The following is a 96,025-nucleotide window of genomic DNA, read 5'->3' on the forward strand; positions in this document are numbered from 1 at the left end:
GGTCGCTAAACCGTTATTCCGTGTCAGTGGAGGCGCATTATAGGGGGTTCCTGACAACTGACAAGTGTTTCTTAAAAATAAATTGCCGACAGCTTCTTTTTTCATCAGAAGAGGAAAAAAGCACCGATTCAAGAACCTGTTTACAGCAAAAACGCATCCCAAATCCTTTTCAGGCGCCATGATATCGATATCGTGTTGCCAGGCATTTCTTTTTATATGTTAAGAAACGCATTTAAATTTCTGTGACGGATCCACGTTCAATTAGCTCCGGCGTCAGGACCAGTAACTGTTGGCTGTCGCCAGGTTCGGCCAGTCGGTGAATTAAAGTATCAATCGCCAGTTCCCCCAACTCATCTTTCGGCTGGTGAATGGTCGTCAGCGGCGGCGTCATATAACGGGCAAGTTCGATATCATCATAACCAATCACCGCAATATCCCGCCCAGCGACAAGGCCAGCCTGAAACAGCGCATGGTAAACCCCAACTGCCATGGCATCATTACAGGTAAAGATGGCTTGCGGTAGAGGATTGATCGCCAGTAAATGGTTCATGGCGTTATATCCCCCCTCAAATTCAAAGTCACCTCTTACTATATAACCCGGTAAGATTGGCAAATTGGCCGTTTTCATCGCCTGTTGAAAACCTTCAAGGCGCAAACGTGCCGGCGTCTTATCCTGAGGCCCGGCAATACAAGCAATACGTGTATAACCACGCGAAATCAGATAACGGGTAGCCATTTTGCCACCCAACAGCGAATTATCCTGAATAATGTCGCTATCACCTTCAAAGGGTGCCCAGTCCATCATGACCGAAGGGATTGATGGATAGCGGTTGAGGATCTCTGCCGAAGGGATATGGCTTTCGGTACACATGATCAACAATCCATCAACCCGCTTTTGCAACAATGTCTCCAGACTGCGGTTCATGCGATCTTCATCGCCCTCGGTATTACACAACACCAGGCTATAGCCACGCTCGAAGCAACAGCGCTCCACGCCCCGAACCACTTCAGAATAAAAGGGGTTGCTGCTGGCGGTCAGCAGCATACCGATGGTTCTTGTCTGATTAAGCTTGAGGCTGCGGGCTAACGCCGAAGGCGCATAATTCAACTGAGTAATCGCCGCAATGATTTTTTCCCGCACCGCTTCGCTCACGAAGCGGTTATTATTAATGACGTGGGAGACTGTAGACGTTGACACACCAGCAAGCCGTGCGACATCTTTCATGGTAGCCACGAGTTACTCCTGCTGCAGCAAGAAGCTGTCAATTTCATCGCGCCAGGGTACCGAAGGTTGTGCGCCTGGCCGTGTTACTGCAATGGCCGCTGCGGCATGGGCAAAACGTACCGCCTGATCCATTGGCTTGTCTTCTAACAGTGCGGTGATCAACGCACCGTTGAAAGTATCCCCTGCGGCAATAGTATCTACCGCTTTCACCTTAAAACCGGCAATACGCTGTCCGTCGCCATTTTCACTTAACCATACTCCGCGATGACCCAGTGTAATCAATACGCTGGCAATGCCTTTTTCATGCAGCACGCTTGCTGCGTGTGCCGCGTCCTCATCTGACGTGATACGCACGCCTGTCAGGATTTCCGCTTCTGTTTCATTCGGCGTAATCATGTCCACCAGCGCCAGCAACTCATCAGATAATGACGTTGCCGGGGCCGGATTGAGAACGACCCGAGTCTGATGCTGACGGGCAATTTTCGCCGCCGCCAGCACGCTATCCAGAGGAGACTCTAATTGCATTAAAAGAACAGCAGCGTCCACAATGGTCTGTTGATGTTTTTCCACTATGGCTGGCGTCAGCGCCGCATTCGCTCCGGCATGAATCGCAATACTGTTTTCACCTTCCGCGTTAACAAAAATTAACGCCACACCGGTAGATTCTCCCGCCACCACTTCAACTGGCGCCACATTAATATGGTCTTTTGCCAACTGCTGACGAATGTGCCCACCGATATTATCTTCACCCACACACGCAATAAAGGAAACGTCAGCCCCACTGCGCCCGGCTGCCACAGCCTGGTTAGCGCCCTTGCCACCAAAAGCCACCTGATATTGCGTCCCGAGAACCGTTTCGCCGGGACGCGGGAACTGGGCAAGGCTCAGGATATGATCTGCGTTGATACTGCCAAGAACAGCCAGTTTGCCGGTATTTTTCATCAGAGAATTATCCAGAAAAAGGCGCCACCTGTGAAAGGTGGCGCGTGCCATGCTTTTCTTTGATTTATTGAGTGACCAGTTTCAGGTCAACCGGATTGATCGCCTGAACATTCTGGCCCTTCAGGGCTTTATCAGCGATATCCACGCCGGTAATGCCGATCTTCTCTGGCTGTTGGGCCACAGTAGCCGCCAGTTTGCCACCTTCAACCGCTTTCACGCCATCAGCAGTGCCGTCAAAGCCAACCACTACCACATCAGATTTGCCCGCAGTTTGCAACGCACGGATTGCCCCCAACGCCATTTCGTCGTTCTGGGCAAACACTGCTTGCACGTCTGGATGCGCAGTGAGCAAGTTCTGCATCACGTTCAGGCCTTTAGTACGGTCAAAATCTGCCGGCTGACTGGCGAGGATAACAAATTTATGGGCATCTGCGGCAGTTTTAAAGCCGTCACCACGCTCACGAGCCACTGACGTTCCGGCAATCCCTGATAGCTCAATAACTTTGGCATGATCGCCGAGTCTTTTCGCGATGTAATCGCCAGCCATTTTACCGCCCAAACGATTATCTGACGCGACATGACTGACAACGCTACCTTGCGCCGCATTACGGTCGAGGGTGATGACCGGGATGTTGGCCTGATTAGCCATTTTCACCGCGTTACCCACTGCATCAGAATCCGTCGGGTTAATCATTAACAACTTTGTACCACGTACAGTCAAATCCTGTACATTAGCCAACTCTTTCGCTGGATTGTTCTGCGAATCCAGCACCACCAGATTGTAGCCCAGCTTATCAGCCTCTTTCTGCGCACCGTCTTTCAACGAAACGAAAAAGGGATTATTCAGGGTGGAAACCACCAACGCTATGGTGTCTTTCGCCATTGCATTAGCACTCAGCGTGACACCAAGCAGAACTGCAAAAACCGTCCGTTTATTCGTTTTCATCATAATGTCCTGTAGGGGAGAGTTATTTACTGCTTTTGTTATCTACCAGCACCGCCAGCAAAATCACTACAGCTTTGACGATCATTTGGTAGTAAGACGAAACACCGAGTAAGTTAAGGCCATTGTTCAGAAAACCCAGGATTAGCGCGCCGATCAATGTCCCCATAATACGTCCCTTGCCACCTGCCAGACTGGTACCGCCCAGTACCACAGCCGCAATAGCATCCAGTTCATACCCCGTACCCGCTGTCGGCTGAGCCGAGGAAAGACGGGCAACTTCAATGGTTCCGGCCAATGCGGCTAACATGCCGCACAGGGCGTAAACGATAATTTTGACCCGGTTGACGCGGATGCCCGACAAACGGGTGGCAGCTTCATTCCCGCCCAGCGCATAAATGTAACGACCCAAACGAGTGTGATGCAGCATGTACCAGGCCAGCAGGAATACTATCGCCATCAACCAGACTGGTGTTGGAACACCCAGTGGACGACCAATACCAAACCAGCCAAACAGGTCGGCATTGTCATTGAATCCGGTATTGATCGGGCTACCGTTGGTGTAGACCATGGTCACACCACGTAACAACATCATCATGACCAGCGTGGCAATAAATGCCTGTACCCGACCTTTCGCCACCACGGTCCCGGTCAGTGCGCCAACCGCCGCCCCCAGTGCCAGAGAAGCCACAACGGCTACCAGCGCGTTAACATTGAGCCCCACCAGCGACGCTCCCACCGCTCCCGTCAACGCCAGCAACGAACCTACCGACAGATCAATGCCTGAAGTCAGGATAACCAACGTCATCCCTACCGCCATAATGGCGTTGGCTGATGTCTGCTGCAGGATATTGAACATATTGTTGACGGTGAAGAAGTTCTGGCTCATGCCAGAAACAATGGCAATCAGCACTATCAGCGCGATCAGTGACTTCTGCTCCAGCAGCCAGGACTTACTGAAAAAACGGCGACTCTGAAGGGTTTGGGTATTCATTGTTATGCCAGCTCCACGCTATGTTGCTTACCTACCGCCGCCGCCATTAGAACTTCCTGCGAGGCCTGTTCAATAGGGAAATCACCGCTAAGGCGTCCCTCGTGCAGTACCAGTACACGATCGCTCATGCCCAACACCTCCGGCATTTCCGAGGAGACAAGGATGATGCTTAACCCCTCATCCTTGAACTGATTGATTAACTGATAAATTTCTTTTTTCGCTCCGACATCCACACCGCGAGTCGGCTCATCAAGGATCAACACTTTTGGCCGGGTCATCAGCCCTCGGGCGATAGCGACCTTTTGCTGATTCCCCCCCGACAACAACCCGACGGGCTGGTCCATCGACGGGGTCTTAATATTAAAGAGTTTGATAAAATCGCTGACTGCCAGTTGCTCTTCCGCATGTTTCAGCCGCCCACCACGGTGGCTAAAGTAGTCCAACGCCGTGAGAGACATGTTCTCTTTCACCGACATCCCCAACACCAGTCCGTCGCGTTTACGATCTTCGGAGATATAAACAATGCCGTTTTGCAGCCCTTCTTCCGGGGAACGCATCAATATGCTCTTGCCGTCAAGCATGATACGGCCCGCACTATGTGGCAGTGCGCCGTACAGTATCTTCATTAATTCAGTACGCCCCGCCCCCATCAGACCCGCCACCCCCAGAATTTCACCTTTGCGTAGCGAGAAACTGATGTCATCCACTCCCGGTCCACTGAGATGCCCGACTTGCAGTCGAACTTCGCCAGGCACCTTATTAAGACGTGGATACTGCTCCTCAAGTTTGCGGCCTACCATCATTTCAATCAGCGTATCTTCATTGAGGCTGTCAACCGTACGCTCGGCAATAAACTGTCCATCACGGAAAATCGTCACGTCATCACAGATTTCAAAAATCTCTTTCATACGGTGGGAGATATAGACAATCCCACAGCCCTGCGCTTTCAGCTCGCGGATCACCTGAAACAGCGAAGCGGTTTCGCTATCGGTCAATGCATCAGTCGGTTCATCCATCACGATGACTTTTGATTCGAAGCTCAGTACTCTGGCAATTTCCACCATCTGCTGCTCGCCAATCGACAGAGAGCCGACCAACTTGTGACTGCTGAAGCGCAAATTTAGTCTTTTCAGCAACACATCAGCCTCAGCATGCATCTTCTTCCACTGAATACGGCCAAATCTGTTCACAAACTCACGACCAAGGAAAATGTTTTCCGCAATACTGAGCTGTGGAATCAGGTTAAGTTCCTGATGAATAATGCCAATCCCCGCATCCTGAGAGGCTTTTGGCCCGTTGAATGAGACGTTGTTGCCCAGCCAGGTGATAGAGCCGGCGTCACAGCGATAGATCCCAGTCATCACCTTCATCATGGTAGATTTTCCGGCGCCGTTTTCCCCCACCAGCGCCATCACGCGGCCAGGATAAACAGCCAGTGACGCTCCCGAGAGCGCTTTTACGCCTGGGAATGATTTATCAATGCCTTGCAGTTGCAATAAGGGTTGCATGGCGGCCTCAGAAGATCACACCAGCGTAGAAGATGACATTCGCATACGGAGAACACTCCCCACTGCGAATCACCGCATGACTACGCTGTGTTTGCTGTTTGAACTGATGATGACTGACGTACTGAATAGCGATAGTGTTCCCCTGATGTTGCTGCAGCACATTGAGTAGAGCCAGTAATTCGCTATGAATTTGTGGGTTATGAAATTTGATCTCTTCCGCAATGACGGCTCTTTCAACCTGCATCTCTTCAGTCACCGCCTGTACCACCTGCATAAAGCTGGGAATACCCTTGATCAGCGCCAGATCGATACGTTGCAATCCGGCCGGAACAGGCAGACCCGCATCACCAATCACCAGGCTATCGGTATGCCCCAGGCGGGAAATCAGGGATGAGATTTCAGAATGTAGTAAAGTGCCTTTTTTCATGTTTCACTCCCGAGCGAAACGTTTCGCTGAGCAGGAGTATAGAAAACAGCAAGGGGAAAAAACAATCGACAAAAGGTGAAACTGTGATCAGCATCGAAACGTTTCGTTCACAATGACCACGGTTTGCCTTAAATAGCAGATAACACTAATGATAAAAAGAATAGAGAGGATACCAACAGCATCACTGACCGGATGCAGACGCGCTGTATTTTCCCTCTGAGGATGCGCGTCATCAGCATGCCCGCAATACTATCCGGGCCCAGAAGCAGAGCCCGTGATACGGAAGGCGACCTGGTGACAGAACCAGAATGAACAAGACTTTCTCCACGCTCCCGCAAGGGATGAGACGCAGGCAGCGATATCTTCCGGTTCAGAACGCCATCAGGCGCGACACTGAAAAACCTGGCGAGCCAGACTCAGCCCTGAATTTTACGGATCTGTTTAACATCCAGTTCGACGGAGTTATAGTTTTTATCCAGCTTGCCCTGTATTTCAACTTTGTCGGCTGGTGCCACGGTCTGGCCTTCCCAGCGTTTGTGGTCAATCTCAACCTTCATGACCCCTGAGGCATCGCGGAACAGGTAATCATCATCACCCACACGCTTTTCAATATTGCCGTGCATCGTCACCCAGGCGTTATCAGCCATATTCTGAGCCTGTTTCACCGTGGTCAACGCGCCGTTAGGGTTCACGAAGCCACCTTTCTGCGTTGATGTCGTTGGCGCATTAGGATCAATGAACCCTCCGATATGGGTAGCAAATACCGGGGTGGAAACCAGAGCAACAATGGCCAGTAAAGCAGCATTCTTTTTCATTTTATTCACCTTTTTTGAATGGGTACGTTTTATTCAGGCGGAATTAAAACAAAAGGTTCTTAACAGGATCTTAAGGAACATGGCTTGGCTGGAAAATTTTATTATTTTGTCTAAAACGCGCGATTTTCGCTATTCGTGGGTATATACCCTCAATAATTAAAGTTGCGGGACAGTGGCAATCGCAGGGATCCTGATACCCCGCCACCGTCCCTCTGTTTGCAGTATAACGACTATACAAAGGCAACGCGGTCTCGTATAAAACCGTTATTCACAGAAGGAATCTATCATGCGAATTTTAGTCATTGAAGACGACAGGTTGATTGGCGACGGCCTCCGTGCCGGGCTGATTAAGATGGGGTTCAACGTTGACTGGTTTACCAATGGCAAAGAGGGAAAAACAGCACTGGACGCCGCGCCTTACGATGCCGTGGTGCTGGACCTCAGCCTGCCCGGCATTGATGGACTGGAGATCCTACGCCAGTGGCGACAACAGGGTCGCGATGAGCCGGTACTGATCCTGACGGCAAGAGATGCATTGGAACAACGGATTAGCGGTTTACAACAGGGCGCGGACGACTACCTTTGCAAACCTTTTGCGCTTAGCGAGGTCGCTGCGCGTCTACAGGCATTGATCCGTCGTCGTCACGGACAGCTTCACCCTTCACTGAACCACGGTGCGGTGGTAATGGAAACCGGTTCACGCACGGTCACGCTCAATGGTGATCCACTGCCGCTGAAGGCACGCGAACTGGCACTACTGGAACTGTTCCTGATGAATGCCGGTCGTGTTCTGACTCGCGATCAGTTGAAAGAGAAGCTTTATAGCTGGGATGACGACGTCTCCAGCAATACCGTTGAGGTACACATTCACCATTTGCGTAAAAAACTTGGCAGTCAGTTTATTCGCACCGTTCATGGCGTGGGTTATACGCTGGGAGAACCGTTGTGAACAAGCTGAGTTTACGTCTGCGCCTGATGCTGGGTTTTATTCTGCTCACGCTGATTTGTGGGGGCGCGGCAAGCCTGGGGGCCTGGTGGCAGACGAGACACAATATTAACAAGCTGTTTGATACCCAGCAGATGCTGTTCGCCAAACGTCTGGCGACAATGAACCCGGAGCAGATCAACACTCAACCACTCACCATGCCTAAAAGCAAAAGGATGCTCAAACATCATCACGGTGAGCAAGATGACGATACTCTGGCCTTTGCAGTCTTCACGCGTGACGGACGGATGGTAATGAATGATGGTGACAACGGCAAAGACTTCCTTTTCCACTACCAGCGCGATGGTTTCACTGACGATAAGTTGAAGGACGATGATGACTTATGGCGGCTGGTATGGCTCAGTACACCAGATAACCGCTATCTGGTCGTAGTCGGTCAGGAATGGGAATATCGCGATGATATGACCAGAGATATTGTACAAACCAATCTGTTCCCATGGCTGATAGCCCTGCCGGTAATGATATTGCTACTGTTATGGCTGCTGACGCACGAACTGGCACCACTGAAAAAAATGGCCCACCAGCTCCGTCAACGTTCCCCAGATGATAGTTCGCCGCTACACGAGAAACGGGTTCCACAGGAAGTGCGTCCGTTGTTAGAAGAACTGAACGCATTGTTCGCCAGAATTGGCGAAATGCTGGTGCGTGAGCGCCGCTTCACTTCCGATGCCGCCCATGAACTAAGAAGCCCACTGGCAGCGCTAAAGGTGCAAACGGAGGTCGTACAACTGGCACATGATGATGAAGCCTTGCGCCATCATGCATTGATCAATCTGGATAAAGGAATCGACCGCGCCACCCGATTGGTCGATCAGTTGCTAACGCTTTCAAGGCTGGAAAGCAGCGAAGAACTTGATAAACAGCCGGTAGATCTACAACCACTATTGCAACAGGCGGTGATGGATCACTACGGCAAAGCACGGTCAGCAGGGGTGGAAATCATGTTAACTTCGCCAGACACACCGGTCATCTTTCCTGGTAATACACTGCTATTGTCACTGATGATGCGCAACCTGCTGGATAATGCCATTCGTTACAGTCAGGCTGGCGGCAACATTGAGCTGAAACTTTCACAGCATGGGATTGAGGTGGCGGATGACGGTAACGGCGTGAGTGCTGAAGACTTAAAGCGAATCGGCGAACGTTTCTATCGGCCACCGGGACAAGAGAAAAGCGGTAGCGGGTTGGGCCTGTCGATTGTCAGCCAGATAGCCCACTTACACGCAATGCAGGTGACATTTGCTAACCGGGAAGAAGGCGGCTTCATCGTACGGATTAGCTGGTAATTCACCGACGATAACGACAATGATCTCTTTCAGTGAACATCAATCAAAAAGTTAACGCGCAGAAACGACGGGCCGGCAAGCCCGTCCTGTTTCTGTGGTTTAAATTTCAACCTGGGTTCCTAATTCGATAACCCGATTAGGGGGAATTTCAAATTGATCCGGCGCACGCAGGGCGTTCTTTTGCAGCATCAGGAACAGCTTGCCGCGCAACTGCAAATACCAGGGTCGTTTGCCGATGATCAGCGACTCATGCGACATAAAGAACGACGTTTCCATCATCCGGCAGTTCAGCCCTTCCAGCCCGCAACGATGGAAAATCTCTTCCACATTCGGCGTTTCACGCCAACCGTAACTGGCCACCACGCGCCAGAAAGTCGGGGAAAGCTGCTCAATAGTCACACGACGAACATTATGCACGTAGGGCGCGTCTTCAGTACGTAACGTCAGGAGCACTACGCGCTCATGTAGCACTTTGTTATGTTTGAGGTTATGTAACATTGCGAACGGGATAACGTTCAGGGCCCGGGACATATAAACCGCGGTTCCCGGTACACGCACCGGCGGTGATTTTTCCAGAGAGGCAATCATCGCCTCCAGAGAGTTGCCGTGCTCATGCATTCGACGCAGCAGACGGAAACGTTCGCTTTTCCAGGTGGTCATGATAACAAACATCACCAATGCCAAACTCAGCGGTAACCAGCCCCCCGAAAAGACTTTAATCAGATTTGCTGAGAACAGGGAAACATCAATACACAACATACCAATAAGGATCAGCATCACCAGATAACGATTCCAGTGCCAGTTTTTAATCGCCACAACAGAGCAGAGAATCGCGGTCAGTACCATCGTGCCAGTCACGGCAATACCGTATGCCGCCGCCAGATTACTGGAGTGTTTGAAGTCCATAATGACGAGGACCACTGCGAAAAACAGGATCCAGTTGATCACCGGAATATAAATCTGTCCTGATTCTTCTTCTGAAGTATGCACGATACGCATCGGCGGCAGGTATCCCAAACGAACCGCCTGACGCGTCAGGGAGAAGACACCGGAAATCACCGCCTGCGAGGCAATAACCGTCGCCAACGTCGCGAGGATCAATATTGGGATCAACGCCCAGTCAGGCGCCAGCAGATAAAACGGATTTTTAATAGCTTGTGGATTTTTCAACAACAGCGCGCCCTGACCGAAGTAGTTCAGCACCAACGACGGCAGCACCACTGAAAACCAGGCCAGGCGGATTGGTAATTTACCGAAGTGCCCCATATCCGCATACAGCGCTTCCACGCCGGTTATCGCCAGTACCACCGCTCCCAGCGCAAAAAATGAAACTTTTTTATATTCAACGAAGAAGTGTATTGCCCAGTAGGGATTCAACGCATGAAGAACATCAGGGTTATGCAGAATACTGCGCGCACCCATGACTGCCAGTACGATAAACCATAGCATCATCACTGGCGCAAACAGTTTACCCACTATTCCTGTTCCATGCTTTTGAATAATAAAGAGTAAAGTCAGAACAGCAATCGCCAGCGGTACGATCCAGGTATCAAGATTCGGTGCCGCAATTTCCAAGCCTTCAATGGCCGAAAGCACCGAAACAGCGGGGGTAATAACCACCTCGCCATAGAAAAAACTGCCGCCAGTCAATCCCATGATCACCAATACTGCGGTGGCTCTGGCGCTGGTATTACGACCAGCCAGTGACATCAGCGTAAGAATGCCCCCCTCCCCAGCATTGTCGGCACGCATCACATAGCTGATATATTTCAGCGAAACGACCAATACCAACAGCCAGAAAATCAGCGAAAGAAAGCCAAATACCGCACCACGCTCAACACCAAAACCGAACTGCCCGGAGAGGCATTCCCGCAAAGTATATAGTGGACTGGTTCCTATGTCGCCATACACAACACCAATGGCTGCTAACGTGACACCACCAAGGGACTGCTTTTTTTCAGAACTCATAAACTAATCTTTTGTTGGGGCTGAATTTTGCCGAATTGCTTGCAGCGTTATCAAACCGTCAAAAAGCGCACAGTATGCACGATTCATCACGAATGCCTACCCCTAATTACGTTAAAAATAAAAATTTCAATGTCCTGTATCACCCTTTGATAAGAAAAAAGCTGACTCACATCAACACTTTCAAGCATCATAACCCGTAATGTTTACGCTCGACAGACCGTAGAATAAGGATGAATGTTTGATTATGCCTCAGCATCATGTACTTGCGGAAAGAATCGCTCGCCTGAGCAATGCCTTAGAAAAGGGGCTTTATGAACGGCATCATGCGATTCGCCTTTGTCTGCTGGCAGCACTCAGCGGAGAAAGCGTCTTTCTGCTTGGTCCACCAGGTATAGCCAAAAGTCTGATAGCCCGCCGTTTAAAATTTGCTTTCCAACATGCCCGCGCTTTCGAATATCTGATGACCCGCTTCTCCACGCCGGAGGAAGTTTTCGGCCCACTGTCTATTCAGGCGTTAAAAGACGAAGGACGCTATCAGCGTCTGACCCGAGGCTATCTGCCAGATGCCGAAATAGTGTTTCTGGATGAGATCTGGAAAGCCGGACCGGCCATTCTTAACACTCTGCTAACGGCCATCAACGAACGTCGTTTTCGTAATGGCGACCGTGAAGAAAAAATTCCGATGCGGCTGCTGATCACCGCCGCCAACGAGCTTCCCGAGGCCGACAGCGGGCTGGAAGCCCTGTATGACCGGATGCTGATCCGTCTGTGGCTGGATAATGTACATGAAAAACAGAACTTCCGCGGCATGCTAACCCACCAGCAAGACGACAGTAATCCAGTGGCTGATTCGCTGCGTATTACCGATGAAGAGTACAGTGAATGGCAGAAGGGAATCGCCCAGGTTTCTCTACCAGATGAGGTGTTCGAGTTAATTTTCCTGCTTCGTCAACAGTTGGAGAACCATCCAGATGCGCCTTACGTCTCTGATCGCCGTTGGAAAAAAGCGATTCATCTGCTGCAGGCCTGTGCTTTTTATAGTGGCCGCAGTGCGATTGCACCGATCGATCTGATCCTACTGAAAGACTGCCTGTGGCATGACATGCCGTCAATGAAGCTTCTCGATAATGAAATCGATAATCTGATGACGCAACAAGCATGGCAACAGCAGCCGATGCTGATAAAACTACAGCAGATTGACTCCCGCCGCCTGGCGCTGCAACAGGAAAAGAACGTCGAACACGCTATCAGGCTGGAAAAACACGGCGGCATGTTCAGCCGCAAACCACATTACGAACTGCCTGCCACGTTGACGGATGATCCCCTGATCCTGATGCTGCAAAAAACCCTGATATTGCACGATATACATGTAACGCATGTGGTTATCACTCGCGATTCCCTGCATCACTGGTTGCAAAAAGGCACAGAGGTGCGTGGCAAACTGAATGGCATTGGCTTTTCCCAATCGCTGGATCTGCACGTGGACAGCAACGACTGCCTGACGTTGCGGGATGTCAGCTTACAGACTTCCAGGCTGATGCTGCCCGGCAAGCAACAGGACAGCAGTCTACCGGAAGAAATTGAGCAGGCGCTTGATGAACTGGAGACGCAACTGCGTACTCAGCGGCTTCTTTTCAGCCAGCACCAACGTTGCCTGTTCATCAGTGATGACTGGCTGGCAAAGATTGAAGAGAGCCTGCAGCAGGTTTCCGAGCGACTTAAGCAGGTGCGGCAGTGATCTCGCTGGATACACTGAGCACTTTTCTGGCCATCAGTGAAAATGCGATGATCGATGAGTTGATTCTGGCGTTACTGACCAACCCACAACTGGCGGTCTTTTTTGAAAAATACCCGGCCCTGAAAAAAGCCTTAATGCAGGATCTGCCACGCTGGAGGTCCGAAATTCTCGAACAGTTGAAAACCAGCCCTGCCCCGGACGATCTGGCCGACGAGTTCACTCTTTTTCAGCAATGCCAACCGCTAAGCCGACCTGCATTTTGCCACCGATTAGAAGAAATACTGCAATATCTGGAACAACATCACTCCCCGTTCGCTAAAGAAGCCCGGGAACGGGTCGCCAATGCTTTTCCTGCCGATTCGCTCACAGAACCGCAGCACATCCTGTTTTTACAACGCTGGCGGCTCAGCCTGTCACTGCAAACCTTATCGCTAAATCAGCAACTGTTTGATGAAGAACGAGAAAAACTGTTGGCCGAGCTGCAACAACGGCTGATGATGAGTGGGCAACTGGCGCAGATACTGTCAGATAACAATGAAGTTGCCGCGAGTAGACTGTGGGATCTGACCAAAAATCCCCTACAGAGTGGTGATTATCAATTGCTGGTGGAATACAGTGATTTTTTGGCACAACAACCTACTTTGCAAAAGCTGGCAGAACAGCTGGGGCGCAGCCGGGAGGCCAAAGTGGTACTGTCGGAGGACGCACCAATGGAGGCTTTTCACCAGTGGGTCAGAGAACCCTCAAATGTGCCGGAAGGCGTTAACGGGCTGCATCAAAGCGATGATATCCTGCGTCTGTTGCCCACAGAGCTGGCGACATTAGGCATCAGCGAGCTGGAGATGGAGTTTTACCGCCGACTGGTAGAAAAAAGACTGCTGACGTATCGCCTGCAAGGTGAAGCCTGGCACGATAAAGTCACCTTACGCCCGGTCACCCACCATCATTATGACCAACAGCCTCGCGGGCCTTTTATTGTCTGCGTTGATACTTCTGGCTCAATGGGCGGTTTTAACGAACGTTGTGCCAAAGCCTTCTGCCTGGCGTTGCTAAAGATGGCGCTGGCTGATAACCGCCGCTGTTACATCATGCTGTTCGCCCACGAGGTTATCGGTTATGAGCTGACGGCAGATGACGGCATTGCCCAGGCCATCCGTTTCCTCAGCCAGCGCTTTCGTGGCGGTACCGATCTGCCTGCCTGCCTGGATGCAGTGCTGACAACACTGTCCACTCCCGGGTGGAATGACGCCGATGCGGTGATTATTTCCGACTTCATCGCTCAGCGGATACCGGAAGAACTACAAAAAAGCATCAAACGCCACCAGTCACAACAGCAACAGCGCTTCCATGCTGTAGCCCTGTCCGATCATGGAAAACCTGGCATTATGCGCATCTTCGACCATATCTGGCGCTTTGATACCGGGTTGAGAAGCCGCTTGCGGCGCCGCTTGCGACATTAGTTTCCGATAGCAAAAATCGGGGCATGCTTATTTGCTATAGTCATGTGCATGAGATGGTTCTGTTGCCGACCGTTCGTGCCCGGCGAAAGGGTCGTGTTTGACACACTTCCATTTTAGCAGTCTGGCGTAAACGCCAGGACATCTTAGCGGATCGGGTATCCGCTGATGAATCAACAATAATATTGCCTGTCTGGTTAATTACCTTCACATTACGCAGTTATTCATTGTTCAATCATTAATACAGGAAGCGCCATGGCAGATAATTTGCAAATTGATAACCTCGATCGTGGCATTCTCAACGCGCTGCTGTCCGATGCCCGCACCGCTTATGCTGAACTGGCCAAACAGTTTAACGTCAGCCCAGGCACTATCCACGTCAGGGTAGAAAAGATGAAGCAATCAGGGATAATCAAAGGCACGCGGGTGGAGATTGATCCCAGGCAATTGGGATATGATGTCTGCTGCTTTATTGGCATCATTCTGAAAAGCGCCAAAGATTATCCTTCTGCGCTGGCTCGTCTGAACAGTCTGGATGAAGTTGTCGAGGCATATTACACCACGGGTCACTACAGCATCTTCATTAAAGTCATGTGCCGTTCGATCGATGCTTTACAACAAGTACTGATCAATAAGATCCAGACCATTGAAGAAATCCAGTCCACCGAAACGCTGATCTCCCTGCAAAACCCCATTATGCGTACCATCAAGCCCTGATCTGTGCACAAAATTATCCACAGAAATATAGGCTTTTAATCTTACAAGTGTACGTGGCGTTTATAGTTGCAGGCCATTTTCGTTCAGCCAGCACACAGCGCCCGCAGCATACTTTAGTCTGTGAGGATCGCGAGCACTGTCCGGGCGGAAAATGGCAAGTAATAGAGCCCCCCACCATTATTAACCCTACTTACCCACAGGTAGATCCCATATTGATCACAGCGTACAATATCCAACTTTGTAGAGCAGGGATCTGACATGGCTGACGTAACCTTAATCACTGGCAGTACCTTAGGCGGCACAGAATATGTCGCCGAAATGCTGGCTGAAAAATTAGAAGCGGCTGGTTTTTCAACAGAGCTGTTGCACGGCCCCGAACTGGACGAACTTTCCACAGAAGGTACCTGGCTGGTAGTGACTTCCACCCATGGCGCAGGTGATCTGCCGGATAACCTGCAACCGTTGTTTGATGCAATAAAAGATAACCAACCGGATCTAAGCCGGGTTCGTTATGGGGCTGTGGGCATTGGCAACCGGGAATACGATACATTCTGCGGTGCAATAGATAAGATGGATAATTTACTAACCGCTTGCGGCGCTAAACGGCTTGGTGATCGTCTGGATATTGACGTGCTGGAACATGAGATCCCGGAAGATCCCGCAGAGGTGTGGATAGAAAGTTGGAAATTATTGCTGAACTGAATACCTCGGGTAGTCGTTGATTCTGGCTGCCCACATAATAAAAACCACGATAGTTTTGTAAATAATGCCCCTGTTTGTTCATTTTACCGGCAATCAGTTGTGGATAAGTCTGCTTTATACCCGGTGATAACCGGTTGTTATCCCAATAACAACTTTCATACTTGCCAGTACCTGTGAATAACTCCATCTTTTGATCCCAGCTTATACGTGGCAGGATCACCGATCTTTCACAGCAAACGATCCTGCTTAAATCAATGATCCTGTGCAGGAAAAAAGGCTTATCCACAGAGATCGTCGATCCTAATAGAAGATCCAATAAAGAGATCTCTAAATAAAAAAGATCTTCTTTTTAATACCTGCCGGGCCCTGTGCTTTCGCCAACGTTTAAAGTTGAGTAGAATCCACACTCCTGACAGAAATGACTCAATCGCACAACGGCGAGGTGCAGTACCATGTTTTATCCAGATCCTTTTGACGTCATCGTAATCGGTGGTGGTCATGCGGGAACCGAAGCTGCAATGGCAGCAGCCCGAATGGGTCAGCACACCCTGCTTTTAACCCATAACATTGATACGCTTGGACAAATGTCCTGTAATCCTGCGATTGGTGGTATCGGTAAAGGACATCTGGTTAAGGAAGTGGATGCACTTGGCGGACTCATGGCCCACGCCATCGATCAGGCGGGTATCCAGTTTAGGATACTAAACGCGAGTAAAGGCCCGGCGGTACGAGCGACTCGAGCTCAGGCAGATCGCGTGCTCTATCGGCAGGCCGTACGTACCGCTCTGGAGAATCAACCCAATCTGATGATCTTCCAGCAAGCTGTTGAGGATCTCATTGTCGAGAATGATCACGTGGTTGGTGCTGTCACTCAGATGGGGTTGAAGTTTCGGGCAAAAACCGTAGTGCTGACGGTCGGGACTTTCCTGGACGGCAAGATTCACATCGGACTGGATAATTATAGTGGGGGGCGTGCTGGAGATCCTCCTTCCATTCCGCTGGCGCGTCGTCTGCGCGAACTTCCTCTGCGTGTCAGTCGCTTGAAAACCGGTACTCCTCCACGTATTGATGCCAGAACCATTGATTTCAGCGTACTGACGCCTCAGCATGGCGATACGCCAATGCCAGTGTTTTCGTTCATGGGCAATGTCGCGCAGCACCCCCAGCAGATGCCTTGTTACATCACCCATACCAATGAGAAAACACATGAAGTTATCCGCAATAATCTCGATCGCAGCCCGATGTATGCTGGCATAATCGAAGGGATTGGGCCACGCTACTGTCCATCGATTGAAGATAAAGTGATGCGTTTTGCTGATCGTAATGCCCACCAGATTTTTCTGGAGCCCGAAGGATTGACCAGCAACGAAATTTATCCGAACGGTATCTCTACCAGCCTACCCTTTGACGTCCAAATGCAGATCGTACGCTCAATGCAGGGAATGGAAAATGCTAAAATCGTCCGTCCTGGCTACGCGATTGAGTATGATTTCTTCGATCCTCGTGATCTAAAACCCACGTTGGAAAGCAAATTTATTCACGGTTTGTTTTTTGCCGGTCAAATCAACGGTACGACAGGTTACGAAGAAGCCGCAGCGCAAGGCTTACTGGCTGGTCTGAATGCGGGGCGACTGTCTGCTGATAAAGAGTGCTGGGCTCCTCGCCGCGATCAGGCTTACCTTGGGGTCCTGGTTGATGATCTGTGCACTTTGGGCACCAAAGAGCCGTATCGCATGTTTACCTCCAGAGCAGAATATCGCCTGATGCTACGTGAAGACAATGCTGACCTCCGCCTGACTGAAGTCGGCCGGGAATTGGGTCTGGTGGATGACATTCGCTGGGCGCGCTACAATGAGAAACTTGAAAGCATTGAGCAGGAACGTCAACGTCTGCGTGATATCTGGGTTCACCCGAAATCCACTTCGGTTGAGGAAGTGAATAACGTACTGAGTGCAGCACTGACTAAGGAAGCGAATGGCGAAGATCTACTACGTCGGCCTGAAATGACTTACCAAAAATTGATGACCTTAAGTACTTTCACTCCGGCACTGAAAGATCCTCAGGCGGCGGAACAGGTTGAAATCCAGGTTAAATATGAAGGGTACATCACTCGACAGCAGGAAGAGATTGACCGTCATTTGCGCAATGAGAACACTCTTTTGCCAGAGGATTTGGATTATCGTCAGGTGAGCGGCCTTTCCAATGAGGTCATCGCTAAATTGAACGATCATAAACCGGGTTCGATAGGCCAGGCTTCACGTATTTCCGGAATTACGCCAGCAGCAATCTCCATTTTGTTGATCTACCTTAAAAAGAAAGGTTTATTGCGCAAAAGCGCCTGACAAGCGCGGTTCTTTTAGGTTGTGTTGTGGGGCGATGACTCGCCCTTATTGCTTGTTTACCGGAAATAATTGTGATTATTAAACTCACTTCTCTGCTGAAAACCGCTCATATTTCTCTGTCCGATCAACAAATACATCAGTTAGTGGCCTATGTCGAGTTGCTGCATAAATGGAACAAGGCTTATAACCTGACCTCTGTGCGTGATCCTCAGCAGATGTTGGTTCGCCATATTCTTGACAGTATCGTGGTGGAACCTCACCTGCAGGGACATCGTTTTATCGATGTGGGAACCGGTCCTGGGTTACCAGGCGTGCCGTTGGCTATCGTTCGTCCTGATGCCCATTTCACTTTATTAGACAGCCTGGGCAAGCGCATCCGTTTCTTAAAGCAGGTGCAGTACGAGCTGAAGCTCAGTAATATCACCCCGGTACAGAGCCGCGTAGAGGATTTTATTGCTGAACCCCCTTTTGATGGCGTTATTAGCCGTGCTTTTGCTTCTCTCAACGATATGCTCAACTGGTGTTGTCATCTGGCGGGTGAAAATGGCCGATTTTATGCGCTTAAAGGGGTTGTTCCTGAGGATGAAATTGCGGTTTTGCCTGAGGGATTCACCCTCGATAAAGTTCTCAAACTTTCTGTTCCACAACTTGAAGGTGAACGCCATCTGGTGGTGATCAGTCCCTGATGAATTATGTCCATAAAGTTCGTAGGTGCTTTATGTTATTGGATTTTTAGTTAAGTTACGTAACTATAAATTTGTTGAATTAATCGCAGTGAAAACATGGCCAGGGAGGTGATGTAAATTTGACCTTTCGTGTGGAATTTATCGTTTTTTTTTGCTGGGGGATTGTTTCGGCAACGTTAAAACTAGCCGTTGAAATTATCAGACATACTCATTTACATTTAACCTTTTATGTACATTGGATTATCAATACATTAACTATATCTAAGCTTTGTCTGATTTTTGATCGTCATGCACTGTAATCTATTTTGTTTATAAATTGAGATAAGTACTAATTGTGGTGTGGAAAATTAGTGAACTGACATGTCAATAAGTTCGTTGAAAAGATAATAAGGTGTCTTTTAAAAATAAATTGATATAATCCACTGAATATAAAATATTTTTAGCGTGGTTTTTGCTGTCATTTCAGGATTCTTACTGACTTTTTTTTGCGCGCGATATTACTTTAAGTGTGATCTTCTGCACGCTTTGCGACCCGTGTCTGATCGCTATTAGCATCAATTATCGGTAGTTTGATGATTTACCCAGAATTGAAAAATAGGGATCGCGAAAGAAATTTAAATAATTGTTCACCTTTTCGCTACTTATCCATTGAAATTACAGGGGCGCACCGTATAATTTGCTCGTTTTTTGCCGCTTGACTCAAAAGAGCAAAGGCAGTTTTATACGACACGCGACATAGCCCCCGAGGGGCAGGAGAATTTCAGCGTCATGTCAGTGTCTCTTTACAGTGTGAAATTTGTCCGAGCCGTGCTGTTGCTTCAGTTGGTGACTTTAGTCGTAATCGGCGCGCTATTTGCTCTTAAAGATCTGACTTGGGGCTCGTCCGCATTTGCGGGTGGATTGGCAGCCTGGCTGCCAAACGTGTTGTTTATGATTTTTGCCTGGCGTCATCAGGCAGGGGACCCTGTTAAGGGGCGCGTGGCCTGGGGGTTCGCACTGGCTGAAGTGCTGAAGGTTCTGGCAACCATTCTTCTGCTGATCGCGGCGCTGGCGATATTCAGAGTGGTGTTTACGCCGCTTGGAGTGGCCTGGTTATCGGTGCTGATGGTGCAAATCGTCGCACCGGCTGTAATTAACAACAAAGGGTAAGAGGCATCATGGCTGCAGGAGAAATCTCTACGCCGCAGGATTACATAGGTCATCATCTGACACATCTTCAGCTTGACCTGCGTACCTTCGAGCTAGTGCATCCACATAACGTACCAGCGACGTTCTGGATACTAAATATCGACTCCATGTTTTTCTCTGTGGTGCTGGGACTGGTGTTCCTGGTGCTGTTTCGTAAGGTTGCGAAATCAGCCACCAGTGGCGTACCTGGAAAACTGCAGGCAGCGATTGAGTTGGTTGTTGGTTTTGTCGACAGTAATGTGCGCGAGATGTACCACGGAAAAAGCAAACTGATCGCTCCGCTGGCTCTGACGATTTTCGTCTGGGTATTCCTGATGAACTTCATGGATTTGCTGCCTATCGATCTGCTGCCGTATATCGGTGAACACATCCTGGGGCTACCATCGTTGCGTATTGTACCAACGGCTGATGTTAACGTGACGTTGTCGATGGCGCTTGGCGTATTTATTTTGATTCTGTTCTACAGCATCAAGATGAAAGGCATTGGCGGCTTTGCTAAAGAGCTGACTTTGCAACCCTTCAATCACCCCATTTTCATCCCGATCAACCTGATCCTTGAAGGGGTGAGCCTGCTCTCCAAACCGATTTCTCTCGGTCTGCGACTGTTTGGCAACATGTATGCGGGGGAATTGATTTTTATCCTGATTGCCGGTCTGTTGCCGTGGTGGTCACAGTGGGTCTTGAATGTGCCTTGGGCCATTTTCCACATCCTGATCATTTCGCTGCAGGCTTTCATTTTCATGGTCTTAACGATTGTCTATCTGTCGATGGCATCTGAAGAACATTGATTTTTTATCAACACAACTGCGTTTTAACTGAAACAAATTGGAGACTGTCATGGAAAACCTGAATATTGATCTGCTGTACATGGCTGCCGCTGTGATGATGGGTTTAGCGGCAATCGGTGCTGCGATCGGTATCGGCATCCTCGGAGGTAAATTCCTGGAAGGCGCTGCGCGTCAACCTGATCTGATTCCTCTGCTGCGTACGCAGTTCTTTGTGGTAATGGGACTGGTGGATGCTATCCCGATGATCGCTGTTGGTCTGGGTCTGTACGTGATGTTTGCTGTCGCGTAGTAACCGATGTTCATCGTTAAACATAATGTTTGGCGATGAACGGCTTCTGTCGATTATTATTGATAACCGCAGAGAAAAGTTAACTTAACAAGAGGCATTGTGCTGTGAACCTTAACGCAACAATCCTCGGTCAGGCTATCGCGTTCATCCTGTTTGTAGCGTTCTGCATGAAGTACGTATGGCCGCCGCTTATGGCTGCTATCGAAAAGCGCCAGAAAGAAGTTGCCGAAGGCCTTGCTTCCGCTGAACGTGCCAAAAAAGATTTGGATCTCGCGCAGGCTAATGTGACCGATCAGCTGAAAAAAGCGAAAGAAGAAGCTCAGGTTATCGTCGAACAGGCTAACAAGCGTCGTTCGCAGATCCTGGACGAAGCGAAAACTGAAGCTGAGCAGGAACGTAACAAGATCGTTGCTCAGGCGCAGGCGGAAATTGAAGCCGAGCGTAAACGTGCACGTGAAGAGTTACGTAAACAAGTCGCGATGCTGGCTGTTGCTGGCGCCGAGAAAATTATTGAACGTTCCGTGGATGAAGCTGCTAACAGCGACATCGTCGATAAACTGGTCGCTGAACTGTAAGGAGGGAGGGGCTGATGTCTGAATTTACTACTGTAGCTCGCCCCTACGCCAAAGCAGCTTTTGACTTTGCTGTTGAGCATCAGAATGTTGATAGCTGGCAGCAGATGCTGGCGTTCGCTACTGAGGTAGCCAGCAATGAACAGGTTGCAGAACTGCTTTATGGCGCGCTTGCGCCGGAAGCGTTGTCTGCACAGTTCATCGCTATCTGTGGCTCGCAACTGGACGAAGCTGGTCAGAATCTGATCAAGGTAATGGCTGAAAACAAACGTTTACCAGCGCTTCCAGATGTTCTGGTTCAGTTTATCCAGTTACGTGCCGCACATGATGCGATCATTGACGTTGAGGTAATCTCTTCCACTACATTGAGTGACGAACAGCTGACCAAAATCAGCGCCGCTATGGAAAAACGTCTGTCACGCAAAGTTAAGCTGAATTGCAAAATTGATAAGTCTGTAATGGCAGGCGTAATCATCCGTGCGGGTGATATGGTCATTGATGGCAGCGTACGCGGCCGTCTTGAGCGTCTTGCAGACGTCTTGCAGTCTTAAGGGGACTGGAGCATATGCAACTGAATTCCACCGAAATCAGCGAACTGATCAAGCAGCGCATTGCTCAGTTCAATGTCGTGAGTGAAGCTCACAACGAAGGTACAATCGTATCCGTCAGTGACGGTATCATCCGCATTAATGGCCTGGCCGATGTGATGCAGGGTGAGATGATCTCATTACCGGGTAATCGTTATGCCATCGCCCTGAACCTGGAGCGTGACTCTGTTGGTGCGGTGGTGATGGGACCCTATACTGACCTCGCCGAAGGTATGAAGGTTAAGTGTACGGGCCGTATTCTGGAAGTGCCTGTTGGTCGTGGCTTGCTGGGCCGCGTGGTGAACACCCTGGGGGCGCCAATTGATGGTAAAGGCGCTATCGACAACGATGGTTTCTCACCAATCGAAGTGATTGCCCCTGGCGTTATCGACAGACAGTCTGTTGACCAGCCTGTCCAGACGGGTTACAAGTCAGTTGATGCGATGATCCCAATCGGCCGTGGCCAGCGTGAGCTGATCATCGGTGACCGCCAGACCGGTAAAACCGCGATGGCTATCGATGCAATCATCAATCAGCGTGATTCCGGTATCAAGTGCGTGTATGTGGCCATTGGTCAGAAAGCGTCCACTATCTCTAACGTGGTTCGTAAGCTGGAAGAGTACAACGCCCTGTCTAATACCATTGTGGTGGTGGCGACCGCTTCTGAGTCTGCTGCATTGCAGTATCTGGCACCATATTCGGGTTGTGCCATGGGAGAATACTTCCGTGACCGTGGTGAAGATGCGCTGATCGTCTATGATGACCTGTCTAAACAGGCTGTCGCTTACCGTCAGGTTTCACTGTTGCTGCGTCGTCCGCCAGGACGTGAAGCGTTCCCAGGGGACGTGTTTTACCTCCACTCCCGTTTGCTGGAGCGTGCTTCCCGTGTGAGCGCCGACTATGTTGAGCGTGTCACTAATGGTGAAGTGAAAGGTAAAACGGGATCACTGACCGCGCTGCCAATCATTGAAACCCAGGCTGGTGACGTTTCCGCATTCGTTCCGACTAACGTTATCTCGATTACTGATGGTCAGATCTTCCTGGAAACCAACCTGTTCAACTCTGGTATTCGTCCGGCGGTTAACCCGGGTATTTCCGTATCCCGTGTTGGTGGTGCTGCGCAGACCAAGATAATCAAGAAACTGTCCGGTGGTATTCGTACCGCTCTGGCGCAGTATCGTGAACTGGCCGCGTTCTCACAGTTTGCCTCCGATTTGGACGAAGCAACCCGTAAACAGTTGGATCACGGACAGAAAGTGACTGAACTGCTGAAACAGAAACAGTATATGCCTATGTCTATCGCACAGCAGGGGGTGGTACTGTTTGCAGCTGAGCGAGGCTTTCTGAATGACGTTGAACTGGCGAAAATCAGCAGCTTCGAGACCGCTTTGCTGGCCTTCGCTGAGCGTGATTACGCTCAGCTGATGGCTGAAATCAACCAGTCTGGTAACTACAACAACGAGATCGAAGAGAAGTTAAAAGACCTCCTCGAAACGTTTAAGAAAACCCAGTCCTGGTAATGTCTGGCGGCTTGTCCCTTAAGGGGCAGGCCGCAAGGCTTTGAGGAGAAGCTTATGGCCGGCGCAAAAGAGATACGTAGTAAGATCGCAAGCGTTCAGAATACGCAAAAGATCACCAAAGCGATGGAAATGGTGGCTGCCTCCAAAATGCGTAAATCGCAGGAATGTATGGCGGCTAGCCGTCCTTATGCAGAGACCATGCGCAAAGTGATTGGTCACATTGCGTTAGGGCATCTGGAGTATAAGCACCCTTACCTGGAGGAGCGTGACGTTAAGCGCGTTGGCTACCTGGTCGTATCCACCGACCGCGGGCTTTGTGGTGGTTTGAACATTAACCTGTTCAAAAAATTGCTGGCTGATATGAAAAGCTGGTCTGATAAAGGGGTACTGAGTGATCTGGCCATTATCGGTTCCAAAGGTCTGTCATTCTTTAACTCTGTCGGTGGCAACGTGGTTGCTCAGGTTACCGGTATGGGGGATAAACCAGCCCTGTCTGACCTGATTGGCCCGGTAAAAGTGATGCTGCAGGCTTATGACGAAGGTCGGATCGACAAGCTTTATGTGGTCAGCAACAAATTTATCAACACCATGTCTCAGACTGCGCAGATCAATCAGTTGCTGCCGTTACCGCCAGCAGATGAAGATGAAGACGTTGTGAATAAGAGTACCTGGGATTATCTGTATGAGCCGGATCCGAAAGCGCTGCTGGATACATTATTGCGTCGCTACGTCGAGTCTCAGGTTTACCAGGGGGTTGTAGAAAACCTGGCCAGTGAGCAGGCCGCACGTATGGTGGCGATGAAAGCCGCAACTGACAACGGCGGAAACCTGATCAAAGACCTGCAGTTGGTATACAACAAAGCTCGTCAGGCCAGCATCACCCAGGAACTTACCGAGATTGTCGGTGGGGCCTCCGCGGTTTAATCAGGTATACCCAGGCACTGGAGCAGCAGCAAAACAGTAAGCGAATGCGTCCCGTTGCGTTTACTTAAGAGCGATACCGGATAGTTCAGGCTGCTAACACTATTGCTGCTTCAAGCGAGTAGGGTGTAAACGAATTAGGTAGAGGATTCAAGATGGCTACTGGAAAGATTGTCCAGGTAATCGGCGCCGTGGTCGACGTCGAGTTCCCTCAGGACGCAGTACCGCAAGTGTACAGCGCCCTTGAGGTTAAAAATGGTGATGCTCGTCTGGTGCTGGAAGTTCAGCAGCAGCTGGGCGGCGGCGTGGTTCGTACTATCGCTATGGGGGCCTCAGACGGCCTGAAACGCAGCCTGGAAGTAACGGACCTTGAACATCCCATTCAGGTGCCGGTAGGTACAGCGACGCTTGGCCGTATCATGAACGTGCTGGGTGAACCCGTCGATATGAAAGGCGATATTGGTGAAGAAGAGCGTTGGTCAATTCACCGTGCACCCCCTTCTTATGAAGAACAGTCAAACTCGCAAGATCTGCTGGAAACCGGTATCAAGGTTATCGACCTGATGTGTCCGTTTGCCAAAGGCGGTAAAGTCGGTCTGTTTGGTGGTGCTGGGGTAGGTAAAACCGTCAACATGATGGAGCTTATCCGTAACATTGCGGCTGAGCACTCAGGTTTTTCCGTTTTCGCTGGTGTGGGTGAGCGTACCCGTGAAGGTAATGACTTCTACCACGAAATGACCGACTCAAACGTTATCGATAAAGTATCCCTGGTCTATGGCCAGATGAACGAGCCACCAGGAAACCGTCTGCGTGTTGCGCTGACGGGTCTGACGATGGCCGAAAAGTTCCGTGACGAAGGTCGTGATGTTCTGCTGTTCATTGATAACATCTACCGTTATACCCTGGCCGGGACGGAAGTGTCTGCATTGCTGGGTCGTATGCCTTCTGCGGTAGGTTATCAGCCAACGCTGGCAGAAGAGATGGGGGTGCTTCAGGAACGTATCACCTCGACTAAAACGGGTTCAATCACCTCTATACAGGCGGTTTATGTTCCTGCAGATGACCTGACTGACCCGTCGCCAGCCACCACCTTTGCGCACTTGGATGCCACCGTGGTACTGAGCCGTCAGATTGCTTCTCTGGGGATCTACCCGGCAGTTGACCCGCTGGATTCCACCAGTCGTCAGTTGGATCCGCTGGTGGTTGGTCAGGAGCACTATGACACGGCTCGCGGCGTTCAGTCATTACTGCAACGTTATCAGGAACTGAAAGATATTATCGCCATCCTCGGTATGGATGAACTGTCTGAAGACGAAAAACTGGTGGTTGCGCGTTCTCGTAAGATTCAGCGCTTCCTGTCTCAGCCGTTCTTCGTGGCGGAAGTCTTCACCGGTTCTCCAGGCAAATATGTGTCGCTGAAAGATACTATCCGTGGCTTTAAAGGCATCATGGAAGGTGAATTCGACCATCTGCCGGAGCAGGCTTTCTACATGGTCGGTTCCATTGATGAAGTTGTGGAAAAGGCGAAGAAACTGTAATCATATATCCTGAATTTTTCGAGTTGCAGGACAAAAACGCCAAGGTGTTTTTGCATAGTACAGGTACTGGTTCCGCAGGATTGAAGCTGTCAGGCTGAATCGTGCGGTAAACGAGCGACCCCCTTAAGTCAGGGGTGAGTAAATGCAGTCAGGACTTATGCAGCTTGAAATATGACGGAGAGAGTTTCCCTGGAGGTTAACTATGGCCATGACTTATCACCTGGATGTTGTCAGCGCAGAACAGCAGATGTTCTCCGGTCTTGTACAGAAAATCCAGGTGTCAGGTAGCGAGGGTGAGTTGGGGATTTATCCTGGACATGCCCCGCTGCTGACCGCCATTAAACCTGGTATGGTTCACATCGTTAAACAGCAGGGCGAAGAAGAGTATATTTATCTCTCCGGCGGCGTGCTGGAAGTACAACCTGGTGCGGTGACCGTGCTGGTTGATACGGCGATTCGCGGGACTGATCTTGATGAAGCCCGCGCACTGGAGGCGAAACGTCGCGCCGAAGAGCACATGAGCAGCTCTCACGGTGATGTGGACTTCGCGACCGCATCAGCTGAATTGTCTAAAGCGATCGCCAAATTGCGGGTGATTGAGTTGACCAAAAAAGCGATGTAACTCAGGTTTAAGCGACAGAATGCCAGTCAGGAAACTGACTGGCATTTTTTTTACCTGATATCAGGGCGGACAAAGGATGAAAATTATGCCGCCAGGCGTTACTTTGTCTGTTGGGCTATTTTTGGGGAGAGAAAAAAGTAGTAATTTTGCCCTTTAGCCGTTTTACTTCCGTCTATTAACAGAATGATCAGGATATCTATGTCTAACAGCGCGATGAGCGTGGTGATCCTTGCCGCAGGCAAGGGGACCCGTATGTATTCCAACCTGCCAAAAGTGTTGCATCTGCTTGCGGGTAAACCCATGGTGCAGCATGTCATTGATACCGCCAATGGTGTGGGAGCAGACAGGATTCATCTGGTTTATGGCCATGGTGGGGAGCTTTTGCAGTCAACCTTAACTGATCCCGCTTTGAATTGGGTATTGCAGGATGAGCAATTGGGTACCGGGCATGCTATGCAGCAGGCTGCGCCGCACTTTGCTGACGACGAAGACATTCTGATGTTGTATGGCGATGTACCACTGATTTCTGTTGAGACGCTAAAACGGTTGCGCGCAGCGAAACCGAAGGGGGGGATCGCGCTACTAACGGTTATTCTGGATAATCCAGGCGGTTATGGTCGTATTATCCGTAAGAATGGTGTGGTAGTGGGGATCGTAGAGCAGAAAGATGCCTCGCCGGAGCAGTTAACTATCAATGAAATTAATACCGGTATCCTGGTAGCCACTGGTGCGGACCTGAAGCGCTGGCTGAGCAAGCTGACCAACAACAACGCGCAGGGGGAGTATTACATTACCGATATCATTGCCCTTGCTCATCAGGAAGGTCGGATTATTGAAGCGGTGCATCCTTCCCGCACCACTGAAACGGATGGAGTTAATAATCGTCTGCAACTGGCAACCCTGGAACGCGTCTGGCAGGCTGAACAGGCAGAAAAGCTACTGCTGGCTGGAGTGATGCTGAATGATCCCGCCCGTTTTGATCTCAGAGGCGAGCTTATTCACGGTCGTGACGTAGTGATTGATACTAACGTCATTATTGAAGGTAAGGTGACGCTCGGCGACCGGGTGAAGATCGGCAGCGGTTGTGTGCTGAAAAACTGCGTTATTGGTGATGATTGCGAAATCAGCCCTTACAGTGTGCTGGAAAATGCCGAACTGGCCGCGGCCTGTACGGTAGGCCCGTTCGCCCGTTTGCGCCCGGGAACCATGCTGGATGAGGGCGCGCACGTGGGTAACTTCGTCGAAATGAAAAAAGCCATGCTGGGCAAAGGGTCTAAAGCGGGTCATTTAAGTTATCTGGGCGATGCGGAGATTGGGGCTAATGTGAATATTGGCGCTGGCACGATTACTTGTAATTACGATGGTGCGAATAAGTCGCTGACTGTGATTGGCGATAACGTGTTCGTCGGATCTGATACTCAACTGGTGGCGCCTGTGACGGTTGCTACTGGCGCCACCATTGCAGCAGGCACCACGGTGATGAAAGACGTTACAGCGGAAGGTCTGGTGTATAACCGTAAAGATCAACAGCTGAAAACCGGCTGGCAGCGGCCGGTGAAAAAGAAATAGTCTTTTGTTTTTTTATAAAAATTAAAGCAGTCATCGCCTAAATAATTCGAGTTGCAGGAAGGCGGCCAGCGAGTAAATCTCAGGTAAGTGACGGGGGATGCTTGTGCAGCCAACGTGCCTGCAACTTGCAGTATCAAGGGTAAATAAAAATAACCCCACTCTCTACAAGGCTCGGGGAACCGGTCAATACCGGGCAATCAGGTCAGAAGACAAAGTTAATGGCCTACGCGCCATGACGTCAGGAAAAACAATATGTGTGGAATTGTAGGTGCAGTAGCACAACGTGATATCGCTGAAATCCTGCTTGAAGGGTTACGACGTCTGGAATACCGGGGTTATGACTCTGCCGGGTTGGCGGTGGTCTCCGCCGAAGGCGCGGTAACCCGTTTACGCCGTTTGGGTAAAGTGCAAAAACTGGCAGAAGCGGCGGAAAGTACGCCGCTGGTGGGGGGGACCGGGATTGCGCACACTCGCTGGGCAACGCACGGCGAACCTTCGGAAGCCAATGCTCATCCGCATCTTTCTGAACATATTATTATTGTTCACAACGGTATTATCGAAAACCATGAACCGCTGCGTGAGCAACTGATCGCCCGAGGTTATCATTTCACGTCCGAAACCGACACTGAAGTGGTCGCTCACCTGGTTCACTGGGAACAAAAACAGTACGGTGGCTCGCTGCGTGAAGTGGTGCAGCGCATTATTCCACAACTGCGCGGTGCGTATGGCATGGTGATCCTCGATAGTCGCGATCCGTCGGTTCTGGTGGCTGCCCGTTCTGGTAGCCCGCTGGTGATTGGACGCGGAGTGGGGGAAAACTTTATTGCATCTGATCAACTGGCGTTACTGCCGGTTACCCGTCGTTTTATCTACCTGGAAGAGGGTGATATTGCTGAGATCTCCCGCCGTGAAGTGACTATCTTTGATCGTTGTGGCGAGAAGGTGCAGCGCAGCGAAATTGAATCCAGCGTGCAGTACGATGCCGGTGATAAGGGAATTTATCGCCACTATATGCAGAAAGAAATTTATGAGCAGCCGATGGCGATCAAAAACACCCTGAGTGGGCGTTTTAGCCATGGTGAAGTTGATTTATCCGAGCTGGGGCCTGATGCCAGCCAATTACTGGCGCAGGTTGAGCATATCCAGATCGTGGCATGCGGTACCTCTTACAACTCCGGCATGGTTTCCCGCTACTGGTTTGAAGCGTTGGCGAATATCCCCTGTGATGTAGAGATTGCTTCTGAGTTTCGCTATCGCAAATCGGCGGTACGTAAGAACAGCCTGCTGATTACCCTTTCGCAGTCTGGCGAAACGGCGGATACGCTGGGGGCATTGCGTCTGTCAAAAGAACTGGGCTACCTGGGATCGCTGGCTATCTGTAATGTGGCGGGATCTTCGCTGGTACGTGAGTCCGATCTGGCGTTGATGACTAAAGCCGGTACCGAAATCGGTGTGGCGTCCACCAAAGCTTTCACTACCCAGTTAACCGTATTGTTAATGCTGGTGGCGAAAATTGGACGTTTGAAAGGCATGGCTCCGCAAATTGAGCATGATATTGTTCATGGCCTGCAGGCATTGCCAAGCCGTATTGAGCAGATGCTGTCACAGGACAAGTTGATTGAAACGCTGGCGGAAGATTTCTCAGACAAACATCACGCGTTGTTCCTTGGTCGTGGCGATCAGTATCCGATTGCTATGGAAGGGGCGCTGAAGCTAAAAGAGATCTCCTACATCCATGCTGAAGCTTATGCGGCGGGCGAACTGAAGCACGGCCCGCTGGCGTTAATCGATGCGGATATGCCGGTGATTGTGGTGGCGCCGAAAAATGAGCTGCTGGAAAAATTGAAGTCGAATATTGAAGAGGTACGCGCCCGTGGTGGCCTGCTGTATGTCTTTGCGGAACAGGACGCGGGTTTCAGTGACAGCGAAGGAATGCGTATCGTTCCTCTGCCGCATGTTGAAGAGATCATTGCGCCAATTTTCTACACTATCCCTTTGCAGCTGCTGTCCTATCATGTTGCGCTGATTAAAGGCACTGATGTCGATCAGCCGCGGAACCTGGCGAAGTCAGTCACTGTCGAGTAATACGGCGTGGCGATTAGGGATATATATACCCTGCAATTTTTGAAGTATTAAGGGTATAAATCGGTGAACTGAACCCATCCGGTAATGCTGCTCAAAAAGCATACCGGATTTTTTTATGGACTGCCCCTGGTTTCCGGGACGGTTCAAAAAAACAGGATGAAACGTGATGAGCCGCTTATGTCACTCTAACGGATCATGCTCGCAAAGTGGTGCGGATGCTCAAGCATTTCCGCCACGGTCTTCAGACTCTCTTCACATTGTTCTCGTGATGCCGTGCCGCCGAGACAAAGACGCAGGGCATCGGGTGGATTGTTATCGGTACAGAATGCGGCGCTGGATACCGCGCTGACACCTTGTTCACGCAATTTCACTGCGGCATCAGAGGGATTCCAGTTTAATGCTTTAGGTAACGGTAGCCAGAGATGAAAACCCTCGGCATCAGCCCGGAAAGGGATGCCCGCCAGATAGTGTGAAGCCAGCTGTTGACGGATGCGGGCTTCCTGACGGATTGCCAGCAGCATACGTTCAGCCGTGCCGTCAGTTATCCATTGGCGTGCCAGCGCATTAGTGAATGGACTGGACATGACCGTGAGTGCGCGCAGTGCGCCAGCCAGCAACTGGGTTGCCCGTTTACCGGGGCCTTTGACATAGGCGATGCGTAAACCCGGCCCAAAGCATTTCGACATACCGGTGACATACCAGCTAATTTCAGGTACCAGTTCGGTAAACGTTGGCAGTGTTTTTTGTGGTAACGCGGCGTAAGCATCATCTTCAATTATCGGAACACTATAACGTCGGGCGATTTCAGCCAGCGATTCCCGGCGGTGCAGCGGGATAGTCAGGGTCGAGGGATTTTGCAGTGTGGGGTTGATATAAAAAGCGCTGACGCCGCCCAGCCGGCAACGATCTTCAAAAGCCCGCGGCAGGGGACCATTTTCATCACAGGGCAGGGCATGCAGCGAAATATTAAGCTGGCTGGCGATCGCTTTTATCCCCGGATACACCAGGTCACTCAGGCATATCGTGCCGCCTTTACGCCCCAGCAGGGTTAGCAGTCCCACCAATACGCTATGAATACCAGGGCATACCAGTACTTCTTCAATGTCACGAACCTTCAGACTGCGTTGTAGCCAGTGGATGGCCACGTTTTTATCTTCCGCCGTGCCGCCGAAATCCTGATAACGCATCAGGCTTAACATATCGCTATTGTTGAACAGGTTTAACGCTCCGCTGCGCATGGCTTCTTCCAGCACTATTCCTTCTGGCTCGATCGGCGCATTCATGGTCATCTCATAGCTACTGCCGCCGTTGAGGGGAATACCCGGCACCTTACCCCGGACAAAACTGCCGGTGCCAGGGCGAGAGTCAATCAGTCCGCGGCGTCTGGCTTCCGCGTATCCTCGCGTCACGGTGGTGTAATTGAGAGCGAGGACTAACGCTAAATCGCGCAGTGGCGGCAACCGATCGCGAGGCTGTAATTCGCCGCTGTTAATTCCTTCCGCAATCAGGTCAGCAATCAACAGGTAAGCCGGTCGTTGTGATTGCTGTTGCAGTTTTTGCGCCCAGCGCGAATACAACGTTGTGGTCATCGACCATCCTCACCATCAGCCAAAGAAAAGATATTGATGGCACATAACAACATGGTAAATCAATAAAAAAATTGATTGCATCATTGATTGCATATTGATTAAAAATTGTGTGCATAAATGGTGCAAAAAAGCGTCGTTTTGGTGCAAATAATCAGCACTGAACCGACGGGGAATACGGTAGTTTGAGGGGATAAAGTGGACTGGAAATTTTTTTTGCCGTTTATTTGAGCAAATGATGGGCGGTTGATTGCATCCCCTTTTTTTACACTGGCACGGGGGTTGCTGAGTCTCTGTCATGCAGGGCAAAAAATTGCACTGCTAAGGGGAGCGATCCGTTCCTGAGAGAGACAATAATATTCTGGAGCACACCATGCCAACAGTGACCATGCCCGCCCATAAATCCGGTGATTTCCTGGTTGATTACGAAGAGAAAGTGTTTGAAGACGTAAAAGCGGAACCCGGCCAGAAAGCTCTGGTGACCTTTCATACCGTGGCATTTGAGGGCTCAATTGGCTTCGTTAATATGCTGCAAGCCACCCGTTTATTACGCAAAGGGTTTGAAACGTCGATTCTGTTGTACGGACCCGGAGTGACGCTTGGCGTACAGCGCGGTTTCCCGACCCTGGGAGCGGAAGCCTTTCCCGGTCATCAAAATTACAATAATCAACTGACCAAATTTATGGCGGAAGGCGGCAAAGTCTATGCCTGCCGTTTTGCTTTGCAAGCGTTGTATGGCCACGGTGAACCCTCGCTGATTGAAGGTATTCGCCCAATCAACCCGCTGGACGTGCTGGACCTCAAATTGCTGCACAGCCGTGATAACGCGCTGATCATTGACACCTGGACAATGTAACGGAGGCGCGTTATGGCTCAGTCACGCATCGTGCGTGCCGCCGCCGTTCAGATCGCGCCGGATCTGCATGAGGCCAGCAAAACACTGGCCCGTGTTCTTGATGCGATAGATCAGGCTGCTGCACAAGGCGCGGAGATCGTGGTTTTTCCTGAAACCTTTATCCCGTATTACCCTTATTTTTCCTTTATCACTCCGGCGATGACCGCCGGTAAAGCACACCTGAAACTCTATGATCAGGCCGTGGATGTGCCAGGGCCGATTACCCATGCGATAGCGGAGCGGGCTCGCTTACGCAGCGTGGTGGTGGTGGTGGGAGTCAACGAGCGCGATCACGGTACGCTCTATAACACCCAGTTGGTTTTCGATGCTAACGGCGAGCTGGTGCTTAAACGACGCAAAATTACGCCGACGTATCATGAGCGGATGATCTGGGGACAGGGGGATGCCTCGGGGCTGAAGGTAGTCGGGACGGAAGTGGGACGTGTTGGGGCGCTGGCCTGCTGGGAGCACTATAACCCACTGGCTCGCTACAGTCTGATGACCCAGCATGAAGAAATTCATTGCAGCCAGTTCCCAGGCTCGTTAGTGGGGCCTGTTTTCGCTGAACAGATGGAGGTCACGATTCGCCATCATGCTCTGGAGTCCGGTTGCTTTGTTATCAATGCCACCGGCTGGCTGGCTGATGAGCAAATAGAAGAACTCACCGCTGATCCGGCGTTACAAAAAGGGCTGCGTGGCGGTTGCCATACCGCAATCATTTCGCCGGAGGGGCGTCACCTGGCACCTCCGCTGACCGAAGGCGAAGGCATTCTGATTGCCGACCTTGATATGTCGCTGATAACCAAACGCAAACGCATGATGGATTCTGTCGGGCATTATGCACGACCGGAGTTACTCAGTTTGCAAATCAATGATCGTCCTGCCCATTACGCCGTTTACACATCGCAACTTGCAGGAGAGGAACATGAGCGCAGCCAAGCCGTCTCTGTCCAGACAACAACTGATAACTGAATTGCTGACCCAGGGCGTTCGGGTTGTGAACCCTTCCGGGCAACATGTTAGCCGGCAGGGCGGCGCGGGTCCGTCCGATCATCAGGCGATGACTCTCGACGGCGTCACGGTGATGGTGCCGATTTATACCCAAAGCGCCCATCATTCGGCTTATGAAATTGAGCATGACGGCAGTCGTACACAGTTGCTGAAAAACGCCATTCCGGTACGCGATATTACCGTCGCGCATAAACCGCGCTTTTATGATTTGCATACCGCAGAGGGGATACCCTATTCACAAATCGCCACGCTGCACGGTACTGACGTGCTGGCGACAACGGTTTTGCAGACCTGCATACGCTATGAAAATCGGGCCAAAGCCTGTCAGTTTTGCGCCATCGGACAGTCGCTGGCGGCAGGACGCACCATCGCGCGGAAAACACCGCAACAACTGGCGGAAGTCGCCAAAGCTGCGGTCGAACTTGACGGCGTAAAACACATGGTGATGACCACCGGCACGCCATCTGGCAGTGATCGTGGCGCACGTATTATGGTGGAAAGTGCAGAGGCGATTAAGGCGGCGGTTTCTCTGCCTTTACAGGGGCAGTGCGAGCCACCTGGCGATCCCCTTTGGTTTCAGCGCATGAAGGATGCCGGTATTGATGCGCTGGGAATGCATCTGGAGGCCGTCACGCCGGAAGTCCGTGCGCGCATTATGCCGGGTAAAGCGCAGGTTTCACTGGAATATTACCTTGAGGCTTTTGCCGATGCGGTGGCGGTCTTTGGTCGAGGTCAAGTGAGTACTTACATTTTAGCCGGGCTGGGTGATACGCCGGAAGCGATCCTGTCGTTGTCAGAAACGCTGATAAAACTGGGGGTGTACCCGTTTGTGGTGCCATTTGTTCCGATCAGCGGCACGCCGCTGGCACACCATCCCGCACCTGATGCCGCTTTCATGTCCCGCATTTTGCAGCCATTGGGCGCCATGCTGGGTGAAGCGCAATTGCGTTCCAGCGATATCAAAGCGGGCTGTGGTCGTTGTGGCGCCTGTTCCTCACTTTCCAGCTTCGAAAAGGCCGTTGCCTGAGGAGGAGAGATGTTCAGCTATCCCAATTACACCGTGAAGTGGGTGACGTTGCCATGGGAACGCGAGCAGGCTTATGCGTTACGACGGCAGATATTTTGTCAGGAACAGGCTCTGTTTGCCGGGGATGATCGGGACATGATTGACGACCACGCGCAGTTGTTAGTGGCGTTAGGGGGATATGCGGGCTGGCACGAGGAAGTCGTGGGTACAGTGCGTATTCATCGTCGCGCTGAACGTGTCTGGTTTGGCTCACGCCTGGCGGTGGCTGAGCGCTTTCGCCGCCAGGGGCAACTCGGCTCGGCACTAATCCGTCTGGCGGTCAGCAGTGCCAATGCGCTGGGGTGTGACGCGTTTTATGCCGATGTGCAACAGCAAAATGAGAAGCTGTTTCGCCGTTTGCACTGGCATACGCTGGATAGTCTGACGCTGCGCGGTATCCCGCATGTCCGAATGCAGGCGGATTTAACGCACTATCCACCGTGTCACGATCCGCACAGCGGTATGGTACTGAATATCCGCCCCCGTATCAGTACGGGCGATCTGGCTCCACGTCTGACTGGCGGTGTGGCATGAGTCCCTCACTTGAAACCCTGCTGGCGCAGGTACGCGAACACCGCGGCATCGCGCATAAACGTGATATTCAGCAGGTTGCCGACGCATTAGCAGGAAGCTGGCCTCACCCTTTCGCCAACGGCGATGACAGCGCAGTCATCGCTGAGGGCGAAGGCTATCTGCTGCTGGCCATGGAGGGGTTTATCAACGATTTCGTGGCGATTGATCCCTGGTTTGCGGGGTGGTGTGGGGTGATGGTGAATGTCAGTGATATTGCCGCGATGGGCGGCCGGCCGCTGGCGGTGGTCAATGCGCTCTGGAGCGCTGATCAACCTCATGCCCGTGAAGTATTGGCCGGAATGCGCGCAGCTTCACAGGCCTATCAGGTGCCGGTGGTGGGGGGCCATACCAATTTACACAGCAACCAGCCGCAACTGGCGGTGGCGATAGCCGGGCGCGCCGGGCGTCTGCTCGACAGCTTTGCCGTCCAGGCCGGTCAGGAATTGCTGGTCGCCATCAATCTGGCTGGCAACTGGCATCCACCGGGCCTGAACTGGGATGCCGCAACCCAGGCCGATCCTGCCGGATTGCGCGCGGCGATTGAACTTCTGCCCGCTCTGGCTGAATCAGGAGTATTAGTCGCCGCGAAGGACATCAGCCAGGCGGGACTACTCGGCACGTTGGTGATGTTACTGGAGAGCGCGCAATGCGGTGCAACGCTGGATCTCGTCGCCATCCCCAAACCAGACCATTGTGACTGGCGCGACTGGTTATGTGCCTTTCCCAGCTTCGGTTTTTTACTGGTATGCGAATCAGCGCAACGTGAAGTGGTTATTAAGCGTTTTGCCGATTGTGGTATCAGCGCCGCGAAAGTGGGGATATTTCACCCCGAAAAAAAATTGATGGTTGAACGGCAGCATGAGTCTGCCTGTTTCTGGGATTTACACCATGAACCGCTGACCGGTATGCGCCGGTAGCCGAGGAGAACGTCATGCCTGCTATGCACTTTATCGTCCGCTGGCCGGACGGCAGTAAAGAGACCTGTTATTCACCGTCCACTGCTATCGAAAAACATCTCAAAGTCCAACACCCTTACACCGTGGCAGAGTTTGTCAACGTGACACAACGGGCACTGGCAGAGGCCAGTGAGCGGGTGAAGGAAAAGTTTGGTTTCCATTGTTCAAGTGCCATGGACCAGTCAGCGGCAATCAATCTGAAAGCGACGCAGTTTGCGTCTGAACAATCGGTCATCGTCGAAGCCATCGTCCCGGCGAGTAGTTAATTCTCAAGGAAATCAGTTATGCAAACACAACATTTTCCCGTCATTGTCGTCGGAGGCGGACAGGCTGGTTTGGCGATGAGCTGGTGTCTGACACAGCGGGGGGTTAAGCACATTATTCTGGAGCGCAGTCACCTTGGCTGGGCATGGCAGGCGCAACGTTGGGACAGTTTTTGTCTGGTCACCCCAAACTGGCAGTGTCGTCTGCCGGGGTTTCCCTATGATGGCGACGATCCCGATGGTTTTATGGTGAAAGCGCAAATTATCGATTATCTGCGTCGTTACGCTGCCAGTTTCAATGCGCCTCTGACCGAAGGCGTCAATGTCGAGCGCATCACTAAGCAGGGAAACCGTTTTTACCTGGCGACATCTGTCGGGCCTTACAGCGCGGATCGGGTAGTGATAGCGGTGGGTAACTACCATCAACCACGCTTTCCTGCACTGGCCGCGCGATTGCCGGAAGCGATCGTACAGGTGCACTCGTCTGCGTATCGTAATGCCGCGCAGTTGCCGCCGGGCGAGGTACTGGTGGTGGGATCCGCTCAGTCCGGCGCACAAATAGCGGAAGATCTTCATCTTAGCGGACGGCAGGTCCATCTGTGTGTTGGCAGTGCGCCACGGGTGGCACGCTTTTATCGTGGCCGGGATGTGGTCGCCTGGCTGGAAGATATGGGCCATTACCGCCTGACGGTAGATGACCACCCCCTGGGCGAGGATGCGCGGCGTAAAACTAACCATTATGTCACCGGGCGAGACGGTGGGCGCGATATTGACCTGCGCGCATTTGCGTTACAGGGGATGAAACTGTATGGCCGCTTACTGGATTATGAGGGCGGTCAGCTTAGCGTAGCGGATGATTTAGCGCGCAATCTTGATGCGGCTGATGCCACCTCGCAAAAGATTAAAGACAGCATCGATCAATGGATTAGCGAACAGGGGATCAGCGCGCCGGTTGAACCGCGTTATCAACCGGTGTGGCAACCAACGGAAACGAGTCATCATATTGATCTCAGCCGGTTGTCAGCGATTGTCTGGGCGGTGGGTTTTCACACTGATTTCAGTTGGATTGATCTGCCGGCGTTCAATCAACAAGGATATCCACGACATCAACGCGGTATCTCTACCGTGCCGGGGCTTTATTTTCTCGGGCTGCCCTGGCTGTGGACATGGGGTTCAGGTCGTTTTGAAGGCGTCGGTGACGATGCGCAATACCTTGCGGCACAGATGCTGGCGGAATCGGAGAATCGCGATGTTCGCATCCCGCATGCCGGATGAATACTGGTGTACGCAGGCTAATCGCCTCGACTGGTTTTCCCCCTGGCAAAAACTTCAGGTTGTAGATAACGGCGGTCCACGCCAGCGCTGGTTTGTCGGTGGGATAACCAACCTGTGCCATAACGCTCTTGACCGCCATATCGCCCAGTTCGGTGATAAAACCGCCATCATTCATATTGCTGCTGATGGCGCTGAGAGCCGGGTCAGTTACCGGGAATTAATGGCTCGGGTACTGATGGTGACGCAGGCGCTATTGCAGCGAGGAGTGAAACGCGGGGATCGGGTAATGATCTGCCTGCCGGTCGGCGCGCAGGCTGTCGCCGCAATGCTGGCATGCGCCCGTCTTGGCGCGATTCATGTGGTGGTTACTGCAATGAGCACGGCGACGGGGCTGAGGCAGCGCATCGCGGCATGCGACCCGCAGGTGCTGTTGTGCCATGCCGCAACGGTACGTCTGTGCCAGGAGTCTGCCACCGCATCGCTGCTGTTGATGCTTACGGAAACGTTAGCAGATAGTGAGTGGCGGCCTTGCGAACCGATGCCTGCCGATGCGCCATCACATATCCTGTTCACTTCCGGTACCACTGGCACCCCGAAAGGGATAGTCCGTGACACTGGTGGTTATGCCGTGGCCCTGCTGGCGTCCCTCGACAGCTTATTTCAGTTTGGCCAGGACGACGTGTTTTTTACCACCGCAGATATTGGCTGGGTCACCGGGCACAGCTATGGCGTTTATGCGCCTTTGCTGGCTGGGGCGACGACGGTCTTCATGACGCCCAGCGCGTATAATGCGCCGGGGCAACGCTGGTGGACATTACTCAATAAACTGGGCGTAACCCACCTGTTGACCATTCCAGGAGCCATGCGTCTGGCGCGCCAGCAGGGCGCCCCACAGGTGGCATTACCACAATTGCGTGGGCTTTTCCTCGCTGGCGAGCCGCTGGATGTGCCGACATCTGCCGGGTTGCTGCAACAGGGTTTACCGGTAAAAAATCATTACTGGCAGACTGAAAGCGGCTGGCCGTTACTGGCGGGAGAAGGAACCCATTTATTACCGGTCAGACCGCGTCAGCTTGAAGTGCGAGATGAGAACACGGGGTTAAGGTGCGAACCTGGTGAAGCCGGTATGCTAGTGGTGCGTGACACGCTGGGGCCTGGCGGCATGCTGACGCTGTGGCGTGAAGATATCGATCACGATCAACGCTACTGGCGCTATGAAGCCGGAAGCTGGCTATATGTTACCCACGATCGGGCCGTGCAATTTGATGATGGTTCGATGCAGTTGCTTGGGCGTATGGATGATGTCATCAATGTGGGCGGCAAACGCTTATCCACGGTAGAGATTGAACAGGCAGTACAGGATTTGGATGAGGTTATTGAGGTGGTGGCGGTGCGTTTGCCGCACGCGGTGCTGGGCGAAATACCCGGACTGTATGTCGTCATCGAGATAAAAGGGATAAACAATCTTAAAAAAATCAAAAAAAGACTGATCAGCCGTGTGCAGGAGCGATGTGGCCGCTATGCGCTGGTCAGGCGAGTCTGGTTTGTCAGCGCCATTCCGAAAACATTTTCCGGCAAAGCGCTGCGGCGAGAGATGGCAGGTCAGTAAGCACTTACAAGTGATTACCCGATCCGGTGTAAGGTATGCGCGGTCACCGATGTTGTCATGTGCTGCCCGTTCATCCGTTGGCCGGTGATAAACGGGTATTATCTGGCTGGGACACTGCATTCTGGCACCGGAAAAATCCACTACGTCAGCGGCTGGGGGATTTGCGTGCTAAAACGCAGATAAAAAATCGCTGGGAACGGGCCTTATGCTTTCACCCTCTCCATCAGCACTTTTTTCACGCCGGTCACGGACGGATCGCGTTGGCTGTCGATGCGCATGGCGAGCTCAATAGAGAAGGTCGGCAAAGGAAGAGGGCATGGTACAACATGCAATCCGGTTTGTTCTGCCAGCGCGTTGGCAGCATGGGTAGGGAGGGTGGCAAGAGCATGAGTCTCTTTAATCAGCCATGGCAGGATGGCGAAATGTGTGGTGGAAGCGATCACTTTGCGGTTCAGAGAACGAGCGGAGAGCTTCTCATCTACGATGCCGACAAAACCGCCGGAAGAGACAAGGATATGCTCACGTGTCAGGAACGCATGCAGATCAAGCGAACCAGTAACAGGCTCTGCCAGCAGACACGAATAGTCTCCTGAAGCCAATAACTCCCGGCTGAGCAGGGCTGACTTCACCCCGCCAGATGTGATAGCCAGATCCGCCTGGCGCAGGATCAACATATCCTCCACTAACTGAGCATTTGTCTGCCGGAACTGAATGCGCAGACCGGGCATTTCACGGCGAACCGCATTGATAATCGCGCTGCCCCAGGCGATCTCAAAATCGTCTGACATCGCCAGAATGACCGTTTGACCTTCCCAGTGCCCGATCTCACCTGAAAAGGTAGCAAGCGTTTGTCGACACTGATTCAGAATAGCGGTGATGGTGGTTTTCAATTCGCTGGCTTTTGCCGTAGGACGTAACCCCCGTCCTGTACGTTCAAATAATCTGTCATCATACACCCGACGTAGTCTGCCCAGTGCCGCACTGACCGCCGATTGTGTCAGGCCTAAGCGCACGGCCGCTCTGCCTGCCCCGCCTTCTTCGTACAGCGCTTCAAACACTTTGAGCAGGTTTAAATCCATATTATTGATATCAATATTGTTCATATCATATAGCGCGTTAACTGGATTGATTGATAACAAATAGTATCTCAGGATGAGGAAAACACCACAGAGGAAAGAACATGTCCAGGTCACTTGTCGCTGCATTACAACTCGGTTCATCTCCTGCCGGCACCGCCGAAACACTGGCGCAAATATTGTGTTATGAAGAAGAGATCCGTAGTCAGAAGATCCAACTGGTGGTGATGCCCGAAGCGTTATTAGGTGGCTATCCGAAGGGCCGCGATTTTGGTACCTATCTTGGGTTTCGTTTGCCGGAAGGTCGTGAACAATTTGCAGAGTACTTCGCTAATGCGATTGATGTTCCCGGCCCTGAAACCGATGCGTTAGCGGCATTTTCCTCGCGTACTGGCGCAGATATCGTGATTGGGGTTATCGAGCGGAGTGGCAGTTCGTTATTCTGTAGCTCTCTGTTTTTCTCCGCTGAAAATGGACTGGTGGCTAAGCACCGCAAGTTGATGCCAACCGGCACCGAGAGACTGATTTGGGGGCAGGGCGATGGTTCCACATTGCCGGTGGTTGACATGACCGCCGGGAAAGTGGGCAGCGCTATTTGCTGGGAGAATCATATGCCGCTGCTGCGCGCCGCTATGTATGCGAAAGGTGTACAAATTTGGTGTGCGCCAACGGTAGACGAACGAGATGTCTGGCAGGCCTCCATGCGGCACATCGCGCATGAAGGACGGTGTTTTGTTATTGCCGCCTGTCAGGTACAGCCTTCACCGTCAGCACTTGGTATTGACGTCGCTGGCTGGGATACGGAACGGCCGCTGATCAAAGGGAATAGCGTGATTGTCGGGCCTCTGGGTGAAGTACTGGCAGGGCCTTTGCTGAATACAGCGGGATTATTGACGGCCGAAATCGATACTGACGAGCTGATTCGCGCCCGCTATGATTTTGATGTGGCGGGACATTATTCGCGGCCTGATGTTTTTTCCCTGAAAGTGGATGAACGGCCTAAGCTCAACGTGGAATTTGTGAAATAACAGACAGGAAACGGTGAAGGGCGGTTACCGGTCAGCGAAGCGTTAAGGGCGAGACATTCCTGCTGCCTTTAATGCGATAAAACCGGAAACTCCGCCCGGTCAGAAAAGGGATCTGAGCCTGCTCAAAACATAGCCTTCTGTCACATAACTGTCATATTAATGACATTTTACCGTCATTAAACTGTCCTATTTTGCCTCTGGCAGCACGCATTATTCCTGTTAAGACTGACCTTGAATCCCCTGGAGGGAATATGACACTGATGCAAAAAACTGTGGCTCAATGTGTAGCAGTTGCTTTTTCTCTGAGCGCTGTTTCTGCTATCGCGGCTACTAATCTGACCGGCGCGGGTGGCACTTTCCCTGCGCCTGTTTATAACAAGTGGGCAGCAGAATATAACAAAGTCACTGGGGCACAGGTTAATTATCAGGGTATCGGTTCTTCCGGTGGTGTTAAGCAGATCATCGCTAAAACCGTTGATTTTGGCGCGTCGGATGCACCGCTGAAAGATGAAGATTTACAGAAAAACGGCCTGTTCCAGTTCCCAACGGTGATTGGTGGTGTGGTACTGGCGGTTAATATTCCGGGTATTAAAGCGGGTCAGTTGGTTTTGGATGGCAAAACCGTGGGTGATATTTATCTGGGCAACATTAAAAAATGGAGCGATCCGGCAATTACCCGATTGAATCCGGGGGTGAAATTGCCTGATAGCAATATCAATGTGGTTCGCCGCGCTGACGGTTCGGGGACTTCCTATGTTTTCACCAGTTACCTGTCTAAAGTGAACAGTGACTGGAAGAGTAAAATAGGGGTAGGCAATACAGTTAACTGGCCGACCGGTCTGGGTGGGAAAGGCAACGACGGCGTAGCCGCCTTCGTGCAGCGCCTGCCAGGTTCAATTGGTTATGTAGAATACGCTTACGCTAAGCAAAACGGACTGGCTTACACGAAGCTGATTGATGCTGATGGTCAGGCTGTTGAACCCAACGAAAAGAGCTTCAGCAATGCGGCGAAAAGCGCAAACTGGAGTGAGTCTTTCGCTCAGGATTTGACTTACCAGAAAGGGACTGATGCATGGCCTGTCTCTTCCACTACCTTCATCCTGGTGCAGAAAGAACAAGCGAATGCTGAGAAAGGCGCCGCCGTTCTGAAATTTTTTGACTGGGCTTACCACAATGGTGGCAACATAACTAACAGCCTGGATTATGCCTCTTTGCCTGATTCCGTGGTGGAGCAGATCCGCGCCGCCTGGAAAACTCATGTGAAAGATAGCTCAGGTAACGCGTTGTATTAGTTGGTCGTAAGGGGCAGATTCTTGGGCCCTTACTTTTGGGCGGCAGTGATGTCGCCCTGACACTTTCAATATCGAGAATTTTATGGCTGCAAGTAAGCCGATATTTAAAGCTCCCGGCAAGCAAGGTGACATCATTTTTGGTGCGCTGGTGAGACTGGCGGCACTGATTGTGCTGTTGCTGCTTGGTGGCATTATTGTTTCGCTCATATTCTCTTCCTGGCCGAGCATGCAGAAGTTTGGCTTCTCTTTTTTGTGGAGCAAAACCTGGGATGCGCCCAATGCGCAATTTGGGGCGTTGGTGCCGATTTATGGCACGGTCGTTACTTCCATCATCGCGCTGATTATCGCGGTACCGGTTAGTTTCGGTATCGCTTTGTTTCTGACGGAACTGGCGCCAAACTGGTTGCGTCGTCCCCTCGGCGTGGCGATTGAGCTGCTGGCGGCGATCCCCAGTATTGTGTATGGCATGTGGGGGCTGTTTATCTTCGCGCCATTGTTTGCCACGTATTTCCAGACCCCGCTGGGCGACCTGATGTCGAATATTCCTGTGGTTGGCGCGTTATTCTCCGGGCCAGCCTTTGGTATCGGGATTTTAGCCGCCGGGATTATTCTGGCGATTATGATCATTCCTTATATTGCCTCGGTGATGCGTGACGTTTTTGAACAAACGCCGGTGATGATGAAAGAATCGGCTTACGGTATCGGTTGTACCACCTGGGAAGTGACCCGGCATATTGTACTGCCGTTTACTAAAAATGGAGTGATTGGCGGCGTGATGCTCGGTCTGGGGCGTGCGCTGGGCGAAACCATGGCGGTGACCTTTATCATCGGTAATACCTACCAGCTCGACAGTGTGTCGCTGTTTATGCCGGGCAACAGTATTACTTCAGCGCTGGCTAACGAATTCGCCGAAGCGGAATCTGGCGTCCATACCGCGGCGTTGATGGAACTGGGTCTGATCCTGTTTGTGATCACCTTTATTGTGCTGGCGTGCTCTAAGCTAATGATACGTAGACTGGCGAAAAGTGAGGGTGCGAGCTCATGACGACCATGGAAATGCAGGCTCGTGCCGAACGACAAGCTTCACGCCGAAAAATGCAGGCCTGGCGACGATTTAAAAACCGCATTGCCCTGACCCTCTCGTTGTTGACTATGGCCTTTGGCCTGTTCTGGCTGGTGTGGATCCTCTGGGCTACCGTTTCCCGAGGCGTTAACGGGATGAGCCTGTCGTTGTTCACCGAAAACACGCCACCGCCCAATACGGCAGGCGGTGGTCTGGCGAATGCTATTGCCGGTAGTGGATTGTTGATTTTCTGGTCAACGGTAGTGGGTACGCCGCTGGGTATTATGGCCGGAATTTATCTGGCGGAGTATGGCCGTAAATCCTGGCTGGCGGAGGTGATTCGTTTTATCAACGATATTCTGCTGTCTGCACCATCCATTGTGGTTGGCCTGTTTGTTTACACCCTGGTCGTGGCACAGATGCAACATTTCTCTGGTCTGGCTGGGGCGGTTGCACTGGCGTTGTTGCAAATCCCGATTGTTATCCGTACCACCGAGAATATGCTCAAACTGGTGCCGGATAGCCTGCGTGAAGCGGCATATGCCCTGGGAACGCCGAAATGGAAGATGATTTCAGCCATTACTTTGAAAGCTTCGGTATCTGGCATTCTGACCGGGATACTGTTGGCTGTGGCACGTATCGCCGGGGAAACGGCGCCATTGCTGTTTACCTCGTTGTCGAACCAGTTCTGGAGCACCGACATGATGCAGCCGCTGGCGAATTTGCCGGTGACCATCTTCAAATTCGCCATGAGTCCATTTGCCGAATGGCAAAGCCTGGCCTGGGCGGGTGTACTACTGATTACCCTTTGTGTGTTGCTGCTGAATATTCTGGCGCGGGTGGTTTTTGCCAGCAGCAAACATTAATTGCCAGGCGCGGCTGCGGCGGCGCACATAAGTGAGAAAGAGAATGGTTGATAACACGCCCAGTAAGATAATTCAGGTTCGTGATTTGAACTTCTATTACGGGAAATTCCATGCACTGAAAAACATCAATCTGGACATCGCCAGAAACCAGGTGACCGCTTTTATCGGTCCGTCAGGCTGTGGAAAATCGACCTTGCTGCGTACCTTTAATAAAATGTTCACTCTCTATCCTGAGCAGCGCGCAGAAGGTGAAATCCTGTTGGATGGCGAAAATATTCTGACCGCCAGCCAGGATATCGCATTGTTGCGTGCGCGGGTTGGTATGGTATTCCAAAAGCCTACACCGTTTCCGATGTCAATTTATGACAACATTGCCTTCGGTGTGCGTCTGTTTGAGAAGCTTTCCCGCGCGGATATGGATGAACGCGTACAGTGGGCGTTAACCAAAGCCGCGCTCTGGAACGAAACGAAGGATAAACTGCATCAAAGCGGATACAGTCTCTCTGGCGGTCAGCAACAGCGTCTTTGTATTGCTCGCGGTATCGCTATCCGCCCTGAGGTTTTGCTGCTGGATGAGCCATGTTCGGCGTTGGATCCGATCTCCACCGGACGGATTGAAGAGCTGATTACCGAGCTGAAGCAGGACTACAGTGTGGTGATTGTGACGCATAACATGCAGCAGGCCGCACGTTGTTCCGATTACACGGCCTTTATGTACCTGGGCGAACTGATAGAATTCAGCGATACGGATACGCTGTTCACCAAGCCACATCAGAAACAAACTGAAGATTATATTACGGGACGTTACGGTTGATTTGACTGGAGAATACGATGGATAACCTGAATCTGAACAAACATATCTCCGGACAGTTCAACGCCGAGCTGGAGCATATTCGTACCCAGGTGTTGATCATGGGCGGGCTGGTGGAGCAGCAATTAACCGATGCGATCATTGCGATGCATAATCAGGACGGTGATCTGGCGCAGCGGGTTATTGATGGTGACCAGAAGGTCAACATGATGGAAGTATCGATTGATGAAGCTTGTGTGCGCATCATCGCTAAACGGCAGCCTACCGCCAGCGATTTGCGTCTGGTGATGGCAATCATCAAAACCATCTCTGAACTGGAGCGGATTGGTGATGTGGCGGAGAAAATCAGCCGTACCGCGTTGGAAAAATTTGGTCAGCAGCATCAACAGTTACTGGTCAGTCTGGAGTCTCTGGGTTACCACACCACCCAGATGCTGCATGACGTGCTGGATGCCTTTGCACGTATGGACCTGAGCGCGGCGATTGCCATCTATCGTGAAGACAAGAAAGTCGACCAGGAATATGAAGGCATTGTACGTCAGTTGATGACTTATATGATGGAAGATCCGCGTACCATTCCTAGCGTACTGACGGCGTTGTTTTGTGCGCGCGCCATCGAACGAATCGGCGACCGCTGCCAGAATATCTGCGAAATCATCTTCTATTTCGTCAAAGGGCAGGATTTCCGTCATGTTGGCGGCGACCAACTCGACAAATTGTTGACTGGCGACAATCGCATCGACAACCCTCCCGCCTGATTCTCTGCTGGCCGGGTTTCCCTGTCCAGTACCCGTACGAGAATGTACTGTTTAATCCTGGCCGGGGCGTCGGCGGTTTTGGGCCGCTGGCAATGGGCCTGCTGGCGGCGAATTTTTCGTTCGATGCGGCCATTACCTCGCTGGCGTTGATTTACCTGCTGGATATTGTCGCCACATGGTTCCTGTTGCCGAAAACGCAGGGGAATGATGATTCACTGGGTGTTATAGGGTCATTGCGGCTGATCTATCCCGCGCGCCGTCAGTCTGTTTTAGCGCGTAATTTTCCAGCCTCTTTCCTGCCACAGACCGGGCAATTGCGCCATTGCGGTAAAGGGCGTCACCAGAGGGTTATCCAGTGGTTTGTTGTGCGCATCTGCACAGAAATAGAACACCGGGATGCCTGCGGCGATGCCCGCTTTAGCGCCCGCTTCTGAGTCGTCAATCAAAATACATTGCTCAATCGGTACTCCCATCGCCTCAGCGGCATGGAACATCAGTTGTGGATCAGGTTTCCAACTGGAAATAGTGTAACCGCTGTATAACCGGTCGCCAAACCAGGGCAGCATCCCTGTCAGACCCAGCGAGTGCTGCATTTTGCCGACCGTGCCGTTGGAAACCACGCACATCGGCACGGTGATTTTCTCCAGCAGCGCTTTTGCGCCGGGAATCGGCTGCAGTTGTTGATCAAACAGGCGAGCCACTTCCTGGCGATAAGTCGGCTCCAGCTGCTCCCGGGTTGCGCTCAGGCTGTGTTCCGCACAGACATCCGTAATAATGTCGTACAGCTTGACGCCTTTGTACTTTTCGAACATTTCCTGTAGTGACAACGTTGCACCAAACTGTGCGAACGTATTGACGTAGGCCTGGGTACAAAGTCGTTCGCTGTCGACCAGCGTCCCGTCGCAATCAAAAAATACACAACTGACTGACATGGCTTGATCCTTACTCGTTAACCGTCTTCTACTTTGACTTACCTGACACTGAAATGCGACCAGGAAATTATTCCCGTCATGTTTTCTTTCAGTGGCCGGTGTGTTGGCGGCGTTCCGTTCCCTGAATGATTCCCAGGGGAAGCTTATCGTTTTACTTACCGTGAGATTCAGCCTGATGGCCTCATTCCTTTGAGGCCATCAGGCTGTTGTGCAAATATAGCGGGTTCTTCCTGAAAGCTATACAAGGCGGCATTGCCACCATGCTTGCCAGAGGAAAGCAACGCAATCGGTTGCGAAAAAACCGCCGCACAATCTACCAAATTAAAATTTATCGGTTAGGATAGCCGACGATAACTTTTCTCCGTTTTGGAATTTGATAATGAACAATTCTGGTCTATTGCAGCGGGTCTTCAAACTACAGGAACACGGCACCACGGTTCGTACCGAAGTGATTGCCGGTTTCACGACGTTCCTGACCATGGTTTATATCGTCTTTGTGAACCCGCAGATCCTTGGCGTAGCGGGTATGAACACCCAGGCGGTGTTTATCACCACCTGTCTGATTGCTGCGGTTGGCAGTATTTTGATGGGGTTGGTCGCTAACCTGCCTGTCGCGCTGGCACCGGCAATGGGGCTGAATGCGTTCTTTGCTTTTGTGGTGGTCGGCGCCATGGGGATCTCCTGGCAGGTGGGGATGGGCGCGATATTTTGGGGAGCCTTCGGCCTGCTGTTGCTGACTCTTTTCCGCGTCCGTTACTGGATGATCGCTAACATCCCGGTTAGTTTGCGAGTGGGGATTACCGCCGGTATTGGTCTGTTTATTGCCATGATTGGTCTGAAAAATGCCGGGATTGTGGTGGCTAATAAAGATACCCTGGTGGCGGTGGGCAACCTGACCTCGCACAGTGTGTTGTTGGGGGCGCTGGGTTTCTTCATTATCGCTATTCTGGCCTCTCGTAACATTCATATCGCGGTCCTGGTTTCTATCGTGGTTACCACCTTGATTGGTCTGGCCATTGGCGACGTGAAATTTGGCGGCGTGTTCTCTTTTCCGACGGGGGTTACCAGCGTCCTGGGGCAGGTTGACCTGAAGGGATCGCTGAATATCGGTATGGCCGGGATAATCTTCTCGTTTATGCTGGTTAATCTGTTCGACTCCTCCGGTACGCTGATTGGCGTCACTGATAAAGCGGGCCTGACTGATGAAAAAGGGACGTTTCCGCGCATGAAGCAGGCGCTGTTTGTGGACAGCATCAGCTCGGTGGTTGGGGCGTATATCGGGACGTCTTCCGTTACCGCGTATATTGAAAGTTCTTCGGGGGTTTCTGTCGGGGGACGTACTGGGTTAGTCGCGGTGGTTACTGGCATCCTGTTTCTGCTGGTGATGTTTTTATCACCTTTGGCAGGGATGGTCCCGGCTTATGCCGCCGCCGGCGCGCTGATTTATGTTGGCGTATTGATGACATCAAGTCTGACTCGCGTGAGGTGGGATGATCTGACCGAAGCGGTCCCGGCATTCGTCACCACGATAATGATGCCGTTCAGCTTTTCGATAACGGAAGGGATAGCGTTAGGCTTTATCTCCTGGTGCGTGATGAAGCTGGGCAGTGGTCGCTGGCGTGAAATCAGCCCTTGCGTGGTCGTGGTAGCGCTGCTGTTTGTGCTGAAAATAATCTTTATCGACGCGCACTGATTTATTTTGAGGCCGGAAAAGCCGGCCTCAGAAGTTTTTTGTGTATGTTGGTGTGTCCCATGTTGATGCTATGCTTACGCGGCTAACCGTTTTTCAGCGGCGAGCAGTATTTCTCGAGTGGCAGACTGGTTAACCGCAGCGAGCGTGGCCCCATGTTATGCGCGTGGGTCTGAATATTTAGCAGTTGCTTCCAGCTTTGCCCCCCATCAAACTCCCACAGGTACAGCGGTTCGCTCATTGTTGATAGGGCGCAGGACCAGATTATTAATGCTTCAACGTCGGAAATTGCCTGAATATCCGGAAATTTCACTGAACGTAGTCGTCCTGACGCCGGATGCAGTTGTAGAGCGGGGCTGTCCGGCGTTTGACCTGTCAGTTTCAGTACGCTTTGGCGCAGTGTCCAAAGTTGAGTTGTCGCTTCATCAGGATCGGCTTGCGCTCTTATCCATGTTTTTTCACCGGAAGAGATCCCTCTGGAGTATCGCTCCAGCGTCTGATGGTTGTGCGAGCGAGCGATCTCCATTCCCAGCCCGACATGGCCCCCTTCTTCGGCCAGTAAAACGCCAACGATATTACCAGCATAGGCGATGCTGAAATCTGGCAGAGTGTCATCGACAAAATGTGGTCGCCCAGTGTCAGAGGTGACCAGTGCAGGAAGTTGCGGAATACCATAAACACTCCATATCAGTTCAGCCAGCAGCATTCGTGAAGCAAGGTAACGGAGGCGGCGCCGTTCCGGGAGGTAGCGAGCATGATCTTCTGTTTGAAAGGGGAGTCGGTGTGTCGGGACGCTGGCATCCGTCAGGGACCAGCGAGCAAAATGATTTGCCATCTGTCGCTCCGTGAAAATGGTCGGGAAATCATGCCCTGTATTATAAGAATTTTCTTAATGGATTTCATCTGACTTTGCGAATTAGAGATGGATTTGGTTGGACACCGGGACATGTTCAACGCCACGAATCTGCTATCCGGTTACATCATAGCGATGTGGCACTGTGTAGTACCGGGTCGGCAGTAAAGCCTGTCATCGTTGGCGATGGTATGCATGGGAATCCACTCTTCAACCATATTGTCGCTCATTCTTTTGAACTGGCAATAGTCATACAGCCAGAAACGTGATGTTTAAAAAGGCTGATTTTAGGAATACACTAAAAGATGTATTTTATATGCATCTTTTAAAAATAATTGAGAAATTAAATGATTACCTCAGAACAGAAAGCACTCGTTAAAACTACCGTACCGCTTCTCAGAGAGAACGGTGTGGCACTGACGAATTATTTTTACCAGCGTATGCTGAAAAACAATCCAGGATTGAAAGAAACTTTTAACATGGGACATCAACGCAATGGTGCGCAGGCGAAGGCACTGGCTGACGCTGTACTGGCCTATGCGGAGAGTATTGATGCTCCATCGGTACTTGCACCAATGGTTGAACTCATCTGCCATAAGCACGTCAGCCTAAATATTCAGGCGCCTGATTACGACATTGTGGGGGAAAATCTGCTGTATTCCATCAGTGAAGTGTTCAGTGTCCCGATGGAAGACCCATTGATCGTCGCATGGGGTGCTGCCTATCAGCAGCTCGCTGATTTGTTCATTACGACGGAGAAATCACTTTATGAGCAACAGGAAAAAATGCCCGGTAGCTGGCTGGGCTGGCGTGACTTTATCGTTGAACGGAAAGTCAAAGAGAGCAGTGAAATCACCTCATTGTATCTGGTAGCCAAAGACCAGAAAGCACTTCCGACTTACCAGCCGGGTCAGTATATCACTGTCCGTGTGACGGTTCCTGAGCTTGGTATAAAGCAACCACGTCAGTACAGTCTTTCGGACAGCTCTAACGGTAAATACCTGCGAATTTCAGTTAAGCGGGAAGATGCCCGCGCAGAAAATCAGTCTCCAGGCTATGTCTCTTCAACGTTACACCATGTGATTGCGGAAGGGGATACCATAGAGGTGAGTGCGCCAACCGGTAATTTCTTCCTCGTCAACCCCGACCATAATAATGTTCTCATTAGCGCAGGTATTGGTTTGACACCGATGATCGCTATGTTGAACCAGCTTATCCCCGATCATGGCCGTCCTGAGGGTATGACTTCACGATGGGAGCCACTGAAATCCCCTTTGCCGCATGCTGAAGAAAACAAAAAACAGATAAGTTTTATCCATGCGGCGCGCAGCCCGGATGTGCATGCTATGCGTAAAGAGGTCAGGGAACTGGCAGACAGACACAATAACCTTCACGTCTATGTCGCCTATGAATTCGTTACAGATAACCATGTACCCGGAAAGGACTACCAGATGTTGGGTCGGTTGAACCTGAAGGATGTACCAGCTCAGTTCCTGCCACAGGACGCGGATTACTATTTATGTGGGCCCATTCCCTTTATGCAGCATCAGAATGCAACGTTACTGGAACTCGGCATTCCACAGGAAAGAATCTACAGCGAAGCGTTTGGGACCGGCGGGGTTTCTCTTTAAGTCTGTTTTTGCTCCCCTGCGGGGAGCTTCAGTGAGAACGTTATGAAACTTAACCAGTTTACAGACCTGGGGTTGCGCGCGCTTATTTATCTCACTCAATCGGCCCGCGCAACGCCCTTCACCATCAACCAGATGGCAACAGAGATGAATGTGTCGGCGCACCATCTGGTGAAAGTCGTGCATTTTATGGCCAGACAGGGGTGGGTTGTCACTTCACGTGGCCGTAATGGCGGCGTAGCGCTTGCTCGCAAACCGATTGATTATAAGCTCGGCACGGTTATCAGAATCCTGGAAGAACGGGCGGATAATTCAAATCAGTTGGTTAACTGCCATCGTCCAGCCTGCCCACTCAGGTATAATTGCAACCTAAAATCGATACTTCATGGCGCCATGACAGTTTTCGTCGAATATCTTGAACAGTACACGTTGATCGATGCTGTACGCGATCCGCAGGGGCTAAGTGAACAGGTGCATATTCCTGTCATCAATGTCTGAGCGTTAATGGTATGGCCGCTGGCGGTTCGACCAACATGATGTTTTAAGACGACTCAAAGTCACTCGGCATTGTGACCGGCAATACTTCAAGTTGCCGGTGCGTTGTTTATACCGAGACATCTCAGTCATTTACCTGAGTCTGCGCTGTTCAACAACGCGTCAGCCTTTTTATCCTGCAACTTGAAGCCGTTAACTCCCTCTTATTCTTTCAAAATGAAGCTCTGTAGTACCTCATTCAACAGAGCATCATCCTGTTCATTAAAGGCATCGAGTTTGCTCATGGTAAAAATTAATACATCGATTTTATTCATCAGAAAAACCGCTTGTTTCTGCCACATGCGCTGGTTCGGTTGACGCAAGAAATTGTAAGTTATTTCTTCGCCAGGTACGGCTGTCGCCCCCAGATAAACGGGTTTACGTGGTTTTTCATGCCAGCCCGTGAGTTTAGAGGTCAGAATACTTAATTGCTGGTTGAGATAATCTTCCAGTGATGAAGTATTTGCACCCAGAGTATCGCGAGAAATATTAATTGATGGACGCGAAGCGGTCATGTCGGCAATGACGTTAATAGAACGATCAACAAAATTTTCTGGTAAACGAAATTGACCTTCTTTGATGATGCAATAGGAGTTATCAGACATAATATCTCTATGAAATTTGATTAAAGTAAACGAAACACTATAGTTAAAATAACGTTAATTTCACCTGGTTGACCTGTACAAAAGTCCCAGGAGCTTACATCAGTAAGTTCCTGGGGAACGATCATGCAGCCAACATACCTGTAACGTGAAGTATAATGGGTATAATAAAGTTATTTTAGGTCGCTTATTTCCTGAATGTTACCTTGATTCAGAACAATAATACGATCAGCGCTGCGTATAGTTTCAGGACGATGGGCTACAATGATTCGGGTAATATTCATCGTCTTGATTGCTGAATTTATCAGACTTTCATTATTGACGTCCAGATGACTGGTTGCTTCATCCAACACTAAAATTTCGGGATCCCGATACAGGGCCCTTGCCAGAAGAATACGCTGAATCTGCCCACCCGATAAAAATGAGCCCATATCGCCAACCAGACTCTGATAATTCATGGGCATTTGCATAATATCATTATGAATCTGTGCCATTTGTGCGACACGATGGATTTTTTCATGATCAGGTTCTTCAGCGAAGAAGCTGATGTTGTCAGCAATTGAGCCAGAAAAAAGAATGTCATCCTGCATCACGCAGCCAATTCTTTCCCGATGTTGCTGCAAGCCCGCCTGAGCAATATTGTGTTTTCCAACGCAAATGGTGCCTTCCTGAGGATGTAGTAACCCCAGAATAACTTTTGCCAGCGTGGTTTTACCCTGACCGGATGGGCCAATGATGGCAACAGATTCCCCTGATTTAATCGTTAAATTAATCCCATCAATGACCCAGGGTTCGGTTTCCGCATAACGAAAGCGCAGTCCTTCAATGACAATATCACTATCGTGGCCATCATTTTTTCTGGGTACAACAATGCTGTCAGTTTCGGGTTCTGTTTCGGATAGGGCAATGTCAGCCAGACGTTCACCATGAAGTCGCAGCATACGGAAATCAATCACCGAATTGATCAGTCCCGAAGCCCGGCTGATAAATTGATCGGAGAAACTGATAAATGCGGTTAGCATACCGGCCGAAAAATTGCCTTCCATGACTTGATTCGCAGCCAGCCAGACCAGCGCCACGCGCCCGACTGAAGAGATCAGCCCTTGCAGCGTACCGTATCCAATATTCAATTTCTGAATATTGACCCCTTTATTCGTGGTATCCACCAGATAATTCATATAAGTGGAGAGCCGGGTATTTTGCTTGTTATTGGTTTTAACCGCCTGAATGCCGCGTAATGTTTCCAGTAAAGAGGACTGGGTTTTTGCCGAGCTGATTATCTGATCCTCCCGGGCCTGGCGCAGGGAGCGATAAGAGGAGAAACGGATAAGCGCATAAGCCACGAGCAGACCAATGACCAGCCAGGCGAGTTTCGCATTATAGATAAATAACATCACCAGGGTCACTAATGACATGATGCCATCCAGCACGGTGCTGATGAAGCGCGAAGTCAGGGTGTCCTGAATTGACCCCACGGAACCGAATCGGGACAAAATATCGCCCACATGGCGTGATTCAAAGTAAGACAATGGCAACTTCAGCAGATGGCGACAAATATTAGTGGTCCATTGCACGCTTAGCAGGCTGGAAAACCAGGTCGTCACCCAGGACCGCAGCGCAGAAATCAGGTTCTGGAAGATGGATATCATGATAAAGCCCACGCCCAGCAACGTCAGCAGCGAGTGGTCAGCGGATACCAGCACCAGGTCCATAACCCATTGCATAAAGAAGGGGCCCAGAATGCCAAAAAATTCCAGTGAAACGGAGAGGATCAGTATCTGAGCAAACGCCGATTTAATGCCCGTTACGCTACCGATCAGGCGTAGCATCGAGATACTTTCTTTCTCTTTTTTGGCAACGAAGGTTGAGGTGGGCACCAGTTCAAGCGCAACGCCGGTGAAACTTTGCGAAATTTCTTTTAGCGGAACAACACGGATCCCTTTTGCCGGGTCATGAATGGTTATCTTATTCTGATCGGCTTTTTTCAACACCACGAAGTGATTCATATCCCAGTGTAAAATACAGGGACACTTCAGTTTCGATAATTCTTCAACTTCCAGGCGTAATGCGCGAGCGGTTAAATCCAGACGCTGTGCCACGGTAATCACGTCGGCAAGCGTCGCGCCTTTTAAAGAGGTTGAGAAGCGGCGTCGTAACGACACTATATCAATTTCATGGCCGTAGTAGTTGGCAATCATCCCTACACAGGCAAGTCCGCATTCTGCTGCCTGGGATTGCCGGACAACCGGCAGACGCCGTTTCCAGCTAAAGTTTAAATTATCTAATAAAGACACTTAATAAACCTTTTTTTATATGTTTAAGCAGATAAGTTATGACCTAATGCATAGAGAGGTTCTAATATCCACTCATACAAATGTCGTTTATCGACTAAAAAGTCAGCATCTAATGCCATTCCGGGCTTAAGATATTCATCGCGTGAGTAAACCTGAATATTTTGCTTATCCAGTTTCACTATGACCCGATATTGCTGTTCATGGACGTTGTTGTTGCCCGTCAGGTTAGCGATCTCTTGCGGCGAAAGCGCGCTTCTGGAGACTTCAATAACCCGACCATACTGCTGGCCAAATTTTTGATAAGGGAATGCCTTGTAGCGCAAGACTACCCGCTGGTTAGGTTCAATAAAGCCGATTGCCTGGGTGTTGACCATCATACGTGCTACCAACTCACTGCCTGCTGGCAAGATGGATATTGCGGTATGACCGGCATTCAGGATCTGGCCTGTTTTCACCATAATAGTCCCGACGGTCCCATCCTGTGGCGCGCGCAACTCTATTGCCCGGCGGGATTCATTTTCGGCAAGAGACTGGCTGTTATCAGATAACTGTCTTTGTATATCATTGATTTTTTTATCTGTATTCAGCGGTTGTTCGCGAAGCTTTTGTTCCGTCTGCACAATTTGTTGCTGAATATCCAGCAGTTGCCGTTTGTATTCTTGCCATCTGGCTTGGGTTTCTAACAAGTTTGACTCTTGATCCTCAACTTGTTTGGTAGAGGCATAACCGTCTTTTAACATTTTCTGCAATTTATCCAGTTGCGTACGAGCTAATGCGACCTGCTTCTCGCGGTGCTTAACCTGCATCGCCAACTGATCTTTTTGCAGCTTCATGCTGAGAATGCTGTTTGTTAACCCGGCAGTTTCCAACTCGCTCATCTCTTTTGCTGTCTGTAAATCAGCGAGCAGACGAGTACGTTGTTCCTTCAGCCGGTCTGAAATGACCTGCCGGGTTGGACCTAATGAGGTTGAAACTTCTGACGATAGCACCATCAATTTATCGCCCTGTTTTACCGTCTGACCTTCTTTAACGAAAATATGGGTTGCTGTACCGGATACTGGTGCGGAGATAGTCAGCATGCCTTCTTTAGGAATGAGCTCACCTGTTGATGTCTCATATTTGGTATAGCTGCCAAATATGAAAAACAGCAGGGCTGATAAGGTAATGAAGATGACCAGAGAAATGACCAGCCATCGCCATGGTGGGCAGTAAAGTGTGACTGTCCCCAAAGTGCCTTTATTATTGGCATCCAGTGCTTCCTGGCGGAATAGAGAGTTATCCATTTAATTAACTCGAATTAATAATTGAAGGTTTAACGACATTGGAAAATATCCAGTGAATCAATGTCAAGACTGCCGGTGTACAGCGAAAGTTGCAGTATGGCGGCCAGAAACTTGTATTTTGCTTCGGAATAATCCCGTAAGGATTCATAATATTTTTGTTGAGCATCCAACTCATCAGTGGTGGTCCTCAATCCCATATTTCTTTCGTACTGGATTGATTTCACTTTCTGTTGTGCCGAGTCGACGGCATGCTTCTGGGCCTGCATCAGCGCGACGCCATTTTTGATGCTCAACCAGGCTGAACGCGTATCCTGAATGGCTTTGCGTTGTGCTTCCGTAATATTGTCTTTCGCCGCTTCTTTGCGATAAGCCGCTTCAAACGATTGTGAGAGCTGGCCGCCGCCGGAAAACAGTGGAACAGAGACAGAGACGCCATATTGCAGGTTGGAACTTTTAGAACGCGTGCCGAAAATCGCGTCATACAGCACATTGTTATCAGCATCATTGCGGCTCCAGTTTTTACCGTAACTGGCATACACTGACACCGTTGGCAGATGAGCGCCATCTGCTGCCAGCACATCCGCGCTGGCCTGTTCTGTCTGTAGTTGCGCTATTTTTACAGCGATATTATTGCGTTGTGCAGCAGACACCGCCTGATTGAGTGTGAGGGCAGGTTCGGGAGCAATACACTGAAAATTAATGGGTTCTACGCCTTCAGGAATGGTACCTGTCAATTTCCTGAAGGCCTCGCCTGCCAGTAACAGATCATTTCTCGCCTGGATCTGCTTCGCCTGCGCCAGGTCATAATTTGCACGGGCTTCATCGACATCCGTTCGGGTATTCTGGCCGTTTCGCAGACCCGATTGCAGACTGGTATATTGCGATTTGAACGTTTGGGTTGCCGATTGTGCCGCCTGTAGCACTTCTTGCTGATACAGGACAGAAAAATACGCTTCTGAGACATCAGTAATCAGTTTTTGCTGTGACTGAAAAAATTGTGCTTCCGAGGTGTTGGCGATCGCATCGCCTTTTTTCCAGGCAGCAATTTTCGCCATATCAAAAACAGGCTGTTGCATCTCAACATTGTATGAGTGCCGGGTCACGCCTGTTTGGTATTTTTGGCTCGGTTGTTCCTGACGGTTCCAGCCACCCTGAAGATTAACGGAAGGCAACATGCCTGACACTCCCTGCCAGTAGCGTTGTTTATCCGCTTTCGTGGTCGCCCGATCTGATTGTAATGCGGAATCATAGGTAAAGGCGGCGACGACGGCTTCTTTAAGTGTTGTTGCTGGGGCAGTCATTGAAACAACCAAAGTGCTTAATAGAATAAATTTATTAGAAAAGTTTTTCATATTAGCTGCTAAAATTAATCAATTAATTATTGTCGTGGGAAACACGACATTATTTTTATCGCAATAATGTTATAAAGTATCACTGTACTAAATGATTTTCTCTGAATAGGCGTATTTAATTAAATCTGTTGTATTGGTCAGAAGTAACTTACGCATTGCATTATATTTTTGTGTAGAAATAGTACTGACGCTCCTTTTGCGTGATTTGGCAATTTCAGTGAGACGGTAACCCAGTGCAATCTGGCGAATCACTTCCATTTCAGAAGAAGTCAATTCGTCTTTTCTTTTTGAATGTAAAGAATTTGATAATATCCGCTTGATACTGCTAGAAAGATAAGGTTCTTTCCGGTCTGAATTAGCGAATGATAATGCATTAATCAGTTCTTCTCCCTCGTCATTTTTGCTGACAAGACCAGAAACTTTGTATTTAAGAATGCTGGTCAGAATAGCCATATTACGTTGTGAGGTAAGGATAATAATTTTTAATTCGGGAATTTTCTTAGTGAGTTCTTTTATTTTTTCGATACCATCAAGAGAACCTTCATCGTAACTTAATGAAAATTCAGTAATAAGGACGTCAACCGGATGGCTTTTTATCTTGTGGAGTAATAATGCTCCTTCGAGAGGATAATTATGTATTTCTACCTCTGGGCAATAAGACGATAAAAAATACCTGACAGAGCTCAAGATAAATGGGCTTTCATCAGATAAGGCTATTTTGTATTTAGATCCGATCGCATAGCTAGTCATTTGATTTCCCTATTAATGAATATTTTCAAGGTGCTATCAATTACTTTGTTTCTAAAAAATCCCTGGAATTTTCTAGAAATAAACAGGGTGCACATCCAGTGCACTCTGTTCTATAGGTTATTATTATTATTGGTAACTAATGGTATACGTCGCTGAGCTGTTGGCGACACCTGCGGTAATCGTATTCCCAGTCTGATAATAGCGGGCATAAAAAGGCACGGTTACTGCCGCCGAAGACAACGGGAATGACGCCACAGTGAAAGGTGTGCTTAACGAAACAGGATTGTTGTTACCATCAAGCAGTTGTACCCCGACGTTGGTTGCCGAATTAGTACTCTCAGTTAGCGCCAGTACGCCATTATCACTAAAACCTGATACCGGCGTACCGTCAAATTGCAACATGACATCAAACGAACCGGACAGCAATGCTTCGCAATCCAGTGCAATATTAAATGCGGTGGCAGGGCTGGTTGAGCCAATACCTGAGCCCAGTCCGCTGGTTGCATTGATCGAGTAACTTCCCAAATCCACTGTTTGATTGGCATCACCACTGACGGAACAGGTTTTACTCACTACGGAAATACCTGATTTAAGATTGGTTATATAAAATGCCAGATCTCCATCTTCAACGTAAGAACCCACCTTAAATATGATAACGTTATTCCTTATACCAGTGGTAGCACTTATTGATGACGATGTTTTTACAAGCCTAATGGGAACGGTCAACTCAACGTCGGTATATTCCCCGAGACTAGAGGTGTAAGCAAACATCTCGATTATCTTACCTGTAGCAATACTGGCCACATCGGTGCCTATATCACCATTATAGCCAGTGTAAAGCGTCAAGCCGTAACCCAAATCATCAGTAATGGCGACACGCTTGAAATAGACCTCAGCCTGCTGACCATCTAAATACTGTACCAGGTTATTCAATGCGCACTGAAAATTTACGGTGGTCGTTCCCTCGTAAACTACAGTACCAATAGGGATGTCAGCAGATAAGGTTAACCCCAGGGCACTGAAATCCACGGCATTCACGGTGGTCGAATTCCTACACTTCAACGTGACATCGTCAGATGCCTGTGACCCTGTTATTGTTAATAAAAGGAAGAGCGTACTAATAAAAACGATCAGTCCTTTGCGTAGTGGGGTAAAAAACATAATAACTCTCCCTGGAATCCCTGTTATTGCTTCACTATCATCCCTGTGGGGATGAAGCAGACTCTAATGTTGCCACATAACGGTTATGTGTATCCTTTTCTGCATGACATTTCGTGCTTAATCGAGCCAGGGTTCCGTTATCAAAATCTTGTATTTTTCCATTTTCCAGGTTTACGACACAGCTGTTTTCTTCACGACTTCCCCACGAAACCAGTAATTTAGGAATATCTTGGTTCAGGCGGGTATAAATTTGACCACCTTGCGTCACGGTCGTTAAAGTATTGCCATTTTCGTCACTGACTTTGGCACCAAACGGTAATGCATTGCCATCAGAGAGACTGGCCCGAATTAAAATTGGGCGACCAGTGCTCGTTTTATATTTCACTTTCACCACTGAACCTTCGATGGGAACCACGCGTTGCGAGGTATATTCCATCTCAACATCCATTGGTAATCCTTTGGGGTCAATCGCCAGTTCATTTAATCTGTAGGGATTGAGATTAGGGACTATTGCATTTCCGCTGCCATCCAACGTGATATTCGGATAGCCGACAACATGTGCGCCTGCTGCGTTATCAGCACTCACCACTGCCAGCGTATTGCTCTGGTATGCGCTGAAGGTCAGGCTGTCCGGTAAAGCCACCATAGACCCGCTGGCCCCGCCAGAAATGGAATGATAGCCCTCACCATGGCTATAGGCTAATTGCAATGCGCTGTAGGGGCTTCTGTATTGTCCGCTAACATTACCGCTGTATTTATTCTCAGTGTCTTTGCTGACACCGACATTGTAAGTATATTGATTATATTCGCCAACGGTGCCATTTACAGCTGTTTGCGCACTCAGTCCATCTTTTGTTTGAGTGGCTGAACCGTTTAGATAATGTTTGCTGCCGCTCATGCTATTACCAAGTGGCACAGAAAAGTCCAGCGTAAACTGGGTTTCTGATGAACCGGTTGAATAATGTAAACGATTAGCCGCCAGACTGTAAGAAACTCTCCCTAGCGTGTTATTGTATCCCATTTGATACTGGGTATTGGTCCCGTCCTTGTCCCAGTAATCTTGCACATAGCCCGTGAGATATAAATTACCGTAAGTATCACCCAACCGCTGGTTGGCCGTAACGGAAAACCGGTCCTTTGGACGAGAAAGTGAATATTCCTCATCACTGTGCTTTTTTACATAGTTATTGATATGAATGGCATCACTATAACTGTAATAGCCAGAAGAAGAAAAGCGATATGTTGCGATCGAAATGCTAGTGTTTGATTCAGCTATTTTTTTACTATAAGTAGCACGGAAACTAAGCCCTTCATTCTCATTATTTCCGTACCGGGTTCGTGCGCCAGTGACATCGGCGGAAAAGGCACCAATTGGTAGCCCAACAGCCCCCCCCAACAACGCTGAGAAGTAATTGCCCGAGCCTAAAATACCGCTATAGACGCTCAGTGTATTACTGAGACCATGCTGGATTGTCGCCTGATAAATCTTTGGCGTATAAACCAGGTTGTCAATGCGTGAAACCCCAGCCATGGCGGTATAGTACGTCATGCCTGGTCTCTTAAGCTTCGCCACAGCGGCATAAGGGACTGAAAAATGTTTTTCGCTGCCATCGGCTTCTTTAACGGTGACATCAAGATCGCCGCCATAACCGGTAGGATAAAGGTCATCGATCAGAAAAGCTCCGGGGGAAACGGTGGTTTCATAGATTTTTACCCCATTCTGTTTGATGCTGACCAGGGCATTGGAACTGGCCACTCCTCTGATCTCTGGTGCATACCCACGTTGCGAATCAGGCCACATTTGTTCCACCGTCGCCATTTGTACCCCGCGGAATGAAAGGGTGTCGAATAACTCGCCAGAGGTATTACCTTCCCCCAGTGTCAGACGCGACTTCAATAGTGGAATATCCTTTTGTACGTAGGTATTGACATTCTCGTAATGATGATAAGCGCTGCTCTGCTTCTGTTTATGCCAATTGAACGAACCGTCATGGCGGAACATCCAGCCCATGAAGTTGAAACCGACCAGTGCTTTAGCGTACAGGGATTCATAAGACTGATGGTTAGTCACCGAACGATAGCCATTGACGTTATAGCGCAGGCTTAACGCATTTTCTCCCTGGTCCCACAAGGTGGGATCGACAAAACCCCGGGCATTACGGATCAGGTGAGCCTGGGGAATGGCGATATTCATACGCATATCAGCGGTATCGATTTGTGCGTTACTGTCATCCAGTAGCTCATTCAGGGCAACACAACCTGTACCAGATTTGACGGCTTCAATTTTTTCTTTGGGGATCTCGTTGCTTTTTAAGGCAAGCTTTTTTAGCAGACTGTCGGAGAAACAAACTTTGGCCTTCCCCTGCTCACTGGCAACCCTGATTTTTTCCCGGCCGACCTGGTTGCCGTTCAGATACACATCCAGCACGTAGTCGCCAGGATCAATGGGGTTTTCTTTCGAAAAACGAGAGACGTCGATCTTTATCCCGGTCATGCTCTTCAGAAAAGAGTCATCAAAGGTGACTTCATCGGAACTGTCTGCAACAGCCCATAAAGGAAACATTGTTGCGAAAAGAGTCAGGCAGGCTCCCTGTATCGCCTTCCTTTTGATTGAAACATCCCTATTCATGCCATCATCCTTAACAAATAATCACAGCCCTAAATAACGTGTCATTTATTGGCCAGACAGGGTGCTATCCATACTCCTGCTGCTGCCATAGTCGTCAATATATTGATAGTGAATGTTGTTTTTTGTTGTCAGGTTATTTATTCCAGATACAGTAAATGTTTGTTCTCCCCCAGGGGCGACCATATTTCCTCTGACGCTGGTATGTTTTTTCCCTGAGTTGTCTTCTAAATCAACACTGGCGACATTCACATGGTATGGCGAGTTATTATGTGCCGTTAGTGTGGATGTATTGCCATTACGCCGCCAGACCAGCGCTTTGGCAGCATTATCCGCGCCTTCCGCAGTTAATCCATCAGGGCGATAAAATATTTTAATGCGACTTCTTATCGCCATTTGTAATTTATTTTTATTGGCTAGTGCCTTATTTTGTGGCGGCACATCAAGAACGTTTAGCCAAAATACAGATTCTTTGTCAGCGGGTAAATTCTCACCCGTATAAATCAGACGCAGTGTTTGCCCTTTATGTGCCTCCATCCTGAAAACAGGAGGCGTCAGAATAAACGGCACCTGTATTTTATCCAGTGGCTGATTAGGATCCCCGCTGTCAATCCAGGTTTGTACCAGCGCAGGTTTATTACTTTTATTATCAAGACGAACCGTCACTTCTTTTTCTTTCGCGGGATAAATAACGCGTGTACCGATGATAGTCACGCTTGCCGACGCTGGAATAGCAACGCACATCGCCATTAATATACTGAATAATCTGGAGATGAATTTTTTATTCATAGTTACAAACACGACCAGTGTCCATGATTAAAAAAAGACGAGGGATCACTGCTGATCCCCCGCCTTGTTTTATTAGATGTACTCGATTGAATAGGTTACTGAAGTAGAAACAGTACCTGCACCCGCAGCGCCAGTCGCGTAATATTCAGCAGAGTAAGCCAGGGTGGCAGAACCACTACTCAGTGATTCTGCTACTGGTGATGTAGACTGGTCAGAGCTACCGATATTAATAACGGTGCCACTGCTGTCCTTCAACTGTACATCAACGTTAGTTGCAGTACCGTTGTTGGTCAGTCTGCCAGTAGTCGTATCAACGTTTGCACCACTTTCGAAGTAGGCATAAGCAGATGCGGTGAGGTTAGTACAAGAAGACAGATCAATAGTAAAGCTGGTAGCACCCGCAGTGGTACCAGTAGAATCCAGTGAGCCTGTGGAGAGCGTAGGCAGAGTTACGGTAGCATCGGCGCTACCGGTGCTGTTTACACCAACGTCACAAGTTGCGCTTGTCAGTTCACCATTGAAGGTGATTGTGCCATCAGACGCTACTGCGTTTGCAGATACAGTTGCCAGAATACCCGCAGCAACCAGAGACGAAATTAATGCGCTTTTCATAATACCATCCTTTGATATTGAACAATTAATTTGTAGCGCTGTCAGGGGCGCCAATCCTTTATCACAGAAAACAAACCATCCAGGGTTATTCTCTGTAATTCTGCACGGAATTAAGCGAAAAGAGTACTCAGTGCAACAGTTGCTACAGCTAACACCGAAACAAGGCCTATTCCGAAAACTTCACCGCTAACAGGCGTTGCTTCCGGAATATCATCCGGACGCACCCAGTCAGCGTTACTTGATGAGCTGCTGCTTGTTAAGTCTTTAAAAAAATCCATAATCAACGTAGTTAGTGAACCACCACTAACAGATTTAATTTCTGATGTTTTTAATTCACGCATTGTTATTCCCTGTACTTGCTGTGCCGTAATAATATAATTCTATTATGCGGTGACAACAGCGGCAGTAGGATCAAGATTATTTTCGACGATTTCATTAAACCATGCGACCGTGGTATCCCAGTCATTAATTAAGCCATAAAGTGCGCCATCAATAAGACCAACAACCGCACCGACAATCAGGCCGACACCGCCAGCAATAATACCGGCACCAAGAATACCGCCAGTACTACCCCCACTCATAGCCCACTTCAAACCAAATTCAGTGATACCTGCTATCGCGCCAATAAATGCCGCACCGATAGAAGAGAAGAACCCTGCTCCGGAAACGTGCTCAATTTCTACAAACGTTAATTCTCTCATGATTACCTCCTCAAAGAACAGACTAAATACACTCCAATAGCGGTAGGAATACTAGGGTTTGTACACATTCTTTTAAATAGTAAACAGTCCATTATTTTTTATTTTTATTACTATAACCATTAACTATAAGTAGATGTTAATCTCTGTTTTTATGTTGTTGTGTTATGTTAGTGTTTTGTGTCTTAGGAAGGCGCTTTGAGAGGGAAAGGAGTGTTAGAAGTCGGGGTCACTTGCCAATACAGAAACTTGAAAAGATACGGCCCAGCAAGTCGTCAGAGGTGAATTCACCCGTTATTTCGCTCAGACTTTGCTGTGCGGCACGCAGTTCTTCCGCCAGCAGTTCGCCAGCCTGGGCATCCAGTAACTGATCTTTACCCTGGATTAAGTGAGTGAATGCCAACTCTAAAGCCTGCAGATGACGGCGACGGGCAAGAAAGCCGCCTTCCATGTTACTGACATAGCCCATGCTCGCTTTGAGATGACTGCGTAGTAGCTCAATACCTGCACCGGTACGAGCGGACAGACGGATCAGTGAGTGGCCCCCCACTTCTGTCAGGCCCAGCATTTCCCCCGTCACATCCGCTTTATTACGCACCACCGTTATCGGTAGTGCCGCGGGAAGACGAGCGATAAAGTCTGGCCAGATGGCGGTGGGTTCGGTGGCATCAGTGGTGGTGCCATCGACCATAAACAACACCCGGTCAGCCTGCTCAATCTCGCGCCATGCGCGCTCAATACCCATTCGTTCGACTTCGTCACTGGCTTCCCGTAGCCCGGCGGTATCGATGATATGCAGTGGCATGCCGTCGATATGGATATGCTCACGCAACACGTCACGCGTGGTGCCAGCGATATCCGTCACGATGGCGGCTTCACGCCCAGCCAGTGCATTCAGCAGACTGGATTTACCGGCATTGGGACGACCGGCGATCACGACTTTCATCCCTTCACGCAGCAGGCTGCCCTGGCGAGCTTCAGCACGGACAGCGTCGAGATCAGCGATCACCTGGTTCAGTTGGGCTTCAATTTTGCCGTCCGACAGGAAGTCGATCTCCTCATCTGGAAAGTCAATCGCTGCTTCCACATAGATTCGCAAGTTAGTGAGTGCTTCCACCAGAGTGTTTATTCGCAGTGAAAAAGCCCCCTGTAGGGAGTTCAGCGCTGAACGGGCTGCCTGCTCGGAACTGGCATCAATCAAGTCGGCAATCGCTTCTGCCTGGGCCAAATCCAGCTTATCGTTCAGAAAAGCTCGTTCGGAGAATTCACCCGGGCGGGCGATCCGTACACCTGGAATAGCCACAATGCGTTTGAGCAGCAGGTCGAGGATTACCGGGCCGCCATGCCCTTGTAGCTCCAGCACATCTTCGCCGGTAAAAGAGTGTGGGCCGGGGAACCACAGCGCGATCCCTTGATCCAGTACGTTGTTGTCCGCATCACAAAAGGGTAAATAATCGGCGTAGCGGGGTTTGGGGAGTTTGCCCAGCACGGCCTGAGCCACTTCAGCGGCTTGCGGACCGGATACCCGTAGAATGCCGACCCCGCCTCGTCCTGGCGGGGTCGCCTGGGCGACGATGGTCTCGCTATGATTCATATTCAACCCTCTTGTTAAGGCAAAAAATTAAGGCGGTCAAATGAACGCCTTAATATATACCCGTCAAATTGCACGCCACAGTGACACGGGCTGCCATTTAATGCCGATTAAGCTTTCTTCTTGTCGCGGCTGTGTAAACCACGTTTTTCCAGGCCGCGATAAATGAGCTGCTGCTGGATGATGGTAACCAGGTTACTGACGATGTAATACAGCACCAGACCAGACGGGAACCACAGGAAGAACACCGTGAAGATAACAGGCATGAAGGTCATGAGCTTCTGCTGCATCGGGTCAGCCACGGTGGTTGGCGACATCTTCTGAATGAAAAACATCGTCATGCCCATCAGGATAGGCAGGATGTAGTATGGGTCTTGCGCAGAAAGATCATGGATCCACAGGGCAAACGGCGCATGACGCAGCTCAACAGATCCCATCAGCATGTAGTAAAGGGCCAGGAAGATCGGCATCTGGATAACCAGCGGCAGACAGCCCCCCAATGGGTTCACTTTTTCAGCCTTGTACAGCGCCATCATTTCCTGGCTCATCCGCTGTTTATCATCACCCAGACGCTCACGCATGGCCTGAATCTTTGGCTGTAACATGCGCATTTTCGCCATGGAGGTGTACTGCGCTTTGGTCAGCGGGTACATGATGCCACGCACGATAAAGGTGATGATGATGATGGAGAAGCCCCAGTTACCGATAAAGCTGTGGATGAATTTCAACAGCTTAAACAGCGGCTGAGAGATAAACCACAGCCAGCCGTAATCCACGGTCAGGTCAAGATGAGGTGCAATGGCTGCCATCTTATCCTGAATTTCCGGGCCGACCCACAGTGTGGCAGACAGATTCTGCTGAGAGCCTGGCGCGACAGATACCGGGCTGGATTTGTAGCCGATAGCCACAATACCGTTACCCAGGTTATTGGTATACAGCGTGTTGGTACCGTTAGTATGTGGAATCCATGCGGTAGCAAAATACTGCTGGAGCATGGCGACCCAGCCATTATTGGTCGTGACATTCAGGTTGTCGTTATCGCTGATTTTGTCGAATTTGTACTTCTCGTAGTTACTCTCACTGCTGGAGTAAGCCGCACCACGGAAAGTGTGCAACGCAAAATTATTGCTGCTGGTATCACGATGCTTAGGTAGATCGGCCGTCTGCTTCAGCTGACCAAACATTGCCACTTCCAGTGGTTGCTGGGTGGTGTTGTTGACCAGATAATCCACGGTAATTGCATATTCACCGCGTTTCAGGATAAACGTCTTGGTGTAGGTTGCGCCGTTTTCCGCCGTATAAGTCAGGGGGATACGCAGTTCGCTCTGACCGTCCGCCAGCTTAAAGGTATCCTGAGTGGTGGTAAACAAAGGACGGGCGCCATTGGCTGGATTATCCGGACCGTTGCGTCCCGTCAGACCGCTCTGTGCCTGATATAAAAAGTCTGATGTGGTTTCCAGCAGTTGGAAAGGTTGTTCGGAACCCAGTTTATCCGGGTGAGCCAGCAACTGTGCCTGCTCAATATCGCCACCGCGGGTGTTGATCTGTAAAGACAGTACATCTGTCTTGACGGTGATCGTTTTACCCTGACCGCTGGCAGGTACGCCCTGGTTGGCTACATCACCGGCGGCGCTGGTCGTGTTTTGCGTGGTCTGGGTTTGCTGTGGCTGCGGAGCATGGTCCGTTTGCCAGGCTTGCCAGATCATAAAAGACACGAACAGAAAAGCGATGAGAAAAAGATTGCGTTGCGAATCCATCGTTAATGTTCTCTGTTATCGTTGGTTTTTGGCGGTACCGGATCGTCGCCACCTGGGTTCAAAGGATGGCATTTTAATACGCGTTTCATCGTCAACCAACCGCCTTTTATCATGCCAAACCTGTGCAACGCCTCAATACTGTATTGCGAACAGGTTGGATGAAAGCGGCAGTGGGGTCCCAGGAGTGGGCTGATGGCGCGTTGGTAAACGCGAATCAGCCCAATCAGGAACCGCGAGCCAGGCGACAATGACGACGCCATATTTTCTCCAACGCTTCCGTCAGCGCACGATTATCCAGGTCGGCCACCCCTTTTTTCGCGACCACCACAAAGTCCATAGCGGGAAGCTTATGTTGACGCAGGCGGAAACTTTCGCGGGTCAATCGCTTGATCCGGTTACGTTCATGCGCACGTCTAACATTCTTTTTGGCTACGGTAAGACCGATACGGGGATGCCCCAGCGAGTTCAGGCGGCCGAGAATGGTGATTTGCGGCGTACCGGCTCTTTGCGGCTGCTGGAAGACGAAAGTGAAATGAGCGGGAGTTAACAAGCGTAACTCCCTGGGAAATGCGAGCTTAACCACTCAGCGGCTAGCTTTTATTACTTAGAAACGGTCAGACGTGAACGGCCTTTAGCACGACGACGTGCCAGAACCTGACGACCATTTTTTGTTGCCATACGAGCACGGAAACCGTGTGAACGGTTACGCTTCAGTACGGACGGTTGAAAAGTGCGTTTCATGGCGATTTCTACCTAAACTTGGAAAATTTCACTGGGTGACGCGTTTGATGGTCCGAAAACTGACCGACGCCTCAGTGTATCTTTAATAAAGAGGCGGGATTGTAATAATTGTACAACCCGGAGTCAATTTACTTCGCGTTTAAAGCCGCGCCTGAATGTCCCGTTCGACCGCAAAACCAGCCGGTACGGGCCAGAGCGCAACACGCCGGGGCGGGAATTATACGGGGTCTGCATTAAAGCGCAAGGATCACGGTGGATCTTCTGGCGATCCTGTTGCATAGATTTTGCGCTCACAACGTGATGTTAGCTCAAAATTTCACCGAATGCAGACGATCCTGAATATCTATGTCAGCGCGATGGCGTAAACTATCCTCGCTGTCTTTGGCCTGTGGATAAATTGGATCAAAATTGGCTAGAAAGTGGAGATCTCTGCTGCGCTTTGCGCTATGATCCGCCCTTCCGTTAGCGATCCTCTGGGTCAATCAGCGGCGGAAAAACCGTGGACAGCGGTTCGTATGTGCGTTATCTGCATGCGTCAACAATGATGAATTTATCGCTTCAGCGTCTTTTTTCTTATCGAATTTTTTCGAGTGGAGTCCGCCGTGTCACTTACGCTTTGGCAACAGTGTCTTGCCCGTTTGCAGGATGAATTACCTGCCACAGAATTTAGCATGTGGATACGTCCATTACAGGCTGAATTGAACGACAATACGCTGGCCTTGTATGCACCAAATCGCTTTGTGCTCGATTGGGTCCGTGATAAATATCTGAACAATATTAACGGCTTGCTAAATGATTTCTGTGGGGTCGATGCGCCTTTATTGCGTTTTGAGGTAGGCAGCAAACCGGTTACCCGACAGATCAGTCAGCCGGTAATGGCCAGTGTCAACGCCAATACTCCGGCGTCCGGCACGCGTCCGGCGCCTGCGCGTCCCAGTTGGGATAGTATGCCAGCTCCGGCGGAGCTTTCTTACCGTTCGAACGTCAACACGAAGCACAACTTTGACAACTTTGTTGAAGGTAAGTCGAACCAACTGGCTCGCGCCGCTGCACGTCAGGTCGCGGATAATCCTGGCGGCGCTTATAACCCTTTGTTTCTTTACGGCGGCACAGGGCTGGGTAAAACCCACTTGTTGCATGCGGTAGGGAACGGCATTATGGCACGTAAGCCGAACGCCAAAGTGGTGTATATGCACTCAGAACGTTTTGTGCAGGACATGGTCAAGGCGCTGCAGAACAATGCCATTGAGGAATTTAAGCGTTATTACCGCTCGGTGGACGCCTTGCTTATCGATGACATTCAGTTCTTTGCCAATAAGGAACGATCCCAGGAAGAGTTTTTTCACACGTTCAATGCGTTACTGGAAGGTAATCAGCAGATCATTCTGACCTCGGATCGTTATCCAAAAGAGATCAACGGCGTTGAGGATCGTCTTAAATCGCGCTTTGGTTGGGGATTGACGGTGGCTATCGAACCGCCGGAACTGGAAACCCGCGTCGCCATTCTGATGAAGAAAGCCGATGAAAATGACATCCGTCTGCCGGGCGAAGTGGCGTTCTTTATCGCCAAGCGTCTGCGCTCCAACGTGCGTGAGCTCGAAGGTGCGCTGAATCGTGTCATCGCCAATGCCAATTTTACAGGCCGGGCAATCACCATTGATTTTGTGCGTGAAGCGCTGCGCGATCTGCTGGCGTTGCAGGAAAAGCTGGTGACCATCGACAATATCCAAAAGACGGTTGCCGAGTACTATAAGATCAAAGTGGCTGATTTGCTCTCCAAGCGCCGTTCTCGTTCCGTGGCCCGTCCGCGACAGATGGCGATGGCGCTGGCTAAGGAGCTGACCAACCACAGTTTGCCGGAAATCGGTGATGCTTTCGGGGGTCGTGACCATACCACGGTGCTTCATGCCTGTCGTAAAATCGAGCAGTTGCGTGAAGAAAGTCACGATATTAAAGAAGATTTCTCAAATTTAATCAGAACATTATCTTCCTGACGCTATGAAATTTATTGTAGAACGCGAGCATTTACTCAAACCGTTACAGCAGGTCAGTAGCCCTCTGGGTGGTCGCCCGACATTACCGATCCTCGGCAATCTGCTGTTACAGGTTAACGAAGGCAGCCTGCTGTTGACCGGGACCGATTTAGAAATGGAAATGGTCGCCCGCGTGGCGCTGACGCAGGAGCATGAACCGGGCGCTACCACCGTGCCGGCCCGCAAATTTTTTGATATTTGTCGAGGCTTGCCGGAAGGGGCTGAGATTACGGTGATTCTGGAAGGCGAGAGAATGCTGGTGCGCTCCGGTCGCAGCCGTTTTTCGCTTTCCACACTGCCGGCCAGCGATTTCCCAAACCTGGACGACTGGCAGAGTGAAGTGGAATTCACGTTGCCGCAAGCGACCATGAAGCGCTTGATTGAAGCGACACAGTTCTCAATGGCCCATCAGGACGTGCGTTATTACCTTAACGGCATGTTGTTTGAAACCGAAGGGGAAGAGTTGCGTACCGTGGCGACAGATGGTCACCGTCTGGCCGTGTGCTCAATGCCCGTGGGGCAGTCACTGCCGAATCATTCGGTTATTGTACCGCGTAAGGGTGTGATTGAGTTGGTGCGCCTGTTGGATGGCGGTGATACGCCACTACAGGTACAGATCGGCAGCAACAATATTCGTGCGCATGTTGGCGATTTTATCTTCACCTCGAAACTGGTTGATGGTCGTTTTCCTGATTATCGCCGTGTATTACCAAAAAATCCGGACAAAATGTTGGATGCAGGTTGTGATCTGTTAAAGCAGGCGTTTGCCCGGGCTGCGATTCTATCCAATGAGAAATTCCGCGGTGTTCGTCTCTATATCAGTGAAAATCAGCTAAAAATTACCGCTAACAACCCGGAACAGGAAGAAGCGGAAGAGATACTGGACGTGACGTATGCTGGCACTGATCTGGAAATCGGTTTTAACGTCAGTTATGTGTTGGATGTGTTGAACGCGCTGAAGTGTGAGAATGTCCGGTTACTACTGACGGACTCGGTCTCCAGTGTGCAGATAGAAGACGCAGCCAGCCAGTCGGCTGCCTATGTCGTTATGCCAATGCGCCTGTAGTAAAGCGTCGTTAACGTTCTGGCCTGGTGTAAAAACACGTGCCGTTTTATCTGATTCACTGTTCGTGGAATGATTTCACTTATGGCTTTAACCCGCCTGCTTATCAAAGACTTTCGCAATATTGAAAATGCGGATCTGGTTCTGGCCCCCGGTTTTAACTTTCTGGTCGGGGCAAACGGCAGCGGAAAAACCAGTGTGCTTGAGGCCATCTATACCCTGGGGCATGGCCGCGCTTTCCGCAGTTTGATGGTGGGAAGGGTTATCCGTCACGATCAAGATGCCTTTGTGTTGCATGGCCGTATTGAAGGTGCAGAACGGGAAGTCTCGGTGGGTTTGACCAAAAATCGTGCCGGGGACAGCAAGGTACGCATTGACGGTAGCGACAGCCATAAAGTCGCGGAACTGGCCCAGATGTTGCCGATGCAGTTGATCACGCCGGAAGGGTTTACCCTGCTGAACGGCGGTCCAAAATATCGCCGAGCCTATATCGACTGGGGATGTTTCCATAATGAACCGGGGTTTTTCACCGCCTGGGGTAATCTCCGGCGTCTGCTTAAGCAGCGCAATGCGGCATTACGTCAGGTCTCACGTTATCAGCAGATTCGTGCATGGGATCAGGAGCTGGCGCCTCTGGCCGAACAGATAAGCGCATGGCGGGCTGCCTACAGTGAGGCGATCGCTGAGGATATCATTGCCACTTGCGCGCTGTTCTTACCGGAGTTTGAGCTGAGCTTCTCTTTCCAGCGAGGGTGGGACAAAGAGACGGAGTATAGCGAGCAACTGGAGCGCCAGTTTGAGCGTGACAGAATGCTGACTTATACCGCCAGCGGCCCGCACAAGGCTGATTTTCGTATTCGTGCCGATGGCACTCCGGTAGAAGATTTACTGTCACGCGGCCAGTTAAAGCTGTTGATGTGCGCCCTGAGACTGGCGCAGGGTGAATTTCTTACCCGACAGAACGGGCGACGCTGCCTGTATCTGATAGATGATTTTGCCTCTGAGCTGGATGAAACGCGTCGCCGACTGCTGGCTGATCGCCTGAAAGCCACTCATGCCCAGGTTTTTGTCAGCGCTATCGGTGCCGAGCACGTGTTCGACATGGCTGACGAAAAGGGCAAGATGTTCCACGTAGAACAGGGTAAAATAGCCGTTCAACCTGAAGATTAAACGAGCGAGAAACGTTGATGTCGAATTCTTATGACTCCTCAAGTATCAAAGTTCTAAAAGGGCTGGATGCGGTACGCAAGCGCCCGGGTATGTATATCGGCGATACGGATGACGGTACTGGTCTGCATCATATGGTATTCGAGGTCGTGGATAACGCTATCGACGAAGCGCTTGCGGGTCACTGCAAAGAAATTTTAGTTACTATTCATGCAGATAACTCGGTATCTGTGCAGGATGATGGCCGGGGTATTCCGACGGGTATCCATGAAGAAGAAGGGATTTCCGCGGCGGAAGTGATCATGACCGTGCTGCATGCTGGCGGGAAGTTTGATGATAACTCGTATAAAGTATCCGGTGGTCTGCATGGCGTAGGAGTCTCGGTGGTTAACGCTTTGTCAGAAAAACTGGAGCTGACCATTCGTCGCGAAGGCAAAGTTCATCATCAGATCTACGTTCACGGCGTGCCCCAGTCTCCGTTAAGCGTCACTGGTGAAACAGATCTGACTGGAACGCGCGTGCGCTTCTGGCCAAGCCATGAAACGTTTACCAACGTCACCGATTTCGAGTATGAAATTCTGGCCAAGCGCTTGCGTGAACTGTCGTTCCTGAATTCCGGAGTCTCGATTAGGCTGGAAGATAAGCGTGACGGTAAGCAAGATCACTACCACTATGAAGGGGGGATCAAGGCGTTTGTTGAGTATCTGAACCGCAACAAAACCCCGATTCATCCTAACGTTTTTTACTTCTCTACCGAGAAAGACGGCATCGGCGTGGAAGTGGCGTTGCAGTGGAACGACGGTTTCCAGGAAAACATTTACTGCTTCACCAACAATATCCCTCAGCGTGATGGTGGTACTCACCTGGCTGGTTTCCGTGCCGCGATGACCCGTACTCTGAACGCCTACATGGATAAAGAAGGCTACAGTAAAAAAGCCAAGGTCAGCGCGACCGGTGATGATGCGCGTGAAGGTTTGATCGCGGTTGTGTCGGTGAAAGTGCCCGACCCTAAATTCTCTTCGCAGACCAAAGACAAGCTGGTTTCTTCCGAAGTTAAATCTGCGGTTGAGCAGCAGATGAATGAGTTGCTGGCAGAGTACCTGCTGGAAAATCCAGGCGATGCGAAGATTGTGGTCGGGAAAATTATCGATGCGGCCCGTGCCCGTGAAGCGGCCCGCCGTGCGCGTGAAATGACCCGCCGTAAAGGTGCGCTGGACCTGGCGGGTCTGCCGGGCAAACTGGCAGATTGCCAGGAGCGTGATCCCGCGTTGTCTGAAATCTACCTGGTGGAGGGTGACTCTGCGGGGGGATCAGCCAAGCAAGGGCGTAACCGTAAAAATCAGGCCATTCTGCCGCTGAAAGGGAAAATCCTTAACGTGGAGAAGGCGCGTTTCGACAAGATGCTTGCCTCGCAGGAAGTGGCTACATTGATCACCGCGCTGGGCTGCGGTATTGGTCGCGACGAATATAACCCGGATAAGTTGCGTTACCACAGTATCATCATCATGACTGATGCGGACGTCGATGGTTCACACATCCGTACTCTGTTGCTGACTTTCTTCTACCGTCAGATGCCGGAAATTATCGAACGTGGTCACGTCTATATCGCTCAGCCGCCGTTGTACAAAGTGAAAAAAGGCAAGCAAGAGCAGTACATCAAAGACGATGATGCGATGGATCAGTATCAGATTTCCATTGCGCTGGATGGTGCGACGTTGCACACCAACGCCGAAGCGCCTGCGCTGGGCGGCGAACCATTGGAAACCCTGGTGGCGGAATTTAACAGCACCCGTAAAATGATCAAACGTATGGAGCGTCGTTATCCGGTCGCTTTGCTGAATGCGTTGATCTATCACCCAACACTCAGCGATATGGCGGTGCAAGCGCCGGTGCAGAGTTGGATTGATGGTCTGGTCACCTTACTGAACGAAAATGAGCAGCATGGTAGTTCTTACTCGGGGCTGGTGCGTGAAAACCGTGAACTACACATTTTCGAGCCAGTGGTACGTATCAAAACGCATGGCGTGGATACCGATTATCCGCTGGACAGCGAGTTCGTGATGGGTGGGGAATATCGTAAGATCTGTACGCTGGGCGAGAAACTGCGCGGCCTGCTCGAGGAAGACGCCTTTATTGAGCGCGGCGAGCGCCGGCAGCCAATTGACTCTTTCGAGCAGGCGGTGGACTGGCTGGTGAAAGAGTCTCGTCGTGGCCTGTCGGTACAGCGTTATAAGGGGCTGGGTGAGATGAATCCAGATCAGTTATGGGAAACCACCATGGATCCGGATAGCCGCCGCATGTTACGCGTTACAGTAAAAGACGCTATTGCAGCCGATCAGCTGTTTACAACCCTGATGGGGGATGCGGTTGAGCCTCGCCGTGCATTTATCGAAGAAAACGCCCTGAAAGCGGCGAATATCGATATCTGACACAGGTTTTCTCTTCTCCACGCAGAAAGGCAGATCGTTGGATCTGCCTTTCTCTTTCTGCCTTCTGCGTTTAGCGCTGGATTATGCCTGTCAGGGTGTATTGATAAAACTCGCTGTTATTTTTCATCCCTAACTTGCGCATAATTGCCCGCTTATGGGTACTGATGGTTTTAACACTCAGGCTGGTCAGACGAGAGATATCGGTTAACGATAGCCCCTCGCGGGTGTATTGCACCACCATTGCCTGTTGCTTGCTGAGTATGACGTCCTGCGCGTGACTTTTCCAGGGTGTTCCTGCTGAGAAAGGAGGGGTACAGGTCGGGTTTCCACGGTTGAAAAACTGCTGTAACTCTGCCGCAGCCTGCTGTTTTTCCAGCCGTAGCTGATGCCGCTGAAAATTGTTCCCCTCCCCAGATGTCATCGTCAGCGAAACATGGCGGCAATTTACAGACGGTTTTTTTACATGGTGCCGGGATGTTCTGCAGGACGCCCATCCGTTGGTACAAATATCGGCAATGATGATATCAGGTGTGAGTAACGATCGACTTTCATCACCGATCAGGAAAACAGGATGATGATTAAAACTGGGTAGCCATGCCTGATTAATCAAGTTAATCGTACCGGTGATAAAAAAGCTGTCTTTGCTTTCGATAAGAATGTTCATATTATTCCTCCATGAATGTTGCCGCTACTGATACTGGCTGGAATCATTATCCTGAAATACCCCGGTGGATGATCCTGCCACACCTTCCTGGTGCTGTCAGATGATTTCGGGAAATATAATAACCCCCGTTACTATACGCCCATATACGTGATCAATACCACTATTTATAGCGAAATTTTGTCCTTTAACTAAATCGCGCTAGCATGGAAGAAACTGAGTACTGACGAGGATGTTATGGCGATAAAACTGATTGCGATTGATATGGATGGCACGTTGTTAAATCCACAGCACCAGGTGACGCCGCGGGTGAAGCAGGCGATTCAGGCGGCCCGCGACAAAGGCGTAGCGATAGTGCTGGCCACCGGACGTCCGTTTATCGGCGTGCAGCGTTACCTGGTGGAGCTGGACTTACAGCTGGAAGGTCAGTACTGCATTACCAACAATGGCGCGTTAGTTCAGCAGGCGGATACGGGCGACTGCGTAGCAGAAGTCACCCTGAATTATGATGATTATCTGTACGTTGAAAAGCTGGCGCGTAAGTTGGGCGTCCATTTTCAGGCGCTGACCAAATCTCTGCTGTTTACCCCCAACAAAGACATCAGCGAATTCACCGTTCATGAGTCCTGGCTGACCGGTATTCCTCTGCGCTATCGTGCGGTGGAAGAGATGGATAAGTCCGCCACTTTCCCGAAAGTGATGATGATCGATACCCCGGAGAAACTTGATGAAGCCATTAAACGTATCCCGCAAGAAGCCAGCGATCGTTATACCATCATGAAAAGCTCGCCTTATTATCTGGAGATTCTGAGCAAACAGGTCAACAAGGGGGCGGGCGTCAAAGCGTTGGTTAACCGTCTGGGTCTGTCGCGTGAGGAAGTGATGGCGATTGGCGACCAGGAAAATGACCTGGCGATGCTGGAATTTGCCGGTACGGGCGTGGCGATGGGCAATGGTATTGAATCAGTCAAAGCGATTGCGCAGTTTATTACCAAAACCAATATGGAAGACGGTGTCGCACACGCTATTGAGACGTTTGTGCTGTAAGCACCAGGCCAGTTCTGGACGTTTTTTGCCCGTTGGCAGCCAACCAGGTTGATGTGCGATCGTCGCTCAGAACCCGCTGGCTTTTCTCTCACGCTATGTTGCAACTGGCGATGGATAATAGGGCGGTTTATCGTGAGCCATGCCAGTACCGGAAAGTCGGTGAATGCATTACCCTTATCAGCAAATACCGCTAAGGGTAAGTAAGATGACCGAAAAACAGCTGACTTTCGATTCCCGCAACCATCAGCTCACCAACATCAATATCTGGACGGCGGACAGTCACTGGCTGGTGTATGACGTGCGTCCCGACGCTGCAACCTTCAGCGGGCTGACCGTTGAACGCGTGAATCTCCACGGTCAGACGGAGATTATCTACCAGGTCAGAGACGGCGCCCATGTGGGCGTGATCACTGCCAGCCCGGATCTGCCGCCGCGTTACGTTTGTATTCATGGCCCTGAGCATCCCGATAACCAGTGGAAATATGACTTTCACCACCGGCGCGGCGTGATTATACAAAATGGCCTGGCTGAGAATCTGGATGCCTGTGATATCACCCCGCCTTTCACGCCCGGCGCGCTGCGCGGCGGTTCGCATGTTCACGTCTTCAGTCCGGATGGCATGCGGCTTAGCTTCACTTACAACGATCACGTCATGCATGAGTTTGCCGCAAAAGAAGATCTCCGTAACGTTGGGATTGCGGTGCCACTCCATCCGGTTTGTTCGCCCAAACGTCATCCACGTGAATACGATGGTAGCCATTTCTGCGTATTGGTCAGCCGTACTACCTCATCGCCGCAGCCTGGTAGCGACGACATTAACCGCGCTTATGAAGAGGGCTGGATTGGTAAGGAAGGTTATCTGAAATCGAACGGACATCGGCAGCGCTGGGCACTGGCTTTTATCGGCGATACGCTCAGTATTAATGGTGAGAAGGTGCCTGAGGTGTTTATTGTCGATCTGCCGGAGACGATGAGCGACTATGCTCAGGCAGGCGACGATCCCATTGAAGGGACCGTCAGCTCGCTGCCGGCACCGCCCAAAGGCATTATGCAGCGGCGGCTGACGTTTACTCACCATCGGGCTTATCCTGGTCTGGTGACTTCTCCCCGTCACTGGTTGCGTAGCTCGCCAGGGGGGCAGTCGATTGCATTTTTGATGAAAGATGACGTGGGCGTGGTCCAGCTGTGGGTAATTGCTCCAACGGGCGGCCAACCCCGGCAAGTTTCTCATGTCGCCAGTGATATTCAGTCAGCTTTCAGCTGGCACCCTGATGGACGCTCAGTGGCGTTGATCAATGACAACAGCGTGATGCTCTGCGATATGGCCAATGGGGAAATGCGGCGGTTGACGGCGCGTACTGCTGAGCCGCCGTTAGCGGATGCGGTGGTGTGCTCACCGGATGGACAGTACGTGGCTTATTTGCGTCGGGTTAAGGGTTTCCAGCAAATCTTTATTGCAAATGTTACCTCGCCACAATAATTCAGATTGCCAGCAGGCGATCAGATGATGAGTGACCGGGATTTTACTCAGGCCAGTGACCCGAGGCGCTTATACCGCCAATGCACTGGCACCCTAAAACAGGATTAAGGCTGAGGTGTTGGTGGCGGAGTGACCAGCGGTGCGGCCTGTGACAGGCTTTCCGCAGTGTTATTCTGTTGTTCACTCTGTAACACGCGTTCACGTGGCGAATCCACCGCAGTATCACTGCCGGAACGGTAGTAATCATAAGGCAGAAATAAGGTATCCATCACCGCAGAAAAAGGTAAATCAATGGCGGCCAATGGGCGCATGACCCAGCCATTGTTACTGTCAGCCACGATTTTTGCACCAGCCCGGGTGCCGGAATAGTAGCCTTGGTAGGGGCCGGAATGCGACATAAAGCTGGAACAGCCACTGGTGCCTGCCAGTGACAGGCAGGTCAGCAGACCCGCGAAGCGACACTTTTTCATTACTATCATATCCATTATCCCTTCAGTCACGGCAACGCCAGCCTGATTGTTATCGCCGTTATGCAGGGAAAGCCCCGGTCACTCTGTGGTAACCGTGTGCATTGTTCCGACGAATCCTTCCCTGAGTGTATGCTATTCATGGCCAGAGTTAAAAAAAATTACATTTTCCACTCTTGAAAGTCAGCAGGAAATCACCATTTTATTATGCAAAGTCACCAATCGTATGCCGACAGGGTACGAATTGCTGGCTGGTGGCCTGTCCATAGTGGAAGGTCTGAACTCTCAATCTCGCTGATTATCAGGAGCCGTAAAATGCGTAATTTCGATCTTGCCCCATTGTACCGTTCTTCCATCGGTTTTGACCGTCTGATCAATTTACTGGAATCTAACCAGGGTCAGAGTAATGGCGGTTACCCTCCTTATAATGTCGAGCTGGTGGCAGAAAACCAGTACCGTATTACCATTGCCGTAGCCGGGTTCGCACAGAACGAACTGGATATCACCGCACATGACAATATGCTGACGGTTCGCGGCTCACATCCTGAAGAGCAACAGGAAAAAACCTACCTGTATCAGGGAATAGCCGAGCGTAACTTTGAGCGCAAATTCCAGTTAGCGGAGCACGTCAACGTACGCGACGCCAGACTGGAAAACGGCCTGTTGTATATTGACCTGGAACGTATCGTTCCGGAAGAGAATAAACCGCGCCGCATTGAGATTATGAAGTAAGTCATCACTACGGGTCGCTCAGGGTTGCGGCCCGTATGCTTTATTGGGCTGGGTAGCTTAACGCTATGTTCGTCCTTCCTGATGTGCGCGCTCGACCTCTTCAGCCAGAATCGCGATGCCCCGTTCAATCTTCTCGCTGTCCGGAACATAATTCATACGCATACACTGATGGGCGTGCGGCCATTCATGCTCAAGACCGGGGAAGAAGAAGTGGCCCGGTACCATCAACACGCCGCGTTTTTTCAGGCGCTGGTAGAGCGTTTCTGTCGAAACTGGCAAATCTTTAAACCACAGCCAGAGAAAAATCGCGCCTTCCGGTTTGTGGATCAGGCAACGTTCTGCGGATAAATAGCGGCGAATGACGGCAATGGTCTGATTCACACGTTGCTGATAGAAAGGCCTAATCACTTCTGTTGATAGTCGCAACAGGTCGCCTCGCTGGATCATTTCATTGGCGATAGCGGGACCAATACTGCCGGGGGCCAGGCTGATAATACCGTTCATATTGCTGATAGCGGAGATAACCTTTTCATTGGCAATGATAATGCCGCAGCGTGAACCTGGCAGACCCAGCTTGGACAGGCTCATACACAAGATAATATTGGGGTTCCACAGCGGATGCGCCTCGCTGAAGATGATGCCTGGAAACGGCACGCCATAAGCATTATCAATCAGTAACGGGATCTGGTGTTGTTGGGCCAGTATGTCCAGCTTGATCAACTCTTCATCAGTTATCACATTACCGGTTGGGTTGGTTGGTCGGGAGACGCAGATTAGACCGGTATTATCGCTAATTTTCAGGTGTTCAAAATCGACATGATATTTAAACTGTCCTTCCGGCAGCATGGCGATATTGGGGCGGGTAGAGACGAACAGCGCTTCATCCAGTCCGGCATCGGCATAGCCAAGGTATTCCGGCACCAATGGGAACAACACGCGTTTTTTACTGCCGTTGGCCTGGCGTCCGGCATACAGATTGAAAAGGTAGAAAAAGGCGCTCTGACTGCCATTAGTCAGCGCAATATTTTGTGGGCCAATTTCCCAGCCATGCTGATCACGAAGCAGTGCGGAGAGTGATTCCAGCAGGGTGGTTTTCCCGCGAGGGCCATCGTAGTTACACAGGGCTTCAGCCAGCAGACCCTCATGGTGCATATCTTGCAAAAGCTGCTGAAAATAGTCATTTATAGCAGGGATCTGCGCGGGATTCCCACCGCCTAACATCACCGCTCCCGGTGTGCGTAATCCTTCACCCATATCTTCCATCAGGCGGGTAATACCTGAATGGCGCGTAAATTTGTCACCGAAGGCGGAAAAGCTCATAGCGTGTTAACTGCTTGTTATTTGCAAGTGGAGGTTAACCTTAACGCCAGCCCTGGCTCGATGCAATCCTCTCACCCTTCTGAGTTGAACCTGATTTGTTAACGGGGGTGTCCTGCGGGGGGGATTGTCGCATTATCGTTATGGGATAAAAATCTTAAATTAACATTTGACTAAACCTTAACCACACCTAACAATATTGATGACAACATAAATGAAACGATGTTTTGTTTTTATAAGAACAATATGTCAAAAATAAATTTGTTCGATATTGATCACAGTTAGAGTCGATTTCTCCTGGTTATAGTAAGCCCTGAATAGGGCCATGGCTCATCACAGGGATTACAGGAGTTATTAAGATGATTTTAAATTCTTTTGATTTAAAAGGAAAAGTGGCTTTGGTCACCGGATGCGATACCGGATTAGGTCAGGGCATGGCGTTGGGGCTGGCGGAAGCAGGCTGTGACATTGTTGGGGTTAATATTGTCGAGCCGCAAGAGACCCGCGAAAAAGTGACTGCGCTTGGACGGCGTTTCCTCAGCCTGAAGGCTGATCTTGGGGATACCCGTTGTATTGACGGGTTGTTGGAAAAAGCGCTGGCGGAATTTGGCAAAATTAATATTTTGGTGAATAACGCGGGCATTATACGTCGGGAAGATGCCATTTCATTTAGCGAGAAAGACTGGGATGACGTGATGAATCTGAACAGTAAATCCGTCTTCTTTATGTCACAGGCTGTCGCCCGTCAGTTTATTAAACAAGGGCAAGGTGGGAAAATTATTAATATTGCTTCAATGCTCTCTTTCCAGGGCGGTATTCGCGTACCTTCCTATACGGCGTCCAAAAGCGCGGTGATGGGCCTGACCCGTCTGCTGGCCAACGAATGGGCGAAACATGGTATCAATGTGAATGCCATCGCGCCGGGTTATATGGCGACCAACAATACGCAAATGCTGCGGGCGGACGAAAAACGGAGTGCGGAAATTCTTGATCGTATTCCGGCTGCCCGTTGGGGATTGCCTGACGACCTGAAGGGGCCGGCTGTGTTCCTGGCATCGGCAGCTTCTGACTATATCAATGGTTACACCATTGCCGTTGATGGCGGTTGGTTGGCACGTTAAGCCTGACTAAATAGTGTTGCATAACGGCAAATCCCGCACCACCTGTGGTGCGGGTTCTCAGACTGGTGTTTTCTTGTGGTCTGAGGATCGTCGCTTATTTCAACAAGTGGGGATTAACGCAGTTTTTTTCCACTTTACCGCTCAGCGCGGCAATCAGGTTATCGACGGCATCTTTAGCCATGTTGTAACGGGTTTCATGGGTAGCGGATCCGACATGCGGCAGCGTCACCACGTTTGGCATTTTCAGCAGCGGTGAGTCTGCTGGTAGCGGTTCTTTCTCAAAGACATCCAGTCCGGCAGCCTGAATGGTGCCTGCTTTTAGCGCCTCAATCAGCGCTTCTTCATCGATAACCGGGCCCCGGCCTGCGTTAATCAACATCGCGGAAGGTTTCATTTTTGCCAACTGTTCACGGCCAATCAGATGATGGGTCTCTGCGGTCAGCGGCAGGATGACACACAAGAAATCAGACTGTTGCAGTAATGTATCCAGAGAGCAATATTGGGCGTTAAAGCGTTGTTCGGCTTCTTCATGATGTTTTCGGGCGTTATAGAGGACTGGCATGTTAAACCCCAGATGAGCGCGTTGTGCCAGCGCCATGCCAATACGGCCCATCCCGAGGATACCCATTTTTTTGTGGTGTACATCAATACCAAACCACTCTTCATCGATGCTGCCCTGCCATTTTCCCTCTTTGACGTATTCCGTCAGTTCAACGACGCGGCGGGCGCTGGCTAGCACCAGTGTCATCAAGGTATCGGCAACGGTTTCGGTCAATGCGGTCGGCGTATGCATCAGCAGCACGCCGCGTTCATTGAGTGCCGCGATATCAAAATGATCCACGCCAACCGAGACGGAAGAGGCAGCGCGCAGCCTGGGCGCTTTAGCCAGGAAAGCGGCATCGATTTTGCCGCCGGAACCGATCATGCCTTCGGCCTGCAGAAAAGCGTCAGCGTGTTGGCTGACGGTTTCCGGGGTCAGGCCGTTGATTTCAGTGACGACAAAATGTTCATCCAGTCGTGAGCGCAGATCTTCCGGCAACTTTTTATACAGCACCACTGAAGGTTTCATTCTTTTCTCCCAGTCTGAAGTGAGGAAACGGGCCTGTGGGCCCGTTTTGCATCATTATTAAGCGTGTTTAGCGTTATGTGGCAGCGGGGGCTGCTTATTCTCCGCAGGTTTGACTATCAGTGTTAGCCAAACCGATATCAGCAGCGACGCACCCATCAGGATGTACGAAGCTGAAGGACTGCCAGTGGTGCCGTTCAGATAACCCACTACCCAGGACCCGAGGAAAGAACCCAGAGCTCCCATGGCGTTAATCAACGCCATCGCACCGCCAGCGACGTTACGCGGCAGCATTTCCGGAATGATGGCGAAGAAAGGGCCGTATGGCGCATACATCGCCGCACCGGCAATAACCAGCAGGCCGAACGACAGCCAGAAATTATTCGCACCTACAATATATGAACCTAAAAACGCCAGTGCGCCAATCAGCAGCAACGGCCAGACAAACAATTTACGATTCTGTAACTTATCTGAGGCCCAGGAAACGGCAATCATCGCCACGGTAGCGGCCAGGTAAGGCACGGCGGATAACCAGCCAGCTTCGACCATTCCCATTTGACTGCCGTTACGCAGGATCGAAGGCAGCCACAATACAAAACCGTATACGCCGATACTCCAGGTAAAGTACTGGATGCACAGGATAATGACATTGCGGGATTTAAAGGCTTCACTGTAGTTAGGCACCGCCTTGATGTTTTCCTGCTCTTTTTGTAACTGGGCCTGCAAAGCCGCTTTTTCGTCCTCGCTCAGCCAGTTAGCCTGCGCGGGTTTGTCCTGTACCATTAACCACCATGCCACCGCCCAGATAACGGCCGGAATGCCCTCGAAGATAAACATTTCACGCCAACCGAAGGCGTTAATCAGATAACCAGATAGCACGGACATCCACAATACAGTGACTGGATTACCGAGGATCAGGAACGTATTGGCACGGGAACGTTCGGACTTAGTAAACCAGTTACTGATATAAATCAGCATCGCGGGCATCACTGCCGCTTCCACCACCCCAAGCACAAAGCGGATTGCGGCCAGCACAGGGATATTGTTGACCACGCCGGTCAGTGAAGCGCAAACCCCCCATAACAGCAAGCAGACGAATACCAGTTTTTTCACGCTGCGACGTTCGGCATAGATTGCACCGGGGATCTGGAAAAAAAAGTAACCGAGGAAGAACAGGGCGCCAAGCAGTGATGACATGCCTTTGGTGATCCCCAGATCTTCATTTATTCCTGCGGCGGAGGCGAAACTGAAGTTTGCCCTGTCCAGATACGCCAGGCTGTAGGTGATAAACACGATGGGCATGATATACCACCAGCGTTTAGGCGCGATTGTATGCTTATTCATAGCGTAATCCTCTGTAGATGAGGCGGTTCCCCTGTGGGAGAACGATGCCGCTAATGGGGGAGACGGACGATCAGAAATCACCCAGTGCGGCGCGCGTAGGGAGACCTTCGCTGTCGCCTGCCACCTGGATCGCCAGAGAACCGATTTTGTTGCCGCGTTTAATTGCCTGCGGCAACGTTTTCCCTTCAAGCAATGCGCTGATCACACCGACGGCAAAGCCATCGCCAGCACCAACAGTATCCACTACGTTGTCCGTTCTGATTGCGGCGACCTGGCCTTGATCTCCTTCAGCGGTTTTGTACCAGGCGCCGTCACTCCCTGTTTTAATGATCACGGCTTTCACCCCCATCTCGAGGTAAAAGTCGGCAATGGCTTCAGGTTGGCTGTAACCGGTTAAAATTTTGCCCTCGCTGATGCCGGGCAGTACCCAGTCCGCATAGCTGGCCAGCGTATTCAATTGCTTAATCATTTCATGTTCGCTTGACCACAACACCGGGCGCAGGTTAGGGTCGAAAGAGAGGGTTTTACCCCATCGCTTCATCTCCTGCGCGGCGTATTTTGACAAGGCCAGCGCGCTGTCGGAAAGGGCTGCAGCAACGCCGCTCAGATGCAGATGCCGGGCTGAACCAAAGTAATCGTGGTTAAAATCCGCGACCGAAAGATGGCTGGCGGCGGAGCCTTTGCGGAAATACTCCACCTCTGGATTGGTACCGTCTCCTGTTTTTGATTTAAGTTGAAAACCCGTGGGATAACGCGGGTCTGTCGTGACCAGGCAACTGTTCACGCCCTCTGTTTCCAACTGCTGGCGGGTAAAACGGCCAAAAGAGTCATTGCCGACACGACTGACCCAGCCCACCTTCAGACCCAGTCTTGCCAGCCCTGTCGCCACGTTCAGTTCTGCCCCGGCGATCCGCTTTACAAAGTGTTCCACGCTGGCCAAATCGCCATTTTCACTGGCAATAAACATCGCCATCGCTTCGCCAATGGTGATGACGTCCAGAGTGCCATTTTCATGGATAGTCATGACTTACTCCCCTCTCAGTAGATCGACGTAATGACGGGTGACGGCAACCAAATCGTCGCCTTCCAGCGGGAATTCGATGCCACAAGGTACGCTTGTTGGCAGGCGCGCCAGCGTTTCCCGCCACAAATGGCTGGCCTCATCCGGCGCCACCGCATGCCAGCCATTTTCCGTTTGGACGGCAGGTTTCATATGGACATAACTGACAAGATGGTTCAGTCGTTCTGCCGCCAGCAATGGATTGTCTCCGACCCATAGCCAGTTGCCCATATCGAACGTCATACCGGGGCCGGCTTCTCCGCTGTCGTGAAAATAGCTTTCCAGCGCGCTGAGCTTGCCGCAGTCGGTTTGATCGTTTTCCACCACCAGATGAAACGGCAGAGCCGCCAGCTTCTCACGCAGTTGAGAGCCATCGAATCCGCGCGAGTAGTGGCCCAGTGAATATTTCAGTAACTGGGCATTTAATTGCTGTGCTTCGATGAAATGCTGGTCGATATGTGGGTTAAGCGCCCCCTCGACAGTAAACAGCGCTTCCGGCACGGAATAAAACGCCACCAGGCGGGCAGCGGCGATGGCGTTGCCCAACGCGGGTAAATCATCCAGTTCTGCGGGACTGAACAGCTCGCGGCGGATTTCCACGCCGTCTGCGCCCGCAGCGGCAATAATGGGCAGCACGGCTTGTTGTCCCCCCAGCGCTTTAATTTGCGCACGGCCGTAGGCGGTGGTAACGACAATCACTTCTCGTTTCATTGCTTCCTCCGGACTGTTGTCCTGACGTTATCAAAAAGTTAAATGGAACCGGTTCCAAATGAAAGAAGCAGGATGCTATTTTATGATCGTGCTCACGATGTGCGCGCTGTGATGGGAAAAATTGTGAAATAATTTCACGTAAGCACGAGAGCTTGCATCGCCAACCAGCGATGAAAAATGACGGGCCGGTCTTTCTGTCAATGAGTCGCACAATCGTCCTGCTCGCAAAATTATTGGCGATTATTCCTAAAAAAAACCGGAAACAATCAGTTTATAACTAACTGAATTATATGTTTTTTTATTTTTTGATGCATTTATTGGATGTTTTTTGATTAGGGTACCCTTTTTTTTCTGGAGAATTCTTATATATCCGACTATTTCATTAAATATTACTCAGGAGTATAAGTTTCTCGTCGAATTTACTACGCAAAAATATCATTAACGATACCATCTATTGTTGTGTGGTAAGCAAATCGGCCAGACGGCAATACAGAAAATGAATATATGCAATAACAGTTTAATGATTAACTGGAATGCTGTTTTATTTCTGTAGAAAGGATTAATTATCTCCATTTAAGGATTAAAGTTTAAAATGAAAAAACTTCCATTAGTTATGGCTCTCGGTATGACAATGGTGACTGGTTCTGTATTTGCTGCAGATCAGGGACATGGTACGGTCACCTTTAAAGGTGAAATTATTGATGCACCATGCTCAATTACTGCTGATAGTGTAGACCAAACTGTAGACCTGGGTCAGATTTCCAGCTCAGCGCTGAAAGCGGGTGGCACTTCTTCCCCTAAAAGCTTCAGCATTAAACTCGAAGACTGTACTTTTACTACAGAACAATCAGTAACTGCGACCTTTACTGGTAAGGCTGCTGCATTTGACTCCACCTCATCTGTACTGGCGCTGAGCGGTACTGCCTCTGGCGCGGGTGTTGTTATTACTGATGATGGTTCTAACAAAATTAAATTAGGTGAAGCGAGTACTTCTTATGTCATCAATGCTAATCAGACAGATGCAGAACTGTTATTCGCTGCATATGTTCAGGGTGCAACTGATAACACCGCTTACCCAATTGTAGCAGGTGATTTCACCAGCGTAGCCAACTTCACACTGGCTTATCAGTAATAGAATTATATATTAACAGGCGCACCTGCGCCTGTTTTTTAACCCCATCAAAGAAAAAGTTATACCGTTCTCATAAATAACCAGGCACGTCATTATATGAAACTTTTCTTACGGGCATTGTTACCAATAGCGACATTGACTGCTGGTTTTACCGTCAGTGCAGCTCAGCAGGGGCATGGCAGTGTCCGTATGCAAGGTTCCATTATCAATACTCCATGCGCCATTGAAGCAGGAAGCAGAGACCAGAGTATTGATTTATCTGTGATTCCTGTCAGTCAGATTGCTCACGACGGCCAGGGACCATCGAAACCTTTTACGATTCGATTAATAAATTGCACTTTGGCTCCTTCACGCACTTATAAATCCGACGGGTCGCATTTTCGGGTGACGTTTGACGGTTCTGTCACCGATAAAGATTTATTCAGTGTAACGGGTGACGCTTCCGGGGTCGGTTTACAAATTACAGATTTATCAGGGAATGTCGCTATTCCTGGCCAGGCGATGGGTGCTGGATTAATTGAATCAGAGAATATGAGCCTGGATTATATTTTGCGCCTGATGCCTGATCATCATGCATTGAGGCCAGGAACTTATCGCAGTGTCATTCGTTTTAAAATGGATTATTACTGATGAAGGATAATCATATGATCCTTGTTTCTCCCACGTTGAAAGTGGTATTGCAGCCCATTGTTGTTGCAGTATTATTGGCGTTGATGGAGAGCCATTATGCAATGGCGAATGAATCCAAATATGATAATGAAATTCAATTTAATACTGATGTTCTTGACGTTAAGGATCGCTCACACATCGATCTGCAAGAATTTTCCCGTGCGGGTTATATTATGCCAGGAAAATATCATATGGTATTACGTGTGAATAAACATGAATTTAAAGAGCAAGAAATTAATTTTATTGTTCCTCCTGACGATCCTAAGGGAAGCGTCCCCTGCCTGACGCCGGAAATTACTGAACAACTGGGGATCAAGGATGCGAAGAAATCCAGTTTAACCTGGTGGAATAACGGACATTGTCTTAACCTGGATTCGCTGCCAGGAACGCATGCACAGGGTAATTTAGGTGACAATGCGCTGGATGTGAGTATTCCTCAGGCTTATATAGAATATATTGCCGATAACTGGGATCCGCCGTCACGCTGGGATGAAGGGATCCCAGGAGGGCTATTTGACTACAATGTGAATGGCAGAACCATACGTAGTACCGATACCGGAAAAAATGAACAAAGCGTCAGCGGCAACGGTGTTTTCGGCGCTAATTATGGCCCATGGCGTTTACGTGCGGACTGGCAGGGACAATACGATCATGTTACCGGCAAACAGGCGTCGGCTCAAAAATCATTCCGCATGAGCCGTTATTATATGTATCGGGCTGTGCCTTCGCTCGGGGCAAAACTGACGCTGGGCGAAAACTACCTTTACTCTGATGTGTTCGATAGCTTCCGGTTCATGGGTGCGAGCCTGATCACCGATGACAGCATGCTGCCGCCTAACCTTCGTGGCTATGCGCCAGAAGTGAGCGGCGTGGCCAAGACTGATGCAAAAGTGACCATATCTCAACAGGGGCGGGTGATTTATGAGGCTCAGGTTTCTGCTGGTCCATTCCGTATTCAGGATCTGAGTTCTGCTGTTTCGGGCAAGCTGGATGTGACAGTACGCGAACAGGATGGCAGCGAGCAGACCTTTCAGGTCAATACAGCCAGTATTCCTTATCTGACCCGTCCTGGACTTGTACGTTATAAGGTATCAATGGGCAAACCTTCTGATTACCAGCGCCACAGTGAAGGGCCAGGTTTTGGCAGTGGCGAGTTTTCATGGGGGATTAATAATGGCTGGTCCCTTTATGGTGGAGCACTGGTCGGCGGCGACTATAATGCGCTTTCAATGGGGCTGGGACGGGACTTGTTATCGATGGGAGCATTGTCTGTGGACGTGACCCAGTCGCGCGCTCAGTTTCCGACTCAGGCCACAAAGATTGGGCAGTCTTATCGGGTGAGCTACTCCAAGCGATTTGAAGAGCTCAACAGCCAGGTGACATTTGCCGGCTACCGTTTCTCGGAACAGGATTATATGAGCATGTCACAGTATCTGGATGCTCGTTATCATTCAAACAGCATGTACAGTAATAAAGAACTTTATACCATCATGCTTAATAAGCAGTTCGATACACTGGGATTAAGTACTTATCTGAACTATAGCCATCAGACTTACTGGAATTACTCCGCAAATGATAGCTACAATATGTCAATCTCACGCTATTTTGGTGTGGGCGGAATAAAAAACATCAGTGTGAGTCTGACGGGGTATCGTACGGTTTATAATGGCACGAATGACGATGGCGCTTATATAAGCGTTATGGTGCCATGGGGAACCAGTGGAACGATAAGTTATGACAGCCAGTATTATAATAACAACAATTCTCAGTCTGTCAGTCTGAATAATCGTATCGACAACAGCAGTACTTATCAAATTACTGCGGGGACGAATTATAACGGTAAAGGAAATGCCAGTGGGTATTATGCTCATGACGGTGATGTGGCCAGTATGACAGCCAACGCGGGTTACAGCGACGGCCAGTATAGTTCGTTAGGAATGACCCTGCAGGGGGGATTGACCGCAACAGCAAAAGGGGTGGTATTACATCGTATCAGCACGTTGGGCGGTACTCGTATGATGGTTGATACCAATGGTGTGAGCAAAGTTCCGGTTCGGGGAAATGGCGGCACAAATTACACCAACTCTTTTGGTAAGGCCGTGGTCAGCGATCTGAACAGTTACTATCGTAGCAGTGTTAATGTTGATATAAATAAACTGGCAGATAATGTTGATGCACCACGTTCTGTTGTTCAGGGAGCGTTAACTGAAGGTGCGATTGGATACCGTAAATTTGGCATTATCGCCGGTGAAAAGGCGATGGGCGTTATTAAATTGTCTGACGGTACGTCTCCACCATTTGGTGCTGTAGTGGTGAGTAAAGAAGATTATCAAACCGGAATTATTAATGATGATGGTAGCGTATGGCTTATTGGTATAAAACCAGGCGAAACGATGAAGGTGAAATGGGAAGGTAAAGTACAATGTCAGATACATCTGCCAATACCATTACCACCATTATCAAACGGTTTATTACTTCCTTGTGAACGTCAACAGCTTGGTTGATTAATAAAAATGTTCACGAGTCGTTTTTCACTTAAATACAGTGAGTTTGTAATATGAATTTTAAAAAATCTATTAGTCTTGTCGCCATCGCGTTGTCGGGTGGAATACTGGTACAACAGGCTTATGCCGCCATAGCGTTAGATCGCACCCGGGTTATCTTTGACGGCAGTAGTAAGTCGCTGAGTCTTAATATCAGCAATAAAAATAAAGAACTTCCTTATCTGGCCCAGGGGTGGATTGAGGACGCTAATGGCAACAAAATCGAATCTCCATTAATGGTGTTGCCACCATTGCAGCGTTTAGAACCCGGCACTAAAAGTCAGGTAAAAATTCAGGCAACGGCAGGAGTGAATCTTCTCTCGCAGGATAAAGAAACATTATATTATTTCAATCTGCGTGAAATTCCGCCAAGAAGCACCAAGCCTAATACATTGCAGATTGCGCTGCAGACGCGGATTAAAATGTTTTATCGGCCAAAATCACTTGATAAAACAGCGATGCAACTAAGTGAGTTATGGAAGGAAAAGATAACCCTGACTCGCGAAGGGGACAAGTATCGCCTTAATAATCCGACACCGTACTATTTTACGGCTGTAAATGTTACCGCCAGCGTAAATGGCAAAGACCTTCCAGGCTTTAAGCCTGTCATGCTGGCACCAAACAGCAATGCTTTACTCAGTAGTAATGCCGCAGAAATTGGCAGTACTCCTGTTGTTACCTACATCAATGATTATGGTGGCAGACCACAACTTATTTTCCACTGCGTTGGTAGTAACTGTAGTGTAGCTGAAAGTAAAGAAGGATAGGCATTTCTGGAGGAGGGGGAATCAATGATTCACCTGCACCAGTAGGGGGCCAAACAGTGATGGGGAAAAATTCATGGATAGACAAGATAATATTGCAAAAAGCAGAAGTGTTATAAAGGCTTATTATCTCCTCGGTTCGCATAAAATATTTAAGATGATGCTGGGATTGTGTCTGTTACATACCCCATGGCTTTCAGCTTCAGCGGATAATGGGAATGTTGATGGTGATGGTGATAACGGCGTCCTGTATATTACTGGCGCTTTATCGCAAGGCGCCTGTCGGCTGGAGATGAACTCGGCTAAGCAACTCGTCAGTTTAGGGAATATTTCGACCGGCGATTTGAATGCACCAGGAACTGAGGCCGATCCCGTGCCTTTTCAGATCATTCTGCGTGATTGCTTACTGACCGGTGGTCATCAGCGTGACGCTTATACCGGTAATAATGTCTGGGACGCCAGTCAGCCCGTTGTCTCTGTTTCATTCGTTGCGCCAGCTGATGCGGATATGCCTCAACTGATTAAAGTCGCGGGTGCAAAAGGACTGGCATTGCGTTTGTTAGACAGCCGACATCAGGATGTTCGTTTAGGGAATCGTAGCCAGCCACAGTTCATCGACCTGTATAACGACGTTCTGACATATTATGTTGTGCCAGTGAGAACAGCGGGACCTCTACAACCGGGGGCTTTTAACGCTGTCGTCAATTTTCGGTTAAATTATGATTAAGGGGACGGCGATGGATCGTGACAATCGCTCTAAATCTACGCGCAGGTTATTTGGTTTGCAGAATAATATCCGCTGCTCCCTGATGTTGGGCTGTTTGTTAATGGTCGCTCCACTTTATGCCTATGATCCCATTACTATCAGCATCCAAGGAACCGTGGTCGCGACGGCATCCTGTACTTTTAGCAGTAATGAGACTATTGATATCAATTTTGGTGATGTCTATATCAATGAGATTACCGGTGATAACTATAAAAAAACCGTGCCATACACTCTGACGTGTCAGGGGGATGCCGATGGAAAAACGGTTGAACTGAAATGGACCGGGACGGGTGCCTCTTTTAATAGTGACTTGCTGACCACGGATGTGACTGGTTTAGGCATTAAGCTGCTGGAGGGTTCATCTCAGGTAAAAATAAACGCCGGTTTTACTATTGATCCGGACGCGCCGCCTACACTGGAAGTTGTGTTGGTAAAAGATTCGTCGGCGACATTGAGCAATGGGCAGGCATTTACTGCTTCAGCGACGCTGGCAGTTAATTATATATAAGGAATAACTTCCATGATGTCCTGGCGGAGTTTTTATACTGACCGAATAGCACTTGGCATACTGTTTATTTCGTTATTCCTCAGTTTTTGTTCATATGCAGACCAGACCGGCGACAGCGTTAAGGTTACTATGCATGGCATATTAAAGAGACGACCTTGCCATATCAGTAATGACCAGGTGATAGAAATATCCTTTGGCAATGTCGGGGTCAATAAGATTGACGGTGAACGTTATAAACAACCGATAAGTTATCAGTTGGAGTGTGAAGATCCTGATGCAACGGCTGCGTTGATCATGACGCTGAAAGGGACGCAAACGTCCTTTAATACCTCGGCGATTACCACCAGTGTCAGTGGGTTGGGCATAGAACTATTACAGAACGGAAGCCCCGCTACGCTCAATCAGGGGTTTACCATTGATTATAACAGCCCTCCTACACTGGAAGCCGTGCCGGTTTCATCCGGGGCGACGCTACAGGAAGGGACATTTAGCGCAACGGCAACATTACTGGCGGAGTATGAATGATGTTCTTTGCTAAGGGACAAGCCCGGCCCCAGGGCCAGGGTACGATCAGCGCGTTGATATGCTTATTCCTTGCCCTGTTCGCAGGGAGTAAAAGTTATGCTGTCAGTGATAATTTGCAGTTTAATGGCACACTTGTTGCCGATCCTTGCGTGCTGGATCCGACAACCGAATCCGTGGAACTGGATTTTGGTACGGTGATAAACAAGTATCTCTATATTAATACTCGTATTCACAGTCAGCCATTTGTGATCCGCTTACTGGAGTGCGATTTGAGCCTGGGAACCACAGTAACGATGACGTTTAGCGGAACTGCGGACAACGAGCTAACCGATATGTTGGCGATTACTGGTACGGCAAGTGGTGTTGCGATAGGAATGGAATTGCCAGATGGCACCTCGTTACCTTTTAACAAAGCGACTCCTGCATTTGTACTCACAGAAGGCTCCACAGAGTTAACACTCAAAGGATATGTACAAGGCAAGCCGACGGCAATACAAAATCGCAGTATTGTGAACGGGACATTTAACGCTGTCGCTAACTTTACGCTTAATTATGAATAGCCGAAAAACACACTTTGCAATCTGCGAGTGATCAGTTGTGGATAGTAACACTGGCAATATTTCTATACTTCCAACAGGAAGTTAATCTGCTTTTTATAAAATTTTCGGGTAGGGCAGAAACTGTTATTACAGTATGAACGATAAATATCCAGTTCAGAGAATGCTATACTCAGGAGAATACCAATGAATTTAAGAAAAAAAACGTTATGGGCTGTTGTGTTGAAGGGCATGCTGGCCAGCTGTATTTTATGGCTGTGGTCTGCAAATTGCAGCGCATATGATTTTGAGTTAACTTGTTATGGAACGGACGGGACATGCGGCCCTGGCGTCAGTTTCTCTCTTCATAAGATCGGTACGTCCAGTGATAGCACTGAACTGCCTTTTGCTCCTACTGCGATACAATTTTATTTAGCCAACTGTCCTTCAGATACCAGTTGTACGAAATTAGTGGGACCGGTATGGGAAAAAGGGGTTACATTACCAGGCGGGATTGCTCTGACATACGGATATCTCGCCTCAAATTATCTGACTGGCGTTAATAATGTATTAAACGGCTCTTTCGTCACGGGGGCGAATGCCGGTACCGCTGAGCCGACCTGGAATGGCAACATTTACAAATATCTCTGCCTCAGCATCTCACCCGTTAACCCAACTTACGGATGGGAAATTTGGGGAGTTAACTACACTTACTCACCGGGAGCGGTAATGTGTAGTGTGCCATTAAACCGTGTTGTTGCTGATACCTGTAGTGTTAGCACGCAAACGCTGGATATCGATTTTGGGCAAATTGAGCGCTCTGAGATTGGTACCACATCAGGTGGCACCAACGATCAGAAAAAAAGTGTTTCATTGAGTTGTACTGGTAGCGCAACGCATAATTTTTCCCTGAAACTTAATATGACCCCTGTCGGCTGGTCTACTTCGCAAATTGCGACAAGTAACGCAGCCCTTGGTATTAGTGTCCAGGAGAGCGGTGTCATCCTCAACAACGGTGATTCATTTACTTTGAGTGTGGCGGGATCAGGCTCAACTGAGTTGACCTTCAGCGTGCTGAAGAACCCATCTATTGCTAATTCAGCGATAGTGACCGGGGATTTTAGCGCCTCGGCAACGCTCATCATCACTGAGTCATAATCTATGGCTCTTCAGCGCAGAAATTGTTCGTAAGATGAGCGGGTTATTTTATAGAGAGGCCATCATCATATTGATGCAAGACTGACCAGAAAATTGATCGGGAACTTGAGTGAGTCTGCATTTTTATTTTTAAATATTCACTGCTTAAAATAATTACTCAGATTATAACAAAGATGTTTTTTTTCATATCAATGTTATCGTGTCTGGAAAATCGGACTCAGCGGCTAAAACATTCTCCCTTTGAAATTGTAATTAATGATTACATAGAGTTTATATTTCTTATTCATGGGGTAGAATGTGCTTGATGATTTTTAAAAAATCAACTCAAAATCAATTGTTTTTGAATTTTTTCGTTTTAAATCATAGTGCTATATAAATGTTTCAATTTGTTTTTTTTTAGCCGGTTGAATTGATTTTTTTTGAGTATTTTTTTCAAAATGCTCAGTTTATAGTCGTAAGCATAAAGTCATAAAAAAACAGGAAGTCATTAAATAATTAATCCAGGGGAGGTAAATTATTATGATTTATAACATTAATATCTTCGTAATTGGAAAGGATAACTTTATTCTCGAAGGTGTCAAAGTGGTGGCGCGTGAATTTACTACACAGCATGAAAATTACTCTTTCTTTATTGAAAATGTTTCGCCTATTGATTTGATGGTGTTCGAAAACAGGAGAAGCATTGTTTCCTGCAAAAATATAATACTCGTAACAGATGAATATAAGAATGTATTGACTTCACTGATGCCTTCTTCAAATTTTTTCATCGTAACCAGTAATGTCAAAATTAATGATTTTGTTTCGTTGTTTACTTCAGTGGCTTTATCAAATTCGGAAAAAAAATCACCGAAGAAAATAAAAATGACTAATGAGCATTTGAAACTTCGTGAGAGGCAATATTGTAGTTTATTGTATAAAGGGTTATCTAATGAGCAGATTTCGAAAGTTTTTCAGTGTTCGATAAAAAATATCTATTATTTAAAAAAGAAACTGATGGACAAGTGGCAATGTAAGAATAGTATCCAGTTTTATCAATGTCTTCATAATTTTCTTGGGGCAGAGTATTATGCTGATCTGGAGTGTGGAAAATCAACTGTATATTATATAAATCAAAAAACGCATATGTAAGTTAGTTTTATTCCTATTTTCTTAAATGTAATCAGTAATCAGGATTTTTCTAATCAGGTGCATCATGTTTATTGTTCCGGCAGGGCCGGATCGTACTTTGTTAAAAAAATGGAACTAACTCATAATTCTATGATCTCAGGGG

Annotated in this window: 89 protein-coding genes and 1 pseudogene; 55 read left to right on the plus strand and 35 right to left on the minus strand. The window is 49.8% G+C overall.

Going from position 1 to position 96,025, the window contains the following annotated elements:
• Positions 1-232 precede the first annotated feature (232 nt).
• The 7 genes from rbsR to EH228_RS05340 all read right to left on the minus strand — a co-directional run bounded on the left by rbsR (position 233) and on the right by EH228_RS05340 (position 6,854).
• Positions 233-1,234, minus strand: coding sequence for a ribose operon transcriptional repressor RbsR (gene rbsR / locus EH228_RS05310; protein ID WP_240116230.1), 1,002 nt, complete (start codon positions 1,232-1,234; stop codon positions 233-235).
• A gap of 3 nt (positions 1,235-1,237) precedes the next feature.
• On the minus strand, positions 1,238-2,167 hold the full coding sequence (gene rbsK / locus EH228_RS05315) for a ribokinase (RefSeq protein WP_152320643.1): 930 nt from the start codon (positions 2,165-2,167) through the stop codon (positions 1,238-1,240).
• A gap of 64 nt (positions 2,168-2,231) precedes the next feature.
• Positions 2,232-3,113, minus strand: a complete 882-nt coding sequence (rbsB, locus tag EH228_RS05320) for a ribose ABC transporter substrate-binding protein RbsB (RefSeq protein WP_420841449.1) — start codon at positions 3,111-3,113, stop codon at positions 2,232-2,234.
• A 22-nt stretch (positions 3,114-3,135) separates the two neighbouring features.
• Positions 3,136-4,104 carry a ribose ABC transporter permease gene (gene rbsC, locus EH228_RS05325; protein WP_152320645.1) on the minus strand — a complete coding sequence of 323 codons (969 nt, stop codon included), beginning with the start codon at positions 4,102-4,104 and terminating at the stop codon, positions 3,136-3,138.
• A gap of 2 nt (positions 4,105-4,106) precedes the next feature.
• On the minus strand, positions 4,107-5,612 hold the full coding sequence (rbsA, locus tag EH228_RS05330) for a ribose ABC transporter ATP-binding protein RbsA (RefSeq protein WP_152320646.1): 1,506 nt from the start codon (positions 5,610-5,612) through the stop codon (positions 4,107-4,109).
• 7 nt (positions 5,613-5,619) lie between these two features.
• Positions 5,620-6,039 carry a D-ribose pyranase gene (gene rbsD / locus EH228_RS05335; RefSeq protein WP_152320647.1) on the minus strand — a complete coding sequence of 140 codons (420 nt, stop codon included), beginning with the start codon at positions 6,037-6,039 and terminating at the stop codon, positions 5,620-5,622.
• A gap of 416 nt (positions 6,040-6,455) precedes the next feature.
• The gene (locus tag EH228_RS05340) at positions 6,456-6,854 is read right to left on the minus strand and encodes a YgiW/YdeI family stress tolerance OB fold protein (RefSeq protein WP_152320648.1); all 399 of its coding nucleotides are present in this window, start codon (positions 6,852-6,854) and stop codon (positions 6,456-6,458) included.
• A gap of 286 nt (positions 6,855-7,140) precedes the next feature.
• Here EH228_RS05340 and qseB point away from each other — a divergent pair, with 286 nt between their 5' ends.
• A complete protein-coding gene (gene qseB / locus EH228_RS05345; protein WP_152320649.1) occupies positions 7,141-7,803 on the plus strand; it encodes a quorum sensing response regulator transcription factor QseB in 663 nt (220 codons plus the stop codon).
• Entirely contained in the window at positions 7,800-9,146 is a 1,347-nt protein-coding gene (gene qseC / locus EH228_RS05350; RefSeq protein ID WP_152320650.1) for a quorum sensing histidine kinase QseC, read from the plus strand. The genes qseB and qseC overlap by 4 nt, the downstream gene beginning before the upstream one ends.
• Before the next feature lie 99 nt (positions 9,147-9,245).
• Here the strand turns inward: qseC and kup are convergent, their stop codons facing one another.
• Positions 9,246-11,114, minus strand: coding sequence for a low affinity potassium transporter Kup (gene kup / locus EH228_RS05355; RefSeq protein ID WP_152320651.1), 1,869 nt, complete (start codon positions 11,112-11,114; stop codon positions 9,246-9,248).
• A gap of 244 nt (positions 11,115-11,358) precedes the next feature.
• Here kup and ravA point away from each other — a divergent pair, with 244 nt between their 5' ends.
• The 17 genes from ravA (at position 11,359) to glmS (ending at position 30,435) form a co-directional block, all read left to right on the plus strand.
• Entirely contained in the window at positions 11,359-12,852 is a 1,494-nt protein-coding gene (gene ravA, locus EH228_RS05360) for an ATPase RavA (protein WP_152320652.1), read from the plus strand.
• Entirely contained in the window at positions 12,849-14,312 is a 1,464-nt protein-coding gene (gene viaA, locus EH228_RS05365; RefSeq protein ID WP_152320653.1) for an ATPase RavA stimulator ViaA, read from the plus strand. The genes ravA and viaA overlap by 4 nt, the downstream gene beginning before the upstream one ends.
• 252 nt (positions 14,313-14,564) lie before the next feature.
• The gene (gene asnC, locus EH228_RS05370; RefSeq protein WP_152320654.1) at positions 14,565-15,026 is read left to right on the plus strand and encodes a transcriptional regulator AsnC; all 462 of its coding nucleotides are present in this window, start codon (positions 14,565-14,567) and stop codon (positions 15,024-15,026) included.
• A gap of 258 nt (positions 15,027-15,284) precedes the next feature.
• Entirely contained in the window at positions 15,285-15,728 is a 444-nt protein-coding gene (mioC, locus tag EH228_RS05375; protein WP_152320655.1) for an FMN-binding protein MioC, read from the plus strand.
• A gap of 452 nt (positions 15,729-16,180) precedes the next feature.
• Entirely contained in the window at positions 16,181-18,070 is a 1,890-nt protein-coding gene (mnmG, locus tag EH228_RS05380; protein WP_152320656.1) for a tRNA uridine-5-carboxymethylaminomethyl(34) synthesis enzyme MnmG, read from the plus strand.
• A 71-nt stretch (positions 18,071-18,141) separates the two neighbouring features.
• Positions 18,142-18,756 (plus strand): 16S rRNA (guanine(527)-N(7))-methyltransferase RsmG, encoded by a 615-nt coding sequence (gene rsmG, locus EH228_RS05385; RefSeq protein ID WP_152320657.1) that lies wholly within the window; start codon positions 18,142-18,144, stop codon positions 18,754-18,756.
• Between the two features lie 768 nt (positions 18,757-19,524).
• Positions 19,525-19,905 (plus strand): F0F1 ATP synthase subunit I, encoded by a 381-nt coding sequence (gene atpI / locus EH228_RS05390; RefSeq protein WP_152320658.1) that lies wholly within the window; start codon positions 19,525-19,527, stop codon positions 19,903-19,905.
• 8 nt (positions 19,906-19,913) lie between these two features.
• Positions 19,914-20,732: a F0F1 ATP synthase subunit A gene (gene atpB / locus EH228_RS05395; protein WP_152320659.1), complete on the plus strand. Its 819-nt coding sequence runs from the start codon at positions 19,914-19,916 to the stop codon at positions 20,730-20,732.
• 49 nt (positions 20,733-20,781) lie between these two features.
• Positions 20,782-21,021, plus strand: coding sequence for a F0F1 ATP synthase subunit C (gene atpE / locus EH228_RS05400; RefSeq protein WP_152320660.1), 240 nt, complete (start codon positions 20,782-20,784; stop codon positions 21,019-21,021).
• Between the two features lie 104 nt (positions 21,022-21,125).
• Entirely contained in the window at positions 21,126-21,596 is a 471-nt protein-coding gene (gene atpF, locus EH228_RS05405; protein ID WP_152320661.1) for a F0F1 ATP synthase subunit B, read from the plus strand.
• A gap of 14 nt (positions 21,597-21,610) precedes the next feature.
• Positions 21,611-22,144 (plus strand): F0F1 ATP synthase subunit delta, encoded by a 534-nt coding sequence (gene atpH / locus EH228_RS05410; protein WP_152320662.1) that lies wholly within the window; start codon positions 21,611-21,613, stop codon positions 22,142-22,144.
• A 14-nt stretch (positions 22,145-22,158) separates the two neighbouring features.
• Complete coding sequence (gene atpA / locus EH228_RS05415; RefSeq protein ID WP_152320663.1) at positions 22,159-23,700, plus strand: F0F1 ATP synthase subunit alpha; 1,542 nt, start codon at positions 22,159-22,161, stop codon at positions 23,698-23,700.
• Between the two features lie 54 nt (positions 23,701-23,754).
• Positions 23,755-24,624: a F0F1 ATP synthase subunit gamma gene (gene atpG / locus EH228_RS05420; RefSeq protein WP_152320664.1), complete on the plus strand. Its 870-nt coding sequence runs from the start codon at positions 23,755-23,757 to the stop codon at positions 24,622-24,624.
• Between the two features lie 152 nt (positions 24,625-24,776).
• Entirely contained in the window at positions 24,777-26,159 is a 1,383-nt protein-coding gene (gene atpD / locus EH228_RS05425) for a F0F1 ATP synthase subunit beta (protein WP_152320665.1), read from the plus strand.
• A 202-nt stretch (positions 26,160-26,361) separates the two neighbouring features.
• Positions 26,362-26,781: a F0F1 ATP synthase subunit epsilon gene (locus EH228_RS05430; protein WP_152320666.1), complete on the plus strand. Its 420-nt coding sequence runs from the start codon at positions 26,362-26,364 to the stop codon at positions 26,779-26,781.
• A 198-nt stretch (positions 26,782-26,979) separates the two neighbouring features.
• Positions 26,980-28,350, plus strand: coding sequence for a bifunctional UDP-N-acetylglucosamine diphosphorylase/glucosamine-1-phosphate N-acetyltransferase GlmU (gene glmU / locus EH228_RS05435; protein ID WP_152320667.1), 1,371 nt, complete (start codon positions 26,980-26,982; stop codon positions 28,348-28,350).
• 252 nt (positions 28,351-28,602) lie between these two features.
• Positions 28,603-30,435 carry a glutamine--fructose-6-phosphate transaminase (isomerizing) gene (gene glmS / locus EH228_RS05440; RefSeq protein ID WP_152320668.1) on the plus strand — a complete coding sequence of 611 codons (1,833 nt, stop codon included), beginning with the start codon at positions 28,603-28,605 and terminating at the stop codon, positions 30,433-30,435.
• A 185-nt stretch (positions 30,436-30,620) separates the two neighbouring features.
• Here the strand turns inward: glmS and EH228_RS05445 are convergent, their stop codons facing one another.
• Positions 30,621-32,024, minus strand: coding sequence for an aminotransferase-like domain-containing protein (locus EH228_RS05445; RefSeq protein WP_152320669.1), 1,404 nt, complete (start codon positions 32,022-32,024; stop codon positions 30,621-30,623).
• A gap of 370 nt (positions 32,025-32,394) precedes the next feature.
• Between EH228_RS05445 and EH228_RS05450 the strand changes: the two genes are divergently transcribed.
• Genes EH228_RS05450 through EH228_RS05485 form a run of 8 tightly spaced genes read left to right on the plus strand, consistent with a single transcriptional unit; the run spans position 32,395 to position 39,669 of the window.
• A complete protein-coding gene (locus tag EH228_RS05450) occupies positions 32,395-32,877 on the plus strand; it encodes an MSMEG_0572/Sll0783 family nitrogen starvation response protein (RefSeq protein ID WP_152320670.1) in 483 nt (160 codons plus the stop codon).
• Positions 32,878-32,889: 12 nt separating this feature from the next.
• Positions 32,890-33,888 (plus strand): Nit6803 family nitrilase, encoded by a 999-nt coding sequence (locus tag EH228_RS05455; protein WP_152320671.1) that lies wholly within the window; start codon positions 32,890-32,892, stop codon positions 33,886-33,888.
• Complete coding sequence (locus EH228_RS05460; RefSeq protein ID WP_152320672.1) at positions 33,842-34,954, plus strand: MSMEG_0568 family radical SAM protein; 1,113 nt, start codon at positions 33,842-33,844, stop codon at positions 34,952-34,954. Before EH228_RS05455 ends, EH228_RS05460 begins: the two co-directional genes overlap by 47 nt.
• A 9-nt stretch (positions 34,955-34,963) precedes the next feature.
• Positions 34,964-35,527 (plus strand): MSMEG_0567/Sll0786 family nitrogen starvation N-acetyltransferase, encoded by a 564-nt coding sequence (locus EH228_RS05465; RefSeq protein ID WP_152320673.1) that lies wholly within the window; start codon positions 34,964-34,966, stop codon positions 35,525-35,527.
• Positions 35,524-36,483 (plus strand): sll0787 family AIR synthase-like protein, encoded by a 960-nt coding sequence (locus tag EH228_RS05470; protein ID WP_152320674.1) that lies wholly within the window; start codon positions 35,524-35,526, stop codon positions 36,481-36,483. The genes EH228_RS05465 and EH228_RS05470 overlap by 4 nt, the downstream gene beginning before the upstream one ends.
• A 14-nt stretch (positions 36,484-36,497) precedes the next feature.
• Positions 36,498-36,788 (plus strand): MSMEG_0570 family nitrogen starvation response protein, encoded by a 291-nt coding sequence (locus EH228_RS05475; RefSeq protein WP_152320675.1) that lies wholly within the window; start codon positions 36,498-36,500, stop codon positions 36,786-36,788.
• 18 nt (positions 36,789-36,806) lie between these two features.
• Positions 36,807-38,060 carry an MSMEG_0569 family flavin-dependent oxidoreductase gene (locus tag EH228_RS05480; RefSeq protein ID WP_152320676.1) on the plus strand — a complete coding sequence of 418 codons (1,254 nt, stop codon included), beginning with the start codon at positions 36,807-36,809 and terminating at the stop codon, positions 38,058-38,060.
• Positions 38,035-39,669 (plus strand): AMP-binding protein, encoded by a 1,635-nt coding sequence (locus EH228_RS05485; protein ID WP_152320677.1) that lies wholly within the window; start codon positions 38,035-38,037, stop codon positions 39,667-39,669. The genes EH228_RS05480 and EH228_RS05485 overlap by 26 nt, the downstream gene beginning before the upstream one ends.
• Positions 39,670-39,872: 203 nt before the next feature.
• Here the strand turns inward: EH228_RS05485 and EH228_RS05490 are convergent, their stop codons facing one another.
• Complete coding sequence (locus EH228_RS05490) at positions 39,873-40,772, minus strand: LysR family transcriptional regulator (protein ID WP_152320678.1); 900 nt, start codon at positions 40,770-40,772, stop codon at positions 39,873-39,875.
• 77 nt (positions 40,773-40,849) lie between these two features.
• On the opposite strand from EH228_RS05490, the gene EH228_RS05495 reads away from it, so the two are divergent.
• The 7 genes and pseudogenes from EH228_RS05495 to EH228_RS20440 all read left to right on the plus strand — a co-directional run.
• Positions 40,850-41,773: a carbon-nitrogen hydrolase family protein gene (locus EH228_RS05495; RefSeq protein ID WP_152320679.1), complete on the plus strand. Its 924-nt coding sequence runs from the start codon at positions 40,850-40,852 to the stop codon at positions 41,771-41,773.
• Between the two features lie 251 nt (positions 41,774-42,024).
• Positions 42,025-43,065, plus strand: coding sequence for a phosphate ABC transporter substrate-binding protein PstS (gene pstS, locus EH228_RS05500; RefSeq protein WP_152320680.1), 1,041 nt, complete (start codon positions 42,025-42,027; stop codon positions 43,063-43,065).
• Positions 43,066-43,147: 82 nt separating this feature from the next.
• Positions 43,148-44,110, plus strand: a complete 963-nt coding sequence (pstC, locus tag EH228_RS05505; RefSeq protein WP_152320681.1) for a phosphate ABC transporter permease PstC — start codon at positions 43,148-43,150, stop codon at positions 44,108-44,110.
• Positions 44,107-44,994 carry a phosphate ABC transporter permease PstA gene (gene pstA / locus EH228_RS05510; RefSeq protein WP_152320682.1) on the plus strand — a complete coding sequence of 296 codons (888 nt, stop codon included), beginning with the start codon at positions 44,107-44,109 and terminating at the stop codon, positions 44,992-44,994. The genes pstC and pstA overlap by 4 nt, the downstream gene beginning before the upstream one ends.
• A gap of 43 nt (positions 44,995-45,037) precedes the next feature.
• Positions 45,038-45,808, plus strand: coding sequence for a phosphate ABC transporter ATP-binding protein PstB (gene pstB / locus EH228_RS05515; protein WP_152320683.1), 771 nt, complete (start codon positions 45,038-45,040; stop codon positions 45,806-45,808).
• A gap of 17 nt (positions 45,809-45,825) precedes the next feature.
• Entirely contained in the window at positions 45,826-46,563 is a 738-nt protein-coding gene (gene phoU / locus EH228_RS05520) for a phosphate signaling complex protein PhoU (RefSeq protein ID WP_152320684.1), read from the plus strand.
• Positions 46,564-46,601: 38 nt separating this feature from the next.
• A pseudogene (locus EH228_RS20440) lies at positions 46,602-46,793 on the plus strand (MFS transporter); the annotation flags it as partial.
• Between the two features lie 39 nt (positions 46,794-46,832).
• Here the strand turns inward: EH228_RS20440 and yieH are convergent.
• Positions 46,833-47,495 (minus strand): 6-phosphogluconate phosphatase, encoded by a 663-nt coding sequence (gene yieH, locus EH228_RS05530; protein WP_152320685.1) that lies wholly within the window; start codon positions 47,493-47,495, stop codon positions 46,833-46,835.
• A 379-nt stretch (positions 47,496-47,874) separates the two neighbouring features.
• Between yieH and EH228_RS05535 the strand changes: the two genes are divergently transcribed.
• Positions 47,875-49,188 (plus strand): NCS2 family permease, encoded by a 1,314-nt coding sequence (locus tag EH228_RS05535; RefSeq protein WP_152320686.1) that lies wholly within the window; start codon positions 47,875-47,877, stop codon positions 49,186-49,188.
• 82 nt (positions 49,189-49,270) lie between these two features.
• Here EH228_RS05535 and EH228_RS05540 read toward each other — a convergent pair whose 3' ends face one another.
• Positions 49,271-50,020, minus strand: a complete 750-nt coding sequence (locus EH228_RS05540; protein WP_152320687.1) for a 4'-phosphopantetheinyl transferase family protein — start codon at positions 50,018-50,020, stop codon at positions 49,271-49,273.
• A 365-nt stretch (positions 50,021-50,385) separates the two neighbouring features.
• Between EH228_RS05540 and EH228_RS05545 the strand changes: the two genes are divergently transcribed.
• Both EH228_RS05545 and EH228_RS05550 read left to right on the plus strand, forming a co-directional pair.
• Positions 50,386-51,669, plus strand: coding sequence for a globin domain-containing protein (locus tag EH228_RS05545; RefSeq protein ID WP_204902651.1), 1,284 nt, complete (start codon positions 50,386-50,388; stop codon positions 51,667-51,669).
• 42 nt (positions 51,670-51,711) lie between these two features.
• Positions 51,712-52,164, plus strand: coding sequence for an RrF2 family transcriptional regulator (locus EH228_RS05550; RefSeq protein WP_152320688.1), 453 nt, complete (start codon positions 51,712-51,714; stop codon positions 52,162-52,164).
• 200 nt (positions 52,165-52,364) lie between these two features.
• Here EH228_RS05550 and EH228_RS05555 read toward each other — a convergent pair whose 3' ends face one another.
• The 16 genes from EH228_RS05555 to rpmH all read right to left on the minus strand — a co-directional run bounded on the left by EH228_RS05555 (position 52,365) and on the right by rpmH (position 68,456).
• On the minus strand, positions 52,365-52,805 hold the full coding sequence (locus EH228_RS05555) for a DcrB-related protein (RefSeq protein WP_152320689.1): 441 nt from the start codon (positions 52,803-52,805) through the stop codon (positions 52,365-52,367).
• A 170-nt stretch (positions 52,806-52,975) separates the two neighbouring features.
• Positions 52,976-55,096, minus strand: coding sequence for a peptidase domain-containing ABC transporter (locus EH228_RS05560; RefSeq protein ID WP_152320690.1), 2,121 nt, complete (start codon positions 55,094-55,096; stop codon positions 52,976-52,978).
• A 23-nt stretch (positions 55,097-55,119) separates the two neighbouring features.
• Positions 55,120-56,379 (minus strand): HlyD family secretion protein, encoded by a 1,260-nt coding sequence (locus EH228_RS05565; RefSeq protein WP_152320691.1) that lies wholly within the window; start codon positions 56,377-56,379, stop codon positions 55,120-55,122.
• Positions 56,380-56,408: 29 nt separating this feature from the next.
• On the minus strand, positions 56,409-57,680 hold the full coding sequence (locus EH228_RS05570; RefSeq protein ID WP_240116231.1) for a TolC family outer membrane protein: 1,272 nt from the start codon (positions 57,678-57,680) through the stop codon (positions 56,409-56,411).
• A gap of 138 nt (positions 57,681-57,818) precedes the next feature.
• Entirely contained in the window at positions 57,819-58,481 is a 663-nt protein-coding gene (locus EH228_RS05575; RefSeq protein WP_152320693.1) for a response regulator transcription factor, read from the minus strand.
• Positions 58,482-58,607: 126 nt separating this feature from the next.
• On the minus strand, positions 58,608-59,642 hold the full coding sequence (locus EH228_RS05580; protein ID WP_152320694.1) for a fimbrial protein: 1,035 nt from the start codon (positions 59,640-59,642) through the stop codon (positions 58,608-58,610).
• Positions 59,643-59,679: 37 nt separating this feature from the next.
• The gene (locus EH228_RS05585) at positions 59,680-62,271 is read right to left on the minus strand and encodes a fimbria/pilus outer membrane usher protein (RefSeq protein WP_152320695.1); all 2,592 of its coding nucleotides are present in this window, start codon (positions 62,269-62,271) and stop codon (positions 59,680-59,682) included.
• Between the two features lie 45 nt (positions 62,272-62,316).
• Positions 62,317-63,057, minus strand: coding sequence for a fimbrial biogenesis chaperone (locus EH228_RS05590; RefSeq protein WP_240116232.1), 741 nt, complete (start codon positions 63,055-63,057; stop codon positions 62,317-62,319).
• A gap of 72 nt (positions 63,058-63,129) precedes the next feature.
• On the minus strand, positions 63,130-63,669 hold the full coding sequence (locus EH228_RS05595) for a fimbrial protein (RefSeq protein ID WP_193323279.1): 540 nt from the start codon (positions 63,667-63,669) through the stop codon (positions 63,130-63,132).
• A gap of 110 nt (positions 63,670-63,779) precedes the next feature.
• Entirely contained in the window at positions 63,780-64,010 is a 231-nt protein-coding gene (locus EH228_RS05600) for a hypothetical protein (protein ID WP_152320696.1), read from the minus strand.
• Positions 64,011-64,052: 42 nt separating this feature from the next.
• A complete protein-coding gene (locus tag EH228_RS05605) occupies positions 64,053-64,370 on the minus strand; it encodes a hypothetical protein (protein WP_152320697.1) in 318 nt (105 codons plus the stop codon).
• A gap of 226 nt (positions 64,371-64,596) precedes the next feature.
• Complete coding sequence (gene mnmE, locus EH228_RS05610) at positions 64,597-65,961, minus strand: tRNA uridine-5-carboxymethylaminomethyl(34) synthesis GTPase MnmE (protein ID WP_152320698.1); 1,365 nt, start codon at positions 65,959-65,961, stop codon at positions 64,597-64,599.
• Between the two features lie 107 nt (positions 65,962-66,068).
• Positions 66,069-67,715, minus strand: coding sequence for a membrane protein insertase YidC (yidC, locus tag EH228_RS05615; RefSeq protein ID WP_152320699.1), 1,647 nt, complete (start codon positions 67,713-67,715; stop codon positions 66,069-66,071).
• Between the two features lie 2 nt (positions 67,716-67,717).
• Complete coding sequence (yidD, locus tag EH228_RS05620; RefSeq protein WP_152320700.1) at positions 67,718-67,975, minus strand: membrane protein insertion efficiency factor YidD; 258 nt, start codon at positions 67,973-67,975, stop codon at positions 67,718-67,720.
• The gene (gene rnpA, locus EH228_RS05625) at positions 67,939-68,298 is read right to left on the minus strand and encodes a ribonuclease P protein component (protein ID WP_152320701.1); all 360 of its coding nucleotides are present in this window, start codon (positions 68,296-68,298) and stop codon (positions 67,939-67,941) included. Before rnpA ends, yidD begins: the two co-directional genes overlap by 37 nt.
• Before the next feature lie 17 nt (positions 68,299-68,315).
• Positions 68,316-68,456 (minus strand): 50S ribosomal protein L34, encoded by a 141-nt coding sequence (gene rpmH / locus EH228_RS05630; RefSeq protein WP_003849659.1) that lies wholly within the window; start codon positions 68,454-68,456, stop codon positions 68,316-68,318.
• A 602-nt stretch (positions 68,457-69,058) separates the two neighbouring features.
• On the opposite strand from rpmH, the gene dnaA reads away from it, so the two are divergent.
• From dnaA to gyrB, 4 genes are all read left to right on the plus strand, one after another.
• Positions 69,059-70,450 carry a chromosomal replication initiator protein DnaA gene (dnaA, locus tag EH228_RS05635; RefSeq protein WP_152320702.1) on the plus strand — a complete coding sequence of 464 codons (1,392 nt, stop codon included), beginning with the start codon at positions 69,059-69,061 and terminating at the stop codon, positions 70,448-70,450.
• A 4-nt stretch (positions 70,451-70,454) separates the two neighbouring features.
• Positions 70,455-71,555 (plus strand): DNA polymerase III subunit beta, encoded by a 1,101-nt coding sequence (gene dnaN / locus EH228_RS05640; protein WP_152320703.1) that lies wholly within the window; start codon positions 70,455-70,457, stop codon positions 71,553-71,555.
• Between the two features lie 81 nt (positions 71,556-71,636).
• Positions 71,637-72,722, plus strand: coding sequence for a DNA replication/repair protein RecF (recF, locus tag EH228_RS05645; RefSeq protein WP_152320704.1), 1,086 nt, complete (start codon positions 71,637-71,639; stop codon positions 72,720-72,722).
• A gap of 17 nt (positions 72,723-72,739) precedes the next feature.
• A complete protein-coding gene (gene gyrB / locus EH228_RS05650) occupies positions 72,740-75,148 on the plus strand; it encodes a DNA topoisomerase (ATP-hydrolyzing) subunit B (protein WP_152320705.1) in 2,409 nt (802 codons plus the stop codon).
• A 70-nt stretch (positions 75,149-75,218) separates the two neighbouring features.
• Here gyrB and EH228_RS05655 read toward each other — a convergent pair whose 3' ends face one another.
• Complete coding sequence (locus EH228_RS05655) at positions 75,219-75,812, minus strand: response regulator transcription factor (RefSeq protein WP_152320706.1); 594 nt, start codon at positions 75,810-75,812, stop codon at positions 75,219-75,221.
• A gap of 234 nt (positions 75,813-76,046) precedes the next feature.
• Between EH228_RS05655 and yidA the strand changes: the two genes are divergently transcribed.
• Positions 76,047-76,856 (plus strand): sugar-phosphatase, encoded by an 810-nt coding sequence (yidA, locus tag EH228_RS05660; RefSeq protein WP_152320707.1) that lies wholly within the window; start codon positions 76,047-76,049, stop codon positions 76,854-76,856.
• A gap of 205 nt (positions 76,857-77,061) precedes the next feature.
• A complete protein-coding gene (locus tag EH228_RS05665; protein ID WP_152320708.1) occupies positions 77,062-78,336 on the plus strand; it encodes a YidR family protein in 1,275 nt (424 codons plus the stop codon).
• A 104-nt stretch (positions 78,337-78,440) separates the two neighbouring features.
• On the opposite strand, the gene EH228_RS05670 is transcribed toward EH228_RS05665, so the two are convergent.
• Complete coding sequence (locus tag EH228_RS05670) at positions 78,441-78,815, minus strand: YceK/YidQ family lipoprotein (RefSeq protein ID WP_152320727.1); 375 nt, start codon at positions 78,813-78,815, stop codon at positions 78,441-78,443.
• Positions 78,816-79,118: 303 nt separating this feature from the next.
• Here EH228_RS05670 and ibpA point away from each other — a divergent pair, with 303 nt between their 5' ends.
• A complete protein-coding gene (gene ibpA / locus EH228_RS05675) occupies positions 79,119-79,535 on the plus strand; it encodes a small heat shock chaperone IbpA (RefSeq protein ID WP_152320709.1) in 417 nt (138 codons plus the stop codon).
• Positions 79,536-79,598: 63 nt separating this feature from the next.
• Here the strand turns inward: ibpA and EH228_RS05680 are convergent, their stop codons facing one another.
• Positions 79,599-80,855 (minus strand): valine--pyruvate transaminase, encoded by a 1,257-nt coding sequence (locus EH228_RS05680; protein ID WP_152320710.1) that lies wholly within the window; start codon positions 80,853-80,855, stop codon positions 79,599-79,601.
• 356 nt (positions 80,856-81,211) lie between these two features.
• Here EH228_RS05680 and kduD point away from each other — a divergent pair, with 356 nt between their 5' ends.
• Positions 81,212-81,973, plus strand: coding sequence for a 2-dehydro-3-deoxy-D-gluconate 5-dehydrogenase KduD (gene kduD, locus EH228_RS05685; RefSeq protein ID WP_152320711.1), 762 nt, complete (start codon positions 81,212-81,214; stop codon positions 81,971-81,973).
• A gap of 94 nt (positions 81,974-82,067) precedes the next feature.
• Here kduD and ghrB read toward each other — a convergent pair whose 3' ends face one another.
• The 4 genes from ghrB to EH228_RS05705 all read right to left on the minus strand — a co-directional run bounded on the left by ghrB (position 82,068) and on the right by EH228_RS05705 (position 86,154).
• Positions 82,068-83,042 (minus strand): glyoxylate/hydroxypyruvate reductase GhrB, encoded by a 975-nt coding sequence (ghrB, locus tag EH228_RS05690; protein ID WP_152320712.1) that lies wholly within the window; start codon positions 83,040-83,042, stop codon positions 82,068-82,070.
• 57 nt (positions 83,043-83,099) lie between these two features.
• Positions 83,100-84,383, minus strand: coding sequence for an MFS transporter (locus EH228_RS05695; RefSeq protein ID WP_152320713.1), 1,284 nt, complete (start codon positions 84,381-84,383; stop codon positions 83,100-83,102).
• Between the two features lie 70 nt (positions 84,384-84,453).
• Positions 84,454-85,407, minus strand: coding sequence for a sugar kinase (locus tag EH228_RS05700; RefSeq protein WP_152320714.1), 954 nt, complete (start codon positions 85,405-85,407; stop codon positions 84,454-84,456).
• Positions 85,408-85,410: 3 nt separating this feature from the next.
• Positions 85,411-86,154: a sugar phosphate isomerase/epimerase gene (locus EH228_RS05705; RefSeq protein WP_152320715.1), complete on the minus strand. Its 744-nt coding sequence runs from the start codon at positions 86,152-86,154 to the stop codon at positions 85,411-85,413.
• 592 nt (positions 86,155-86,746) lie between these two features.
• On the opposite strand from EH228_RS05705, the gene EH228_RS05710 reads away from it, so the two are divergent.
• The 10 genes from EH228_RS05710 to EH228_RS05755 all read left to right on the plus strand — a co-directional run bounded on the left by EH228_RS05710 (position 86,747) and on the right by EH228_RS05755 (position 95,883).
• On the plus strand, positions 86,747-87,286 hold the full coding sequence (locus EH228_RS05710) for a fimbrial protein (RefSeq protein WP_152320716.1): 540 nt from the start codon (positions 86,747-86,749) through the stop codon (positions 87,284-87,286).
• Between the two features lie 96 nt (positions 87,287-87,382).
• A complete protein-coding gene (locus EH228_RS05715; RefSeq protein ID WP_152320717.1) occupies positions 87,383-87,916 on the plus strand; it encodes a fimbrial protein in 534 nt (177 codons plus the stop codon).
• Positions 87,916-90,459 carry an outer membrane usher protein gene (locus tag EH228_RS05720; RefSeq protein ID WP_240116233.1) on the plus strand — a complete coding sequence of 848 codons (2,544 nt, stop codon included), beginning with the start codon at positions 87,916-87,918 and terminating at the stop codon, positions 90,457-90,459. Before EH228_RS05715 ends, EH228_RS05720 begins: the two co-directional genes overlap by 1 nt.
• A gap of 53 nt (positions 90,460-90,512) precedes the next feature.
• Positions 90,513-91,265 carry a fimbria/pilus periplasmic chaperone gene (locus EH228_RS05725; protein ID WP_152320718.1) on the plus strand — a complete coding sequence of 251 codons (753 nt, stop codon included), beginning with the start codon at positions 90,513-90,515 and terminating at the stop codon, positions 91,263-91,265.
• 73 nt (positions 91,266-91,338) lie between these two features.
• Positions 91,339-91,989 carry a fimbrial protein gene (locus EH228_RS05730; RefSeq protein ID WP_240116234.1) on the plus strand — a complete coding sequence of 217 codons (651 nt, stop codon included), beginning with the start codon at positions 91,339-91,341 and terminating at the stop codon, positions 91,987-91,989.
• Positions 91,990-91,999: 10 nt separating this feature from the next.
• Positions 92,000-92,536, plus strand: a complete 537-nt coding sequence (locus EH228_RS05735) for a fimbrial protein (protein ID WP_193323280.1) — start codon at positions 92,000-92,002, stop codon at positions 92,534-92,536.
• A 129-nt stretch (positions 92,537-92,665) separates the two neighbouring features.
• On the plus strand, positions 92,666-93,061 hold the full coding sequence (locus EH228_RS05740) for a fimbrial protein (RefSeq protein WP_193323281.1): 396 nt from the start codon (positions 92,666-92,668) through the stop codon (positions 93,059-93,061).
• Positions 93,058-93,621, plus strand: coding sequence for a fimbrial protein (locus tag EH228_RS05745; protein WP_240116235.1), 564 nt, complete (start codon positions 93,058-93,060; stop codon positions 93,619-93,621). The genes EH228_RS05740 and EH228_RS05745 overlap by 4 nt, the downstream gene beginning before the upstream one ends.
• A gap of 183 nt (positions 93,622-93,804) precedes the next feature.
• On the plus strand, positions 93,805-94,755 hold the full coding sequence (locus tag EH228_RS05750) for a fimbrial protein (protein ID WP_152320721.1): 951 nt from the start codon (positions 93,805-93,807) through the stop codon (positions 94,753-94,755).
• Positions 94,756-95,274: 519 nt separating this feature from the next.
• On the plus strand, positions 95,275-95,883 hold the full coding sequence (locus EH228_RS05755) for a LuxR C-terminal-related transcriptional regulator (protein ID WP_152320722.1): 609 nt from the start codon (positions 95,275-95,277) through the stop codon (positions 95,881-95,883).
• The last annotated feature ends 142 nt before the right edge of the window (positions 95,884-96,025 follow it).

Origin of the sequence: Erwinia endophytica, assembly GCF_009295515.1 — a bacterium.
GTDB classification, from domain to species: Bacteria; Pseudomonadota; Gammaproteobacteria; order Enterobacterales; family Enterobacteriaceae; genus Erwinia; species Erwinia endophytica.

Bases quoted from the DNA above. Each gene is read 5' to 3' on its own strand.
- rpmH (WP_003849659.1), bottom strand. From the start codon at position 68,456: ATGAAACGCACTTTTCAACCGTCCGTACTGAAGCGTAACCGTTCACAC.
- EH228_RS05485 (WP_152320677.1), top strand. From the start codon at position 38,035: ATGTTCGCATCCCGCATGCCGGATGAATACTGGTGTACGCAGGCTAAT.
- EH228_RS05745 (WP_240116235.1), top strand. From the start codon at position 93,058: ATGATGTTCTTTGCTAAGGGACAAGCCCGGCCCCAGGGCCAGGGTACG.
- mnmG (WP_152320656.1), top strand. From the start codon at position 16,181: ATGTTTTATCCAGATCCTTTTGACGTCATCGTAATCGGTGGTGGTCAT.
- EH228_RS05655 (WP_152320706.1), bottom strand. From the start codon at position 75,812: ATGAACATTCTTATCGAAAGCAAAGACAGCTTTTTTATCACCGGTACG.
- EH228_RS05600 (WP_152320696.1), bottom strand. From the start codon at position 64,010: ATGCGTGAATTAAAAACATCAGAAATTAAATCTGTTAGTGGTGGTTCA.
- glmS (WP_152320668.1), top strand. From the start codon at position 28,603: ATGTGTGGAATTGTAGGTGCAGTAGCACAACGTGATATCGCTGAAATC.
- EH228_RS05460 (WP_152320672.1), top strand. From the start codon at position 33,842: ATGAGCGCAGCCAAGCCGTCTCTGTCCAGACAACAACTGATAACTGAA.
- EH228_RS05455 (WP_152320671.1), top strand. From the start codon at position 32,890: ATGGCTCAGTCACGCATCGTGCGTGCCGCCGCCGTTCAGATCGCGCCG.
- atpA (WP_152320663.1), top strand. From the start codon at position 22,159: ATGCAACTGAATTCCACCGAAATCAGCGAACTGATCAAGCAGCGCATT.
- EH228_RS05475 (WP_152320675.1), top strand. From the start codon at position 36,498: ATGCCTGCTATGCACTTTATCGTCCGCTGGCCGGACGGCAGTAAAGAG.
- EH228_RS05575 (WP_152320693.1), bottom strand. From the start codon at position 58,481: ATGACTAGCTATGCGATCGGATCTAAATACAAAATAGCCTTATCTGAT.
- ghrB (WP_152320712.1), bottom strand. From the start codon at position 83,042: ATGAAACCTTCAGTGGTGCTGTATAAAAAGTTGCCGGAAGATCTGCGC.
- EH228_RS05540 (WP_152320687.1), bottom strand. From the start codon at position 50,020: ATGGCAAATCATTTTGCTCGCTGGTCCCTGACGGATGCCAGCGTCCCG.
- atpG (WP_152320664.1), top strand. From the start codon at position 23,755: ATGGCCGGCGCAAAAGAGATACGTAGTAAGATCGCAAGCGTTCAGAAT.
- atpB (WP_152320659.1), top strand. From the start codon at position 19,914: ATGGCTGCAGGAGAAATCTCTACGCCGCAGGATTACATAGGTCATCAT.
- pstC (WP_152320681.1), top strand. From the start codon at position 43,148: ATGGCTGCAAGTAAGCCGATATTTAAAGCTCCCGGCAAGCAAGGTGAC.
- yidC (WP_152320699.1), bottom strand. From the start codon at position 67,715: ATGGATTCGCAACGCAATCTTTTTCTCATCGCTTTTCTGTTCGTGTCT.
- EH228_RS05495 (WP_152320679.1), top strand. From the start codon at position 40,850: ATGTCCAGGTCACTTGTCGCTGCATTACAACTCGGTTCATCTCCTGCC.
- yieH (WP_152320685.1), bottom strand. From the start codon at position 47,495: ATGTCAGTCAGTTGTGTATTTTTTGATTGCGACGGGACGCTGGTCGAC.
- ravA (WP_152320652.1), top strand. From the start codon at position 11,359: ATGCCTCAGCATCATGTACTTGCGGAAAGAATCGCTCGCCTGAGCAAT.
- EH228_RS05465 (WP_152320673.1), top strand. From the start codon at position 34,964: ATGTTCAGCTATCCCAATTACACCGTGAAGTGGGTGACGTTGCCATGG.
- EH228_RS05480 (WP_152320676.1), top strand. From the start codon at position 36,807: ATGCAAACACAACATTTTCCCGTCATTGTCGTCGGAGGCGGACAGGCT.
- EH228_RS05340 (WP_152320648.1), bottom strand. From the start codon at position 6,854: ATGAAAAAGAATGCTGCTTTACTGGCCATTGTTGCTCTGGTTTCCACC.
- pstB (WP_152320683.1), top strand. From the start codon at position 45,038: ATGGTTGATAACACGCCCAGTAAGATAATTCAGGTTCGTGATTTGAAC.
- atpE (WP_152320660.1), top strand. From the start codon at position 20,782: ATGGAAAACCTGAATATTGATCTGCTGTACATGGCTGCCGCTGTGATG.
- phoU (WP_152320684.1), top strand. From the start codon at position 45,826: ATGGATAACCTGAATCTGAACAAACATATCTCCGGACAGTTCAACGCC.
- atpI (WP_152320658.1), top strand. From the start codon at position 19,525: ATGTCAGTGTCTCTTTACAGTGTGAAATTTGTCCGAGCCGTGCTGTTG.
- EH228_RS05715 (WP_152320717.1), top strand. From the start codon at position 87,383: ATGAAACTTTTCTTACGGGCATTGTTACCAATAGCGACATTGACTGCT.
- EH228_RS05590 (WP_240116232.1), bottom strand. From the start codon at position 63,057: ATGAATAAAAAATTCATCTCCAGATTATTCAGTATATTAATGGCGATG.
- mnmE (WP_152320698.1), bottom strand. From the start codon at position 65,961: ATGAATCATAGCGAGACCATCGTCGCCCAGGCGACCCCGCCAGGACGA.
- gyrB (WP_152320705.1), top strand. From the start codon at position 72,740: ATGTCGAATTCTTATGACTCCTCAAGTATCAAAGTTCTAAAAGGGCTG.
- atpH (WP_152320662.1), top strand. From the start codon at position 21,611: ATGTCTGAATTTACTACTGTAGCTCGCCCCTACGCCAAAGCAGCTTTT.
- kduD (WP_152320711.1), top strand. From the start codon at position 81,212: ATGATTTTAAATTCTTTTGATTTAAAAGGAAAAGTGGCTTTGGTCACC.
- EH228_RS05555 (WP_152320689.1), bottom strand. From the start codon at position 52,805: ATGTCTGATAACTCCTATTGCATCATCAAAGAAGGTCAATTTCGTTTA.
- mioC (WP_152320655.1), top strand. From the start codon at position 15,285: ATGGCTGACGTAACCTTAATCACTGGCAGTACCTTAGGCGGCACAGAA.
- EH228_RS05430 (WP_152320666.1), top strand. From the start codon at position 26,362: ATGGCCATGACTTATCACCTGGATGTTGTCAGCGCAGAACAGCAGATG.
- ibpA (WP_152320709.1), top strand. From the start codon at position 79,119: ATGCGTAATTTCGATCTTGCCCCATTGTACCGTTCTTCCATCGGTTTT.
- EH228_RS05535 (WP_152320686.1), top strand. From the start codon at position 47,875: ATGAACAATTCTGGTCTATTGCAGCGGGTCTTCAAACTACAGGAACAC.
- EH228_RS05570 (WP_240116231.1), bottom strand. From the start codon at position 57,680: ATGACTGCCCCAGCAACAACACTTAAAGAAGCCGTCGTCGCCGCCTTT.
- EH228_RS05755 (WP_152320722.1), top strand. From the start codon at position 95,275: ATGATTTATAACATTAATATCTTCGTAATTGGAAAGGATAACTTTATT.
- EH228_RS05700 (WP_152320714.1), bottom strand. From the start codon at position 85,407: ATGACTATCCATGAAAATGGCACTCTGGACGTCATCACCATTGGCGAA.
- EH228_RS05670 (WP_152320727.1), bottom strand. From the start codon at position 78,815: ATGATAGTAATGAAAAAGTGTCGCTTCGCGGGTCTGCTGACCTGCCTG.
- kup (WP_152320651.1), bottom strand. From the start codon at position 11,114: ATGAGTTCTGAAAAAAAGCAGTCCCTTGGTGGTGTCACGTTAGCAGCC.
- EH228_RS05445 (WP_152320669.1), bottom strand. From the start codon at position 32,024: ATGACCACAACGTTGTATTCGCGCTGGGCGCAAAAACTGCAACAGCAA.
- rbsC (WP_152320645.1), bottom strand. From the start codon at position 4,104: ATGAATACCCAAACCCTTCAGAGTCGCCGTTTTTTCAGTAAGTCCTGG.
- rbsK (WP_152320643.1), bottom strand. From the start codon at position 2,167: ATGAAAAATACCGGCAAACTGGCTGTTCTTGGCAGTATCAACGCAGAT.
- EH228_RS05735 (WP_193323280.1), top strand. From the start codon at position 92,000: ATGGATCGTGACAATCGCTCTAAATCTACGCGCAGGTTATTTGGTTTG.
- qseB (WP_152320649.1), top strand. From the start codon at position 7,141: ATGCGAATTTTAGTCATTGAAGACGACAGGTTGATTGGCGACGGCCTC.
- EH228_RS05490 (WP_152320678.1), bottom strand. From the start codon at position 40,772: ATGAACAATATTGATATCAATAATATGGATTTAAACCTGCTCAAAGTG.
- rbsD (WP_152320647.1), bottom strand. From the start codon at position 6,039: ATGAAAAAAGGCACTTTACTACATTCTGAAATCTCATCCCTGATTTCC.
- recF (WP_152320704.1), top strand. From the start codon at position 71,637: ATGGCTTTAACCCGCCTGCTTATCAAAGACTTTCGCAATATTGAAAAT.
- EH228_RS05550 (WP_152320688.1), top strand. From the start codon at position 51,712: ATGAAACTTAACCAGTTTACAGACCTGGGGTTGCGCGCGCTTATTTAT.
- dnaN (WP_152320703.1), top strand. From the start codon at position 70,455: ATGAAATTTATTGTAGAACGCGAGCATTTACTCAAACCGTTACAGCAG.
- EH228_RS05730 (WP_240116234.1), top strand. From the start codon at position 91,339: ATGGATAGACAAGATAATATTGCAAAAAGCAGAAGTGTTATAAAGGCT.
- EH228_RS05695 (WP_152320713.1), bottom strand. From the start codon at position 84,383: ATGAATAAGCATACAATCGCGCCTAAACGCTGGTGGTATATCATGCCC.
- EH228_RS05585 (WP_152320695.1), bottom strand. From the start codon at position 62,271: ATGAATAGGGATGTTTCAATCAAAAGGAAGGCGATACAGGGAGCCTGC.
- EH228_RS05740 (WP_193323281.1), top strand. From the start codon at position 92,666: ATGCATGGCATATTAAAGAGACGACCTTGCCATATCAGTAATGACCAG.
- rbsB (WP_420841449.1), bottom strand. From the start codon at position 3,113: ATGAAAACGAATAAACGGACGGTTTTTGCAGTTCTGCTTGGTGTCACG.
- EH228_RS05750 (WP_152320721.1), top strand. From the start codon at position 93,805: ATGAATTTAAGAAAAAAAACGTTATGGGCTGTTGTGTTGAAGGGCATG.
- EH228_RS05705 (WP_152320715.1), bottom strand. From the start codon at position 86,154: ATGAAACGAGAAGTGATTGTCGTTACCACCGCCTACGGCCGTGCGCAA.
- glmU (WP_152320667.1), top strand. From the start codon at position 26,980: ATGTCTAACAGCGCGATGAGCGTGGTGATCCTTGCCGCAGGCAAGGGG.
- EH228_RS05665 (WP_152320708.1), top strand. From the start codon at position 77,062: ATGACCGAAAAACAGCTGACTTTCGATTCCCGCAACCATCAGCTCACC.
- EH228_RS05470 (WP_152320674.1), top strand. From the start codon at position 35,524: ATGAGTCCCTCACTTGAAACCCTGCTGGCGCAGGTACGCGAACACCGC.
- EH228_RS05595 (WP_193323279.1), bottom strand. From the start codon at position 63,669: ATGAAAAGCGCATTAATTTCGTCTCTGGTTGCTGCGGGTATTCTGGCA.
- EH228_RS05710 (WP_152320716.1), top strand. From the start codon at position 86,747: ATGAAAAAACTTCCATTAGTTATGGCTCTCGGTATGACAATGGTGACT.
- rbsA (WP_152320646.1), bottom strand. From the start codon at position 5,612: ATGCAACCCTTATTGCAACTGCAAGGCATTGATAAATCATTCCCAGGC.
- pstA (WP_152320682.1), top strand. From the start codon at position 44,107: ATGACGACCATGGAAATGCAGGCTCGTGCCGAACGACAAGCTTCACGC.
- EH228_RS05565 (WP_152320691.1), bottom strand. From the start codon at position 56,379: ATGGATAACTCTCTATTCCGCCAGGAAGCACTGGATGCCAATAATAAA.
- atpD (WP_152320665.1), top strand. From the start codon at position 24,777: ATGGCTACTGGAAAGATTGTCCAGGTAATCGGCGCCGTGGTCGACGTC.
- EH228_RS05545 (WP_204902651.1), top strand. From the start codon at position 50,386: ATGATTACCTCAGAACAGAAAGCACTCGTTAAAACTACCGTACCGCTT.
- EH228_RS05450 (WP_152320670.1), top strand. From the start codon at position 32,395: ATGCCAACAGTGACCATGCCCGCCCATAAATCCGGTGATTTCCTGGTT.
- yidA (WP_152320707.1), top strand. From the start codon at position 76,047: ATGGCGATAAAACTGATTGCGATTGATATGGATGGCACGTTGTTAAAT.
- asnC (WP_152320654.1), top strand. From the start codon at position 14,565: ATGGCAGATAATTTGCAAATTGATAACCTCGATCGTGGCATTCTCAAC.
- yidD (WP_152320700.1), bottom strand. From the start codon at position 67,975: ATGGCGTCGTCATTGTCGCCTGGCTCGCGGTTCCTGATTGGGCTGATT.
- pstS (WP_152320680.1), top strand. From the start codon at position 42,025: ATGACACTGATGCAAAAAACTGTGGCTCAATGTGTAGCAGTTGCTTTT.
- EH228_RS05720 (WP_240116233.1), top strand. From the start codon at position 87,916: ATGAAGGATAATCATATGATCCTTGTTTCTCCCACGTTGAAAGTGGTA.
- EH228_RS05680 (WP_152320710.1), bottom strand. From the start codon at position 80,855: ATGAGCTTTTCCGCCTTCGGTGACAAATTTACGCGCCATTCAGGTATT.
- EH228_RS05725 (WP_152320718.1), top strand. From the start codon at position 90,513: ATGAATTTTAAAAAATCTATTAGTCTTGTCGCCATCGCGTTGTCGGGT.
- EH228_RS05605 (WP_152320697.1), bottom strand. From the start codon at position 64,370: ATGAGAGAATTAACGTTTGTAGAAATTGAGCACGTTTCCGGAGCAGGG.
- EH228_RS05580 (WP_152320694.1), bottom strand. From the start codon at position 59,642: ATGTTTTTTACCCCACTACGCAAAGGACTGATCGTTTTTATTAGTACG.